General features: G+C 69.5%; 112 protein-coding genes (2 of these 112 only partly in view). 33 read left to right on the forward strand and 79 right to left on the reverse strand.

The features are described 5' to 3' along the window. A protein-coding gene (locus ACIBO2_RS47530) for an NADH-quinone oxidoreductase subunit B (RefSeq protein WP_397304519.1) crosses the window boundary here: on the reverse strand, positions 1-6 show its beginning. 537 nt of this gene lie to the left of the window's left edge; the window shows 6 of its 543 coding nt (coding positions 1-6); it begins with the start codon at positions 4-6; its stop codon lies off the left edge, out of view. A gap of 88 nt (positions 7-94) precedes the next feature. Next, the gene (locus tag ACIBO2_RS47535; protein WP_358554047.1) at positions 95-466 is read right to left on the reverse strand and encodes an NADH-quinone oxidoreductase subunit A; all 372 of its coding nucleotides are present in this window, start codon (positions 464-466) and stop codon (positions 95-97) included. An 85-nt stretch (positions 467-551) separates the two neighbouring features. Between ACIBO2_RS47535 and ACIBO2_RS47540 the strand changes: the two genes are divergently transcribed. The 4 genes from ACIBO2_RS47540 to ACIBO2_RS47555 all read left to right on the forward strand — a co-directional run bounded on the left by ACIBO2_RS47540 (position 552) and on the right by ACIBO2_RS47555 (position 6306). Next, complete coding sequence (locus tag ACIBO2_RS47540) at positions 552-2036, forward strand: polysaccharide deacetylase family protein (RefSeq protein WP_358554050.1); 1485 nt, start codon at positions 552-554, stop codon at positions 2034-2036. Positions 2037-2281: 245 nt separating this feature from the next. Further along, on the forward strand, positions 2282-4126 hold the full coding sequence (locus tag ACIBO2_RS47545) for a 2-oxoacid:acceptor oxidoreductase subunit alpha (protein WP_358554053.1): 1845 nt from the start codon (positions 2282-2284) through the stop codon (positions 4124-4126). Further along, positions 4119-5165, forward strand: a complete 1047-nt coding sequence (locus ACIBO2_RS47550; RefSeq protein WP_358554056.1) for a 2-oxoacid:ferredoxin oxidoreductase subunit beta — start codon at positions 4119-4121, stop codon at positions 5163-5165. Before ACIBO2_RS47545 ends, ACIBO2_RS47550 begins: the two co-directional genes overlap by 8 nt. Before the next feature lie 73 nt (positions 5166-5238). After that, complete coding sequence (locus tag ACIBO2_RS47555) at positions 5239-6306, forward strand: acyltransferase family protein (RefSeq protein ID WP_397304433.1); 1068 nt, start codon at positions 5239-5241, stop codon at positions 6304-6306. Here the strand turns inward: ACIBO2_RS47555 and ACIBO2_RS47560 are convergent. Genes ACIBO2_RS47560 through ACIBO2_RS47580 form a run of 5 tightly spaced genes read right to left on the reverse strand, consistent with a single transcriptional unit; the run spans position 6303 to position 12701 of the window. Next, positions 6303-7178 (reverse strand): Gfo/Idh/MocA family oxidoreductase, encoded by an 876-nt coding sequence (locus tag ACIBO2_RS47560; protein WP_358554062.1) that lies wholly within the window; start codon positions 7176-7178, stop codon positions 6303-6305. The two genes, ACIBO2_RS47555 and ACIBO2_RS47560, sit on opposite strands and share 4 nt — an antisense overlap. Next, positions 7175-8479, reverse strand: coding sequence for a hypothetical protein (locus ACIBO2_RS47565; RefSeq protein WP_358554065.1), 1305 nt, complete (start codon positions 8477-8479; stop codon positions 7175-7177). The genes ACIBO2_RS47560 and ACIBO2_RS47565 overlap by 4 nt, the downstream gene beginning before the upstream one ends. Before the next feature lie 11 nt (positions 8480-8490). Continuing rightward, positions 8491-9783: a hypothetical protein gene (locus tag ACIBO2_RS47570; protein WP_397304434.1), complete on the reverse strand. Its 1293-nt coding sequence runs from the start codon at positions 9781-9783 to the stop codon at positions 8491-8493. Between the two features lie 40 nt (positions 9784-9823). Further along, positions 9824-11923, reverse strand: a complete 2100-nt coding sequence (locus ACIBO2_RS47575; protein WP_397304435.1) for a glycosyltransferase — start codon at positions 11921-11923, stop codon at positions 9824-9826. Positions 11924-11945: 22 nt separating this feature from the next. Then, the gene (locus ACIBO2_RS47580; protein ID WP_397304436.1) at positions 11946-12701 is read right to left on the reverse strand and encodes a WecB/TagA/CpsF family glycosyltransferase; all 756 of its coding nucleotides are present in this window, start codon (positions 12699-12701) and stop codon (positions 11946-11948) included. Positions 12702-12874: 173 nt separating this feature from the next. Here ACIBO2_RS47580 and ACIBO2_RS47585 point away from each other — a divergent pair, with 173 nt between their 5' ends. Further along, complete coding sequence (locus ACIBO2_RS47585) at positions 12875-13420, forward strand: dTDP-4-dehydrorhamnose 3,5-epimerase family protein (protein ID WP_397304437.1); 546 nt, start codon at positions 12875-12877, stop codon at positions 13418-13420. On the opposite strand, the gene ACIBO2_RS47590 is transcribed toward ACIBO2_RS47585, so the two are convergent. Further along, complete coding sequence (locus ACIBO2_RS47590; protein WP_397304520.1) at positions 13359-14762, reverse strand: O-antigen ligase family protein; 1404 nt, start codon at positions 14760-14762, stop codon at positions 13359-13361. The genes ACIBO2_RS47585 and ACIBO2_RS47590 overlap by 62 nt on opposite strands. 2 nt (positions 14763-14764) lie before the next feature. After that, positions 14765-15490 (reverse strand): hypothetical protein, encoded by a 726-nt coding sequence (locus ACIBO2_RS47595; RefSeq protein ID WP_358554080.1) that lies wholly within the window; start codon positions 15488-15490, stop codon positions 14765-14767. A 107-nt stretch (positions 15491-15597) separates the two neighbouring features. Between ACIBO2_RS47595 and ACIBO2_RS47600 the strand changes: the two genes are divergently transcribed. Continuing rightward, positions 15598-16494, forward strand: a complete 897-nt coding sequence (locus ACIBO2_RS47600; protein ID WP_358554083.1) for a DUF6492 family protein — start codon at positions 15598-15600, stop codon at positions 16492-16494. A gap of 62 nt (positions 16495-16556) precedes the next feature. Here the strand turns inward: ACIBO2_RS47600 and ACIBO2_RS47605 are convergent, their stop codons facing one another. After that, positions 16557-17363 (reverse strand): hypothetical protein, encoded by an 807-nt coding sequence (locus ACIBO2_RS47605; RefSeq protein WP_358554086.1) that lies wholly within the window; start codon positions 17361-17363, stop codon positions 16557-16559. Positions 17364-17641: 278 nt separating this feature from the next. On the opposite strand from ACIBO2_RS47605, the gene ACIBO2_RS47610 reads away from it, so the two are divergent. Then, positions 17642-18610 carry a glycosyltransferase family 2 protein gene (locus tag ACIBO2_RS47610; RefSeq protein ID WP_358554089.1) on the forward strand — a complete coding sequence of 323 codons (969 nt, stop codon included), beginning with the start codon at positions 17642-17644 and terminating at the stop codon, positions 18608-18610. Here the strand turns inward: ACIBO2_RS47610 and ACIBO2_RS47615 are convergent. The 8 genes from ACIBO2_RS47615 to ACIBO2_RS47650 all read right to left on the reverse strand — a co-directional run bounded on the left by ACIBO2_RS47615 (position 18579) and on the right by ACIBO2_RS47650 (position 26925). After that, positions 18579-20042: an oligosaccharide flippase family protein gene (locus ACIBO2_RS47615; protein ID WP_397304438.1), complete on the reverse strand. Its 1464-nt coding sequence runs from the start codon at positions 20040-20042 to the stop codon at positions 18579-18581. The genes ACIBO2_RS47610 and ACIBO2_RS47615 overlap by 32 nt on opposite strands. Next, positions 20035-21006 carry a hypothetical protein gene (locus ACIBO2_RS47620; protein ID WP_358554095.1) on the reverse strand — a complete coding sequence of 324 codons (972 nt, stop codon included), beginning with the start codon at positions 21004-21006 and terminating at the stop codon, positions 20035-20037. Before ACIBO2_RS47620 ends, ACIBO2_RS47615 begins: the two co-directional genes overlap by 8 nt. After that, on the reverse strand, positions 21003-22265 hold the full coding sequence (locus ACIBO2_RS47625) for a DUF4910 domain-containing protein (RefSeq protein ID WP_397304439.1): 1263 nt from the start codon (positions 22263-22265) through the stop codon (positions 21003-21005). Before ACIBO2_RS47625 ends, ACIBO2_RS47620 begins: the two co-directional genes overlap by 4 nt. 17 nt (positions 22266-22282) lie before the next feature. Next, the gene (locus ACIBO2_RS47630; RefSeq protein WP_397304440.1) at positions 22283-23305 is read right to left on the reverse strand and encodes an NAD-dependent epimerase/dehydratase family protein; all 1023 of its coding nucleotides are present in this window, start codon (positions 23303-23305) and stop codon (positions 22283-22285) included. 6 nt (positions 23306-23311) lie between these two features. Next, positions 23312-23962 (reverse strand): PIG-L family deacetylase, encoded by a 651-nt coding sequence (locus ACIBO2_RS47635; RefSeq protein WP_358554104.1) that lies wholly within the window; start codon positions 23960-23962, stop codon positions 23312-23314. Then, on the reverse strand, positions 23959-24732 hold the full coding sequence (locus tag ACIBO2_RS47640) for a sugar phosphate nucleotidyltransferase (RefSeq protein WP_397304441.1): 774 nt from the start codon (positions 24730-24732) through the stop codon (positions 23959-23961). Before ACIBO2_RS47640 ends, ACIBO2_RS47635 begins: the two co-directional genes overlap by 4 nt. Then, a complete protein-coding gene (locus ACIBO2_RS47645; RefSeq protein ID WP_397304442.1) occupies positions 24729-25946 on the reverse strand; it encodes a class I SAM-dependent methyltransferase in 1218 nt (405 codons plus the stop codon). Before ACIBO2_RS47645 ends, ACIBO2_RS47640 begins: the two co-directional genes overlap by 4 nt. A gap of 61 nt (positions 25947-26007) precedes the next feature. Further along, positions 26008-26925, reverse strand: coding sequence for a hypothetical protein (locus ACIBO2_RS47650; RefSeq protein ID WP_358554113.1), 918 nt, complete (start codon positions 26923-26925; stop codon positions 26008-26010). A 234-nt stretch (positions 26926-27159) separates the two neighbouring features. On the opposite strand from ACIBO2_RS47650, the gene rfbC reads away from it, so the two are divergent. Then, positions 27160-27768, forward strand: coding sequence for a dTDP-4-dehydrorhamnose 3,5-epimerase (gene rfbC, locus ACIBO2_RS47655; RefSeq protein ID WP_358554115.1), 609 nt, complete (start codon positions 27160-27162; stop codon positions 27766-27768). Here rfbC and rfbD read toward each other — a convergent pair. The 12 genes from rfbD to ACIBO2_RS47715 all read right to left on the reverse strand — a co-directional run bounded on the left by rfbD (position 27688) and on the right by ACIBO2_RS47715 (position 37383). Continuing rightward, positions 27688-28584, reverse strand: coding sequence for a dTDP-4-dehydrorhamnose reductase (rfbD, locus tag ACIBO2_RS47660; RefSeq protein WP_397304443.1), 897 nt, complete (start codon positions 28582-28584; stop codon positions 27688-27690). The genes rfbC and rfbD overlap by 81 nt on opposite strands. Beyond that, the gene (locus tag ACIBO2_RS47665) at positions 28581-29525 is read right to left on the reverse strand and encodes an endonuclease/exonuclease/phosphatase family protein (RefSeq protein ID WP_397304444.1); all 945 of its coding nucleotides are present in this window, start codon (positions 29523-29525) and stop codon (positions 28581-28583) included. Before ACIBO2_RS47665 ends, rfbD begins: the two co-directional genes overlap by 4 nt. Continuing rightward, positions 29522-30448 carry a dTDP-glucose 4,6-dehydratase gene (gene rfbB, locus ACIBO2_RS47670; protein WP_358554123.1) on the reverse strand — a complete coding sequence of 309 codons (927 nt, stop codon included), beginning with the start codon at positions 30446-30448 and terminating at the stop codon, positions 29522-29524. Before rfbB ends, ACIBO2_RS47665 begins: the two co-directional genes overlap by 4 nt. Then, positions 30445-31512: a glucose-1-phosphate thymidylyltransferase gene (locus ACIBO2_RS47675; protein ID WP_358554125.1), complete on the reverse strand. Its 1068-nt coding sequence runs from the start codon at positions 31510-31512 to the stop codon at positions 30445-30447. The genes rfbB and ACIBO2_RS47675 overlap by 4 nt, the downstream gene beginning before the upstream one ends. A 2-nt stretch (positions 31513-31514) precedes the next feature. Next, complete coding sequence (locus ACIBO2_RS47680; RefSeq protein ID WP_358554128.1) at positions 31515-32969, reverse strand: sugar transferase; 1455 nt, start codon at positions 32967-32969, stop codon at positions 31515-31517. 271 nt (positions 32970-33240) lie between these two features. Beyond that, a complete protein-coding gene (locus tag ACIBO2_RS47685; RefSeq protein WP_225298795.1) occupies positions 33241-33591 on the reverse strand; it encodes a hypothetical protein in 351 nt (116 codons plus the stop codon). A 222-nt stretch (positions 33592-33813) separates the two neighbouring features. Beyond that, a complete protein-coding gene (locus tag ACIBO2_RS47690) occupies positions 33814-34467 on the reverse strand; it encodes a GntR family transcriptional regulator (RefSeq protein ID WP_397304445.1) in 654 nt (217 codons plus the stop codon). Next, entirely contained in the window at positions 34464-35483 is a 1020-nt protein-coding gene (locus ACIBO2_RS47695) for a DMT family transporter (RefSeq protein ID WP_397304446.1), read from the reverse strand. Before ACIBO2_RS47695 ends, ACIBO2_RS47690 begins: the two co-directional genes overlap by 4 nt. A 19-nt stretch (positions 35484-35502) precedes the next feature. After that, positions 35503-35880, reverse strand: a complete 378-nt coding sequence (locus tag ACIBO2_RS47700) for a hypothetical protein (protein WP_358554137.1) — start codon at positions 35878-35880, stop codon at positions 35503-35505. 134 nt (positions 35881-36014) lie between these two features. Further along, the gene (locus ACIBO2_RS47705; protein ID WP_358554195.1) at positions 36015-36497 is read right to left on the reverse strand and encodes a GNAT family protein; all 483 of its coding nucleotides are present in this window, start codon (positions 36495-36497) and stop codon (positions 36015-36017) included. A 50-nt stretch (positions 36498-36547) separates the two neighbouring features. Then, entirely contained in the window at positions 36548-36907 is a 360-nt protein-coding gene (locus ACIBO2_RS47710) for an MmcQ/YjbR family DNA-binding protein (protein ID WP_358554140.1), read from the reverse strand. Between the two features lie 56 nt (positions 36908-36963). After that, positions 36964-37383: a VOC family protein gene (locus ACIBO2_RS47715; protein WP_358554143.1), complete on the reverse strand. Its 420-nt coding sequence runs from the start codon at positions 37381-37383 to the stop codon at positions 36964-36966. Between the two features lie 129 nt (positions 37384-37512). Between ACIBO2_RS47715 and ACIBO2_RS47720 the strand changes: the two genes are divergently transcribed. Further along, positions 37513-38328 (forward strand): SRPBCC family protein, encoded by an 816-nt coding sequence (locus tag ACIBO2_RS47720; protein ID WP_397304447.1) that lies wholly within the window; start codon positions 37513-37515, stop codon positions 38326-38328. Between the two features lie 42 nt (positions 38329-38370). Then, positions 38371-38949, forward strand: coding sequence for a TetR/AcrR family transcriptional regulator (locus ACIBO2_RS47725; RefSeq protein ID WP_397304448.1), 579 nt, complete (start codon positions 38371-38373; stop codon positions 38947-38949). Between the two features lie 5 nt (positions 38950-38954). On the opposite strand, the gene ACIBO2_RS47730 is transcribed toward ACIBO2_RS47725, so the two are convergent. Next, on the reverse strand, positions 38955-39344 hold the full coding sequence (locus ACIBO2_RS47730) for a nuclear transport factor 2 family protein (RefSeq protein ID WP_358554152.1): 390 nt from the start codon (positions 39342-39344) through the stop codon (positions 38955-38957). Between the two features lie 163 nt (positions 39345-39507). Between ACIBO2_RS47730 and ACIBO2_RS47735 the strand changes: the two genes are divergently transcribed. Beyond that, complete coding sequence (locus ACIBO2_RS47735; RefSeq protein ID WP_358554155.1) at positions 39508-39888, forward strand: cupredoxin domain-containing protein; 381 nt, start codon at positions 39508-39510, stop codon at positions 39886-39888. Positions 39889-39895: 7 nt separating this feature from the next. On the opposite strand, the gene ACIBO2_RS47740 is transcribed toward ACIBO2_RS47735, so the two are convergent. Further along, positions 39896-40465 carry a helix-turn-helix domain-containing protein gene (locus tag ACIBO2_RS47740; protein WP_358554158.1) on the reverse strand — a complete coding sequence of 190 codons (570 nt, stop codon included), beginning with the start codon at positions 40463-40465 and terminating at the stop codon, positions 39896-39898. A 140-nt stretch (positions 40466-40605) separates the two neighbouring features. Between ACIBO2_RS47740 and ACIBO2_RS47745 the strand changes: the two genes are divergently transcribed. The 3 genes from ACIBO2_RS47745 (at position 40606) to ACIBO2_RS47755 (ending at position 45235) form a co-directional block, all read left to right on the forward strand. Further along, positions 40606-41550 carry an SDR family NAD(P)-dependent oxidoreductase gene (locus ACIBO2_RS47745; protein WP_358554161.1) on the forward strand — a complete coding sequence of 315 codons (945 nt, stop codon included), beginning with the start codon at positions 40606-40608 and terminating at the stop codon, positions 41548-41550. Between the two features lie 115 nt (positions 41551-41665). Further along, positions 41666-43795: a prolyl oligopeptidase family serine peptidase gene (locus tag ACIBO2_RS47750; RefSeq protein WP_397304449.1), complete on the forward strand. Its 2130-nt coding sequence runs from the start codon at positions 41666-41668 to the stop codon at positions 43793-43795. Positions 43796-43924: 129 nt separating this feature from the next. After that, positions 43925-45235, forward strand: coding sequence for a hypothetical protein (locus ACIBO2_RS47755; RefSeq protein WP_358554166.1), 1311 nt, complete (start codon positions 43925-43927; stop codon positions 45233-45235). Here the strand turns inward: ACIBO2_RS47755 and ACIBO2_RS47760 are convergent. Then, positions 45211-46641 (reverse strand): alpha/beta hydrolase family protein, encoded by a 1431-nt coding sequence (locus ACIBO2_RS47760; RefSeq protein WP_397304450.1) that lies wholly within the window; start codon positions 46639-46641, stop codon positions 45211-45213. The genes ACIBO2_RS47755 and ACIBO2_RS47760 overlap by 25 nt on opposite strands. An 80-nt stretch (positions 46642-46721) precedes the next feature. Here ACIBO2_RS47760 and ACIBO2_RS47765 point away from each other — a divergent pair, with 80 nt between their 5' ends. The 3 genes from ACIBO2_RS47765 (at position 46722) to ACIBO2_RS47775 (ending at position 49252) form a co-directional block, all read left to right on the forward strand. Further along, positions 46722-47288, forward strand: coding sequence for a helix-turn-helix domain-containing protein (locus ACIBO2_RS47765; RefSeq protein ID WP_358554172.1), 567 nt, complete (start codon positions 46722-46724; stop codon positions 47286-47288). A gap of 171 nt (positions 47289-47459) precedes the next feature. Next, positions 47460-48599: a sensor histidine kinase gene (locus ACIBO2_RS47770; protein ID WP_397304452.1), complete on the forward strand. Its 1140-nt coding sequence runs from the start codon at positions 47460-47462 to the stop codon at positions 48597-48599. Next, the gene (locus ACIBO2_RS47775) at positions 48596-49252 is read left to right on the forward strand and encodes a response regulator transcription factor (protein ID WP_358554178.1); all 657 of its coding nucleotides are present in this window, start codon (positions 48596-48598) and stop codon (positions 49250-49252) included. Before ACIBO2_RS47770 ends, ACIBO2_RS47775 begins: the two co-directional genes overlap by 4 nt. On the opposite strand, the gene ACIBO2_RS47780 is transcribed toward ACIBO2_RS47775, so the two are convergent. Beyond that, positions 49242-49859: a DUF2306 domain-containing protein gene (locus ACIBO2_RS47780; RefSeq protein WP_397304453.1), complete on the reverse strand. Its 618-nt coding sequence runs from the start codon at positions 49857-49859 to the stop codon at positions 49242-49244. The genes ACIBO2_RS47775 and ACIBO2_RS47780 overlap by 11 nt on opposite strands. 285 nt (positions 49860-50144) lie before the next feature. Further along, positions 50145-50489, reverse strand: coding sequence for a hypothetical protein (locus ACIBO2_RS47785; RefSeq protein ID WP_397304454.1), 345 nt, complete (start codon positions 50487-50489; stop codon positions 50145-50147). Between the two features lie 428 nt (positions 50490-50917). Here ACIBO2_RS47785 and ACIBO2_RS47790 point away from each other — a divergent pair, with 428 nt between their 5' ends. Beyond that, positions 50918-51721 carry an NBR1-Ig-like domain-containing protein gene (locus ACIBO2_RS47790; protein ID WP_358546433.1) on the forward strand — a complete coding sequence of 268 codons (804 nt, stop codon included), beginning with the start codon at positions 50918-50920 and terminating at the stop codon, positions 51719-51721. A gap of 557 nt (positions 51722-52278) precedes the next feature. On the opposite strand, the gene ACIBO2_RS47795 is transcribed toward ACIBO2_RS47790, so the two are convergent. Genes ACIBO2_RS47795 through ACIBO2_RS47805 form a run of 3 tightly spaced genes read right to left on the reverse strand, consistent with a single transcriptional unit; the run spans position 52279 to position 54903 of the window. Next, positions 52279-53175, reverse strand: coding sequence for a CDP-alcohol phosphatidyltransferase family protein (locus tag ACIBO2_RS47795; RefSeq protein WP_358546436.1), 897 nt, complete (start codon positions 53173-53175; stop codon positions 52279-52281). Continuing rightward, the gene (locus ACIBO2_RS47800; RefSeq protein WP_397304455.1) at positions 53172-54338 is read right to left on the reverse strand and encodes a CU044_5270 family protein; all 1167 of its coding nucleotides are present in this window, start codon (positions 54336-54338) and stop codon (positions 53172-53174) included. Before ACIBO2_RS47800 ends, ACIBO2_RS47795 begins: the two co-directional genes overlap by 4 nt. After that, complete coding sequence (locus ACIBO2_RS47805; protein WP_358546442.1) at positions 54331-54903, reverse strand: RNA polymerase sigma factor; 573 nt, start codon at positions 54901-54903, stop codon at positions 54331-54333. The genes ACIBO2_RS47800 and ACIBO2_RS47805 overlap by 8 nt, the downstream gene beginning before the upstream one ends. A 241-nt stretch (positions 54904-55144) precedes the next feature. Between ACIBO2_RS47805 and ACIBO2_RS47810 the strand changes: the two genes are divergently transcribed. The 3 genes from ACIBO2_RS47810 to ACIBO2_RS47820 all read left to right on the forward strand — a co-directional run bounded on the left by ACIBO2_RS47810 (position 55145) and on the right by ACIBO2_RS47820 (position 57354). Next, a complete protein-coding gene (locus ACIBO2_RS47810) occupies positions 55145-55762 on the forward strand; it encodes a TetR/AcrR family transcriptional regulator (protein ID WP_358546445.1) in 618 nt (205 codons plus the stop codon). A 45-nt stretch (positions 55763-55807) separates the two neighbouring features. Then, positions 55808-56386: a helix-turn-helix domain-containing protein gene (locus tag ACIBO2_RS47815; protein WP_358546448.1), complete on the forward strand. Its 579-nt coding sequence runs from the start codon at positions 55808-55810 to the stop codon at positions 56384-56386. A 107-nt stretch (positions 56387-56493) separates the two neighbouring features. Then, positions 56494-57354, forward strand: a complete 861-nt coding sequence (locus ACIBO2_RS47820) for an SDR family NAD(P)-dependent oxidoreductase (RefSeq protein ID WP_397304521.1) — start codon at positions 56494-56496, stop codon at positions 57352-57354. A gap of 161 nt (positions 57355-57515) precedes the next feature. On the opposite strand, the gene ACIBO2_RS47825 is transcribed toward ACIBO2_RS47820, so the two are convergent. The 4 genes from ACIBO2_RS47825 to ACIBO2_RS47840 form a co-directional block, all read right to left on the reverse strand. Further along, positions 57516-60335, reverse strand: a complete 2820-nt coding sequence (locus ACIBO2_RS47825) for an FtsX-like permease family protein (RefSeq protein ID WP_397304456.1) — start codon at positions 60333-60335, stop codon at positions 57516-57518. Positions 60336-60426: 91 nt separating this feature from the next. Then, positions 60427-63807, reverse strand: coding sequence for an FtsX-like permease family protein (locus ACIBO2_RS47830; RefSeq protein WP_358546453.1), 3381 nt, complete (start codon positions 63805-63807; stop codon positions 60427-60429). A gap of 150 nt (positions 63808-63957) precedes the next feature. Further along, positions 63958-64662: an ABC transporter ATP-binding protein gene (locus ACIBO2_RS47835; protein ID WP_358546455.1), complete on the reverse strand. Its 705-nt coding sequence runs from the start codon at positions 64660-64662 to the stop codon at positions 63958-63960. After that, positions 64659-65591, reverse strand: coding sequence for an ABC transporter ATP-binding protein (locus tag ACIBO2_RS47840; RefSeq protein ID WP_358546458.1), 933 nt, complete (start codon positions 65589-65591; stop codon positions 64659-64661). The genes ACIBO2_RS47835 and ACIBO2_RS47840 overlap by 4 nt, the downstream gene beginning before the upstream one ends. A gap of 290 nt (positions 65592-65881) precedes the next feature. Here ACIBO2_RS47840 and ACIBO2_RS47845 point away from each other — a divergent pair, with 290 nt between their 5' ends. After that, a complete protein-coding gene (locus ACIBO2_RS47845; protein ID WP_397304457.1) occupies positions 65882-66835 on the forward strand; it encodes a hypothetical protein in 954 nt (317 codons plus the stop codon). 52 nt (positions 66836-66887) lie between these two features. Here the strand turns inward: ACIBO2_RS47845 and ACIBO2_RS47850 are convergent, their stop codons facing one another. Together ACIBO2_RS47850 and ACIBO2_RS47855 are read right to left on the reverse strand one after the other, a co-directional pair. Next, on the reverse strand, positions 66888-67367 hold the full coding sequence (locus ACIBO2_RS47850; protein WP_397304458.1) for a discoidin domain-containing protein: 480 nt from the start codon (positions 67365-67367) through the stop codon (positions 66888-66890). Beyond that, positions 67364-68584 carry a DUF6055 domain-containing protein gene (locus ACIBO2_RS47855; protein WP_358546467.1) on the reverse strand — a complete coding sequence of 407 codons (1221 nt, stop codon included), beginning with the start codon at positions 68582-68584 and terminating at the stop codon, positions 67364-67366. The genes ACIBO2_RS47850 and ACIBO2_RS47855 overlap by 4 nt, the downstream gene beginning before the upstream one ends. A gap of 35 nt (positions 68585-68619) precedes the next feature. Here ACIBO2_RS47855 and ACIBO2_RS47860 point away from each other — a divergent pair, with 35 nt between their 5' ends. After that, positions 68620-68967, forward strand: coding sequence for a MerR family transcriptional regulator (locus ACIBO2_RS47860; protein WP_397304459.1), 348 nt, complete (start codon positions 68620-68622; stop codon positions 68965-68967). A gap of 47 nt (positions 68968-69014) precedes the next feature. Continuing rightward, complete coding sequence (locus ACIBO2_RS47865) at positions 69015-70013, forward strand: NADPH:quinone oxidoreductase family protein (protein WP_358546473.1); 999 nt, start codon at positions 69015-69017, stop codon at positions 70011-70013. Here the strand turns inward: ACIBO2_RS47865 and ACIBO2_RS47870 are convergent. The 5 genes from ACIBO2_RS47870 to ACIBO2_RS47890 all read right to left on the reverse strand — a co-directional run bounded on the left by ACIBO2_RS47870 (position 70010) and on the right by ACIBO2_RS47890 (position 74698). Next, positions 70010-70549, reverse strand: coding sequence for an AAA family ATPase (locus ACIBO2_RS47870; RefSeq protein ID WP_397304460.1), 540 nt, complete (start codon positions 70547-70549; stop codon positions 70010-70012). The genes ACIBO2_RS47865 and ACIBO2_RS47870 overlap by 4 nt on opposite strands. A 39-nt stretch (positions 70550-70588) precedes the next feature. Next, positions 70589-71077: a DUF5946 family protein gene (locus ACIBO2_RS47875; RefSeq protein WP_358546479.1), complete on the reverse strand. Its 489-nt coding sequence runs from the start codon at positions 71075-71077 to the stop codon at positions 70589-70591. 58 nt (positions 71078-71135) lie between these two features. Continuing rightward, positions 71136-71942 carry an SDR family oxidoreductase gene (locus tag ACIBO2_RS47880; protein ID WP_397304461.1) on the reverse strand — a complete coding sequence of 269 codons (807 nt, stop codon included), beginning with the start codon at positions 71940-71942 and terminating at the stop codon, positions 71136-71138. Positions 71943-72034: 92 nt separating this feature from the next. After that, on the reverse strand, positions 72035-73873 hold the full coding sequence (locus ACIBO2_RS47885) for an RICIN domain-containing protein (protein ID WP_397304462.1): 1839 nt from the start codon (positions 73871-73873) through the stop codon (positions 72035-72037). Between the two features lie 162 nt (positions 73874-74035). Then, complete coding sequence (locus ACIBO2_RS47890; RefSeq protein WP_397304463.1) at positions 74036-74698, reverse strand: DUF4097 family beta strand repeat-containing protein; 663 nt, start codon at positions 74696-74698, stop codon at positions 74036-74038. Between the two features lie 269 nt (positions 74699-74967). On the opposite strand from ACIBO2_RS47890, the gene ACIBO2_RS47895 reads away from it, so the two are divergent. Beyond that, positions 74968-76023 (forward strand): hypothetical protein, encoded by a 1056-nt coding sequence (locus ACIBO2_RS47895; protein WP_397304464.1) that lies wholly within the window; start codon positions 74968-74970, stop codon positions 76021-76023. Between the two features lie 74 nt (positions 76024-76097). On the opposite strand, the gene ACIBO2_RS47900 is transcribed toward ACIBO2_RS47895, so the two are convergent. Then, the gene (locus ACIBO2_RS47900; RefSeq protein WP_397304465.1) at positions 76098-76646 is read right to left on the reverse strand and encodes a GbsR/MarR family transcriptional regulator; all 549 of its coding nucleotides are present in this window, start codon (positions 76644-76646) and stop codon (positions 76098-76100) included. A 91-nt stretch (positions 76647-76737) separates the two neighbouring features. Between ACIBO2_RS47900 and ACIBO2_RS47905 the strand changes: the two genes are divergently transcribed. Together ACIBO2_RS47905 and ACIBO2_RS47910 are read left to right on the forward strand one after the other, a co-directional pair. Continuing rightward, positions 76738-77667, forward strand: a complete 930-nt coding sequence (locus ACIBO2_RS47905) for an ABC transporter ATP-binding protein (protein WP_358546497.1) — start codon at positions 76738-76740, stop codon at positions 77665-77667. Then, entirely contained in the window at positions 77664-79256 is a 1593-nt protein-coding gene (locus ACIBO2_RS47910; protein WP_397304466.1) for an ABC transporter permease, read from the forward strand. The genes ACIBO2_RS47905 and ACIBO2_RS47910 overlap by 4 nt, the downstream gene beginning before the upstream one ends. A gap of 8 nt (positions 79257-79264) precedes the next feature. Here ACIBO2_RS47910 and ACIBO2_RS47915 read toward each other — a convergent pair whose 3' ends face one another. The 6 genes from ACIBO2_RS47915 to ACIBO2_RS47940 form a co-directional block, all read right to left on the reverse strand. Then, on the reverse strand, positions 79265-80176 hold the full coding sequence (locus ACIBO2_RS47915; protein WP_358546503.1) for an RNA polymerase sigma-70 factor: 912 nt from the start codon (positions 80174-80176) through the stop codon (positions 79265-79267). Beyond that, positions 80173-81378, reverse strand: a complete 1206-nt coding sequence (locus tag ACIBO2_RS47920) for an FAD-dependent oxidoreductase (protein WP_358546506.1) — start codon at positions 81376-81378, stop codon at positions 80173-80175. The genes ACIBO2_RS47915 and ACIBO2_RS47920 overlap by 4 nt, the downstream gene beginning before the upstream one ends. A gap of 127 nt (positions 81379-81505) precedes the next feature. After that, on the reverse strand, positions 81506-82531 hold the full coding sequence (locus tag ACIBO2_RS47925) for a hypothetical protein (protein WP_358546508.1): 1026 nt from the start codon (positions 82529-82531) through the stop codon (positions 81506-81508). Then, positions 82528-83049 carry an RNA polymerase sigma factor gene (locus tag ACIBO2_RS47930; RefSeq protein WP_358546511.1) on the reverse strand — a complete coding sequence of 174 codons (522 nt, stop codon included), beginning with the start codon at positions 83047-83049 and terminating at the stop codon, positions 82528-82530. Before ACIBO2_RS47930 ends, ACIBO2_RS47925 begins: the two co-directional genes overlap by 4 nt. Positions 83050-83167: 118 nt before the next feature. Further along, positions 83168-83581 carry a hypothetical protein gene (locus ACIBO2_RS47935; protein ID WP_397304467.1) on the reverse strand — a complete coding sequence of 138 codons (414 nt, stop codon included), beginning with the start codon at positions 83579-83581 and terminating at the stop codon, positions 83168-83170. A 448-nt stretch (positions 83582-84029) separates the two neighbouring features. Next, positions 84030-84623: a DUF4291 domain-containing protein gene (locus tag ACIBO2_RS47940; RefSeq protein WP_397304468.1), complete on the reverse strand. Its 594-nt coding sequence runs from the start codon at positions 84621-84623 to the stop codon at positions 84030-84032. A 215-nt stretch (positions 84624-84838) separates the two neighbouring features. Between ACIBO2_RS47940 and msrA the strand changes: the two genes are divergently transcribed. Beyond that, positions 84839-85351 (forward strand): peptide-methionine (S)-S-oxide reductase MsrA, encoded by a 513-nt coding sequence (msrA, locus tag ACIBO2_RS47945; protein WP_357954715.1) that lies wholly within the window; start codon positions 84839-84841, stop codon positions 85349-85351. Between the two features lie 191 nt (positions 85352-85542). Next, entirely contained in the window at positions 85543-86469 is a 927-nt protein-coding gene (gene rarD / locus ACIBO2_RS47950; protein ID WP_358546519.1) for an EamA family transporter RarD, read from the forward strand. Here the strand turns inward: rarD and ACIBO2_RS47955 are convergent. The 18 genes from ACIBO2_RS47955 to ACIBO2_RS48040 form a co-directional block, all read right to left on the reverse strand. Next, a complete protein-coding gene (locus ACIBO2_RS47955) occupies positions 86437-87426 on the reverse strand; it encodes a polyprenyl synthetase family protein (RefSeq protein ID WP_358546521.1) in 990 nt (329 codons plus the stop codon). The two genes, rarD and ACIBO2_RS47955, sit on opposite strands and share 33 nt — an antisense overlap. A 9-nt stretch (positions 87427-87435) precedes the next feature. After that, positions 87436-88971, reverse strand: coding sequence for an NADH-quinone oxidoreductase subunit NuoN (nuoN, locus tag ACIBO2_RS47960; protein ID WP_397304522.1), 1536 nt, complete (start codon positions 88969-88971; stop codon positions 87436-87438). Positions 88972-89018: 47 nt separating this feature from the next. Beyond that, positions 89019-90578: an NADH-quinone oxidoreductase subunit M gene (locus tag ACIBO2_RS47965; RefSeq protein WP_358546526.1), complete on the reverse strand. Its 1560-nt coding sequence runs from the start codon at positions 90576-90578 to the stop codon at positions 89019-89021. Beyond that, positions 90578-92449: an NADH-quinone oxidoreductase subunit L gene (nuoL, locus tag ACIBO2_RS47970; protein WP_397304523.1), complete on the reverse strand. Its 1872-nt coding sequence runs from the start codon at positions 92447-92449 to the stop codon at positions 90578-90580. The genes ACIBO2_RS47965 and nuoL overlap by 1 nt, the downstream gene beginning before the upstream one ends. Positions 92450-92500: 51 nt before the next feature. After that, positions 92501-92746 (reverse strand): NADH-quinone oxidoreductase subunit NuoK, encoded by a 246-nt coding sequence (gene nuoK / locus ACIBO2_RS47975; protein WP_246651073.1) that lies wholly within the window; start codon positions 92744-92746, stop codon positions 92501-92503. Positions 92747-92793: 47 nt separating this feature from the next. Beyond that, a complete protein-coding gene (locus ACIBO2_RS47980; RefSeq protein ID WP_358546529.1) occupies positions 92794-93567 on the reverse strand; it encodes an NADH-quinone oxidoreductase subunit J in 774 nt (257 codons plus the stop codon). After that, entirely contained in the window at positions 93560-94075 is a 516-nt protein-coding gene (nuoI, locus tag ACIBO2_RS47985; RefSeq protein WP_357654965.1) for an NADH-quinone oxidoreductase subunit NuoI, read from the reverse strand. The genes ACIBO2_RS47980 and nuoI overlap by 8 nt, the downstream gene beginning before the upstream one ends. Next, positions 94062-95417 carry an NADH-quinone oxidoreductase subunit NuoH gene (gene nuoH / locus ACIBO2_RS47990; protein ID WP_358546531.1) on the reverse strand — a complete coding sequence of 452 codons (1356 nt, stop codon included), beginning with the start codon at positions 95415-95417 and terminating at the stop codon, positions 94062-94064. The genes nuoI and nuoH overlap by 14 nt, the downstream gene beginning before the upstream one ends. Beyond that, positions 95414-97801: an NADH-quinone oxidoreductase subunit G gene (locus ACIBO2_RS47995; protein ID WP_397304469.1), complete on the reverse strand. Its 2388-nt coding sequence runs from the start codon at positions 97799-97801 to the stop codon at positions 95414-95416. Before ACIBO2_RS47995 ends, nuoH begins: the two co-directional genes overlap by 4 nt. Next, positions 97798-99087: an NADH-quinone oxidoreductase subunit NuoF gene (gene nuoF / locus ACIBO2_RS48000; protein ID WP_219529170.1), complete on the reverse strand. Its 1290-nt coding sequence runs from the start codon at positions 99085-99087 to the stop codon at positions 97798-97800. The genes ACIBO2_RS47995 and nuoF overlap by 4 nt, the downstream gene beginning before the upstream one ends. Continuing rightward, the gene (gene nuoE / locus ACIBO2_RS48005; RefSeq protein ID WP_357954685.1) at positions 99084-99740 is read right to left on the reverse strand and encodes an NADH-quinone oxidoreductase subunit NuoE; all 657 of its coding nucleotides are present in this window, start codon (positions 99738-99740) and stop codon (positions 99084-99086) included. Before nuoE ends, nuoF begins: the two co-directional genes overlap by 4 nt. Next, on the reverse strand, positions 99737-101062 hold the full coding sequence (locus ACIBO2_RS48010) for an NADH-quinone oxidoreductase subunit D (RefSeq protein ID WP_357954683.1): 1326 nt from the start codon (positions 101060-101062) through the stop codon (positions 99737-99739). Before ACIBO2_RS48010 ends, nuoE begins: the two co-directional genes overlap by 4 nt. A 43-nt stretch (positions 101063-101105) precedes the next feature. Next, positions 101106-101801: an NADH-quinone oxidoreductase subunit C gene (locus ACIBO2_RS48015; protein WP_397304470.1), complete on the reverse strand. Its 696-nt coding sequence runs from the start codon at positions 101799-101801 to the stop codon at positions 101106-101108. Continuing rightward, positions 101798-102349, reverse strand: coding sequence for an NADH-quinone oxidoreductase subunit B family protein (locus ACIBO2_RS48020; RefSeq protein ID WP_219529166.1), 552 nt, complete (start codon positions 102347-102349; stop codon positions 101798-101800). Before ACIBO2_RS48020 ends, ACIBO2_RS48015 begins: the two co-directional genes overlap by 4 nt. Positions 102350-102351: 2 nt before the next feature. Beyond that, entirely contained in the window at positions 102352-102747 is a 396-nt protein-coding gene (locus ACIBO2_RS48025; protein WP_214640645.1) for an NADH-quinone oxidoreductase subunit A, read from the reverse strand. A gap of 67 nt (positions 102748-102814) precedes the next feature. Beyond that, complete coding sequence (locus ACIBO2_RS48030; RefSeq protein WP_358546540.1) at positions 102815-104068, reverse strand: geranylgeranyl reductase family protein; 1254 nt, start codon at positions 104066-104068, stop codon at positions 102815-102817. Between the two features lie 192 nt (positions 104069-104260). Further along, a complete protein-coding gene (locus ACIBO2_RS48035) occupies positions 104261-104341 on the reverse strand; it encodes a DUF397 domain-containing protein (RefSeq protein WP_358547198.1) in 81 nt (26 codons plus the stop codon). A gap of 335 nt (positions 104342-104676) precedes the next feature. After that, on the reverse strand, positions 104677-105393 hold the full coding sequence (locus ACIBO2_RS48040) for a demethylmenaquinone methyltransferase (RefSeq protein WP_358546543.1): 717 nt from the start codon (positions 105391-105393) through the stop codon (positions 104677-104679). 77 nt (positions 105394-105470) lie between these two features. Between ACIBO2_RS48040 and ACIBO2_RS48045 the strand changes: the two genes are divergently transcribed. Further along, complete coding sequence (locus ACIBO2_RS48045; RefSeq protein ID WP_358546545.1) at positions 105471-106682, forward strand: hypothetical protein; 1212 nt, start codon at positions 105471-105473, stop codon at positions 106680-106682. On the opposite strand, the gene ACIBO2_RS48050 is transcribed toward ACIBO2_RS48045, so the two are convergent. Continuing rightward, a complete protein-coding gene (locus ACIBO2_RS48050) occupies positions 106679-106897 on the reverse strand; it encodes a DUF4229 domain-containing protein (RefSeq protein ID WP_358546548.1) in 219 nt (72 codons plus the stop codon). The genes ACIBO2_RS48045 and ACIBO2_RS48050 overlap by 4 nt on opposite strands. Before the next feature lie 256 nt (positions 106898-107153). Here ACIBO2_RS48050 and ACIBO2_RS48055 point away from each other — a divergent pair, with 256 nt between their 5' ends. Further along, positions 107154-107372, forward strand: a complete 219-nt coding sequence (locus tag ACIBO2_RS48055; protein ID WP_225298932.1) for a BldC family transcriptional regulator — start codon at positions 107154-107156, stop codon at positions 107370-107372. A gap of 95 nt (positions 107373-107467) precedes the next feature. Here the strand turns inward: ACIBO2_RS48055 and ACIBO2_RS48060 are convergent, their stop codons facing one another. Continuing rightward, on the reverse strand, positions 107468-107710 hold the full coding sequence (locus ACIBO2_RS48060) for a hypothetical protein (protein WP_225298934.1): 243 nt from the start codon (positions 107708-107710) through the stop codon (positions 107468-107470). A 10-nt stretch (positions 107711-107720) separates the two neighbouring features. Further along, positions 107721-108755, reverse strand: coding sequence for a hypothetical protein (locus tag ACIBO2_RS48065; protein ID WP_397304471.1), 1035 nt, complete (start codon positions 108753-108755; stop codon positions 107721-107723). 580 nt (positions 108756-109335) lie between these two features. Between ACIBO2_RS48065 and ACIBO2_RS48070 the strand changes: the two genes are divergently transcribed. Together ACIBO2_RS48070 and ACIBO2_RS48075 are read left to right on the forward strand one after the other, a co-directional pair. After that, positions 109336-109641: a PLDc N-terminal domain-containing protein gene (locus tag ACIBO2_RS48070; RefSeq protein WP_358546553.1), complete on the forward strand. Its 306-nt coding sequence runs from the start codon at positions 109336-109338 to the stop codon at positions 109639-109641. Positions 109642-110150: 509 nt separating this feature from the next. Continuing rightward, positions 110151-110462, forward strand: a complete 312-nt coding sequence (locus tag ACIBO2_RS48075; protein WP_358546556.1) for a hypothetical protein — start codon at positions 110151-110153, stop codon at positions 110460-110462. A gap of 324 nt (positions 110463-110786) precedes the next feature. On the opposite strand, the gene ccsA is transcribed toward ACIBO2_RS48075, so the two are convergent. Together ccsA and ACIBO2_RS48085 are read right to left on the reverse strand one after the other, a co-directional pair. After that, positions 110787-111749 carry a cytochrome c biogenesis protein CcsA gene (gene ccsA, locus ACIBO2_RS48080; protein ID WP_358546559.1) on the reverse strand — a complete coding sequence of 321 codons (963 nt, stop codon included), beginning with the start codon at positions 111747-111749 and terminating at the stop codon, positions 110787-110789. Next, a protein-coding gene (locus tag ACIBO2_RS48085; protein WP_397304472.1) for a cytochrome c biogenesis protein ResB crosses the window boundary here: on the reverse strand, positions 111739-111953 show its 3' portion. The gene runs 1327 nt beyond the window's last position; the window shows 215 of its 1542 coding nt (coding positions 1328-1542); the start codon falls outside the window, past its right edge; it ends in the stop codon at positions 111739-111741. The genes ccsA and ACIBO2_RS48085 overlap by 11 nt, the downstream gene beginning before the upstream one ends.

A 111953-nucleotide genomic window follows, 5' to 3' on the forward strand; every position in this document is an offset into this window, starting at 1 on the left:
GGGCATCGGGAGATCCGTGGCTGCCATACGACCATTGTCCCTCGCGATCTCCCCCAGGAGTAGAGAGTCCCCGGTTGATCGACCGAAAAACAACCTAAGTCCAGGCGAGTACGCGCTTCCGCCAGGCATAGAGGATGCCGAGCGCGATGAAGCCCAGGAAGACGAACATCTCCACAAGCGTCGTCAGCCCGTATCCCGGCGCGTCGAAGACCGTGGCCCACGGGAAGAGGAAGACGGCGTCCACGGCGAAGACCACGTACAGGTAGGTGAAGACGTAGTAGCGCACCTGCGACTGGGCCCAGCCGTCGCCGACGGGGTCGACCCCGCACTCGTACGTGGTCAGCTTCTCGGCCGTCGGCCTGGTCGGGCGCAGGAGGCGGTTGGCCAGGAGGGCCCCGGCCACGATGGCCACGCCGATCAGCAGCAGCGCGGCGACCAGTATGTAGGACCCGAAGTAGCCGTCCATGTCCTGATCGTAACCCAGTCAAAGCTCCGTCCCTATCACCCCAAAACGGGGTAAACCACGCGATCTCCCCCATAATCTGGCGGCCATGCGCAAAAAGCGATTCTTCGGCGGAATCGCGCTGCTAGTCCTCTCCGCGGCAGGTGGTGGGCTGGCAACCGCCTCCCCCGAGCCTGAGCACGAGCACGACGTCATGGTCCCCGCGGAGCCGACCATGATCGACTTCGTCGACCCGGCGACCGTGGACGGTCTGGGCACCAGAACCCTGGGCGGGGACGAGGGCGAGAACGCGGGTCGCTATGTGCACCTCACCTACCCCCGGCTGCCGGACGCCCCCCGCCTCAACGCGGCCCTGCACGGCGAGGCCGAGCGGGTGCTGCGCGGCTTCCGCGAGGCCACCAGGTTCGACGCGCCGCGCCCCCGCCCCGAGCTGAACATGGACTGGCAGCTCACCGCCGCCTCCGGCGAGATCATCGGGGTACGGCTGCGCACCGGCGAGTCCCTCGGCGACGGTTGGAGCAACTCCACCCGGACCCTCTGGTACGACCGCAAGACCGGCCAGGCGACCGGCTCGACGGGCCTGCTCGCCGGGCAGAGCGCGCTGTACGACCTCACGCGACTGGTCAGGAGCCAGCTCGCCAAGCGCGGCACCCCCACGACCGCCCACGAGCTGACGGGCGAGCAGTTCGACTCGATGGCCTTCAACCATGACGGGGACCTGGTGGTGGAGTTCGACGACTGCCAGGTCGGGCCGTGCTCCCTCGGCCGCCTGGCCGTGGCCGTGCCCGCCCGGCAGGTGGAGCCCCTGCTGTCGCCGACCGGACGGGCGGCTCAGCATGCCGTACGGACGGCCGCCGAGCAGGCGTCCGCGACCGTGCCGAAGACGGTCCCGACGCCCAGCCCCGAGGCCGCCAGCAACCAGGCGGGCTCGGTCGACTGCGCCGCGACCAAGTGCGTCGCGCTGACCTTCGACGACGGACCCGGCCCCGAGACGCCCCGGCTGCTCGACACACTGCGCGAGGAAAAGGCGCGGGCCACCTTCTTCACCATCGGCATCAACGCCGCCGCACGGCCGGACCTGGTGCGCAGGATGAGTGCCGAGGGGCATCTGGTGGCCAACCACACCTGGGCGCACCGGGACCTGACGAAGCTGCCGACCAGTAAGATCGCCGATGCGCTCGGCCGCACCCAGGACGCCATTACGGCCACCATCGGCGAGCGCCCCACGCTGTTGCGCGCGCCCTACGGAGCGGTGAACAAGGACGTCACGGACGTGGCGGGAGAGATGGGCCTGGCCATCGTCGGCTGGGACGTCGACGCAGGTGACGGGCGTGTGGACGACACCAAGACGATCACCAGCCGGGTGACCGGGCAGGTGCGGGCCGGGAGCATCGTGCTCATGCACAACGTCAACAAGACGATCGTGGACGCGGTTCCGGACATCGTCAAAAGATTGCGCGGGAAGGGTTACACCTTCGTGACTGTTCCAGAGTTGTACGGAACAGCAGGGATGCAGGCAGGACGCCTTTACCGGTCGGAGTCGGAGAGCACGTCTCATCGCCCCCAGACGTAGGCCACGCCTTGGGGGGACGTATAGTTGGCGCTCGTGACCCGAACAGTCCTCTTCGCACGGCTGCACGTAGACCTGTGCACAATCGCCGGCGGCCTGTGTCACCCCTAGTGGTTCTCCGGTAGCCCCTGATTGCCTCCGCGTTTACCCGCATTATGTGGCGAGGAAACGTGTTGAACCTCGCGAGGATCTAGCATGGAAACTGAGAACGCGCCCACAGCCACCGGCGCGTCGAGGAGGACTGAGCTGTGACGAAGCAGGTCCAGCAACTCGACCGCGTGATCATCCGATTCGCCGGGGACTCCGGTGACGGCATGCAGCTCACGGGCGACCGCTTTACCGCGGGCACCGCGGAGTTCGGCAACGACCTGTCGACGCTGCCCAACTTCCCCGCCGAGATCCGCGCCCCCGCAGGCACCCTCCCCGGTGTGTCGAGCTTCCAGCTGCATTTCGCCGACCACGACATCCTGACGCCGGGTGACGCCCCCAACGTGCTCGTCGCGATGAACCCGGCGGCGCTGAAGGCCAACCTGGGCGACCTGCCCCGTGGCGCCGACATCATCGCCAACATCGACGAGTTCACCAAGCGCAACCTGCAGAAGGTCGGCTACGCGGCCAACCCGCTGGAGGACGATTCGCTCAACGAGTGGCGCGTCCACGCGGTGGCGCTGACCTCGCTGACGGTCAAGGCGCTCGAAGGCTTCGAGCTGTCCAAGAAGGACGCCGAGCGCTCGAAGAACATGTTCGCGCTGGGCCTGCTCTCGTGGCTCTACCACCGGCCGACCGAGCACACGATCAAGTTCCTTGAGCAGAAGTTCGCCAAGAAGCCGGAGATCGCCAAGGCCAACATCGCGGCCTTCCAGGCGGGCTGGAACTACGGCGAGACCACCGAGGCGTTCTCGGTCTCCTACGAGGTGAAGCCGGCCCAGCTGGCGCCCGGTGTCTACCGCAACATCTCGGGCAACCAGGCCCTGGCCTACGGCCTCATCGCCGCGAGCGTGCAGTCGAAGCTGCCGCTGTTCCTCGGCTCCTACCCGATCACGCCGGCCAGCGACATCCTGCACGAGCTGTCCAAGCACAAGCGGTTCGGTGTCCGCACCTTCCAGGCGGAGGACGAGATCGCCGGTGTCGGCGCGGCGCTGGGCGCGGCGTTCGGCGGCGCGCTGGGTGTGACCACGACGTCGGGGCCCGGTGTGGCGCTGAAGGCCGAGACCGTCGGCCTCGCGGTCACCACGGAGCTGCCGCTGCTCATCGTCGACGTGCAGCGGGCCGGTCCGAGCACCGGCATGCCGACCAAGACCGAGCAGACCGACCTGCTGATGGCCATGTTCGGCCGCAACGGCGAGTCTCCGCTGCCGATCGTGGCGCCGATGTCGCCGAGCGACTGCTTCGACGCCGCCATCGAGGCGGCGCGGATCGCGGTCAAGTACCGCACCCCGGTCATGCTGCTGTCGGACGGCTACCTGGCCAACGGCTCCGAGCCGTGGCGCCTGCCGGAGGTGTCCGAACTACCCGACATCTCCCAGGAGTTCACCACGGCGCCGAACGGTGCCGACGGCGAGTTCCTGCCGTTCAAGCGCGACACCGACACGCTCGCCCGCCCGTGGGCCATCCCCGGCACGCCGGGCCTGGAGCACCGGATCGGCGGCATCGAGAAGGCCGACGGCACGGGCAACATCAGCTACGACCCGAACAACCACGACCTGATGGTCAGGACCCGGGCCGCCAAGATCGCCGGGGTCGACGTACCCGACCTGGAGGTCGACGACGCCGACGGCGACGCCAAGGTGCTGGTGCTGGGCTGGGGTTCGACCTACGGCCCGATCGCGGCGGCCGTACGCCGCATCAGGAAGAGCGGCGGCAAGGTCGCGCAGGCGCACCTGCGCCACCTCAACCCCCTGCCCGCCAACACCGGCGAGGTGCTCAAGAGCTACGACAAGGTGCTGCTGCCCGAGATCAACCTGGGCCAGCTCGCGCTGCTGCTGCGGGCGCGCTACCTCGTCGACATCATCAGCTACAACCGTGTGCGCGGGCTTCCGTTCAAGGCCGAGGAGCTGGCCGGAGTCATCCAGGACGTGATCGACAGTGACTGAGCTGATCAATGGGAAGGGCCTCTCGCTCGTCCCCAAGACGGACACCAAGCAGGGCCTGAAGGACTTCAAGTCCGACCAGGAGGTGCGCTGGTGCCCCGGTTGCGGTGACTACGCGATCCTGGCCGCCGTGCAGAGCTTCCTGCCGGAGCTCGGGCTCAAGCGCGAGAACATCGTGTTCGTCTCCGGGATCGGCTGCTCCTCCCGCTTCCCGTACTACCTCAACACCTACGGCTTCCACTCGATCCACGGCCGCGCGCCGGCGATCGCGACCGGGCTCGCCGCGAGCCGGCCCGACCTGTCGGTGTGGGTGATCACGGGTGACGGTGACGCGCTGTCGATCGGCGGCAACCACCTGATCCACGCGCTGCGCCGCAACGTCAACCTCAACATCCTGCTGTTCAACAACAGGATCTACGGTCTGACCAAGGGCCAGTACTCCCCCACCTCGGAAGTCGGCAAGATCACCAAGTCGACGCCGATGGGCTCGCTGGACAAGCCGTTCAACCCGATCTCGCTGGCCATCGGCGCCGAGGCGTCGTTCGTGGCCAGGACGATCGACTCCGACCGCAAGCACCTGCAGTCGGTGCTGCGCGAGGCCACCGCCCACCGCGGCACCTCGCTGGTGGAGATCTACCAGAACTGCAACATCTTCAACGACAACGCCTTCGAGCAGCTCAAGGATCCGGAGATCCGCGACGACATCACGCTGCGGCTGGAGCACGGGCAGCCGATCGTGTCGGCGTCGAAGGCGGTCGTCAGGGCGGCCAACGGCGGCATCGAGGTGGCCGACCGCGCCTCGGTGAGCGCCGAGCAGATCCTGGTGCACGACGCGCACCACCCCGACCCGTCGCTGGCCTTCGCGCTGTCGCGGCTCGACGAGCCCGCGTTCGAGCACGTGCCGATCGGCATCTTCCGCTCGATCGACCGGCCCGCGTACGACGTGGCGATGGCCGAGCAGATGGAGGAGGCCGTGGCGCAGAAGGGCCCCGGCGACCTCAGCGACTTGCTCATGGGTGGAGACACCTGGCGCATCGGCTGAAACCGTGGGGTAACGCAGCTCCTTCGCGAACCGATACACCTCCGATGCATCGGACTCGCGGGGGAGCTGCGGAGTGGCCGAAGCGCAAAACGGGCCTGGTCAATCCCGGCTGAACGCCTTCAACCTGCTGCGCCTCCTGGGCGCGCTCGCGGTCATCGTCGAGCACAGCTGGGTGCTGACCGGACACGGGACACCCCTGACCCCGGACAGCGGGATAGGGGTCGGCGGCATAGGCGTCGGGGTCTTCTTCCTCATCAGCGGCTACCTGATCAGCACGAGCTGGCTGTCCGACCCGTCGGTACGCCGCTACACGCTCCGCCGGGCGCTGCGTATCTATCCCGCGTACGCGCTCGTCGTCGTCGCCACCGCCCTGCTGCTCGGGCCCCTGGTGAGCGCGCTGCCCGCCGCCTCCTACTTCTCCGGCTCCGGCGCCTGGAGCTACATCGCCAGAGGGCTGCTCATCCAGCCGGTGAGCTACGCGCTGCCCGGCGTCTTCCAGGGCCTCCCCTATCCGAACGCGGTCAACGGGTCGCTCTGGACGATCTGGGTGGAGGTGCTCTGCTACGTCGGCGTGGCGGTCATGGGCCTGCTGGGGCTGCTGCGCCGCCGGACGGTCCTGGTCGGGCTGGTGCTGCTCGCGCTCGCCGCCGCCTCGGTCATCCACCTCACCGGCTACTCCGGTCCGCTCATCCCCCTGGTCGTGTCGGCGTACGCCGCGCAGCCCGTGGCGTTCTTCGCGCTCGGCATGCTGATCCGGGAGCTGCGCTGGGTCCCGCCGCTGTGGCTGACGCTCCCCGTGGTGCTCGCGTGGTGGCTGCTATGGGGCACGCCGGTGGCCAATCTGGGGGCGATCGCGGCGGTCACCTGCCTCACGTTCCTCATCGCCTTCCGCGCGCCGGCGTGGCTGCATCGGCCCACCGGCTCCTACGACCTGTCGTACGGGACCTACCTGCTGGCCTTCCCCGCCCAGCAGGTGCTGGTCCAGTACGGGCTCCGGGCGCCCGCGCTCGTGTTGCTGGCCACGGTCGGCATCGTGCTGCCGCTGGCCGCGCTCAGCTGGCGGCTGGTCGAACGGCCCGCACTGCGCCTGCGGCAGCGCAAGCCCGTCCCGGTCCCGGTCCCGGTCCCGGAGCCCTCTTAGTGAGGCTCCGCCTGCGCCAGGAGCCGTTGCAGGTGCAGGCCCCGGTGCACGTCGATCTCGTGTGAGCGGCCGATCCGTACGGCGGTGGCGAACTCGGAGCGCAGGGTCGCCCTGGTCTCCGTCGAGTCCTCCGGCAGCTGTTGGGAGTCGAGCACCAGCGTGCCCTCCGGGCCGTACAGCTCATAGCGGGTCCGGCGGCGCTGCGGGACCCGGCCGCAGATCGTCAGCTGGCTGATCACGTCGTTCTCGTGCAGGCAGGTCAGCGCCAGGAAGCCGGACCGGTTACCGGCCGGCCTGACCTCCGTGATGCGGCCCAGCGCCGCGTCGAGCAGGTCCAGGCCGTGCGGTCCGGTGTTGTACAGCACGCCCGCGCGGGAGCGCCACGGGCTGTCGGCGAAGGTGTCGTCCAGGAATTCGCCGGTGAGCTGCATGGCGCGGGCGCCGATGGCCGGGAAGTCGCGGGCCCGCTTGAGGAACTCGCGTACGGCGGGACGGTAGCGGTTGGTCAGCACGAGTTGCGTGGCCACGCCGGTGGCGTCGACCTCATCGGCGAGCGCCCGCGCGTCGCGTACGGTCAGCGCGATCGGCTTCTCCAGCAGCAGCGCCCGGCCCTGACGCGCCGCCTGGACGGCCATAGTCGCCTGGACGTCGGGCGGGACGGCGAAGACCACGGCCTCGCACCGCTCCAGCAGCCGCTCGTAGGAGGTGAAGGCGGGCACGCCGAACCGCTCGGCCAGCGCCTGGGCGGCCGGGGCGCGCCTGCTCCAGACGCCCGCCAGCCGGGTCTCGGGCCCGGCGGCGAAGACGGGGGCGTGGAAGTCGCGCGCCCAGGGCCCGGCGCCGACCAGGCCCACGTTCACCGGCGCGCTCATGCCGTGACCTTGTAGACGTGGTAGGTGTTCTCCCGCTCGAAGGTGTCGGTGAAGCCGCCGTCCTTCACGGGGAGCGTCCTGTTCTCGAACAGGACCTCCACACTGGAGGCCGAGTCCAGCGCCTTGGGCAGCTTCAGCGTCTGCCGCCCCGGCTTGACGCCCGCCTTGGGCATGGCGAAGACGTAGGAGGAGCCGTCGAGGTCCTTGAGCATGGTGTCGAGTCCCGGCGCGAAGGTGTGGACGTAGGACTGGGTGTTCAGGACGGGCGCGAGCGTGCGGATCCGCCGGTTCAGCTCCGTCACGGCGGTCCGCGTCGCCTGGGCGCACGGCTCGCGCAGCACGTGCTGGCTCGGGCAGGGCCCGGCGAAGCTGTGGTTGAAGTAGATGACGCCGCGCGCCTCGTGGATGAGGGAGTTCATCACCGCGCCGGCCAGCTCGTCGCCGGTGATCGCGCGCAGGCCGTTCGAACCCGGCCAGCCGAGCTCCACGAACGCGTAGATCGGCTGCCTCTTGCCGTCCAGGGCGTCGAGCTTCCTGCCCCGGTCGACGACCATGCCGTAGTTGGCGGCCCGCGGGCACCGGTCGGTCGGCAGCTTGATGAAGTTCTCGGCCTCCGGGCAGATGCCGGTGTCGGTGTACCAGTACACGTCGGTGGACATGACGTCGGTGTAGCTGTTGACGAACTTCTTCGCCTCGTCGTCGGACTCCCACATGGCGATGCCCTTGCCGTAGTTGGCGTAGTGCAGGCGGCCATCGTTCTTGGGCAGTTTGTCCTTCAGGGTGCGCATCGCCGTGTAGCCGCAGGGCGGCTTGTCGGGCAGGCACACCTGGCCTTCCCCGCCGTACTTGCCGCTCCAGACGCCGTCACCCGGCCCGGCGAACATGTCGGGCTCGTCGGCGATCATCCAGCCGACCGTCTCGCTGCCCGAGCCCGCCAGGGGCTTGCTGGTGATCGCCGACATCCCGTTGGCGCGGATCAGTCCCATATTGCTGTTGGCCGTCAGCTCGACGTAGGTGTTGAGCCCGGCCTCCTTGTCCATCCGCACGTCGCGTTCCTCGACGACGGACTCGAACCAGACCCCGATGGGGAAGAACGATGGAGCGGTCCAGCCCGCGGCGGCCGGGGCGCTGAACTTGGCGTAATAGGCCGGGCCGCCGTCCCAGGGGACGCGCGGCAGGCCGAGGTCGTCACGGGTCGACTTGGCCCGCGCGAAGACCCAGCCCACGGCGATCACCAGCAGGGCGGTGGCCGCGATGAGCAAAATCCGCCTGGCCGTTCTGTTCGTCGTTCGAGAAGTCATTGCCCTCCCAGCTACGGGGCGATCCGGTAGACGTGATAGCTGTGCTCCGCGTCAAAGGTCTCGGTGAAGTGTCCCTCCCTGTCGACCGGGATGGACCGGTCTTCGAAGATCTCCTCGATGTGGCCCGCCGCCGAAAGATCGCTGGGTACGGTCAGCACGCGCGGCCCCGGAGCCTGGCCCCGGCCGAGCATCGCGAACAGGTAGTAGGCGCCGTCGTGGCGCTTCAGCATGGTGTCCAGCTCGGGCGCGAAGTCGTAGGCGTACGACTGGGTGTTGAGCACCGGTGCGAGCCGGGCGATCCGGCGGTCGAGCTCGGCGACCCCGCGCCTGACCGCCTTCCCGCAGGCACGGCGGAGCACGTTGTCCACCTTGCAGGCGGGGTCCGTGCCGTGCGCGTCGTAGACGATCCCCCTGGCTCCGTGGATCAGGGCGCTCATCGCCGCGCCGCCCACCTGCTCGGGGGTGAGGCCGGAGAGCGAGATGATCGCGTACACCGGCTGCCGGCGGCCGTCGGCGGCGTCCAAGGTGCGCAGCCGTTCGACGGTCGCGCCGTAGTTGGCCGCCAGGCGGCACTGGGCCGCCGGGAGCTGCAGCCACCGGGTGGCCTCGGCGCAGACGTTGGGGTCGCCGTACCAGGAGACGTCGGCCGCGACCACGTCCGAGTAGCCGTTGACGAACTTGGCGGCCAGCGCCTCCTCCTCCCAGTAGGCCACGCCCTTGCCGAAGGAGGCGTAACGCAGCCGCTCGCCCTTGGGCAGGCGCTCGGCGAGGGTGCGCATGACGGTGTAGCCGCAGGTGACGAGTACGGGGACGCAGACGGGTTTGCTGGTGAAACCGCGGGCGCCCGTCCAGCGCCCGTTGCCCGGCCCCGCCCACACGTCGGCCTTGTCGGCGATCAGCCAGCCCACGGTCTCGGCGCCCGCGCCGGGCAGCGGGCGGCTGGTCAGCGCGGTCATGCCGGACTTCCTGAGCAGCTCAGGGCGGCTGCCGTCGGCCAGTTCGACGTAGGTGTTGATCCCCGCCGCCCGGTCCAGCGCGACCTCCCGGCCGGTCCGCGCCGAGGCGAACCAGAGCCCCACAGGGAAGAAGCCGGGACGGGTCCAGCCCGCCCCGACGGCCGCCGCCGAGCCCTGGTAGGCGGCGGGACCGCCTTCCCAGGGCAGCGCCCGCAAGGTCATCGACAGCGCGGGCAGCGTGCTCGCGACCGGCTTCGGCGGGACGGACCGCAGCCACAGCCCGCCCCCGACGGCCACCGTCGCGGCGGTGAGCAATGCCGCCCACCGCGTGACTGTCAGTATCCTCACGCGATCCTTCTTCACGCCAACGCTCTTCACGCCAACGCTCTCAACGCCGTGCGTCGGGTGTCTGCTCAGCCAGCGCCATGAGGTCGGCCGCCCGCGCCGACCAAGAGGCGCCCGCCAGCGAGCCGCGCAGCCGCTCCGGCGACTGCGGGCCGCCCTCGGCCAGGCAGACGCGGATGGCCTCGATGAACTGCTCGGGGGTGGTCGCGGTCCTGACGCGGTCGGCGTAGTGGGCCAGCTCGTCGAACTCGGTGCTGACCACGGGCAGGCCGAGCGCCAGGAACTCCTTCAGCTTGATCGGGTTCGCGTGCTTGATCCACTCGTTGTCCAGCCACGGCATGATCGCCACGTCGAAGCCCGAGCCGTAGGCGGGGATCACCGAATAGGGGCGCAGACCCAGCCAGTGCACGTTGGGGTGCTTGGTGAGCCGTTCGATCTGCCCGTTCGCGTCGCCGACGAGCACGAGCGACGCCTCGGGCAGGCCGAGCGCGACCCGTTCCAGCAGGTCGAAGTCCACCACGAAGTCGTCCAGGGCGCCGAAGAAGCCGATCCTGGGCCCCGGTACGGCCCGCAGGTCGGCGGGCTGCCGATCGGCCGGTACGCGGCTGAAGTGCTCCAGGTCGACCCCGTGATCGAGGAAGCGCGCCCGTGTGCCCGCGAGCGGGCGTTCCTCGGCCATGAGCCCTCGGCTGGCGTACACCACGTGATCGGCACGTTCCAGAAGGTCACGTTCGAGGGTCTCGATCGTCCTCGTGTCGGACTCGGGGAAGGCGGAGTGGCGGTCCGAGCGGTTGAAGATCAGCGCGCGGCGGCGCATCGGGCGTACCACGTCCCAGGCGGTGGGGATGGTCACCACGATCACCGGCACCTTCAGGCCCAGCCACCCGCAGACCGCCCGTACCTGTGTCCTGACCAGCCAGGCGTTCAGCCCGCGGCCCAGGCGCGAGCCGTACAGGGGGAGCGGGAGCGGCGACATCACCCACAGGTTCGGCTCCACCCGCCGGACGAACTTGGCCACGCTGCGCAGCTTCCTGGCGATGCGCCGCAGCACGAAGGTGGAGCGGCCGGGCAGCGGCATCCGCATGCCGATGCTGTTGACGATCAGCACCTTGCGCGACCCCGCGAGGTGGCGCATGAGCTGGAAGTCGGAGTGGGCCCGGTTGTGGTACCACCAGTCCTGGGCGGAGAAGCAGACGTAGGCGGGCGGCGATAACGGGCGGCCGCCCGGCGGCGTCGGCCACTCGTCCATCGTCGCGAGTTCGCGCAACGCCGCCCGGTGCCGCTCCCCCGCCCGCCGGCCACGGGTGACGGCGCGCAGGGCCTCGTTCAGGGCGACCGCCAGGCGCATGAGCAGCGCGCGGGGCCTGCCGTACCGCTGCCGGTGCAGCCGCACCCGGTTGGCGGCGGCGAGGGTCCACAGCGGGGCGGAGTTGGCCTGCTCGCCGCCGAGGTGGACGGTCACCGCATTTGGCTCGTAGCGGATCGAGAAGCCGTGGTCGCGGATCTTGAGCATGTACTCGGTCTCCTCCGAGTACAGGAAGTAGCGCTCGTCGAGCGGTCCCACCGCGTCCAGGCACTCGCGCGAGACCAGCCAGGCGGCGCCCGTCGCCCAGTCGGGCGTGCCCGGCCGCTCGTAGACGCGCGGGTCGACGACGAGCTCGCCCAGCGGCGCGTGGCGGCCCGCTCTGAGCCCGCCGAGCAGCGCCTCTCCCACGGCCCGAAGGACCGTGGGGCGTCGGCGCAGGGACAGCTGCAGCACGCCGTCGGCGCCCAGCAGCCGGGGCACCGCGATGCCCGTGCCGGGCACGGCCAGCGCCTCGCGCAGCAGGCGCACCGAGTCGGGTTTGAGCCGGATGTCGGCGTTGAGGATGAGGACGTCACAGCCGGGGGCGGCGGCGATGCCCGCGTTGACGCCCGCCGAGAACCCGCCGTTGCGGCCGGTCTCGACCAACTCGACGGGCACTCCGGTCGCGAGCACCCGCTCCACCGTGTCGTCGGGGGAGTCGTTGTCCACGACGATGATCCGGGCCGGCTCCCCTTCGCTCAGCACGGCGTCCAGGGAGCGCAGGCACTCCTCGATGACCTGACCGCTCTGGTAGGTGACGATCACGATGGCAAGCGGCGACCGCTCGGGAACAGTCATCAGGCAGACCAATCTGTGGGGATCAGGAGCGCCGGCCCGCGGCCAGCCGGTGCCACGCGGCCCCGGCCAGCAGCCTGAGCGCGAAGGGCAGGTCGTCACGTAGGTACCGGCGGACGAGTCGACGGGGTTCGAGGGCGAGCCTGAACAGCCACTCGCCGCCCACCCGCTGGATCCCGCCCGGAGCGCGCCGGAACTGCCCGGCGGCCATCGGGATGGCGGCGCCGCAGCCGATGTACCAGGCGTGCGGGAGCTCGGGGCGGAGCGCGGCTATGACGCGTTCCTGCTTGGGAAAGCCCAGGCCCACGAAGACGAGGTCGGGCGCGGCCGCGCGGACCTTCTCCACGGTCTCCCCCATCCCGCCGGCCAGCCGCTCGAAGCCGAAGGGCGGCGCGTATACTCCGGCCACCCGCAACCCGGGATAACGCCGGACCAATGCCTCACCGGCGGCCTCCGCGACCCCCGGCTCGCCGCCGAGCAGGAACACCGACCGCCCCTCGCGGGCGGCGACCTCGCTGAGGGTGAAGATCAGGGAGGCCCCGGTGACGCGGTCGGATACGCGCAGTCCGCTGAGCCGGGCCGCCCACACCACCGGCATGCCGTCCGCGACCACGAGCTCGGCGCCCGCCACGAGCTCGGCGAGCTCAGGGTCACGGGTGGCGGCGCGGACGATGTCCACGTTGGCGGTCACGATCATGCCGCCCAGACCGTCCTGCCAGGCTCGCGCGAGGTGCTCGGCGACCTGCGGCTCGGTGATGGCGTCGATCCCGACGGCGCCCACCCGCGCGCGCTGCGCGAAGGGTAAGGCGCGGTTCTTTGGACCGTTCTCATCCGACGAGTGGTCCATCGGAATGCCGCACCCCCCGTCTGCCGACTCACCCTTTGGACATCGGTATCGGGCTATATCCGTTACACGGTGGCCGACCGGAGGAGACACCCGCCAGGATGGGGTCCATGAGAGTCGAGCAAGGCGCGCTCGCGGGGACGCTGCTGTTCGTCCCGAGCCCGCACAGTGACGAGCGCGGCCTGTTCACCAGGACGTTCGACGCCGAGATCGCGGCCGAGCACGGCCTGGACCCCGCGGCGTTCGTCCAGGACAGCCAGTCCCGCACGGTCAAGGGCGCCATCAGGGCCATGCACGGCCGCTCCGGCCGGGGTGAGGCCAAGCTCGTCCGGTGCGCTCGCGGCGCGGTGTACGACGTCCTCGTGGACGCCCGGCCCGGCTCGCCCACCTTCGGCGAGCGGATGTCGGTGGTCCTCGACGACGAGACGTTCATCCACCTGTACGTGCCGCCCGGCCTGCTCCACGGCTACCAGGCACTGAGCGACGCCGACGTCTGCTACCGGATCGACCGGCCGCACGACCCGGCCGAGGACATCTCCGTCCGCTACGACGACCCCGACCTGGCGATCGACTGGCCGCTCCCGGTCTCGGCGATCAGCGCGCGGGATCTGGCGGCCGGCTCGTGGAAAGAGGCACGGCGGCGGCTGGAGGGCTGACCTGGCGGCGCGGGGGCTCTTTCAGCGTCCCCGCGCCCGGAAGCCCGGCCTCGCGGCGCGCGACCCGCATCAACCCGCCGGCCAGGCCGATGAGCAGGAACGACAGCGCGGTGGCGGTGCTGAAGGAGTTCAGGTCGAACGTGGCCGAGCCCACCACCGGCACGATCAGGCAGGCGGCGAGCGTCAGCCCGAGGTCGCGGGTGCGGTCGTCCACGCTGATGCTCCTGACGCGAACGGCCGACCACATCCCGACGACGAACAGTCCGACGAACGCCAGCACGCCGATCGCGCCGCCCTGCACGGCCGTCAGCAGATACTGGTTGTCGAAGACCGGGTGGTGCGGCGGGAACCAGGTGCCGTTGCCCCGGCCCAGCAGGGGATGCTGCGAGAACTCCGAGATCGCCGTGGTGTAGTCGTTGGTCCGCCAGCGCAGGCTCTCGTCGTTGTCCAGGTTGGTGAACAGCCCGGCGATCGCGCCGATCAGGCCGGGCACGAGCAGCTTCATGACGACCAGGAAACCGGCGAGCGCGACGGCCGCCCTGACGCGCCGGGCGTTGGGCCAGCCGAGGAACAGCACCGCCCCGGAGGCGGCCAGGCCCAGGACCGTCGAGCGGGAGGCGGAGAAGGCCATCCCGCAGGCGATCAACGCCACCACGGTCCACCAGCGCCGCTGCGGCTCACCGTGTTCGCGCGCGCCGAAGGCATAGTGAAGGGCGACCGGCAGCACCATCGCGGACACGACGCCGAACTCGATGGGGTGCCCCGCGGTCGAGGCCACCCGGTTGAGCCCGTTGCGCTCCAGGATCGTCACTTCCACCGCCCGCAGGCGGCTGCCGGGGATCTGCATGTACTGGGTCACGTCGAACGACAGCAGGAACTGGATCGCGCCGATCACTCCCATGATGGCGCCGACCACCACCAGCGTCTTCAGCACCAGGTCGAGCCGCTCGCGGCTGGGCACGCCGTCCACGCCGATCAGCGCGATGCCCACCATCGCCACCGCGATGACCAGCACGTGGTCGGACAGGTCCTGCTCGTAGGAGGGCAGCCACCCGGCGGAGGCGTAGGCGTAGGTCGCGAGGAAGGCGAGCGCGTAGAAGTAGATCGCGTAGCGCACCGCCGACGGCCCCTTGGCCGCGCCGAGCGTGCTGGTGAGGTGCGCGCAGAACCACCAGACGGCGGCGAACAGCCCGATGGCCTCCGCGTAGGTGAGGTCGAACGGCAGGCCGCCGATCACCTGACGGGCGGGCACCAGCATGAGGACCACGGTGAAGATCGCGCACAGGGTCGCGGCGTCGGCCCGGTGGGGCACCGGCCGGACGATGGACCGCTCGATGGCCACGTTCAACGCTGCAACACCGCTTCCTCGGTCCGGACGTCCGCCTCGGGCGCCGGTCGCGGCCCGTCCCGCTCGTCCCTCCTGCGCCGCAGCCCGGTCATGACGCTCTCGGCGCAGAAGGAGGCGCCGAGCGCGGCGGCCACGCCCAGCGCGAACACGGCCGCGGCGCTGCGGATCTTGCCGCCGCGCTCCGGCTGCGGGTCGGTCGGGGAGACCATCTCGTTCAGGTTGATGTACGTCTCCGGCGGGGCCTTCAGCACCTCCTGGCGGCGTTTCAGCTCGACCTTGGCCCGCTCGGCCACCCTGACCACGATCGCCCGCGCGTCCTGGGGCGCCAGGCTCTTGCCCTCGATGACCACGAAGGGCGCGCTGATGAGCAGTTCGGGATTGGGGTGGCCGTTGTTGACCTTGTAGGTGGTCTTGCCGTCCGGCCGGATGCCCATCTGGCCGGCCACCTCCGTGGTGTTGAGGATCTGCACCAGGATCGAGGCCGACATGTTCAGCCCGCCGTCGAAGTTGAGCAGCGGGTTGATGATCGGGTTGGGGTTCTTGGGGTTCGGCGGCCGATACGACCCGCTCGGCGGCACCGTGAGCACCATGACCGTCGTCGAGGAGTACTGGACGGGGATCTGGGTGTAGACGCCGTATGCGGCGGCGAGCGTCAGCAGGAACGCGGGAGCCGCGATATACCAGCGACGCAGGAGGACGATGATCGCGCTCCAGAAGTCCAACACAGCCCCCCAGGCATGTTCCAGCCGTACGTCAAAGCATCGGCGAGGCTGCGACCAGCGTTACTTATCACGTGTAACGTGCCAAAGCTTCACGCCGATGAGGGTGAGTGACCAAGCCCATGGCCTCGCTGGCCGTCGTCACCCCCAGCTATGGACCCGACGCGGATCAGTTCGCCGATCTGCACCGCTCCGTACTGGAGTACACCCCCGAAGACACCGTCCACCACGTCTTCGTGCCGCGCGCCGACCGGCGTCTGTTCGCCGCCCACGAAGGGCCCCGCTGCCGGGTCAGGACCGTGGGAGAGCTGCTGCCGAAGCGCTACGTCAAGGTGCCCCGAGTGGGCATGTGGGTCAACGCCCTGCGTCCCTGGCCGCCCGTACGCGGCTGGGTGATGCAGCAGATCGTCAAGCTGGCGGCCACGGCGGCGATGGACGCGGACGTGGTCCTGGTGGCCGACTCCGATGTGGTGCTCGTCCGGCCGACGACGGCCCAGCGCTCCCTGGTCGGCGGCCGGCCGCTGCTGCACCGGCTGGAGGACGGGGTGCACCCGCTCATGACGCGGCACGTGCTGTGGCACCAGGTCGCCCGCGAGCTGCTCAAACTGCCGCCGGCGCCCGAGCCGCCGCTGCCCGACTACATGAGCCCGCTCACCTTCTGGGACCCCGCCATCGTGCGCGGGCTCCAGCGGCGGCTCACCGAGAACACCGGCCGGCACTGGGCCGACGCCTTCGGCTCCCGGCTGCACGTGTCGGAGTTCATGCTCTACGGCCTGTTCGTGGACGAGGTGCTCAGCGCGCCGGACGGGCGTCCGCCGTCGGACACCGGCCTGTGCCACAAGACTCCCGACGAGTCGCCGATGGATCTGCCGACCGCCCTGGCCTTCGCCGATCGCCTCGGGGACGGGGCGATCGGCATGATGATCTCCGCCAAGTCGGGCACCCCGCGAGAGGTGCGGCAGGCGGCCATCGAGCGCTGCGCCGAGGTCGCCAACCGCGTTGCCTAGCCCTGAGCGCCGCGCCGAGGCGGGTTCCCCGGCCCCGAGCGCCGCGCCAGGGGCCGGGTTCCCTAACCCGCGCGGCCGTCCTGGTCGGGCTTTCGCTGGTCGGGGGCGATTCCCAGGAACTCACCGTTGATCCGGGCGAACTCCTCCGTCGGGGGGCCGTCGCTGTCGCGGTCCGCAGACGGGTCGTCGTCGGATCCTCCGGAAGGCATGACCGTTGAGCGGCCATTAAGGGGCTTCGCCGCTTCCGGTTCGGCGGCGGGTTCGGGTACGTCCGCTTCGCCCTCGGCCGGCTCCGCCGGGGCGGTACGGCCACGGACGCGGCGGATCCACATCAGGTAGGCGGCGCCGAAGCCGAAGAGCAGGGCGACGACCAGCACCTCCACGGCCAGCTGGATCTTGCCCCCGCCGTCGTACGCGACCGGGATCAGCGCCACGTTGTTGACCGCGATGAACGTGCTCTTAGGCGCGCCCAGCGAGGTCTGGTAGCTGGTCAGCTCCTCATGCAGGCGCCGCTCGGCCCGCTCGAGGATGCCCTTCGCCGTCTCCGCCGTCCGGCTCACGACCTTGATGTGGATGAACGGGCCCTGCGTCACGACGCCCAGCAGGTCGGCGTTCGACCGGCCGTCGTCGATGACGATCTCGGTGCTGCCGTTCTCCTCGATCCCGAGCTTGCGCAGCTCGTCCTTGCTGTTGAGCGCGAGGATGAGGATGCCCGCGACCGTCCGCAGCCCGTCGTTGTACTGCAGCAGCGGATTGGTCAGGCCGACCGGCTTGGTGGGATCCATCGACAGGGTGCCACCGGACGGCGGCGCGGTCAGGATCAGCGACGACTCGGTCTCGTAACGCGGTGACCCCACGAAGAACGCCACCAACGCCAGGACGAGGGCGAGGGCGATGATGGGAGGTCCAACACGCTTGTTTCGGATAAGGCCTAACAGATCGTTCCAAAAAGCCATATTTACCCGCCCAAGCCCCCGCCAATATGGGCCAATGCCTGGCCATAAAAAATGGTACAGATTGCTTATCGTGACCGGCCGAGTCGATGTTACGAATCACCGGACCTGGTTGCCGTTCGCCCTACTTCGCGAGAACATCGGCGCGACCGTACCTCAGCCTCACCTCAGCTTCCGCTAGAAGGGCTGCCCGGATGACGTCCAGATCACCCAATGTACGCTCCTCCGCCTCACTCGTCGGCCGCGCCGAACCGCCCATCGGGGTCGGCATGCCCGTCTACAACGGCGAGCCGTACCTGGAGGGCGCCCTGCGCTCGGTCCTGTCCCAGAAGGGGGTCGACTTCGAGCTGGTGATCGCCGACAACTGCTCGACGGACGGCACCGAGGAGCTCTGCCGCGAGCTGGCCAGGACCGATCCTCGCGTCCGCTACCTGCGGCGCGAGCGCAACGTCGGCATCACGGCCAACCACAACAAGGTCGTCCACGAGACCCGCGGCGAGTTCTTCTCCTACGCCACCTCCGACGACGAGTACCACGAGGACCGCCTGGCCCTGCTCTCGGCGGCGCTGCGCCGCCACCCGGCGGCGGCGGCGGCCGTCTCGGGCGTCGAGGAGATCGACGAGACCGGACAGACCATCGGCACCTGGCGCGACACCGCCCCCACCGACCAGCCCGACCCGGTGACGCGCCTGCGCCACCGGCTGGACAACTACGACGAGACCATGCACTTCTACGGGCTCATGCGCAGGGACACGCTGCTGCGGGCCCGGCCGCTGGAGGCCATCCTGCCCGCCGACCGGGTGATGATCTCGGGCCTGGCGCTGCTCGGGCCGCTGGTCGTGGTGGACGAGCTGCTGCTGCGGCACCGCAACCACCCGGGCAGCAACAGCCAGGTCAACCACGCGCGGGCCTTCCGCGCCCGCGAGATGCCCGGAGACCAGCGCTTCTTCCTGCCCAACGTGGAGGAGGGCCGCGCGCTGCTGCGGGTCATCAGGAACGCTCCATTGACCCGCGGCCAGCGGCTGCGCGCCTACGCGGCGCTGCGGCCCTGGCTGCGGCGCAACGCCGTGCCCATGGCCCGCAACGTCGCCCACTCGGCCATCGACGTGGCCCGCGGCCTGCGGGGGCCGCTCAGCTCGTCACCACCTCGCGAATCTTCCTGATCCGCTCCCGCGAGAGCCCGGTCACCACGTACACGATCAGCCCGGCTCCTCCGGCGGCGCAGAGCCGGACGAAGTCGAAGGCGCCCTCGGTCAGCCTGGACACCAGCCAGGCGGTCAGGCCGGCCAGCAGGCCGCCGAGGAGCAGCCGGAGGATGCCGGGCAGGACCGGTCCGAGCACGACGCCCGAGCGGCGCAGTTGCAGCGCCGTCACGGGCAGGGCGATCAGCAGCGCGACGGCCGCGTGCGCGATCGCCACGCCCCGGATGCCGTCCAGCCGGGCGCCGGCGTACAGGGCGGGCAGGAGCGCCAGGGCCCAGCTCAGGTTCATCCACACGACGAGCCTGGTCGCGCCGAGCGAGGTCAGGATGTCGAAGGCCAGCGCGGTGAGCATCCGCACCACCATCAGCGCCATGAGGAAGGACAGCGCCTGGGCGGCGGGCAGCCACCGCTCGCCGTACAGGAAGGGCACGACCAGGGGCGCCAGCACGCCGAACAGGACCGCGACCGGCAGCACCAGCGTGATCAGCATCGGCACGAGCTGCTGGACGCGCGCGGAGAACGCCTCCGGGCGCTCCTCGGCGACCCGCGAGAAGCCGGGCAGCGTGACGTGGCGCAGGGCCTCGCCGACCAGTCCCGGCACCCAGCTCGACACGTTCAGCGCGATCATGTAGAAGCCGAGCGTGGTCGCGCCCAGCAGCCGGCCGATGATGATGGCGTCGGCGTTGAGCACCAGCGCCTCGATGGCCAGGCTGACCGCCAGGGGCACGCCGAAGCCCAGCAGCTTGCGGGCGATGGCCCGATCGAAGCCCAGCCGCAGCGGCATCTTGGCCCAGATGAAGACCAGGATGCCGCTCACCAGGGAGTTGGCGACCGCGCCGATGACGAAGCTGTAGACGCCCGCGCCCATGACCGCCAGCGTGATCGCCACCGGCACCTGGACGGCGATGCCCGCCATGTTCGCCTTGGCTATCTTGTCCTGCTGGAAGCCACGGAGCATGACCGCGCTGCGTACGTTGACGAACCCGTCGATCACGATGATCACGGTGAGCAGCCGCACCACCGGCGTGGCGGAGACGTTGCCCGCCAGGCCGGTGAAGTAGGGCGCCGCCACCCAGAACACGGCGTAGATGGCCACGCTGAGGGTGAGGACGACGGTGGTCGCGGTGACCACCATGTCCTCCAGCTTGCCCCGCCACTGCACGACGGCCGCGACGATGCCGGCGTCGTTGATGTAGAAGAGGAACTGGTTGGCGGCCAGCGCGACCGCGTACAACCCGAAGTCCTCCGGGGCGAGCAGGCGGGCCAGCACGAGGCTCAGGGTGAAGGTGGCCACCTTCGACCCGCCCCGCGCCAGCAGCCCCCAACGCAGTCCCCTGCCCGCCGATCCGGCCCGATGATCGCTGACGGGCTCGCTCACTACCGGTTCACTCACTGTCCGGCACCCGTTCGAGCCAGATCTCACGCCAGAAGGGGAAGAACTCGCGGGGGCAGTTCAGCGAGTGGACGCCCTCGCACACCACGTCCTGCAGCACGATGCAGGGCGTCTTCATCTCCAGCATCCGTCCCGTGGGCTCGTCGATGCAGCGGTCCACCCGGGCGCGGACCCGCGCGGTGCGGCCGCAGTGGCGGGCCAGCTCGGCGTCGAAGTTCATGCCGCGGTTGGACAGGTCCTCGTTGACGGTGGCCAGGATCTCCTGCTTGGACCGTACGCGGACCAGCTCGCCCGGCTGGAGGTCGAGTGTCTGGACCGGCGTGCGGCCTCTGACCTCGCCCTTCATCGTGCCCCACGGCCGGCCGCCCTTGATGCGCAGCGCGCGGGGCAGCTTTCTCCTGGTCAGGTGCTGGAACCGGTTGTACAGCCCGATCCCGGTGGCCTTCAGGGTCCTGAGCACGCCGACGTTCCGCGTCCGTACGTCGGCCACGAACTGCCCCAGATCGGCCATCGGCAGCGGTACGGGCGCCGCTCGCAGCAGCTCGGTCGCCTGGCAGGAGTAGCGTTCGGTGCCGTCCTCGCCCGGCGGCTTGCGGCTGTTGATCTCCAGCAGCGGCAGCAGCCGGGAGTCCGGCACGGCGTTCGGGGGCAGCTCGTCCGCCGCGACGCGCTTGATCCACGCCTGTTTCCAGTACATGGAGCAGGCCGTCTGGCAGCCGCCGTGCGCCGAGCCGTCGCACCGCGCGCCGAGCAGGTGCACGGCGCTGTCCATGCGCCGCAGACCCGTCTTGGTCAGCGTGTCGCACAGCTTGTGCGCCACCTTGTGCACGGTGAGGCGCTGGCCGCAGAACTTCAGCATCTCCGGCATGAACGGCAGTCCGTCCAGCTCACCGCGCTCGTCCAGCGTGGCCAGGATCTCGGCCTCGCTGCGGATCTCCACCAGGTCGCCGACCCGCAAGCTCATGGTTTCCATTCCCTCACCAGTTCCGCGTCTTCGAGGCTCCCCGCCGCTTCGGCCACCGCATGGAACGGCAGGCCGGCCCGTTCGGCGATGTCCAGCAGCGAGTGCGTGCCGTCCGAGAGGTTCAGCACCCAGAGCATGGCCATCTGGGCCTGCTTGGTGTCGCTCCTGCCGCCCAGCGCCCCGTACAGGCCGCGCCGGCCCAGCTGCGGCTCGCCGTAGGGGCTGAGGTTCTCCAGGCGCCGGTCTCCCTCCAGCACCCGGGTCACCTCCCAGCAGGTCTCCAGGGTGTCCTCCATCGACTCGGGCAGGACGAACGCCGGGTCGTCGCCCGAGGTGTGGTACTCCGGATAGCCCGCGTACGTCGATCTGGTCAGGCAGCCGACGGGCAGGTCGAACCCGGGCGAGCAGTACTGCCGCTCGTCGTAGCCGTACGGGGAGAAGTCGAGCGTGCGGTGCGGGCGCCCGGAGGAGCCCAGCACGTGCCCCACCGCCCGGTCGATCTCCGTGTCGCCGCGCCTGCTCCGCTTGTACGTGAGCGCGCCGCCGTCCCCCGCGCACGCGAGGACCAGCCCGTGCCTGACCCGCTCGACCGCGTCCCGGTTGCGGGCCAGCCAGGTGATCGACCCGATCGTGCCGGGCGCGAACAGGAAGCGGTAGGTGTAGCGCGGCGACGCCGCCGCCAGCCGCCGGGCCAGCTGGACGGCCACCGCGATGCCCGCCAGGTTGTCGTTGGCCAGCGACGGGTGGCAGGTGTGGCAGGAGATCAGCACTTCTTCGTCCGTCCGGCCGGGCACGACGTGCTCGGCGTACGTGAGGTGGCCGTCCGCCAGCGTGGCGTCCACCACGACCTCGTACTCGCCCTCCCGGAGGCCCTCCAGCGTCTCGTGGCGCAGGCAGAACCCCCAGTCCTCGGCGTAGTAACTGGTCCGGTACGGGATGAGCCCCGGCTGGTCCGGGAGCGTGTGCAGGTGGCCGCGGAGCTCGGCCAGCGGCATCCGGGCCGACACCGGCACGCTGTAGCCGACCACGTGCAGGTTGGACTCGGCGAAGTCGACGACCTTGGCGCCCGTGGGGTCCTTGATGTAGGCGTCGCGGATGTTCCACTCTTTGGGCACGTTCCAGTCGAGCACCTGCGTGCCGGTGGGCACCTCGTGCACGTTCAGCGCGACGTGCTCGCCGACGATCTCCAGGGTGCGGCGGACGCCGTCTCCCGTGATGCTCCGGCACAGCGGGTAGAGACGCTCCACCAGCTGGTGCATCTCCTTTCCGAGGCCGGTCACGAGGGCATCAGCCGCTCGTCGACCGTGCCCGCGGCCTGCCGGTCCGAGAGGCGGGCCAGGCGGGTGAAGCGGCGCTCGAAGCCCTCCCTGGTCAGCCCGTGCCGCCGGTAGGCGTCGATGAGTTCGAGCGCGCCCTCCTTCACCGAGCGGCGCGCCTCGTATCCGGGCAGCGCGGCGCGGATCCGCGAGAAGTCCACCCGGTAGGAGCGCGGATCGGCGCCCGTCTCCCCCGTGATGGCCAGCGTGGCGCCGGGCACCGCCTCCACCACGGTCGCCGCGATCCCGGCCACGGTGACGTTGTTCTGCTCGGTGCCCACGTTGAACGCCTCGGCGTGTACGGCCTCGCGCGGCGCGACCAGGGCGGCGGCGAACGCGTCCGCGATGTCCAGCGCGTGCACCAGGGGCCGCCACGGCGTGCCGTCGGACAGCACGCGTACCTCGCCGGACAGATGCGCGTGCCCCACCAGGTTGTTGAGCACGATGTCCGCGCGCAGCCGGGGCGAGAAGCCGAAGGCCGTGGCGTTGCGCAGGAAGACCGGCGTGAAGTCGGCGTCGGCCAGCTTCAGCACCTCGTCCTCCACCCGCACCTTGGATTCGGCGTAGGGGGTCACGGGACGCAGGGGCGCCTCCTCCGTGACCAGGTCGTCCCCGCCGGCGGCTCCGTAGACCGAGCAGGTGGAGGCGTACAGGAAGCGCCGCACCCCCGCCTCGCGGGCCAGCCGGGCCAGCCGTACGGAGGCGTGGTAGTTGATGTCGTAGGTCAGCTCGGGTGCCAGCGAGCCGAGCGGGTCGTTGGACAGGGCGGCCAGGTGCACGACCGCGTCGAATCCGGCCAGCGCCTCGGCCGGGACCTCGCGCAGGTCCACGGCGAGCCCTTGGGGGTCCTGGGGCCGCGGCCCGAGGACGCAGTCGGCGAACAGCCCCGAGTCGAGGCCGGTCACCTCGTGCCCCGCTGCGGCGAGTACGGGGGACATGACGGTGCCCAGGTAGCCCTGGTGTCCGGTCAGCAGTACACGCATATCCGGCTAGTCTCCTGCGAGGTCGAGGGTCAGTTTGCGGGTGTGGAAGGCTTCGGCGTACCTGTCGCCGCACTCGATGCCGCGGATGCGGGCGAGCCCGAGGAAGGCTTCGTCGTCGAACCAGGAACGCCGCAGTTGCGAGGGGTAGTGCCGCCGCAGCAGGGCGACCTTCTCCGCCGCCACCTCCGGCCGCAGCGGCTGGTAGGCGGCGGGGCGGCCGAGGTCGCCGTCCCACTTGACGATCTCGTAGCCGAGCGTCAGGTGGTCGCGGAAGGCCGTGGGTACGAGCTCGGCCAGGCCCCGGTGGTCCTGGTGGGCGTCTCCGGGATGCGGGCCGAGGATCAGGTCGGGATCGGTCCTGGCCCGCAGCAGCTCAAGCGCCTCCTTGGCCTGCTCCCAGTGCGCGGGCAGCCGGCCGTCGGGCAGCTTGAGCACGGTCAGCCGCAGGTCGGCCCCGGGGCAGAAAGCGGTGAGCGCCGCGTGCTCCTCGTCCTCCCGCTCGGTGCCACCGCCGGACAGGACCAGCGCGTCGACCTGGAGCCCTGGCCGGCCCGCGCAGAGGGTGAGCAGCGTGCCGCCCGCCCCGATCGCGATGTCGTCGCAGTGCGCGCCCAGCGCGACGATCCGGCCCAACCGGGCGGCCGTCAGGCGGATCATGCCTCCCACAGCGCCCAGGGCCTGTCGCCGCGCGAGTACGCCTCGTCCAGCTCGATCCGCTGGTTGACGGTGTCGGTCGGCCGCCAGTAGCCGCGGTGCCGGTAGGTCATGAGCCGCCCCCGTTTGGTCAGCTCCACACAGCCATCCCCCACCAGATCCCCATTTTCCGGAATGTGATCGAAAATTTCCTGACGGAGCACGAAATATCCGCCGTTGACCCAGATCGGCATCTGGGTGACCGGCGCGATGTCCCTCGCCAGCCCGTCGTCGTCGATGTCGATGCAGTGGAAGGTGCCGGGCGGCGGCACGACCATCATGGACGCCCCCACGTCGGCGTCCGTGAAGCGGTCGATGATCTCCGGCAGCGGCGCGTCGGTGAGCACGTCGGCGTAGTTGGCCAGGAACACCTCCTCGCCGTCCAGATGGTCGCGGACTCGGCGCAACCGCTCGCCGATCGGCGACTGGACGCCGGTCTGCACGAAGGAGATCGACCAGTCCGAGATGTCCTGCGACAGCAGCTCCACGTCGCCGCCGCGCAGCCGGAAGTCGTTGGAGGCGGTCTCCTTGTAATCCAGGAAGAACTCCGTGATGTGCTGGGCGCCGTAACCGAGACAGAGGATGAACTCGGTGTGCCCGAAGTGCGCGTAATAGCGCATCACATGCCAGATGAGCGGCCGGGGACCGACGAGTTGCATGGGCTTGGGTACCTCGCCAGGCGCCCCGGTGCGCATCCGCGTGCCGTACCCACCGCAGAAGAGCACGACCTTCATGGCACGATCTCCAGACTCGGGATGGGAAAGACCAGCTGCCCGCCCCACTCGCGGACATAGGAGAGCTGTTCGGTGAGTTCCTCTCGCAGGTTCCACGGCAGCACCAGGACGTAGTCCGGCCGGTCCTCGGCCAGGCGCTCGGGCGGCAGGATGGGGATCCGGGTGCCCGGCGTGAACCTGCCGTGCTTGTACGGATTGCGGTCCACCGTGTACGCCAGCAGGTCCTCGCGGATCCCACAGTGGTTGAGCAGCGTGTTGCCCTTCCCTGGAGCGCCGTAGCCGGCCACGGTCTTGCCCGCCTCGGCCGCGTCGATGAGGAAGCGGAGCAGGTCGCGCCTGACCTTGGCCACCCGGGCGGCGAACTCCGCGTACCCGGCCAGCTCGTCGAGCCCGGCCCCCTTCTCCCTGGCCAGCACGTCGGCCACCCGCTCGCTGGGCTCGCCGCCCGCCTCCTCGGGCCGGGCCCAGAGCCGGATCGAGCCGCCGTGCGTCGGCAGCAGCTCCACGTCGACCAGCGCCAGGCCACCGGTGGCCAGGGCCCGCCGCGCGGAGGCGACCGTGTAGTACTGGAAGTGCTCGTGGTAGATCGTGTCGTACTGGTTCAGCTCCACGAGCGTGAGCAGGTGCTGCACCTCGATGGAGACCCATCCGTCGTCGGCGACGAGCGCGCGCAGCCCTCGGGTGAAGCCGACGACGTCGGGGATGTGCGCGTACACGTTGTTGGCCACGACCAGGTCGGCGGGCCCGTGCTCGGCGCGGACCGCCGCCCCGGTCTCCGGGTCGAGGAAGGCCGTAAGCGTGGCGATGCCCTTGTCCCTGGCCGCCTGGCCGACGTTGGCCGAGGGCTCGATGCCCAGGCAGCGCACCCCTCGTTCCGCCACGTGCCGCAGCAGGTAGCCGTCGTTGCTGGCCACCTCGACCACGAAGCCCGGCGCGAACCGGTCCACGGCCGCCGCCACGAACTCCCGGGCGTGCTCCACCCAGGAGGTGGAGAAGGAGGAGAAGTACGCGTACTCCGTGAACGTCTCCTCCGGCTGGATCAGCGGCGGTATCTGGGCGAGCCAGCAGCTCGTGCAGACCCGCAGGTGCAGGGGGTAGGTGAGCTCGGGCTCGTCGAGCCGCTCCCTGGTGAGGAACAGCTCGCAGGGCGGCGTGGCACCGAGGTCGACCACGCTCGCCAGTTCGCCCGAGCCGCAGAGCCGGCAGACGGTCACCGGCCTCGGCCTCTTCCGCGCTGTAACCAACGAGCCATGGTCCCCTCCCGATGTGTGAAATTCAGTCCGAACTACCGTTGGCTCGCTCCAGGTGAGCCACGGCCTCCTTCTCGTACTCCGCCGATAGCTCCTCCGGGATGCGTGCCAGGTCCCCGGCGCGCATGAAGTCGCGCAGAGTGGTGCCCAGGCACGCCGCGTCCACGTTGGGCGCGCCCTTGCGTGATCTGACGTCGTCGATGTGGACGGTGCGGAAGTCGATGCTGAAGCGCGTCACGCCCGAGGTGTTGCGTACGGTCGAGTGCAACTGGGCGCCCGAGAACAGGAGCACCCCGCCCGGCTCCATGACGAACCTGAGCTCGCCGGACAGGTCGAGATCCTCCTCCGGCTTCGGCTGCTCGCGCGTGTCGCTGTAGATGTGCTGGGCGGCCGACGGGCGCTCCGTCCTGACCCACGAGGCGTAGTCGTAGCGGCCGCTGCCGTTGCGCACGGCCTGGGTGAAGTACTCCGGGTGCAGGGCGAAGACGTTCTCCGGCACCACGTCGTAGACGGGGATCCACCAGTTGACCTGGTTGAACGGCGCCGAGTACCAGCAGTCGCGGTGGGCGTGGTAGGCGTAGGAGATGCCCGAGTCGAGGTAGCCATCGGAGGTCGAGGTCCGTAACCGCGGCACGTCGAAGTAGGTCTCGTCCGGCGCGAAGCCCAGCTCGTCCAGCAGGACCGCGATGAGCTCCTTGCACCTCGGATGATGGATGAAGCGCGGCTTGACGTCGGCCAGCAGCGCGGCGAACCGCTCGACCGGCATGCTGTGCTGGGCGGTGGTGGGATCGGCGCCGCCGAAGGTCTCGGCGACCAGTTCGCGGGCGAAGGACACGAGCTCGCGGGACGCGGGCGAGGCCGTGTAGACGAAGACATCGCCCTGGAAGATCCTCTCGCGTCGCGCCTCGTCGTTCATCGTGCTGCCGGTGAATACCGTGGTCATCTGGGCTTGCCCCTTACACGTGCATGGTGCGAGTCGAACCGATCTCCCCTCGTAGGTCTTGCGAGGCCGTGCGTGGGGCGGGATGGGTTGCTGGCTCCCGGAAACGTACTGATCGGGATGGTGATCCTGACCCCGCTCAGGACCACATGCCTCAATCAACTGGCATTTCGCGACTGCCATCTCACGCGTTACACGCTCTGGTGGGAACGTTCCTGCTATGTCAGGATCCGGCTCATGGATCCCCTCGGTTTCGACGGCGCCTGGTTGTTCAGCCCGCGTATCCACAAGGACGGTCGCGGGCAGTTCCTGGAGTGGTTCAGGAGCGACGAGCTCGACCGCCCGCTGGACCTCGCCCAGGCCAACTGCTCGGTCTCGGCCAGGGGCGTGCTGCGCGGCCTCCACTACGCGGACGTGCCGCCCGGCCAGGCCAAGTACGTCACCTGCGTCTCCGGCAGCGTCCTCGACGTCGCGGTGGACCTCAGAACCGGCTCGCCCACCTTCGGCCAGTGGGCGTCGGTGCAACTGGACGACGTCTCGCGGCAGGCGGTCTACCTGGCCGAAGGGCTCGGCCACGCGTTCTTCACGCTCAGCGAGTCGGCCACCGTGATCTACCTGTGCTCCACCTCGTACGCCCCGCGGCGCGAGCACGGCATCCATCCGCTGGACCCGGCCCTCGGCATCGACTGGCCGGAGGGCATCGAGCCGATCCTCTCGGACAAGGACGCCGCGGCACCCACGCTGGCGGAAGCGACCGAGCAAGGTCTACTCCCCTCCTACGCCGACTGCCTGGCCCACTACGCGAGCGCCCCAGGCCCTCAGCAGGGCCGGCCAGGCCGCGTGTAGGGCGATGGACCACTCCCGCATCGGCGGCAGCCCGGCGGCCTGCCAGTTCCCGTGCGCCAGCACGCTGTTGGCGGGGCGTGGGGCGGGCCGGCGCAGGGCCGTGCTCGGGATGGGTTCGACCCGGCCGGGATCGGCCCCGAGCAGGGAGAAGAGCTCTCTCGCGTAGTCGTACCAGCTCGTCCGCCCAGCGCTCGTCCCGTGGTAGACGCCGGGCGGGGCGTCCGCCCGGCCGAGCTGGACGATCCGCTCGGCCAGGTCACCGGTCCAGGTGGGCTGGCCGAACTGGTCGTCGACCACGGAGACGGTCGGCCGGGAGGCTTCGAGGCCGACCATCGTGCGGGCGAAGCTGCGGCCGTGGGCGCCGTAGAGCCAGGCCGTACGCACCACGTGGTGGCCGTGCTCCAGAGCCGCGTGCTCGCCCGCGAGCTTGGTCCTGCCGTAGGCGTTGATGGGCCCCGTCGGGGCGTTCTCCCGATACGGCCCGTCCCCGGCGCCGTCGAAGACGTAGTCGGTGGAGAGCTGGATCAGCCGGGCGCCCAGATCGGCGGCGACCCGGGCGAGGACGGACACGGCCGTCCCGTTGATCGCCAGGGCCTCCTCCTCGCGCGTCTCGGCGTCGTCGACGGCCGTCCACGCGGCGCAGTTGACCACCACGTCGGGCCTGGCCGCGCGCAGCACCCAGGCGACGGCACCGGCGTCGCACAGGTCCAGCTCGGACCGGGTGAACGGGCGGACCCGCATCCCCGGCATGGTCCGCAGCAGCTCCGTCAGGTCGGTGCCGAGCATGCCGCCCGCACCCGTGATCACCCACCTCATGCGCCCCGCCTCAGCACCAGGTCGGTGACCGTGGCGCGATGGTCGGTCCGCGGGAGGGCGAGCGTCTCGAACGAGCGCACGACCACCCCCTCGGAGGCCAGCACGTGGTCGATGGCGACCTTGGGGACGAGGGCTGAGCGCCCGTAGTACGGCCAGGTCATGACAAGTCCCTTCCCGGTGACGGACGCGGCGTCCTGATAGCCGGTGGCGATCAGCTCCCTCAGCACCGCGTGGTCGAGCGTGGAGTTGAAGTCGCCGGCCAGGACGCGGGGCCGCTTGGCCACCGCCGGCGGCAGGACCCGGATGCTCTGCGCCCAGCATCCCGCCAGCCAGCCGCCGGCCGGCGCGCACGCGTGCACGCCGACGACGTCCACCTCCGAACCGTCGGGCAGCGTCAGCAGGCCGCCGACGTGCTGCCACTGGCCCGCCGCGAAGCCGAGTCCAGGACGCAGCGGGAAGCGCGAGTAGACGGCCGTGCCCAGCTGTTCCAGGTGGTACGGCAGCAGGGCGCGCAGGCCGCCCCGGTCGAGTCGCGCCGCGAGGTCCGGCGTGAGCTCCTGGAGGGTGAGCACGTCGGGACGGCTCCGCTCGACCGCGCCGATCAGGGCCTCGGCGGGCACCGAGCCCACGCGCAGGTTCGCGGTCATCACGCGCAGCGGCTGCCCCGCCGCCTCGGGGACGCCCTGCGGCACCGCGCGCGGCAGCACCACCGAGGCCAGCAGCCCGCCCACCACCAGCGCGGCGTACGTGGCGGGCCGGTTGCGCAGCGCCAGAGCCAGTGCCAGCGGCACCAGCGAACCCGCGGCGGCGTAGGGGGTGAACGACACGAGCTGGGACCACCTGAGCTTGGGCTCCCAACCCGCCACGCGGAGCACCGCCCAGCCGGCGAACGGCGACAGCAGTGCCCAGAGCGCGGAGGTGAGCAAGGTGTTCGGCTTCAAGCTCCCCACCACGCCGCGTTGCTCGCGTACCAGCTGACGGTGTCCTTGAGCCCCTGCTCGAACGGGATCTCCGGCCGGTAGCCGAGCGCGCGCAGCTTGGTGTCGTCGAGCGAGTAGCGGCGGTCGTGGCCCTTGCGGTCCTCGACGGGCTCGACCATGCTCCAGTCCCGGCCGCACGCCGCCAGCAGCCGCTCGGTCAGCTCCCTGTTGGTCAGCTCGGCGGTGCCCGCGATGTGGTAAACCTCGCCGGGCGCGCCCTTCTCGGCCACCAGGCGGATGCCCGCGCAGTGGTCGGCGACGTGGATCCAGTCGCGGACGTTCCCGCCGTCGCCATAGAGCGGGACCCGCTCGCCCCGCAGCAGGTTCGTGACGAACAGCGGGATGACCTTCTCCGGGTACTGCCTGGGGCCGTAGTTGTTGCCGCACCGGGTGATCGACACGTCGAGCCCGTACGTGATCGCGTACGCGCGGGCGACCAGGTCGCCGCCCGCCTTCGACGCGGCGTACGGGGAGCGCGGCAGGATCGGCGCGGACTCCTCCCATGAGCCGTGGTCGATGGAGCCGTAGACCTCGTCGGTCGACACGTGCACCACCTTCGGCACCCCGGCCTCCAGACACGCCTGCAGGAGCGTCTGGGTGCCGAGCACGTTGGTGCGTATGAACTCGGCCGGGCCGTCGATCGACCGGTCGACGTGCGACTCGGCGGCGAAGTTGACCACCAGGTCGTGGCCCGGCACCACCTCGCCGAGCAGCTCGGCGTCGCAGATGTCACCGTGGACGAAGGTGTGCGGCCTCCCTTCGAGGTTGGCCCGGTTGCCGGCATAGGTGAGCTTGTCGAGCACGGTCACGTCCGCGTCGGCCAGCCCGTGGACGAAGTGCGAGCCGATGAAGCCGGCCCCACCCGTCACCAGAATCCTTGTCATGAACTGATCTGCACCTTGCTGTGATCGCCCAGCACGAGGCGGTGGGCTTTGGGGGTGTCCGGAGCGGGGGTCACCTCGACGTCGTGGCCGATGAGCGACGACTCGATCCGGCCGACACCCTGGATGGAGGCTCGGGGCAGCACGATCGAGTATTCGATCTCGCTGCGGCCGATCGCGCAGTCGGCGCCGATCGAGGTGAACGGGCCGACATAGCTGTCCCGTACCCGCGCGCCGGGGCCGATGATCACCGGGCCCACGACGCGCGAGCGTTCGACCACGGCGCCCGGCTCCACCACGACCCGCCCGATCAGCTCGCTGGCCTGGTCGACCTGGCCGCTCACCCGCCGGTCGAGCGACTCCAGCACGAGCCGGTTCACCTCCAGCATGTCGGTGACGTTGCCGGTGTCCTTCCAGTAGCCGGAGATCACCGAGGACTCGACGCGCAGCCCCGACTCGATCAGCCACTGGATGGCGTCGGTGATCTCCAGCTCGCCGCGCCCCGACGGTTTGAGCTCGGCCACGGCGGCGTGGATGGCCGGGCTGAACAGGTAGACGCCGACCAGCGCGAGATCGCTCTTGGGCCGGTCGGGTTTCTCCTCCAGGCCGACCACCCGGCCGGCGGCGTCGAGCTCGGCGACCCCGAACTGGCGCGGATCGCCGACCCTGGTGAGCATGATCTGTGCGGCGGGCCGCTCCCTGGCGAACCGGTCCACCAGGCCGTTGATGCCGCCCACGATGAAGTTGTCGCCCAGGTACATGACGAAGTCGTCGTCACCGAGGAAGTCGCGGGCGATCAGCACGCCGTGGGCCAGGCCCAGCGGCGCCTCCTGGCGCAGATAGGTCACCTGCAGGCCGAACGCGGAGCCGTCGCCTACGGCCGCCTCGATCTCGGCATGCGTGTCGCCGACGACCAGTCCGAGCTCCCTGATCCCCGCCTCGGCGATCGCCTCCAAGCCGTAGAACAGCACCGGCTTGTTGGCGACGGGCACGAGTTGCTTGGCCGAGGTGTGGGTGATGGGCCGTAGCCGTGTGCCCGACCCTCCGGCCAGCACGAGTGCTTTCACCGCTAATAAGCCCCTTCTCCACGGGTGACGACGGACCAGGTCTTCCAGAGGATCTGGAGGTCGAGGATGAGGGACCAGTTCTCCACGTACCTCAGGTCGAGGCGTACGGACTCCTCCCAGCTCAGGTTCGAGCGGCCGCTGACCTGCCAGAGTCCCGTCATGCCCGGCTTGACGACCAGGCGGCGGCGGACGTCGCTGCCGTACTTGGCGACCTCCTCCGGGAGCGGCGGCCGGGGGCCGACGAGCGACATGTCGCCGCGCACCACATTCACCAGTTGGGGGAGCTCGTCGAGCGAGTATTTACGCAGGAAAGCGCCTACCGGCGTGATCCTTGGATCGTTCCTAATCTTGAAGAGCACCCCGTCCAATTCGTTGGCATCGAGGAGCGCGCCTCTGAGCTTCTCGGCGCCCTCCACCATGGTCCGAAATTTCAGGACACGGAACTCTTTGCCGCGTTTGCCGACCCGGGTCTGGGTGAACAGCGCGGGGCCCGGGCTGGTGAGGCGGATCAGCAGCACGATCGCCAGCAGCGGCACGGCCATGAGCAGCAACGCGGCTCCCGCTACGAGCCGGTCGAAGATGGTCTTGACGATCTGCCTGGCGCCGTCGAACTCGGGATGCTCCACGTGCAGGAGCGGCATCCCCGCCACCGGCCTGATGCTGATCCGCGGGCCGGCGACATCCATGAGCGCGGGCGCGACGAACAGGTCAGTACGCGCGGTCTCCAGGCTCCACGCCAGCCTTCGCAGCGCCGACCCGTCGAACTCCGGGCAGGCCGTGACGGCGACCGCGTCGGCCCCCATCCGGTACACCACCTCGGCGACGTCACCGAACGAGCCCAGCACCGGGATACCGTCGAGGTCGACGTCCATCCGGCCCGGTGGCAGGCAGGCGCCTATGACCCGCATGCCGTGGTACGGCTGACGGCGGAACTGCATGACCAGGTCGAGGATGGATTCGCGATGGCCGACGGCGATGACCTCGCGCATGTAGTCGCCGACCACTCTCCGGCTGTGCAGCCGTTTTCGCATCCTGTAGCGGAAGTACAACGTGGACAGAAGCGCCAGCGGCAGCATCGCCATGACGAAGCTGCGCGCGACGACGGTCTGCGTGGCGTAGGCGCCGATCGCGACCGCGGCCATCAACCCGACGCCGCCGTTGAAGACGGCCCTGAACTCCTCAGTGCCCTCGCCGTGCGCGCGCTGCCGGTACGCGCCACCCATCGCCAACGCGAAGGGCCAGGCGATGATCAGGCCGATTCCTAGTACGAACTCGGCCAACGGAACGTACGCGCCGGACAAGAGGCGGATGCCCAGCACGCAGACGCACGCGACCAGCGCGCACGCCGTGTCGCCACCCCACAGAAGCCGTAAGTACGCACGCGTCCAGATACTTGACGCGTGACGTGGTACGGCCTCGAGGAGTACGACATCGGACTCCTCAGTCCCCACCCTCATAGCACCACCCTGAAAACTTTTGTGCACCGCAAGAACATGACGTTCCTTGAACCTCATGGGTTGACAAGTCCCCCATGCACAATCAAGGGCGGCGGCCCCCACTAAAGAGTAAAGATCCACTCCGACAAGCGATATACCGTTAAATGTCCACAACCGGACGGAACTCGGGGCGGAGAAGGGGTTGACGGAACGATCCAAAAGTGCAGATCGACACGTCGGCAAATGTGCGGTTTATGGCAACATTTCAGCAGGTTGCCGGAATATGACGCGGCTAGTCATATTCCAGATCCGGCAGTGCGGATGGCGGATCGGGGCTCCGCCAGACGACCACGACTCCGTCATGTGCCGACTCGGCGGCGATGTGCAGCCGGTCGAGGTCGAAGTCGGGCAGATAGCGCAGACGCGCCAGAAACGTGGCGTCGGTGGCCGACCTGGGTACCACGCAGCCTTCGCCGTCGCGGTCGAGCAGGATATAGAGGACGTCCTCTCCTGACTCGGTCACCACACGGACCTCGACCACGTCCTCCCAGGCAAGGGCTTCGACGCTCCCGTCCGCATAGTGACGGGTCACGCCCTCTTCCGTGACGTACACGTAGGAGTCCGGCATCGGGTTGCCGTGCATGGCCGCGATTCTTGCGACTTCTGGGGTCCCGCCGCAAGAGTTCGCGATATTGGGTGCGGATCTCCATCGCTAGATCGACCCGGCAGAGGGCCAGGAGCGACTCAGGAGAGGCTCGGAAGCGGTCGGTCTCGTTACGGAAGGTCGGTCTCGTTACGGGGTCGGTCTCGTTACGGGGGGTCGATCTCGTTACGGGGGGTCGGTCTCGACTCGGGGTCGGTCTCGTTACGGGGGGTCGGTCTCGACTCGGGGGGATGCGTCGCCGCCCCACGTGTGGCTGAGGTGGGCGACCACCGCGGCCCGCGCCGCATCGGCCGGGCCGTCGGCGATGGCGTTGAGCAGCTCTCGATGCTCGTGTACGAGCACGTCCCTGTCCTCGTAGACCTCACGCAGCCGGACCAGGCCGAGCCGGGTCTCCGCGGCCAGCGCGCCGTAGAGCCGTTCGAGCCGCGGGCTGCCCACGGCCTCGATCAGCGCCTGGTGCAGCGCCATGTGCTCGGCCACCGACTCCGACCACGGCGCGTCGGCGGGCAGCGCGTCCATCCGAACCAGCGCCGCCTCCGCCTCCGGCACCCGCCGCCCCGCCACCGCCGTGGCCATCAGACCCTCCAGCGGCCGGCGTACGTACATGAGATCGTCGAGGTCCGCGATCGTCACCTCGGGGACATAGGCACTGCGATTGCGCTCACGCCTGAGCAGCCCTTCGTGCACCAGCACAGCCAGGGCCTCCCGGACCGTGGGCCTGGCCACCCCGTAGGTGGCGGCGAGCTCCTGCTCGGGCAGCGCCGTACCCGGCTCGATCTCGCCGGAGAGCACCCTGCGGCGCAGCGCGTCGGCGAGCGCGCCGACCGCGGAGACGGGTCTGAGCGGCAACGTCACGGCTGCGACTCTAACGCCTCATCGGGACACACCGTTCCCCCCGCGACCGCCCGCGCCTCCTCAGCCGCCGGCCTCTCCGCGAGCGGCCTTTCGGATGGCCGCTTTTCTGGTACGGCCACGACCACCAGACTGATCGCCAGAAGAACGAGCCCGGCGATGGACACCGGGGTCAGCCGTTCGCCGAGCACCACCAGCCCGAGCAGCGCGGCGACCGCCGGCTCGGCCAGGGCGAGTGTGGCGGCCGTGGCCACCGGTGTGGTGCGCAGTCCTCGGCCGTACAGGAAGTAAGACAGAGCGGTGGCGCCGACGCCGAGGTACAGGGCGGCGAGCAGCCCGCGCGGCTCGGCCAGCCACTCGGTGCCCCGCCAGAGCAGGACCGGCACCATGATGACGGCGGCGCCGCCGAACATCACCCCCATGACCGCGTTCGACGAGGCGCCGGTGCTGATCGCCCGAGCGGCGGTGACGGCGTAGAACGCGTACAGCAGCCCGCCGAGCAGCGCGAACAGCACCCCGGACACCATCTGCCCGCCCGCCTGCGCGCCACCGCCCACGATCAGGGCGGCGCACCCGCAGACCGCGGCGGCGGTGGCCATGGCCCACCGCCGGCTCGGCCGCTCACCGTGCAGCAACCAGGAGAGCACCCCGGTGAAGACGGGCCCGCTGCCGATCGCGACGACTGTGCCGATGGCCACGCCGGTGCGGGCGACCGCGGCGAAGAAGCACAACTGGTACACGGCGACGGCAACGGCGGCGGCCAGCAACCCGGGAGTCACCGGCAACCTGAGGGCCAGAGGCAGCCTGGGAGTGACCGGCTGCCTGGGCGTGACCAACGGGCCCCGCCCAACTCCCGCTCCAGCTCCGGCGAACAGGCCGACCAGGGCGAGCGCTGTGCCGCCGATGACCAGCCGGGCGGCGGCCAAGGCGATCGAGTCGGCCGAGACGAGCAGCCCCGCCGTACCGGCCGTCCCCCAGAGCACGGAAGCACCGATGACGGCGAAAGGTCCGTTCTTCATGTCTATAATTGTCAGACAGTCAGACAATATTGTCCAACTGCTGGTCGATGAGCTGCCCGGCCGGGGCGGCCAGCTCGCCCGCATAGTCGTCGAGCACGGCGAGCCCGTCGTGGATGCTGGACGTGGTCTTGCGCGGCAGCCCCAGCAGTACGTCACCCTCGACGGAGATCACCCCGTCGACGTGGAACTCGCCGTCGACGGCGGAGATGGAGACGGCGAAGCTGAGCTCACGGCCGTCGGGGAGGGTGAACGCGGTCCCGGTCCGTACGCCGGCGGGCGGAAAGAAATAGGAGAAGGGCTGGCTCCGGACGAACGGGTGGTGTAATTCGGCGAGAATCTCCGCCGCCCGGCTCAGTGCCGCCAGCAGGCCGGCCGCGGCCGAGCTCTCGCTGTCCACCCCCCGAGCCTAGATCAGCTCGCCCACCCATGACCAGGCGCGAGCTATTCGGCACTCTCCGTCCCACAGTCCCAGCCCTCCGCGGTGGTGGGCGATGGCGGGTCAGTCGGCGATGGAAGGCAGTCGGTGGCAGGTCAGTCGGTGGCGAGGCGGGCGTGGCGTTCGACATCGTAGCGGCGGCCGTCATAGCGGAGCTTCTGGCGTTCGATGCCCTCAGGACGGAAGCCCGCCTTGGTGGCCACTCGGCACGAGGCCGGGTTGTTGATGCGGTGGCCCAGCTCCAGCCGATAGAGGCCGCGCTCGCGGAAGGCCCAGCGGGTCAGCTCGACCACGGCCGCCGCCGCGACACCCCTGCCCCTGGCCTCGGGCACCGTCCAGTAGGAGACCCAGCCGTTGTCGTGGCCGTCGATGCCCGTCACCGCGACGTTGCCCACGACCTGGCCGGAGAGCGTGACAGCGAACGCGTGGCCCGCGCCGGGCCAGGACGCGATCCAGCCCACCGCGTCCTGGAGTGAGACGATCGGCCACGACGCCTGACCGGCCATGTCCGGCGCCTGGAACGCGCGCAGCACGGTAGGAGCGTCGTCCGCGCACCACTCGCGCAGCTCGATGTCCATATCTGTCACGGTGCCTGATCCTAACCGCGACTTCCAACTGGTTTTACGCCCTATTGCCCGATTTTATGAGCAGCCTCGAAGGGGGCGACCAGTTCCTTGGGCGCCGTCAAGCACCACGCCTCGGCGACCAGCTCGAACAGCTCGTCAGCGTCGATCCGCTTCAGGTGCACCACCACCCACCCGAACCGGCCGGCGGTGAACTGGATCTCGAACACCTCGGGCCGTTCGGCGACGAGCGCCATCTGCTCCTCGATCGTCGCCTTGAGCCCAACGGTCTCGGTCTCCTCCCACAGATAACCGAAGCCCTTGTCACGCACCTTGAGGCTGACCCAGGTGCCACCGTGATCGCCCAGGCGCGCCTCGGGCAACCGGTCCAGCAGCTTGAGGAACTCGTCGACGCTCACACCCATGCCGTCTTGTGTAGCAAATCGTGCCGACAGTTTGCGCCCGGCCGCGTCATTGAGCCTCAGTCGTAGTAGCGGGCTTCGATCACGTTCCCGTCGAGGTCGGAGAAGTAGATCACGCCCGGCGCGATGCCCTTGGCACCGAACGAGTTGGAGCCGGTGCCGGTGACCTCCACGCCGTTGCGGGTCAGCCTGGCTTCGAGCGCGTCGAAGTCGTCGCGGGCGAGCGCCAGGCAGAAGTGGTTGATTGGATGACCGGCGCTGCCGCTGACGCCGGTGCCCTCGTCGACGCGCTTCGCCGCGTTCTGGGGCATCAGGTCGATGATCGTGTCACCGGAGACCCGTACGCTGGGGAACGGCGCCTTGCCGTCCCTGAACTCCTCGGCACGTACCCCGGGCAGGCCGATGACCTGCTCGTAGAAGTCGAGCGCGCGAAGCTGGTCCGAGACCCAGCAGACGAGATGGTCCAGACGCACGTCCATACAGACCTCCGGTGTGGGGGATGTTGACCCCGTCCAATATGAGTTGCCCGCTATATCGCTGTCCACTTGTCGGTTTGTGAGGGAGCCGTTCGTCGTTGGGGTGAAACGACGAGCAGAAGGAGTCATCTGGTGAAATATCTGCTGCTGATCTGCGCGGATCCGTCCATCGAGGTGAGCGCGGAAGAGGGCGGGGCCGCAGAGTGGGTCGAGGAGATGGACCGGCGCCGGGTCCGGCTGGAAGGGCACGCGCTGCGGCCCGCTTCGGAAGGGCGGTCCGTACGCGTCCGCGATGGGCGCGTACTGGTCGGCGACGGGCCGTTCGTGGAGACGAAGGAGCAGGTCGGCGGCTTCGACATCCTCGAGTGCGCGAGCCTGGAGGAGGCGGTGGAAGTCGCGGCCAAGCATCCGGCGGCCAGGTTCGGAACCGTGGAGGTGCGGGCGTTCCAGGCCGATTACGCCGTGACGGGAGCCACCACGGAAGTCGTGGTCCGGGTCGACAACTCGCCCGAGGAGATGTGGGAACTGATCACGGACGTCTCGCGCATCGGCGAGTGGAGCCCGGAGTGTACGGGCGCGACCTGGCTCGACGATGGAGACGGCCCTGCGATCGGGAGAAGGTTCGAGGGACGCAACCGGTTCCCCAACGGCCAGACCACTTCCGTGACCTGCGAGGTCACGGAAGTGGAACCCGGCAGGCGGTTCGCCTGGGCGGCGCTCGACGGCGAGGGATGGCGGGCCTCGTTGTGGAGCTACGACCTGACCCCCGACTCCGGACAAACCATCATCAAGCACACGTTCGTCCACGCGTACGGGAACACCGGGCTGCGTCAGGCCATACTCAACAATCCCGGTGACGCGAGCGCCATCCTCGAGGAGCGGCTGGCCCGGCTACGGGCGAACATGACCAAGACCATCAGGGCGATGACCAAGACAGAAGCCGATTAACTCCCCAGAAACCCTTCAGTCTGTCCCTATACGCTCGACGGCATGGGACGACCGCCTCGCCATGACGTTGACCGATTGCTCGACGCGGCCGCCGAGTTGGTGGCCGCGAGCGGCCCGAGCACCGTGACCGTGGCGGCGGTCGCCCGTGCCGCCCGCGCGCCGAGCGGCTCGATCTACCACCGCTTCCCCAGCCGCTCCTCCATGCTCGCCACTCTGTGGCTGCGCACGGTCGACCGCTTCCAGATCGGCTTCCTGTCCGCGCTCAACACCGAGCCCGCCGCGCGGGCCGCCCCCGCCGCCGCGCGCCACGTGGTCGCCTGGAGCCGGGCGCATCCGCACGAAGCTCACATCCTGCTGTACGGCCCGGCGGACTTCGACGAACCCAACTGGCCGTCGGAGGCCCGCGAACGCCTGGAACGCAGCGACCGCCGGGTCCGCAACGCCGTCCGCGCCCTGGCCGAACGGCTGGACAGGCGCGAGCCGCAGGAGGTCGAGCAGCTGTTCCTGGCCACGGTCGACCTGCCGTACGCCACGATCCGCCGCCACCAGAGCTCGGGCCGCCCGATTCCCGCCTACGCGGAGGACCTCGTCACCAGCTGCGCCGCCACACTTGTGGGGTAGCCGGATCAGCCCTTGATCGCGGTGCCCTGGGCGGAGGTGAGGCGCCAGGAACCATGGGAGTCGGCGGTGTACACGTGGGTGTACCGGCTCCCGGCACTGAACGTGGCACCTTCGGGGCTGGTGAAGTTCATGCCGGTACGTCCCACGACGATGCCCACCTCCCCATGAAAACGGACGATCGCCTCGTCGGGAAACGAGTCGATCCGCGGAAACCGGAGGGACCCGGACGCCACCAGGTCGAGGATGACCTGCTTGGTGGCGACCGCCCCATCTTCGACCCCCACCAGGAGGAAGTCGTCCGCCAGCAACTCCGTCAGCCGGTCGAGGTCGTTGGCCACCAAGGCGTCGAAGAAGCTCTGGTCGTACTTGAGAAGAGTGTCGCGGTCCTTGCTCATGCCGGGGCGTCCGTTCGTCGGTGGTCGGGGATCGACGATAAACGTTGACGCTGGTGACAAGGTCAAATGATGGCGGCAAGCCCGCGGGTCTGGCGTTACGCGGGTCCGGGCATACGGAGACTGCCATGGCTGACATCGATGCCGCGATGAAGGGTTGGCGATCATGTCCGCTGCGATTCGTTCCAGAAGTGCGCCCCGTCTGGTGATCGGGCTCGTGGCCGCCGCGCTGACGCTGACAACGGTCGGCGCGGGTACGACTGCGGCTCGCGATACGTCTGTCACCGTGACCGAGCGGGAGTTCTCTCTCACGCTCTCGACGACCGACTTCAAGGCAGGGGCCTACACCTTCACGATCCACAATGCGGGGACAGCTTCGCATGGCCTGTCGATCAAGGGGCCCGGGGTCGACTCGACCTCCAGCATCGTCCCAGCTGGAAAGACGACGAAGCTCTCCGTCACGCTGAAGAAGGGGATGTACGACCTGTGGTGCCCGGTGGACAATCACCGCGCGATGGGGATGATGACGAAGATCAACGTGAAATAGCGAGCCGCTAGCGGCGGTAGCGCAGGCCGTCCATCAGCAGGTCGAGCAGGCGGCCCGTCCGGTCGCGCTGCTCGTCCTCGCCGACGACCAGCGCCACGCCGCCCAGGCTGGCGAGCACGTCGTCCGGCTCGACGTCCGAACGCACGGTCCCCGCGGCGGCCCCGGCGGCCAGCAGCGACCCGATCGCGCCGACCATCCGGTCGCGGCTCTCCGCGAACGGGTTGCCGCCGGAGGCGATGACCGCGCGCAGCGCGTCGGCCATGCCGCGCTTGGTCGTCATGTAGTCGACGAAGCGATCCATCCAGGCGCGGGTCGCCTGGTCGGGCGGCATCGTGCGCAGCAGGCTCGCCGCGGCCTCGCACAGCCGGGTGAGCTCGTTGCGGTACGCGGCCTCGACGAGCGCCTCGCGGGTGGGGAAATGCCGGTAAAGCGTACCGATGCCCACGCCCGCGTCCTTGGCGATCGCGTCGAGCGTCACCTCGGGGCCCTCGTGGGAGAAGGCGCGCACGGCGGCGTCGAGCAGCCGATCGCGGTTGCGGCGCGCGTCGGCGCGCAGCGGTCGGGATCCGGCCTGCACGGTGACTCCTGTGGATTTCGGGGGCGAGATTTGCCAAACGGAGGAGACTCCGAATACAGTCGGAGTTAATTGGAGGCTCCTCCGTTTCACATCTTACCGTTTGGGGCTCTCCTACCGCATCCCTGACAGGACTGGGAATCATGACTGCGAACACCCGCATCACCACCCCGTTCACCGCCCAATCCACCGCGGCCGAGGTGCTGGAAGGCGTCGATCTCAGCGGCCGGCGGGCCATCGTCACCGGCGGGGCGTCCGGCATCGGCGTCGAGACCGCCCGCGCGCTCGCCGCGGCGGGCGCGGAGGTGACCCTCGCCGTGCGCGACCTCGACGCGGGCGCCGCGACCGCCGCGGACATCGTCGCGACCACCGGCAACAAGCAGATCTTCGTCGCCCCGCTGGACCTCGCCGACCGCGGCACGGTCACGTCGTTCGTGACCGCGTGGGAAGGCCCGCTGCACATGCTGGTCAACAACGCCGGCGTGATGGCCTGCCCCGAGGCGCACACGCCGGACGGCTGGGAGCTCCAGTTCGCCACGAACCATCTCGGCCACTTCGCCCTGGCCACCGGCCTGCACGCCGCGCTCGCGGCGGCCGGCGGCGCCCGGGTGGTCTCGGTCAGCTCCACCGCGCACCTGCGCTCCCCGGTCGTCTTCGAGGACATCAACTTCCGTGAGCGCGCCTATGAGCCGTGGTCGGCGTACGGGCAGTCCAAGACGGCGAACGTGCTGTTCGCGGTGGAGGCGGCGCGGCGCTGGGCGGACGACGGGATCACCGTCAACGCGCTGATGCCGGGCGGCATCCGTACGAACCTCCAGCGGTACGTCTCCGACGAGGAGCTCGACCGGCTGCGCGCCGCCGCCGCTTCCTCCGGCGAGGACTTCAGGTGGAAGACGACCGAGCAGGGGGCGGCCACGTCGGTGCTCGCCGCCGCGTCGCCGCTGCTCGACGGCGTCACCGGCCGCTACTTCGAGGACTGCAACGAGGCGCTGCCGAACGACACGCACTCGGCCCGCCACGGAGTCGCCTCCTACGCCCTCGACCCGGCGGCCGCGGCGCGTCTGTGGGAGCTCTCCGTCAACGCCTGACCTGGAGCCCGCCTGCTAAAGTATCTACTGGATCGATCGATCCCCGGCGCCGGTGAGTCTCCCCGCGCACTTCACTCCCCCACTGTTCCTGGTAGTCCGGTGCAGAGTCTCTTTTATGGATACCAAGGGATTTCCACGTCAATTCGCCCGCACCCAGCGGTTCTCGCTCGGGGTGCCCCGGGCCTTCACTCTGTCGCCCGATGGCCGCCGGGTCGTGTTCCTCCGGACTCGCGGAGGTGAGGATCGGGGCAGCTGTCTGTGGGTCGTCGACGAGATGGGTGAGCGACTGGTCGTGGCGCCGGAGACGCTCGGGGCGGACGGAGCCGTTCCAGAGGCGGAGCGGATTCGGCGGGAGCGGGCCCGGGAGCGGGCGACCGGGGTCGTCGCCTATGCGGCCGATGCCGCCGTACGTACCATCGCCTTCGCCGTTGACGGACAGTTGTGGGCGGTGCACATCGAAGGCGGCGAGGCACGGCCCGTGCCCACCGCCGGGCCGGTGGTCGATCCCCGGCCCGACCCCACCGGGAGCCGGGTCGCCTACGTGACCGGTGGCGCGCTGCACGTCGTAGAGCTGGCCGACGGGCGTGACCGGCGGCTGGCCGTACCCGAGGACCCGGAGGTGGTCTGGGGGCTGGCCGAGCATGTGGCGGCCGAATCCATGGACCGGACGCGCGGCTACTGGTGGTCGCCCGACGGCACCCGGCTGCTGGCCGCCAGGGTCGACAACCGTCCCGTACAACGCTGGTGGATCGCCGATCCCGCCAACCCGTCCCGGCCGCCCCACGAGATCGCCTACCCGGCGGCCGGGACGGCCAACGCCGAGGTCACGCTACACGTGCTCGACCTCGACGGCGGCTGCGTGGAGGTGCGTTGGGATCGGGCCGCGTACGAGTACGTGGCCACCGCCGGCTGGGACACGCACGGCCCGCTGATCGGCGTGCAGAGCCGGGACCAGCGCACGCTGCGGGTGCTGGCCGCCGATCCGGACACGGGCCGGACGAAGCCGCTCCACGAGCAGCGCGACGCCGCCTGGGTCCAGCTCATCGCGGGCACGCCCGCACGTACGGCGTCCGGTGCGCTGGTGCACACCGCCGACCTGGACGGGACCCGGCGGCTGCTCGTGGACGGCCGTCCGGTCACCCCCGACGGGCTGCAGATCCGCTCGGTCGTGGACGTCTCCGGCGAATCTGTGCTCTTCACCGCGAATGACGAGCCGACCGAGCAGCACCTGTGGACATATGACGCGGAGCGCGGACCCGTACGGCTGAGCGACGGGCCAGGACTGCACACCGGCCAGCGGGCGAGCGGCGCGCCGGCCGGTGTGCGGGCGGGCGGCGCCCTGGCCGGTGTTCAGACGGGTGGCGCGCTGCTGCTCGCCTCGCACACCGAGGCCGGTCACTCCTTCCGTGTGGTGCGTGACGGGCGGCCCGACGTGGAGATCGCCTCGCTCCAGGCCGAGCCGCTGATCGTCCCGCGCGTCACGTGGTCGCGGGCGGGTGAGCGGGAGATCCGTACCGCGTTGCTGCTGCCCTCCTGGCACCGGCCGGGCTCCGGTCCGCTGCCGGTGCTGATGGCGCCGTACGCGGGACCGGCGATGCAGTTGGTGACCCGGGCCCGGCACTGGTGGCTGGCCGAGTCGCAGTGGTTCGCCGAGCACGGGTTCGCGGTGGTGACGGCGGACGGCCGTGGCACTCCGGGACGCGGCCCCGCCTGGGACAAGACCGTCCATGGCGACACGCTCACCGCGCCGCTCGAAGACCAGGTCGTGGCGCTGCGGGCGGCCGCCGAGCACTGCCCCGACCTCGACCTGGGCCGGGTGGGCATCCGCGGCTGGAGCTACGGCGGCACGCTCGCGGCGGCGGCGGTGCTGCGCATGCCGGAGGTGTTCCACGCCGCCGTCTCGGGGGCGGCGCCGAGCGACCAGCGGCTGTACGACACCCACTGGCGGGAGCGGTTCCTGGGCCACCCGGACGAGGAACCGGAGAACTACGAGCGCTCCTCGCCCATCGGCGACGCGGCCCGGCTGCGCCGCCCGTTGCTGCTGGTGCACGGCCTGGCGGACGACAACGTGGTGGCCGCGCACACCCTGCGGATGTCGGCGGCGCTGCTGGCGGCGGGCCGCCCGCACCAGGTGCTCCCGCTGTCGGGGGCCACGCACATGCCGACCGCCGAGGCGGCTGTGGAGGGGTTGCTGCGGCACCAGCTGGAGTTCCTGCGTACGGCGTTGAACGTCTCTTCCGCCTGACCGCACGACCCGCGGCCGGGTCCGAAGCCCGGCCGCGGGCCGCCACCAGCGGCCTGACAGCGGGACAACAGCGACCTACCAGCGGGCGCCGCCATGGTCAGAGGACAACCTCCTCCGAAGGGACAACTCATGACATCGACCGACAGCATCCGGATGGGCGTGGCCCGCGGCATCCAGTACGGCCTGGTCGCCAAGCCCGACACGTTCGCCCCGCAGGCCCGCGACCTCGGCGCCGGGCTGCTGCGTATGTTCTTCTACTGGTCGCAGCTCGAACCCGAGCCGGGCCAGTACGACTGGAGCGCGGTGGACGCGGTCCTGGACCAGTTCGACGACGACACCGAGCTGTGGTTCATGATCTGCGCGGCCTCACCCTGGGGCTCGACCAGGTCGACCGACCTGCTCCCCGGCTCACCGCCCACCGACCCCGCCGCGTACGAGGCGATGCTGCGCGCCCTGGTAACGCACTGCGCCGGCCGCGTGCGCTACTGGCAGTGCGAGAACGAGCCGTGCATCCCGCTGTTCTGGGGCGGCACCGCCACCGAGTACCTCGACCTGCTGGCCCTGTTCCACCGGGCGGTCAAGAGCGCCGACCCACGGGCCGACGTCGTGCTCGGCGGCTGCCCGCCCGGCGTCTTCCCCGCCCCCGAGACCCCCGACGAGGAGCGGGACTTCTTCCTGCGGCTCGTCGCCGAGGGCGCTTACGACGTCTTCGACATCCACCTGTACGGCGACCCGTACCTGATTCCCGACACCATCGACGACATCCGCACCGTGATGCGCTCGTCCGGCCCCGAGAAGCCCATCCTGGCCGGGGAGTACAACGGCCCGCTCCTCTTCCAGTATCCGGAGGTGATGGAGCACCTGGCCGACGTCATGAACTCCGGCGCCATGACCCCTTGGCACACCTTCACCACTGCGGACTTCAGGGCGGGCCGGGCATCCGCCGCACCCGCCCGGGAGGCGATGGAGCGGCTGTACGCGCGGATGAGCGAGCTGCCGCCAACTCTGCAGATGTTCATGACGGGCTGCCCACCGGAGCTGGAGGCCGAGCGGCATCGGATCAACGCGCGCGACCTGGTGGTCCGCAACCTCCTGGCGATGTCCTGCGGCGTGCGGCGCACGGTCTGCTGGCAACTCGGCCCCGACGCGGACGCGCCCATGGCCCATCTCGAGATGCTGCAGTTGGTGTTCTCGAAGTTGATGCTGCTGGAGTCCGACGGCGAGACACTCGGTGCCCGTCATCCGAGCGCGGACGCCTTCGCCGAGCTGGCCGCGCGCCTCGACGGCGCCGAGAGCGTCCGGCGGGTCGACGTGCCGGACGCCTATCTGTTCGAGGTGACCCGGCCCGGCCGCCCATCGCTTTACGCGACCTGGGTACGCGGCGCGGAACAGGACATCGAATGGCGAACCGCCCCTCACGGAAGCAGCAGCCCCCAGTAGAGGGCCCACGGGAGGAACACCGCCCCACCGGCGAGCAGGAGCCCGAGCCGTACCCTCTCTCCTCGCTGCACAGTGGCGCGGACCCGGCGCCAGGCCAGCGCCGTACGGACGGTGGCGACCACGCAGGCCACCGCGAGGAGCTGCAACACCAGCCAGATCACCGGATGACCCGCGACCATGGGCCCGGGAGCGGCCAGCTTGCCACCGGTCATGACCACGTAGAACAGGTAGGCGAACGCCCCGAGCACCACCCCGAACCCGCCCGCGCTCACCAGCCGGGCGGCCCTGGACACCGGCGCCTGGGAAGCGCGGCGAAGCCGCCGCGCCAGCGCGACCACCGGGTAGGCCCCGAACCCGACCAGGAACACCAGCAAGGCCACGACCTGCATAAAGGCCGACTCCCACCAGGCCGGAGGATCCATCGGAATGGTCAGCGACGCCTGCGTGGGGGCCGGTCCATTCGTCTGAGCCGTGGGCGGCTTGCCGCCGGTCACGTCCTTCACCCAGGAGCCGACCAGATCGGCGTAGCCGGGGGCGAGCTCCTTCAGCCGGGTGACGCCGCCGTCAGGGGTCTGGTGTGCGGCATGATCGGCGTCGGGGAAGAACTGGAAGGTGTAGTGCCGATTCCCGCCCGCTTCGAGCGCCCCGGCGAACACCGGCGGGGTCTCCTTGGGCGGGGTCAGCAGGTCGTTCGTGCCCCAGATGCCGAGGACGGGCTGGCGCACCTTGGCGATGGTCGGCGCGGGATCGTAGTAGGGCTCGGGGAACATGCCGCCGTCGGCGATCGCCGTGTACAGCTTGGGCTCGGCCCGCTCGACGAGCGACCCCGACACCCCCGCCTTCCGCAGCCCGGCCGCCACCGCCCAGGTCTGCTGCCGCAACGGTGCCAGCCCGTTGGCGCCCACGAGCACGATGAAGGCGACCTCCTTCGAGCGAGAGGCCGCGATCGGCACCACCCAGCCGCCCTCGCTGAGCCCCCACAACCCGACCTTCGCCGGATCCACGCCCGGCCGCGCACGCAGCGCGGCCACGGCGCCGAGCGCGTCGTCGGCCAGCTGCGAGTAGGACCGGGTGAAGAGCGAGTAGCCCACTGATCGCTTGTCGTAGATCAGCACGGACAGCCCCCGGCGGGCGAACTCGACCGCCTCACCCAGAAGCTGCTTGCGGGGCGTTCCGGTGCCGGCGCCGTGCACCAGCACGATCCCCGGCCGGTCGGCCTTCGCCCCAGCCGGGGTCAGCACCGTGCCGTGCAGGTCGAGCCCGCCGCTACCCCGGAAGCTCACCTCGGCCGCGCTCAGATCAGGGGGTACGACGAGCGGTGATGGTTCGGCCACCGCGACAGCCGACGGGACGAGCAGACACAGGGCCATGGCCGCTGCCGCCGCTCCAGCAAGAATCCGTCTCATATGCCGAAGCTACTCTGCAGAGACATCTCGGCAAAGGCTTCTCTGCAGATATCGTTCGGCAGGAGGATAGGCTGCTCCTCATGAAGGATGACGAGGCGTTCACGCTCGACGACCCGGCGAGGCTCAAGGCCCTCGCCCATCCGATGCGCCGGCTCATGCTGCGCCACCTCAACGTGCACGGCCCCGCGACCTCGACCACCCTCGGCGAACTCCTCGACGCCAAGACCGGCACGACCAGCTACCACCTGCGCCAGCTGGAGAAGTACGGCTTCATCGAGGAGATCCCCGAACGCTCGACCGGCAGGGAGCGCTGGTGGCGCCGCGCCCCCGAAGCCCCGAGAGACATGCGCGCGCCCACCCCGGACCAACTCGCCCCCGAGGACCGCCCGGTGCTGGCCGAATTCCACCGGATCGGCATGGACGAGGACCGCGTGCTCTTCGAGCGCTTCCCCGCCGCCTACCACCGCGACCCGGACTGGGCGAAGGCATCACGCGGCCTGGGCCGAATGACGAAGCAGGAGTTCGCCGAGTTCTACGAGGAGTACATTGCCCTGCTCCTGAGGTACAGCCACCGCGCCGAGGACGCACCCCCGGACGCCCGCCCCCTGTACATCCGCCTCTTCGCCCTCCCCGCAGACGAGGATTGACCAAGCCCTCGCCAAGACAACTCACCTGCGCGCACGACGCTCACCGGGCGGGAAACGCCCTGCCCCACCCGCTGTAGCCGAGGGCCGCGCCGGTCTTGGGGCGTCTCGCGACATGTGCTTGTCGTACCTGGGGCTGATCCGGAGTGGCACCGGCTCTCGTACCATGACCCTGTGCGCGGTCTCATTCGTTCGGTGTGGGACGAGCCCCGTCCTCCCAACCCCGCGCCGCGGGGGTGGCGGGACTGGGCGCTGGTGGGGGGGTTGGTGGCGGTCGCGGTGCTCGAAGGAGCGTTGCGGCCGGATCTTCCGTGGCGGGCCCTCTCGGTGATCGTCACTGTCGGGCTGGCGACGACGTTGTTGTGGCGTCGCAGCAGACCGCTGCTGATGATCGTGATCGCCTTCGGTGCCATGACCCCGGTCCCCTTGCTGACGGGCGGCTACTCGCCAGAGACGTACACCATGGCGTTTCTGCTGTTGCTGGCCTACTCCTTGTTCCGGTGGGGATCCGGACGCGAGGCGGTGATCGGGTCGACGATCATCCTGGTCAAGATCTGCTTCTCGATGGTCTCCGACTACCCCGGTCCCAGCGATGCCGTCGGCGGGGTCACCGTGGTGTTCCTGGTGGGCGCCCTGGGCGTGGCCTTCCGCTACCGGGCCAAGGCCAGGATGCGCGAGCTCGACCAGGTCAAGTTGCTCGAACGCGAACAGCTGGCCCGCGACCTGCACGACACCATCGCTCATCACGTCTCGGCGATGGCCATCCGCGCGCAGGCCGGTCTGGCCACCTCGGCGTCGCGACCGAGCGCCGCGACCGAGGCGCTGCAGGTGATCGAGGCGGAGGCGGCGCGCGCCTTGGCCGAGATGAGCGCCATGGTCCGCGTCTTACGCCGCGACCAGCCGGCCGGCCTGGCGCCCGGGCGGCGGGTCACCGATCTCCAACAGCTCGCCGGCCCAGGCGGCTCCGGTCCCTCCGTTGACGTGGAGATCTCGGGCGACGTCGACGACCTGCCCCCCTCGGTCGGTGCCGCGATCTACCGCCTGGCCCAGGAGTCGGTCACCAACGCCCGGCGCCACGCGCGTCACGCCACCCGCGTCCAGGTCCGCCTGACCGCCGACGACACCTCGGTGCACCTGCGCGTCAGCGACGACGGCGACGGCAGCCTCATCCGCCCGGCCGCGTCGCCGGGTTACGGACTCATCGGCATGATCGAACGCGCCGACCTGCTCGGCGGCACCTGCGTGGCCGGCCCGAACCCCGATCGAGGCTGGAGCGTGACCGCCGTACTCCCTCGAAACGGATCGGCCCCATGAGCATCCGCGTGATCGTCGCCGACGACCAGGAGATCGTCCGCACCGGCCTCATGATGATCCTCGACGCCCAGCCGGGCATCGAGGTCATCGGCCAGGCCGCCGACGGGCGGCGAGCCGTCGAGCTCGCCCGGCGCCTACGCCCCGACGTGTGCCTGTTCGACATCCGCATGCCCGTCCTTGACGGCATCGAAGCCACCCGGTCCCTGGCCGGGCCGACCGTCGAGGACCCTCTGGCCGTCGTCGTCATCACCACGTTCGACCTGGACGAGTACGTCTACGCCGCCCTGAGAGCCGGCGCCCGGGGTTTTCTGCTCAAGAACGCCGGCGCCGAGCTGCTCTCCCAGGCCGTCCACGCCGCCGCCAACGGCGACGCGCTCATCGCCCCGAGCATCACCGCACGACTGCTCGGCGCCTTCACCCGCGCCGGACCGACCGCACCACCGGTCCACCCCATCGAGGCGCTCACCGAGCGAGAAGAACAGATCCTGACCACCGTGGCACGTGGCCGAACCAACAGCGAGATCGCCGACCAGCTGCACATTTCCCTCAGCACCGTCAAATCCCACATCGCTAGCCTGATGGCCAAACTCGGCGCCCGCAATCGCGTCGAGATCGCCATGTGGGCGTATGAGACCAACCGCATCAAGAACTAACTCGGCGTGCATTGGCCGGTCGCCTACGGATGATCCATTCAGCCACGGCGACGTTGATCACCCACCCAGCGCCCATGAGCAGCCCTCTGGGCAGCTCGCCAGGTGTGCCGAAGAACAGGAACCACGGCAGGTGGGTCAGCGCCTGCGTCCCCGCACCCAGGGCGATCGCATACCCGCGCATCATCCAGGCGCGGTGCCGGGCGAAGTCCCGCCGCCGGATCGCGGCGAGGCCGAGGCCGAGGGACAGCAACATGGCCGTGCCGAACACCAGCCGGAAGCCGGTGACGAGATCACCATCCCCCGCAGGGCGGGGATAGAACAGGGTCATCCACAGACCCGTCAGCGCTACGACGAATCCACATGGCACCAGCACCCGCCCGGCGACGCGATGCCACCCCGGCCTCCGGCGGCGGAACCCGGAGGCGAACTGAAACGCCCCCAGAAGGCTGTACACAGTGACGCTGATGATGTGCAGCACCACGGGCAGGGGCATCGCGAAGAACCGAGCGTTCTCCGGCGTGATCGCCGCACCGCCGGTCAACTGGGTCAGGCGGAAGGCTCCGGCCGCCACGGGAATGGCGCTGAGCAAGATCAGCGCGGTGGGCACGAGCCATCCTGCCCGCGTGGACGGGGTTGTAGCGCGAGTCCCTGCTCTGCGCCGATCATCCGTCGGCCGGCCGCCTTGAGGGGGTTGCCGGAAAGGGGGGCGTACCGTCGTGATCTCGTCGCTCATAACCCCGATTGTGCGGACTGAGGCGGTGGCGGCTCATCGATAGAACGGCCCGTTCTGAGCTGGCCGATCGTCCGGAAATCAGGCGTACTTTCGGCTGATCGGCGGGCCCGGGGTGCGGCGCGTGTCCGCGCCGCACCCCCAAGCGCCTGCCCCCGCAGGCTAGGCGCGGCCTCCGTCCTTAATGGACACGATCGAAGCGGTCTGGAACCTCTTATGGCCCTTCCCATCGGACTTGACCACCGCTGTGTAGTTCTTGTACGTCCAGCCGAGGCTGTACTTGATCTTCAGCTTGCGCTTGTTGCCGCACCGGTTGTGCCAGTACACCGTCACGGAGCTGTTGCCGTCTCCCCAGGACCAGGCGAAGCAGCCACTGACACCGCGATGGACGTCCGCCGCCGCCGGAGCGGCGCCAAGGCCGACACCAAGTCCGGCGACGACGACGGACGAGGCGGCGACGACGGCGACTCGGGTACGCAGGCTCGCCATACGAGAACGGGTGGACATGAGAAATCTCCTTCTCTTCTGGAGTGATGCGGTCACTTCGCTGAGGCGAGGCAGCTGAGGACAACGCGCTTAGGAGAGATGCGCTTGGGGGGCGCCGGTGCCGCGCGGGTGTGTTCGCCGAGGAACCTCCGCCACGATGCCATCAGGGGTTCGGGGCCGGCCAGCGATCTTTGTCCAAGGCTGCGCCACGGGGCCGACGTTGGACATTGGACAAATCACGCCCGGGCGTCGACCTGCGGTGATCTGAACTGATCGTTGACTTGTCGCGTCAGATAATTTGGGAAGGCACTGCCAGATGCGGAGGCGTCGGCAGTGTCGCGATCGAACGGAGGGAAGCGTGAACGGGGGGAAGTGGGGCCGGGGTGCAGGCTCAGGATCGTAAGCGTCGGGGGCGGCAGCCGAAACGTCCTGACCCGGATTCGGGCGCGGTGGGGGCCTTCGCCGACCGGCTCCTGAAGCTGAAAGAGGAAGCCGGCGATCCCTCGTACGCCGAGATGTCCGCTCGGCTCGGCGCGGCGGCCTCGAAGTCGTCGCTGGCCAGCGCGGCCCAGGGGCGGAAGTTGCCGAGTTGGGAGACCGCGTGGGAGTTCGTCCGGGTCCTCGCGGTTGATCGGCTGGGGCGTGATCCCGAGGCGACCGAACGGGAGTGGCGGGAGCTCTGGGAGAGCGCGAAGGCGGTCCCGTCCACTGACGACGAGCCCGCGCCGGCGCCGCCGACCATCGCAACCGAAGTCGTCCAAGCTCCGGTGCCGTTCGCGCGGCGGAACCGCGTCCTCATCAGCGCCATGATCGCGACTGCGATCATCTTGGTCGGCCTGGGCGGCTTCTATCTGACGACGAACGCGACCCAGGATGATCCCCCGGCGCCGCCGACGGCGAGCACGCCCGCGAAGGATGATTCCGCATTCGTGGGTGACATCACGTACCCGGACGGCTCGGAAGTGCGGCCGGGCTCGTCGTTCAAGAAGGTGTGGCGGATTCGCAACATCGGGACGACGTCCTGGGCGGGCAGGCGTCTGGCTCGTATCAACACCGGCCCCTGCCGATCCCCCGAATCGGTGCCCATCCCGCCGACCGCACCTGGCCAGACCGCGGACATCGCGGTACAGGTCCGCGCTCCGGACAAACCCGGCAACTGCCGCATCTACTGGAAGATGACCGATGCGCAGGGCCGGGAGCTGTTCCCGGACAAGCGGCCGGTGTTCCTGGACGTTCGGGTGAGCGCGCCCTGACTGACCTGCTGGTAAGGCGCTCTCAGCCGTCGACCGGCTCTGAATCCCTCGCCCCGTTGCCTCCGGACACCAGGTTCGCCGCCGGCCTCGTCCGCGAGGCTCAGGAAGTGGACGACCAGCGGAAGATCCTCCGCACGGTGGAAAGCCTCCTGTCTCGTACGGTGGACGTCTCCCCCGCCTGCGGCCTGGGCAGACGTTCACCGCAGGATGCCCGGCGCGTCCTGGAAAGGGCGGTCGCACTGGCCGAATTATGAGGGATGCCCCGCCTTCCGCATCGCCGCCCCCGAACCGGCACTTTCCAACTTTTCCGGTGGTGGATGAACCTACGAGCCCCGCGCCGCCGTACCCCTTTCTGAGTGGGCCGGCTCATCCCACGGCCCGCACCTCCCCCCGCACCCGACAACTGCCCGATCGAGTGTCCCGACCGAGGTGTCGGCTCCGTCCACGGATGCCCCAACCGGCGGCTTCCCACGCGGCCCACATCCCATGCCGCACAGACGAGTCGACGCCGACCGAGGAACCCCGACATCGGGTGATCGGGGGCGGGGGTTCACGCGCTAGCCCTGCGGCTGAGCCAACGGTGCTGTGGGCCGAGAGCGGATCTTCGCCAGTGCGCGGGTGAGGTCCCGGGAGGACAGGTAGAGCTTGAACATGATCGCGGCCTCGAAGACCAGCAGGAGGGCCGCCGTGCCGATGGTCACCGGCACGATCCACCCGGTGAGCGGACCGACGATGAACACCGCCATCTGGAACTCGATGCCGCTGATCAGATGAGCTCGGACGCGGTGGTCGCGCAGCCAGTCGCGGATGCGGATGTACCAGGCGAAGTGCGCGCGGAAGTTCTGCTGCAGGTCCACCGAGTCGGCGGAGCGGATCTCGCCCGATTCGAGACCCGTCTCTGGCTGCTCCAAGGAGACGGCGGGGACGCCGGTGACCTGCTCGATCGCCTCGTCCAGTTTGCGGCGCATCTGGCGGCGTACCTTCGCGATCTGGAGCGCGTCAACGTACCGGAGCATGTCGAGGAAGACGACGAGCATGCCGAGGACGAGGTAGAACTCCTCACCGGTGCTCTCGAAGCGCCCCCACATGAGCGCCAGGGCGCAGGTGAGCACCCGGATGCGGTCGAAGACGTAGTCGAGCCAGCCCCCCAGCACGGTGCCGGTGCCCTTGAGCCGGGCGATCTTGCCGTCCACGCAGTCCAGCACGAAGCTCAGGTGATACAGGACGGCGCCGGCGGCCAGCCATGCCCAACCGTCGGCCATCAGGAAGCAGCCCGCCGAGCCGAGCCCGAGTAAGAAGGCGCCCCAGGTGATCTGGTTCGGCGTGATGGCGGTACGGTTCGCCAGGCCGACCACCAGACGACCGGCGAGCGGATCGACCAGGAACACCGTCCACCAGGCGTCCCGCGCCTTGTAGGTCAGCGTACGCACGTCGTCCAAAGTGAAGGTTGTCACTGTGCGGGCCCTTCGTCCGTCCATCCGATTTGCTGATATGCGATGAAAGAGCCAATTTCGACGTCTCGGCCGTCGGCCACCCGGCTGACGCTCCTCGTCTCCGTGGCCAGCGGCAGCCCGCTCTCCGCGTCGATGACGAGCCGCTCGTCGCTGAGCCGGCCGTCCCTCATCACCTGGTAGCTCAGGGCCTGGCCGGCCCGGCCGAGCGGGTCGGTGACCGCGCCCTCCGGCTTCATGCCGGGCATCGAGGCCAGGATCTGGTACGCCGAGGCACGCACCTCGGGCGGGACCGGCAGCCCAGTGATGATCTCCAGGCAGCTCTCGCGCAGCTCGGCCTCCATCTCGCGCCCGACATACGCGCCGTTCTCCCGGGCGATGTGGGTCACGAGGAAGGCGCGCAGCGCCGTGGGGTCGCTCGGGATCGTACTCAGGGCCGTCCAGCTGACCAGTTGCTTGGTCAGGATGCCGTCCGCGTTCCGCCATCCGACGCGGTGCGGTCCACCCTGCGGCGGACCGGGCGCCGCCTCCACCAACGCCTGCGGGGAGACGCGGCCCAGGCCGGTCACGTCCGCCGGGTACTGCCAGCGGCTCGGCGACCCGGCGCTTCGCCACGCGGCCTCGTCCTGGGGCGTCGCCGGTCGCGCGCCGAGGTACCGGCCGGTCCAGCGATCCTGCGCGCCGTTCTTCCTGGTGAGCCACGTCTGACGGGTGGACTGGCGCTTGACGACGTACCGGCGATCGGGAGCGAGGATCAGCTGCCCGGTCACGACGCTGGTGCGCCAGTAGGCGCCGTCGGACGGCGCCGTGGCCATCGCGATCGCCGCGGCGAGCAGGATCTGCCTGGCGGTCGGCGGAGCGGAGGCGGACACGGCCGGAACGGGCGAGAGGTCGATCAGCGAGTTCGAGGGCACGGCCACGGCGAGCGCCAGCGCGACCGCCGACGCCGCCCCGATCAACCCGTTACGGACCGGCGCCCACCACCGCGACCGTGCTCTTCGAACCGGTACGCGTTGAGGCGCTCGTTGAGGAGCTCGAGGTGGCGCGGCCAGCGCCGCCTGCAGCCTGGCTCGGCCGGAGTCGACGACCTCGGACGAAGGACCGGGCATCGAGAGGAGATCGCGTACGGCGGCCAGCTCGTCCGGGCGGTCGTTCAGCTCATCCATCGAACCCTCCGATCATCGGATTGATGCCGCCCAGGGCTCTGCGGAGCTTCTTACGCACCCGGTTGAGCCGGGAGCCGACGGTCCCGAACGGAATGTCGAGCGTATGCGCGACCTCCTCATAGGTGAGGTCGGCGAGCGCGACGAGGAGGAGCACGTCGCGATCACCCGCGGAGAGACGTCCAAGCGCTGTCGCGAGCCGCCCCTGTGCGTTCGCGGCGGCCACCCTCGCCGTCACCCTGTCCTCGTGCCCGTCGTCTGCCACTTCGCCGGCGGGTGCCCGCTGAAAAGCCGCCAGCCTGCGCGTTTCGCTCCTTCGATGCTGAGCGAGCAGGTTGGTGGCGATCCCGTACAGCCAAGGCCGTACGGCACCGCGAGCGGAGTCGAACGTCTGCCGTTTCCTGAACGCCACCAGGAACGTCTCGGCGGCCAGATCATCGGCGATCTGGGTGCCGAGCCGTCCGGAGACGTACCGGTGTATCTCTTCGAAGTAGCGGTCGTAGAGCACGGCGAACGCTTCCGGGTGGTGCCATGACCGCTCGATGAGCGCGGCGTCATCGTCTGTCACGGGCACGTCCGGGGGAGCGGCCATTCGCATGGTGTCCCTTCTGTGGGGTACACCTCTATTCCGCCGAAGCCTTGCCTCCTCTTCACACTTCTTTCAAAATCAACACGAAGTTTCCCGAAATATCCCCTGACGTCCCTTAAATGCCTGTACGGCGGGCGGCCCGCTCCGCCGCTCGGACTTTTACCCGCCCTTGCCGATCGAGCGGTAGGCCGGGCGACAGCGCGGTCCTATGGTCGCGTCCATGGCCTCTCCAGAAGAGAACGAGCGGGAGCTCATCCTGCGGGTCGCGACCAGACTGTTCGCCGCGCTCGGCCACGACGGCGTCTCCATAGGTCAGATCGGTGAGGCCGCCGGGCTGACCACGGCCGCCATCACCCCGCATTTCCCCACCAAACGCCACCTCTACCTGGCGGTCATGAAGCGCGCTCAGCAGGTTCTCTCGGCCGTCATCGACAAGAGAGCCGGCGAACTGAAGGCCGCCGCACCCGAGGAGCGGCCGGCCGCCCTCCACCGGTTCATCGACGGTTACATCGACCTGTGCGTCGAGCATCCCGAGGTTCCCGCGCTGTGGATGCACCGATGGCTCTCCGACGCCAGTGACATCGAAGAACTGGAGTCACTCTCCGCTCAGCCGCTGGCCCAGTACGCCGTCGACAGCATCGCCGCCCTGGCGGACCCCGTACACGCCGACGCGCAGCTCACCACGTACACGATGGTCTGGTGCATCCAAGGGTTCTCACTGAGCGGGATCCTCGACACGACAGGACAACGCCGCCGCCCCGACGACCCCGACGCACTGCGGCGCTTCCGCGCTCACATGCACCAACTGCTCGGACGCCTTCTGGGCCTCGCCAACTGATCGGGCCGAGCCTGTGAACACTGAAAAGCTCATTAGGCTGATCCTGTGGCACCGAAGGCCGGACAGGGGACAGCATTGCGCGCGGACGCCGCGCGCAATCGCGCACGGGTGTTGCGGGTCGCCCGTGAACAGCTGGCCGCAGGTGACGACTCGCTCCAGCTGAACACCATCGCCCGGCTCGCGGGGGTGGGTGTCGGGACCGTTTACCGGCATTTCCCCAACCGCCACGCGCTCCTGGAGGCGCTGTCCGCCGAACGCTTCCAGCAGCTCGTCACCGAGGCGCAGAACGCGGCGGCCGACGAGGATGCCTTCACAGGTCTGCACCGCTTGCTGCGTTTCGCGCTTGGACGCGCGCTGGACGACGCCGGGTTCGCTGCCGTGCTCGAATCCGCCGGCGACGCTGGGGCACAGACCTCGGCGATGAAGACCGAGCTAGACCGCGCCATCGAGAAACTGCTCGATCGCGCCCGTGACGCCGGCGCCGTCCGGCACGGCCTGGAGGCGGACGACATCCGCCGCCTGCTCTGCGGCGTCCAACACGCGGTCCGCTCCGGTGACGACGACCCCAGGTACGCCGAGCTCTACCTCGACGTCCTCCTTGAGGGCCTGCGCCCGCCGCGCTGAAGCTCCAATAACCGGATATTTATCCGCTTGTGCTACGGTGCGCCAAGGAAACCGGATAGTTATCCGATTAGGCGACGAAGGGCGGGACCGTGACTCGATGGGCGGTAGTGACGGCGGGGACCGGCGGAATCGGCTTGGAAACCGCAATCGGGCTGGCGACGGCCGGTTACGCAGTCACCGTGGTCGGCCGGAGCGCCGAGCGCGGCGCCCAAGCGATCGAGCGAATCGGCGCCGTGGTTCCCGGAGCGGAGGCGAAATTCGTGGCGGCCGACCTCGCATCGCTCGACGCCGTACGAGCGCTCGCAGCCCGGCTGGCAGCGGAGGGGCCGCTGAGCCTTCTGATCAACAACGTCGGGGCGATGTTCTCCGACCGGCAACAGACGACGGATCGGATCGAAGCGACGTTCGCCGTCAACCATCTCTCCCCCTACCTGCTGACCGAGCTGCTGCTGGCACCACTCCAGGCCGGCGGGCCGAGCCGGATCGTGAATGTCACCTCTGGCTCGATCAGGGTCGCCAAGCGCACCTTCGCGGCGGTCGATCCGCCGGGCGGCTACTACGGCTTTCACTGGTACGGCCGGGCGAAGCTCGCCAACCTCGCGTACACGCTGGACCTGGCCGAGCGACTGCGAGGCACGGGCATCTCGGTCTTCGCGGCCGACCCTGGCGGCGCCGCCACCGACATGACCGACGGCACCATGCGCTCACCCAAGATCGTCTCGCCGGGTCTACGCCTGCTCTGGCCGCTGGTCCGCCGTACTTTCGAACGCGCCACCTCCGGCCCGGCGTCCGTGGCCGCCCAGCCGTCGATCCTCGCCGCGACCGACGCCTCACTGGACGGGCAGACCGGCCTGGTCATCGGACCCGAGGCCCGACCCGTCGCCCCTTTCCGCGCCAGCCGCGACCCCCGAACGGTCCAAGCCGTCCTCAATCTCAGCCGGCAACTGGCTCCCCTTACCCTCACCTGAGTTTCGCGACCTCGCCCCCTGCCGAACCACGGTCCGACAACTGATCGCCCATCGTTTGAGCCCTCTTTGAGGGAGCTAACACAGTGAAGGGCATCCTCAAAGGAGCCTCAAACGAAGCACGTCTGGCGCAGGAAGGGCGCCTGCCAGGCCGCGGGCGCCGGCTATCCGTCGCCCGCGCGCAGCACCTCGCTCAGCCGCCGGCGGCGCCGCAGCGCCGACTCGATCGGCACCACGACGGCGACCGCCACCAGCAACGCGACGGTCACCAGGCCGAGCCGCCACCACGGCAGCACCAGGGCCGGGTCGGCGGCCTGCCCGGTGAGCAGCCGCAGCGCGAGCGAGCCGAGCATCAGGCGGGCGAGCAGCACCCCGAGCAGTGGACCGACCACGGCGGCGACCATCACCGGCGGCAGCAACTCCCCCGCGGCGATCCACCGGGCGTCCCGTGGCCGCAGGCCGAGGGTACGCAGCCGAGTCAGGGTCTGCCATCGCTCCGGCGCGCTCGCGGAAGCGCCGAGAGCCAGGCCCAGCAGCCCCAGGGCCAGCAGAGTCGCGGCCGAGACCCACGCCAACGTCAGCAGCCCCGATGTCAGCGGCGCCGCGCGGCGGGCGCGCAGCACGTCCTCGCGCAGCACGGTGTCCGCGTCGACGCCGCTCGCGGCGACCGCTCGCGCCGCTCCGGGGCCGGTCACCCACACCGTGTCGGGTACGGAGGGCATGCCCGCGGCTTGGAGGGTAGCAGCGTCCACGAGGACGACGTCACCGGCGTCGCCGATGGCGGGTGCCGTACCGACGGCGATGAGCCGGATGGCCGGAGCACCGTCCCGGAGCAGTTCCAGCCGCATGCCCGGCCGCAGGCCGCCGTCGCCGGAGCGCACCAGGGCCGGCACGTCCCCGTGACCGGTCGCCCCGAGCCGGGCGAGCGCCGGCGCGTCCGGCAGCGGGGTGGCGGCGAGCAGCCGCCGGAACGCGGAGGCGTCCACGATCACCAGACGCGGAGCGACGACCAGTGAGCCGGCGACGACCCGCGCCCGGTCGGTGACTTGCGCGGCGACGGCCTGCCGGACTCCTGGCGCGGCGGCGATGCGCCGGGACAGGGCAGGCGTGGAGGCCGCCGCGGCGGGGACGACGTCGAGGCGGGCATCGGCGCCGACGGTGCGCCACGCGCCCTCGGCCAGGCCGTCGGCGGCGGTGGCGTCCAGGGTGAGCGCGAACGACGCCAAAGCGGCGGAGGTCACCAGGACCAGAAGCGGCAGCGCACGCCCGGACGTCGCGACCGCCCGCGCGGTGCCGAAGACCGCCAGCGGACGGCGTGAGCGCAAGGCCCGCTTGAGCACCAGACCCAGCCCCGCGGGGAGCAGCCGCAGCAGGACGAGCGCGCCGACGAGAACGCCAAGAACGGGCGCGCTCGCGGGCAGCGGTCCGCCATCCCCCAGCCCGAGCCCCAGACCGGCCACGTCGGCGCCAGCGCCAGCGCCGGGGGCGGAGGCGGCCGGGAGGATTCCGCGCTGGTGCAGCGCGACAAAGGCGGCCACCGCGGCGATCAGTACCGCAGCCTCAAGGGCGGCGCGGCGCAGTTGGACGGTGTGACGGGCCCAGCGGCGCGCGGTCCGGTTGGCCGGGACCCGCCGGTCGCGGGTGGCGCGGGCGGCGGCGAGCGTACCGAATGCCGGACCGGCGACGACGGCGGTGAGCACCACGGGGACCACCCACTCCCAGGAGGCGCCCGGGACGACCGCGCGGGACAGCGCGAGCCCGGCCGCGGCGGCCGACAGCGCCACCACGGCCGACTCGACCAGCAACTCGGCACCGAGCGTCGGCAGGGCCGCGCCCCGTTGCCGTGCGGCCTCCAGTGCCGGGGCGCGGCGACGCACCAGCAGGTCGGCGGCGAGCAGCAGCACCAGGACCGCGACGGCCAGCACGCCGGTGAGCAGGACCGACGCCTGCGCGGACGCGGCGCCGACCTGGGTTCTGATGTTCCGCAGTACGCCGTCGAGCCCCGTCTCCCACTTCAGGGAGCCGTCGAGGGCGCCGGAGGAGCCGGAGGTCGCCTTGAGCGCGACCACCTTCGCGGAGACCGCCTGGGCGGAGTCCCAGGTGATCCGGTTCGGGTCGGGGGTGAACCGGACGACGCGCCGCAGCGCGTCCTGGTCGAAGGCGAGGCGGGCATCGGGCAGGGAGTCGGGTGACAGCAGGCCGGCGAATCGGGTGGAGCCCACACCATCCGCGCCGGAGACGGGACGCAGCAGCGCGGGGGCCGATCCCCAGGCGGGATCGGTGCTATCCGTCGCCCGGAAGATGCCGCTGACCAGGACCTTCTTGACGCCTCCCGCGTCGTCCTTGAGCGGGATGCGCGCGCCGGGACGCAGCTTGAGCGCGTCGGCGTCCGCTTCCGACAGACCGACCTGCACCGGCCAGGGCGCCCCCGTGACGGGAACCTCTGCGTGGTTGTCCGCCTCAGGGACGGCGGGCCGAGGCGGACCACCCGCGATCCAGGTCACGTGCGGGCCACCCTCGGCGCCCTCGCCCTTCGCCAGGTAGGCGAGCTGGAAGGTGCGCAGCACGCTGCCATCAGTGATCTTGAGCGTGGGGCTGATGACGGTGGCGACGGGCGGACGCAGCGCGGCCCGCAGGCCGGGTCCGAGTTCGTCCGTCGCCCTGTCGCGGAAGTCGTCGACGTCCTCGGCGAGCCGGGGAGCGCGGACGCGTCCGCCGTTGGGCCCGTCATCGCGTTCCATACGGGCCTCAACAAGGACGTCACCGTCGCCGCCGGCGCGGCGGACCCCGTCCTGAACGGCCTCGTCGGCGGTCGCGCGCAGCAGCGGCGGTACGACGCCGGCGAGCAGAGTGACGACCGCCACGACCGCGGCGGCCAGGAGCAGCGACCCGGCGTCGGCACGGGCGCGCCCACGGATGCTGGGCCAGTGCAGGGCGGGCGGCCACCAGCGACCGGCCGGCCACAGGCGGGCGCGCCACCTCACGACACCACCCGCGGATGCCTCACGAGGCCGTGCCCGCATGTGCCTCACGACGCCACCCGCAGATGCTTCCCGACCTGTGCCCGCATGTGCCTCACGACGCCACCCGCAGGTACGCGACGTCGACGCGGCGGGCCTGTACGACGACCACGGCGGTCACCGCGAGCATGCACCCGGCCAGCAGCAGGGCGAGCAAGCCGGCCTCGGCGACCCACGGCCAGACGGGCAGGGCCGCGGGCACGGGGACGGCGCCTGTCTCGGAGCGGACGAGCAGGGGCGCGACCACGCGGGTGGCGAGTGCGCCGACGGCCGCCCCTGCCGCGAGCAGGGGCAGCAGGACACCGACGTGCTGGCCGAGCAGTACGGCACGTACTTCCCGCCGGGTCATCCCCAGGCCCCGCAGCCGCGCCACCTCCAGCGCGCGGGTCCGGAGGTCGAAGGTCACATGCAGGACGACACCGGCGAGCAGCAGCAGGGCCGTGGCCGGGACGAGCAGCCGGAGCGCGGCCGGCAGTCCGGCGCGCAGGGGGCCACCGGTGAGGCGGGCGGTCTCGGACGCGCGCGTGGTGACGGCACCGAGGCGGAGGGCGGCGACGCGTAGGGCGGCGTCGGCCCGGGTGGGGTTGCCGACCCACCAGGCGTCCACAGGGAAGTCGAGGTTGCCGCTGACGACGAGGGCGCGGGAGAGGGCGTCCGAGTCGGCCAGGATCGCCGCGGCGCCCGGGGCGGCTGGAACCGTGGGCAGCACCTCGGTCACCCTGACCGGGACGGGGGTGAGGCCGACGGTGAGATTGAGCCGGGAGCCGCGATGGGCACCGACCTCGTCGGCGAAGCGGGTGGAGACGGCGACAGGCACCGGTCCCGTGGCCGGGAACGCGGTGGCGACCAGGGTTCGGGCCGCGTCCGGGGGGCCCTTGAGCCCGACGGTCGTCGTCATCTTCAGCTGCACACCGGCCGGGGTACGGGCGAGGGCGACGGCCGGATCGCCGAGTTGGCCGGGGGCGGGCTCGACGGAGGTGGCGCTCCACGGCGACCCGGACGCCACACCGGTGGAGGCTGGGGCCTCGGGCACGGTGAGGGTGACGGCGACGCGGCTGTCGCCGGCCCCGGCCGGCAGTTCGGCCAGGGCATCGGAGTAGCCGAAGCCGACGTTCCCCAGATCGGGCGCGAACGGGAGGGACACCGCGACCAACCGCAGCCCTTCGACGGTCGCGCAGGTCGGCAGCGGATGCGCCTTGCCGTCGAGCGGGATGGGCGCGCCGTCGCAGGGGGTCCGTAAGCCCGTGGCGTCCTGCAGCAGCAGCCGGGGGGTAACGGTAAGCGGGGTTGTGCCAGTGGCCTTCCCGGTGCCGGTCGTCTTCCCGGTACCGGTCGCCTTTCCGGTGAGGGTCAGTGCGGCGCCTTTCGGGATGGGGACGCCGGTGGCGCGGGTCGGCGGCGCCAGGCCGGCGCCGACGTCCGTCCACCTGCGGCCATCGTTCAGCCGGCCGCGCAGCAAGTACTCGGCGCGGGTGGTGTCGACGGCGACCAGCCGCGGTACGTCGCCGGCGTTGCCGAGCCACTGCCCGACCGCGACGCCACGGTTGGTGGCCGGGCTCACCGCGCCTCCTGTGGCCGCGCGGACAGCCGCGCCCTGTCCGGCCTCCGGCGGCGCGGAGAGGGTGAGAGCGAGATCGGTGCCGACGGCCAAGTCGGCCTGGTCATGCTGGGAGCGCTGCCACGTGGCGTCGAAGCCGACCCCGAACGTGGCGGCCGCGCAGGCCAGGCCGATCAGCAGCCCCGCGGCGACCGCCTGCGGCCGACGGGCGGCTTCGAACGCGGCCAGCGGGAGCGTCAGCCCACGGGCGCGGCGCGCCAGTCGCTCGACGCCGCGCAGCGCGGGCACCACCAGGCGCAGCGCCAGCGCGGAGCCGGCGGTGAGCAGCAGCGCGGGAGCGAGCACGCGGATGGCGTCGACGGAGGACCCCGAGCCGGTGGGCTGATCACGCAGCTGCCACCAGCCGGCGACGGCGAACGCCACGAGCAGCACATCGGCCCCGGAGCGGGCCAGCAGTTCGCGCCGGTGGCGACGGTCGCCGCCTACGGGCGTGGGCCGCACCGAGAGGGCGACGAGCACCGCCGCGAGCGCCAGCGCGCCACCCGCGACGGCGAGCACATGGACGCCGGTCACGACCGGATGGACGGTGAGCCCGGCCTCCGCCAGCGGCGGCAGGTGGGTCAGACCGGCGTGCAGGACGGAAGAGGCGGGGATCGCGAGCGCGGCGGCCAGAACGGCGAGTGCGCCTGCCTCGACGACGGCGGCGGCGGCGAACTGCCCTCGACTGACGCCCAGCGCCGACAGCAGAGCGGTCTCCTCAGCGCGCACGCCGGCGGTGAGCCGGCCGGCGAGGGCGAGGGCGGTCGCGGTCAGGACGATGCCGAGGACGGCGACGGTGAGTACGGCCGCAGCGGTGACCTGCTGCTGGTCGCGGGCGGACAGCAGGGTGGACGGCAACCGGGAGGCGACGCGTTCGATCCGTACCCGGTCGCCGAGGGTACGCGCCAATAGGCGGTCGGCGCCGAGCACGGACTCAGCGGCGGTGTCGAGGCCGCGGCGGGTGGGGGCGGACAGGTCGGGATGGGCGGTGATCTCCAGCCGGTCGATGGTGGAGCCGCCGGCCAGCAGGGCGGCGAGGTCGACGATGAACGGCCCGTACGCGTGGACCGGCCGCACGGAGCGGCCGTCGCGGTAGGCGAGGTCGTAGCCGGTGGCGGCGAGGGGGTCCCGGTCCCAGCCGGTGCCCGGCAGCGGGCGTACGACGCCGACGATGGTTACATCGACCGTCCGGGCAGGGTCGTCGCCCAGCTCCGCGCCGAGGCGGACGCGTCTGCCGAGCGTGAGGCCGAGCCGCCGCGCGGTGGGCTCAAGCACGACGGCCTCCAGCGGCACAGCAAGGCGGGCCGCGTCGGCCATCGGCGGCACGGCGGGGTGCGCGGCGTCGGCCTTCTGCGGCACGGCGGGGCGGGCCGCGTCGGCCTTCTGCGGCACGGTTGGGTGCGCCGCGTCGGCCGCCGCGCCACGCGGCCAGCGTCCCGTGACCAACGCGGCGCGGGCCGGCAGGTCCTCCACGCCCGACAGGTAGGTCTCAGCGGGTACGCCGTCGCCACCCGCCCGCGTCGTCGGCAGCGACCGCATCACCGACGACGCGCGAGCGGCCGTCGTCACGGCGAACGGGGCCAGCGCCGAGGTCAGCACGCGGCGGGTGTCGTCGGCGACGGATCGCGCGTCCGGTCCGCGGATGGTGACGGTGTAGGCGGTGACGTCGACCTGGTCGGGAGTGGCGCGGGACGCGGCGGCCTCCAGCGCCTGCTCGGCGGTGCGGGTGACGAGGAGGGCGCAGGCGCCCAGCAGGGTGGGGCCCACCATGGCGACCGCCAGGAGGGCGGCCAGCAGCGGCCACTGCGCGCGGGCTCGGTAGGCGAGCAACCTCAGCACGGGCGGCTCTGGACGATCACGAGGCTTCCTGCCCGTCCAGCGGCCCACATTTCTGGACGATCACGAGGTTTCCCGCCCGTCCAACGGCCCGTCGTACCTGGACGATCACGAGGCCTCCCGCCCGTCCAACGGCCCGTCGCAACTGGACGATCACGACGCGTCCCGCCCGTCCAGCCGCCCGTCGTTGATCTGGATCACCCGGTCCGCCAGCGCGAGCATCGTCGGGTCGTGCGTGGACACCAGCGCCGTCACGCCCTCGGACTCCACGACTCCGCGCAGCAGCGCCATCACCGACAGACCCGTCTCGGCGTCCAGTTGCCCGGTCGGCTCGTCGGCGATCAGCAGCCGGGGAGAGGCGGCCAGGGCCCGGGCGATCGCCACCCGCTGCTGCTGGCCGCCGGACAGCTCACCCGGACGCTGCTGGGCGTGGTCGGCCAGGCCCACCAGCTCCAGCAACAGCTCGACCCGACGCTCGCGTTCCGCCGCAGGGAGGCGCGCCAGCCGCAATGGGGCGCCGACGTTCTCCGCGGCCGACAGCACCGGGATCAGGCCGAACGTCTGGAACACGTAGGAGACCTTCTCCCGCCGTAACCGGGACAGGCCGTCCTCGTCGAGGGCTGTGACGTCGGTACCGTCGACGAGTACGGTCCCGGAGTCCGGACGGTCCAGACCGCCGATGACGTTCAGCAATGTGGTCTTCCCGGAGCCGGACCGGCCGATGAGGGCCACCATGGTGCCCGCGGCGAGGTCGAACGACACGTCCCGCAGAGCGTGGACCGCGGTCGGCCCGCTGCCGAAGCGCCGATGGACGCCGCGCACGGCGAGCAGCGGCCTGTCGGCCGGACCGGCGCTCATTCGGCCCCATCGAGGTCAGGGCGGATCGCGACGTGATCGGCCTCCAGCGCCAGTCGAACCCGCCTGGTCAGCGCCAGCGCCTCCCGGTAGTCGCGCGGCACCTGGACCCGTCCGGCACGGTCCATCACGGCGTACTCCTCGGCGATCATGTGCGTGTCGCCGTCGGCGCCGGTGGCGGTGCGGCGTAGTACCTCGCTGCTGGTGCGTCCATCGCGGATCGCCACGGTCCGCTCGACCTGGCCGCTGACCGCGGAGTCATGGGTCACGATGACGACGGTGACGCCGAGCCGGCGGTTGACCTCTCGTAACGTCCCGAAGACCTCGGCGGAGGTGGCAGTGTCCAGCTCGCCGGTCGGCTCGTCGGCCAGCAGGACGCGGGGCTCGTTGGCGAGGGCCACCGCGATGGCGACCCGCATCTGCTGCCCGCCGGACAGCTGCGCGGGACGCCGGTCGGCGCAGTCGGCGATGCCGAGGGCGCTCAGCAGTTCGGTGGCGCGGGCCCGGCGCCTGCGGGCCGGTGTGCGGGCCGCCGTCATCGGCAGGTCGATCATCTGCCGCGCGGTCAGGTAGGGCACGAGGTTGCCGGCCGTCTGCTGCCGGACGAATCCGACGGTACGCCGCCGGTAGTGCACACGATCGGCCCGGGACATCGCCAGCAGGTTCCACCGGTCGACGCGCGCCCGCCCGGCGGTGGGGGCGTCGACCCCGGCGAGGATGGACAGCAACGTCGACTTGCCCGACCCCGACGCCCCGACGACGGCGACCATCTCGCCACTGTCCACGAGCAGGTCCAGCCCTTGTAACGCCTGCACCTCGACCGACCCGGACTGGTAGATCCGCACCAGGCTCTCGCAGACGATCAGCGCGTCCCGCCCGAACTCCGGCGCCTTCTGAGGTGGCTGCGGCAGGGACAGCGGCTTGATGGACATCCCCCTCCTCCGGACCGGAGTCGCGCTCATCTCTGGCCAGACTCTATAGAGTCCCCCTCCGCCCGGCCAACAGACACTTGTGAGCGCTCACGCCCCGCGAATGAGCCGTAACCGACTGCCCGGAACCGCAGTCCCCAATCGTGCACCCGACATCCCTACTGCTACTTTTGTGCCCTTTAGTCCCATAGTGGTTAGAGGTACAGAAAGTGCGACGGTACGGCTGGACGATCAGCGCAGTCACGGCAGGGTGTCTGCTCGCAGGATGCTCCGCCCTGCCCACCCTGCCAGGCATGGGCGGCGCGAAGGCGGACCCCGCCGCGACGGGCAAACCCAGCGCGAGCAGCGCCCCGAAGCCGGCTCGGGCCGTCTCGGACCAGGAGGCCGCCTCGGTCCTCGCGGACTACGTCAAGCGCAACAACGCCGCCAACAAGGCCCGGAGTGACGAACTCCTGGCCGGCTACGAAGGCGGCTCCAGCTTCGCCATCGACAAGGCCAGCTACGCCTCCAGCCGCATCCTCCGCAAGACCATCAAGTACCAGCCGTTCGGCTACACGGGCGCCGCGTTCCGCGCGCCGGCCGCCGGGCAGCAGCCCTGGTTCCTGGCCACGGCACACTGGCAGCGCAAGCCGACGACCTCGAAGGAGCCGACGTACCTGCTCTTCGCCCGGCAGGGGGACGGCTGGCGGCAGATGTACTCCCCTGACGCCTTCGACGGCACCACCACCGATGAACTGCCCGCGATCGCCGCTGACGCCTCGGGCGCCGCCACGGCGGTCGGCCCCACGGACGGAACCGGTCTGCTGATGTCGCCCGCCGACTTCGCGAAGAAGTACGCCGCCCACATGGTCGGCAAGGGCAGCGCCACCGACAAGAGCCTCTTCGCCGCCGACGGCATCACCACCGGGGCGGCGAAGACGCGTCAGAGGATGACCCAGTATGCGCGCATCTCGTCCGCTGCCCGCCCGGTCACCCGCTACCCGTCGTACACGCTGCGCACCACCGATGGCGGAGCCCTGACCTTCACCACGATCGAGCGCACGATCCGCTACGACGTGCGGCAGGGCCCGGAGCGTAACTACGTCTTCCAGAAGGACAGCGGAATCCTGCGCGGCAAGTACTACACGTACATGAAGATCACCGATCTGTTCCAGGTCGCCGCCCACATCCCCCCGAAGAGCGGCAAACCAGATCAGGTCAAGGTGCTCGCCAACTACTCCGGCCTCGTAGCGGGCAGCGGCCGCTGACCCACGGTTCGCCGTTGGCCTCGTCCGGGCCAACGGCGACACCCTGAACTTGTCAGCCGAAGGCGCGTACCTCCAGCAGCCCGACAGATCCCTGACCGCTCTGCAGCACGACCCGCAGCCGGGTGGTGTTGACGGCGTTGAACGTGACCTTGTTATAGGTGTCGGCCGCGATCCCGTAGCCGCTCGCCCCGCCCACGTCCGCGTACGCGGAGCCGTTCCAGTACTGCAGCTTCCACGAGGCGGGGACGCGCGCCCCGCCGCCGTCGTCGAAGAAATAGACCTCGGCTGACTTGATGGCCTGGGTCGAGGACCAGGTCAGTTCGGCCCATTGGGAGCCGGTTTCCGGCCATGTTCCCCAGCGCGGGGAGGGGACGAGGCCGTCGTTGATCGCCGCGACGCTCTCCCAGGGCGAGGTGTAGGAGGCCGAAGGTGTCGCGCTCGTCGCCAGGTTGACCGGTGTGGGATCGGGATCGCCGCCATCGCCGCCGAAGGCGAGGTCGGCGTCGCTGAAGATGGGGTGGGACGGGTTCACGTCCGCCTCACCGCCGCCGCTGTCGCAGCGGCGGTCGGGGTTGCGGGCGCGGCGGGCTGTACGTGTCCCGGCTCGAAGCCCCACGGCGTGGCGCCCTGGAGACGGAACTGGTACGGATAGCGGTAGTTGCGCGGATACCCATCGAGGAAGGCGTACTTGTGCACTGACGCCGGCGCGCCGACGACCACGAGATAGACATCCTTCTCACCCGGCTGGGTCTGGAACGTCACCTCGCCATTCGAGGAGCTGGATATCGGGCCGTATCGGGGCGTGCCATTCTTCACCGCGACGAACCCGTACGACCATCCCGACTGCGCCGCGGAGTTGATGTGCCCCCTGAACCGCATCCGGATCAGGGCGCCGTCGCTGCTCGGGACGAGGCGGATCTTGTTGTAGCCGTAGTCGGAGGGCGCGAGCGCGTCGGAGACGCGGAAGTGGCCGGCCGCGGCGTTGACCGCCTCCACCGCCACCCCGTTGTAGGCGGTGACGAACGGATACAGGCTGTTGATGAAGGGCATGATGTCGGCGCGGTTGGTGTAGTCCCAGGTGACGTTCCGCTGGGCGTACTCACCCAGCCGCCGGTTGAGCTCGGCCTGGTCGATGCCGGAGATGCGGCGGTAGACCTCCAACGGGTGCTCGGTGTCGCGCGCCTCGTTCCAGATGCGGTTGAACATGGCCAGGCCGTCGCGGTCCTTGATGTACTGCAGGAGCATCCAGGCCCCGTAGTGGTGCCGGCTGCTGCTGTAGGCGAGGTTCTCCGTACGGATGAACCTCGTCAGGTCGCCCGCGACCGTCTTGGGATAGACCTGCATCGCCATGAACTCGGCGCTGGCCTCCCAGAACGTCCCCGCGCTCGGATGTACGAGCCCGTAGCCCGGCCTGCCGAGGAAGGTGTAGTTCTGGATCACGTGCCCGAGCTCGTGCGCCAGACCCCAGGATCCGGGCAGCGCGGCCCCGGGGGCGATATTGATCACGCCGACCTTGCCGTCGGTCGAGCCGCCCGTCGCCCACGCGTCGAGCGGCGCGTTCGACCAGGTCGTGGTGACGATGACAATGATCTTGTACTGGGCCAGCAGACCGATCTCGGGCGTGAACTTCATGGTGTTCACGTAGAAGGAGTAGAGGTTCTCCAGTTGGCCGAGCATGTTGTCGGGGTCGAACTGGTACGGGGATTGAGGCCCGGCCGGTGAGCCACGCGATGCCGGTGAAACGTTCATGGAAGCTCGCGGAGCGCCGGCACGTTGTCTGAGACATGCAGATCGGCGAAGCCGCCAGCGCCAGCGGCGTGAGTGTGCGGTCGTTGCGGTACTACGAGGATGAAGGCTTGATCGTCCCTGGTCGGTGCAGCAACGGGTACCGCGACTACTGCCAGTCGACCATCGACCGAGTCCACGCTATTCGCTCGCTGCTGGAGTACGGACTGCCCGTACGGCTGGTCAAGGCAGCCCTGCCTCACCTCACCGACGGACCGGAAGCTGACCCGGATCCGCTTTTCCTGCATGAGGTGGAGAGCTATCGCGATCGGCTCGCCGCTCGCATCGCCGCGCTCACCGCCCAGCAGTCGGCGCTCGACGTCTTCCTGCGCGAGGCCCGCCGGTGACCATGGCTTGACCCTCACGCCAGTGTGAGGCTCATACGTTTCGGCGCATGGAGACCAACCACCAGACGATGCGGGCACTGCTTCAGCGGTCGCACCGCGGACCGAAGGATCTGATCCTCACCAGCGACCGCCGTCGCCCCACCCCTGGCCCGGGCGAGTACCTGATCCGGGTCGGCGCCGCCGGAGTCAACTTCGCCGACGTCATGCAGACCCGTGGAACCTACGGAGGAGGGCCTCAGGCGCCCTACGTCGCGGGATTCGAGGCCGCCGGTGAGATCGTGGGCGTCGGACCGGGCGTCGAGACCCCACTTCAGGTCGGTACCCACGTCATCGGAGCCGGCCCTGGCGCCTTCGCGCAGTACATGGCGCTGCCGGCCGCAGGGGTGCTTCCCGTCCCGGCCGGCTGGACGGACGCCGAAGCCCTCGGCATGGTGCTGAACTGGGCGACCGCTTTGGCGGCGCTCAAGCCGCTGGGTGAGATCAAGCCAGGTGACACGGTGCTCATCCATGCGGCGGCAGGAGGAGTGGGGCAGGCCGCGGTCCGTCTCGCCCGCCACTACGGTGCGCGGGTGATCGCCACGGCCTCACCGGCCAAGCACGACACGGTTCGAGCGCTCGGCGCCGACGAGGTTCTGGACAGCGCGCGCCCCGACCTGGCCGAGGAGATCACCCGTCTGACCGGCGGAGTCGACCTGGTCCTTGAATCGGTGGGACAGGCCACGTTCAAGGCCAGCCTGTCGGTCGCCAAACCCTTCATCGGGCGCGTCGTCGTGTTCGGCGCCGCTTCCGGCGACGCCAGTCTGACCACGCACGACCTGGTCTTCACCCACCACGCGCAGGTGAAGGGCTTGCACATCGGCGCGCTGGCGAGCGCCGCCCCATCGATCTACCGATCGCTGTTCACCGAGATCGGGGCGCTCATCGCCACCGGGGTGTACCCGCCCGGCACTCCCCAGGTCCACCCCCTGGGCGACGGGCCGGCCGTGCTTCAGGAACTCGAAGCGGGCCGGACCCGTGGCAAGCACGCCCTCGATCCTTGGCGCTAGGGACCGAACTGCTTCTTGACCGCCGCCACCCGGTCCATCAGCACGCCCGGCGCGATCAACACACACTCGTACCCGAGCGAGGCGTAAGCGTCTTGGTGGACCTGCTCGAACCGCAGCGACTCCTCGAAGGTGATCAGCCGCGCGTCGGTCGGCGTGACGAAGCCGAGGTTCTGTACGAAGAACACCTTCTTCTCGTAGATCTGCTCGGCTTCGATGCGTTCCAGCTCGCGGGTCAGCGCCGGAGAGACGGAGTGGCCGAGATAGACAGCCAGCGCGTACGTGCAGACCGGCGATCGATCGTAGATCTGTACCTCGCCGGGAAGGGCCGCGGCCTGTTCCTGCCGCCGGCGCTGCAAGGTGACGATCGCCTCCACGAAGGACGGCTTCGTCCACGGCTCGGCTTCACCCTGGGCCTGCCGCAGGGCGATGACATCTGTCGCCGCCTCCTCGACGACGGTGTATCCGTCGCACTCCAGCCGGCGCAGGATGGCGGTCTTCCCGGCTCCAGGCGTGCCGGTCAGGATGTAGCGCTTCATGAATGACTTCCTGCCGGTCGTACCCAGCGCGTGTCTCAATCAGGTCTGGACGGATCTCCAGGACTCCACAGTCGCTTCGGCGATGGCTTCGATGCCGCGTCCGTACGCCAGATGCCCATCGGACACGAAGCTGACACCCTTGACCGGCAAGCCGCAGAACGAAGCGCGGAAATGCCCGGGAGATCCGCCCTGCGGGAGCGGCGCGTACTCCTCCAGTGGCGCCATGTCGTAGCCCGAGCGCACCCCGTGCTTGTTCCGCGCTATCTGATGAGCCGCCACGCGAAGCAGCGCGTCAAGGCCCTTGTCCACGTACAACTGCAGCTGGCGGAACTGGCCGTCCAGGTACTTCTCATCGGCTCTGAAAGGATGCTGCAGGAGGTACGCGCACACCACGGGCGCGTGCCACCTGTACATCTGCGGATCGGCCTGCTCTTCAGCCAGAATCGCGTGGTAGTAGTCCACACACAAGCCCAGGGGGCCGGCACTCGCACCGCAGTCGCACTGGCGCATGCTGGAGCTGTCTGTCACGGTCCGCACCATAAGCGGTCGGCAACAGCCTTGTCGACGACATTTCGCCCGACAACCCTCACTCCACCCAACGCCGAAACCCGCCCTCAGAATTGATCACCTGCCCGGTGATCCAGGCGGCATCGTCCGAGGCGAGCCAACGGACCACCTTGGCGACCTCATCTGGTCTCCCCCACCGGCCCGAAGGCAGGGCATGACCGATCTGCCGGGCGAGCTCGGGACCGGCCCAGCCGGTGTCCACCGGCCCAGGGTTGACGGTGTTGACGGTGATGCCCCGATCAGCGAGCGCGTCGGAGAGGCTGGCCGTCATCTGATGGATCGCACCCTTGCTGATCGCATAGGGCAATTCCGTCGGCATAGGGGCCAGATGCTGACCGGAAGTGAACAAGATCACCCGACCCCCGGAGCGCTGATCATCGTGCTGAGCGGCGAATGCCTGGGTCAGCAACACGCTGGCCCGCGCGTTCACCGCCCACGCCAGGTCGAGCTCGGCCGCGGTCACCTCCTCCAGCGTCTGCTTGGAACTACGCGCATGGTTGGCGACCAGCACATCCACGTGCCCGAACCGGTCGACCGCCCGCTCGATCACCGCCGCGGGCGCCGCCGGGTCGGTGAAGTCGGCCTCCACATGCGCCAGATGGTCACCCACGCCACCCAGCGCCGCCAGCACGCCGGCCATCCCGGCCGGATCGCTGCCCCACGGCTGATCGGCATCGTGTGGGGTCCACGACTGCGCCACCACCTTCGCCCCGGCGCTCAGCAGTTCGCGCGTCAGGGCGAAGCCGATCCCCGCCCGGCGACTCACTCCGGTCACCACCGCGACCCTGCCTGCCAGAGGCCCCGGTGCGCTCATGTCGATTCCCATCTGGGAATCTTCGCAAATCAGCTCCTTTGATGCCCTCGCTCACGAGAAGGGAGCCCAGGTCGCACTGCTGACCTGGGCTTCCAGAGACCGGGCTAGATCGGCTTGAGTGCCCAGAAGTGGTTGGCGTTGTTGCCGGCCAGGACCTGCTGGTCCAGGGCGGACGACGTACCGGTCGTCATGTTGAGCACGCGTTGGCTGTGGACGTTGACGAGGACGTACGTGCCGTCAGCCGCACGCCGTACAGTCCACATCTGCGAGTTGCTCGCCGTGCAGGTCGACTGGACGATCTGCGTTCCGGCCGCGTCGATGGGCGTCTTCAGGTCCAGGCACAGACCGCTGTTGACGTTGACGAGGCGGGCGGGGAAGGTGTCCGAGGCGGCCTTGCGCAACGTCCACTGCTGGCGCGTGGCGCCGGAGTGCGCCTTGTGCGTAACCACCGCTCCGGAGGTCAGCGCGCCGTTGAGCACCTCGGCGTTCTCCCGGTTGTTGATGCCTGTCAGGTAGTACTTCGCGCCGTCCTGCGGGCCGAGATCCGTGATCCGGTTGAACTTCCACCGCTGGTTGGTCGCTCCGGTGTAGGGCCGCTGCTCCAGCGGGGCGGGGTACGCGCCCGTGACCGTCAGGGCCAGACCGGACAGCCAGTTGATGATCGCGTAGCTGCCGTCCGCCTGTGGCAGGTACGCCCACCGCATGCCGTCCTGGCCGTTGCAGGCGTACTGCAGGACCTGGGTTCCCGAGGTGGTGCCGCTGTAGGCGCTGTCCACGCACATCCGGCTGTTCGCGTTGATGAACTGCAGGCCGGTCTTGTAGCCCATGATCCACTTCTGGCTCGCCCCGTTGGTCCGGGCGCGCTGGCTGAGCCTGACCAGTCCGGTCGTGGAGCCGTCGATCGGCTCGATGGCCCCTCCGGTGGACACACTGGTGATCGCGTACGTGAAGCCGACCGTGGGATGGCCTACGACGTCAGCGGCGGTGCCCTTGATGAGGAAGTCGCTGTCCGCGCTGTTCCAATGGGTGGCTAGATAGCTGTCCGCCTCCGGGCTGACGTTGAAGTAGTCGTCGCGGTTGCAGTCGGGAACCCGGTAGTCGTTCCACTCCACGCAGTCCCAAGACGGCGTACCGCCGTAGCACATGAGGTCGAACTGGTCCGTACAGTGCCCACTGTAGGAGTGCGGCGCGCTCGGCTGCACCGCGCCGAACGTGTGGCCCAGTTCGTGGGCGATGGCGTTGGCGCCGAAGCAGTTGGGTATCGCGTCGACCCGCGCGTAGGTGGTGCGATTGTTGTAGTTGGCGGCGTCGGGACGATCGTCGTTGTACCGCCCGCCCCGCCCGCATTCGACGGTCGCCTCGGTGAGCATGAGGTACTTGCGGTCCGCCTTGTCGTATCCCAGCGCCTTCACCGCGGTGATGCCACTGTCGAAGCTGGCCAGCGCGTCGGCGGGCACCGTGACCTGGCGTACCGCGACCTGGCAACCCCCTGAGACCGCCTCCGTCACGTAGCGGATGTGCCGGCTCTGGCCGCCCTCGGCGGCGGCGTCGTTGTACGCGTCGTCAGCGTTGGCGAGCCACGCCTGGAACATAGGCATGAGCTGGGTGTAACGGTCGGGCATGCTGGACTCGCGGACGTACAGGACCTCGACGCGCTTGCCGCTCTCCCCGTCGCCGTCGCAGAGGACCTTGGCCGTCGCCGCCCCCGCCGCCGCGTCGGCCTGGTCCGCCGTGAGCCGGGCCCCGTTCGCCTGCGGGCCCGTCCGTAATCCGAGCCGCGCGCCGGGGAAGAGGTCAGATGGGGCGCTGCAGCTCAGCGGCTCCGACGACACCGCCGTCCCGGAACATGGATCGGGCGATTCCGCCGCCGCGGGAGGGGCATCGAGCCCGTGGGCGACGAGCACCCCCGCCGCGACATAGAGGACAAGGCGTTTGAGTAGCATTCGGCGACCCCCAGATCGTGAACATCGCTCACCTTGGCGATGAGGAAGATCAACGTACTGGGCCTGACCGGAATGGCCAATCCAGGCGTTCGCGCTTCTCCCAGGCCACGCGAGGGGCGTGGGGTGCGACCTCGGGGCCGGGGAAACGTCCAGAACTCTCAGTCAGAGGCTGCGGGCGGTGATGTCGCCGCTGGAGGTGGTGGCGTGGATGTCGAGCTCGGCGGTGCCGTCGTTCTTGAGGGTGTTGGCGATGCGGCCGTGGGTGGTGCCGGCGTCCAGGGAGGCCGAGACGCCGGCGGCGGCGCTGATCGAGATGTCGCCGGACTGGGTGCTGAGCACGACCTTGCCGCCGGTGGCCTCGGCGATCCGGATGTCACCCCGTGCGGTGCTGATCTCCGCGGCGCCGCCCAGCCGGCCGACCTCGACGTCGCCGTCGGTCGCGGTGAGACGCAGGCTCGCGGTCTCCTCCAGCTTGATCTGGTGGTACGCGCCTTCGAAGACGACGTCGCCGAGACGGCCGACGGTCCGCAGTTCGGCGCTGCCCGTCTTCGCCTCGACGCGGGAACCGGCGGGCAGCTCGACCGTCACCTCAATGGCTCCGGTCGGGCCGAGGTACTGGTTCTTCACCGGAGTCTCGATCCGCAGGACGCCGTCGGCGTACTCGACCGTGGTCACCTCGGCGGCCTTGACGTCGCGGCCCTTGGAGGCGTTGGCGGGCAGGACCTTGACCGTGGTGTCGGCCCGGTCGGCGGCGATGAAGCGGACTCGTCCGGCGGGGATGTTCAGGACGGTGGTGATCGGGGCGAGGGTGTCGAACTTCTGCATTGTGTGCTCCTGTTGAATCTGAGTTCGGTGTGGCCCAGTTCGCAAGCGCTGGACCGTTCATGGGATTGAGCATCGCCGACCGTGCTGATACCGGGCCGTCGCCGTCCTGACGCGAGCACTGACACACCACCCGCACGCTCGACAGCTCGGCCCGAGGACATCCATGCGGGGTTTGGCGGCGGAGTTCGCGATAAGCCGCCACAGCGGGGACAGGGCGGACCCTATTCTGATCTTGGTAAGGCGTCCTTCCGACAGCCAGGAGAGATCACATGCTCGGCCGTTTCGTATCCAGCCTGGTGAGCGCACTGGTGCTCACCACCACCACAGCCACCGCCGCCTCAGCCGTCGCGCCCCCGCCTCAGCCGACCCGGGGCCCGTTACCTGGTGTAACGGAACGGACGGGAGATGGCCAGTTCGGCAAGGGTCAGGCCGCGGTCGTCGCCGACCTGAACGGCCGCCCTATCCAGCTCGCGTCCTACACCACCGTCGACATGCAAAACCACGGCGGCCCGTTCGCGCTGTGGGCATGGCAGCCGGACCGGCGGCGGTTCATCAAGAGCGACTACGCGGATTCCGCGGTCTCCCCCGACGGTCGCTGGACGGTCGGGCGACTGGAGTCGCGGGAAGAGCTGGGCAAGAGCCGCCTGCGAATCCTCGACCGGACCACCGGCAAGAGCCGGGACGTCGCGATCCAGCCCACCGACTACACCCCCGCCGAGAGCGATAACGGCGGCACCCAGTATCCCCAGATGCGCTGGCCCAGGTGGTCACCGGACGGCAAGAAGCTGCTGTTCACCGTCAGCCTGGCCCGCCAGGGCGACCGCTCGGCAGGAGTCCTGATCCTCGACCTGCCCGACTTCACGCCCCGCTTCATCAAGATCCACAAGGCGCTGGTCACCGTCGGCGGTTTCGAGTGGAACAACGACGGCACCCGCTTCCTGGTCAGGCACGGCAGGCTCGGCAGCACGACCGTCCGCCTGTACGACCTCCAGGGCAAGGCCACCAAGGAATACCAGGTACGAGGCCGGCCGGGCGGCGACGGACGCGGCGCCTTCTCCCCCTCCGGCAAGCGGTTCGTCACCGCCTGCCTGCCACTGGAGAAGGCCGCCTGCGTATGGGACGCGGCGACGGGCAAGGCCGTGACGAGACTCCCCATCGTCTCCAGCGGGCGGGCCACCACCCTCGGCTGGTACGACGAGAAGCACCTGCTCATCTCCACCATGGCCGGCGTCGGGATCGTCGACCTGAAGGGCCGGGTGACCGAGACGCTGCTCAAGCTCGGCAAGAAGTCCGAGATCTACCCGCACTTCAGCGCGTTGAAATGATCAGTCGGCATGCGGATGTGGTCCCGCGTTTCGCCACCGGCGCGGGCTGCCCTCTTATCAGGAGACGCGATCTATCAGGAGCCGGACCGCGCCGAGTCGCCTGATCGCTCTGCGGGCTGAGCGTTCAACTCGTTCCACTTGTGCAGCAACTGGGGGACCTCGCTCCGGAGAAACGCGAAAAACCGCCGAGTCTCGTCCATCCGGGCACCCGCGGGCGTGTCCGTACCGAGCACCTCGGCTCCGTCGCGGGCGCCCTCCTCGAAGCGACGGAACACCTCGTCACTCGACGCCGCCGCCCTGTACCAGGCCGCCTGGTCGACGCGGTAATGATCACGGCGCTCACCGGGGTCCCGCTCGCGGGTCACCATCCCGACCCGCATCAGATATTTCACCGCGCCCGAGACCGCCGACGGGCCGACCTGCAGCACGTCGGCGAGTTCGCCGGCGGTGCGCCGGCCGTCGTCGGCGATGAGCAGCGCCGCGAGCACGCGTGCCGCCATGCGCGGGTAACCCGCGTTGGACATGATCACGGCGAACCGTTCGAGGAACCGCAGCGCGTCGGCCGTGCGCACGTCTCCGGTTCTCTCGGTCATGCCGGTCTCGTCGTCGGCTCTCTCGGTCATGCACACCCTTTGCGCGTCGGCTCTGATGGCCACAGGCTACAGACTAACTGGAGTTTCACGAATTTCGTGAAATTCATGTAGTGTCCGAAGTATGGCAAACATGATCTCCGCGTCCGGTCTGGTGAAGACCTTCGGCCGGACTCGGGCGCTCGACGGTCTGGACCTGACGGTCCGGGCCGGTGAGGTGCACGGATTCCTCGGGCCGAACGGGGCCGGGAAGTCCACGACCATCCGGATCCTGCTCGGCCTGCTGCGTCAGGACTCCGGGACCGCTCGGCTGCTGGACGGCGATCCGTGGCGAGACGCGACCGCCTTGCACCGCAGGCTGGCGTACGTACCCGGTGACGTGACCCTGTGGCCGACCCTGTCCGGCGGCGAGGCGATCGACCTGCTCGGCCGGATGCGCGGCCGGATCGACCCCCGGCGCCGGGCCGAACTGCTCGACCGCTTCGAGCTGGATCCACGCAAGAAGGGGCGGGCCTACTCCAAGGGCAACCGGCAGAAGGTGGCCCTGGTCGCGGCCCTGTCCTCGGATGCCGACCTGCTCATCCTGGACGAGCCCACCTCCGGCCTCGACCCGCTGATGGAGGCGGTCTTCCAGGAGAGCATCCAGGAAGAGCGGCGCAAGGGCCGTACGGTGCTGCTGTCCAGCCACATCCTCGCCGAGGTCGAGGCCCTGTGCGACAGGGTGAGCATCATCCGGCACGGCCGCACGGTGGAAACGGGCACGCTCACCGAACTGCGCCACCTCACCCGCACCTCGATCACGGCCGAGCTCACCGGACCCGTCCCCCGGCTCGCCGGATCGGCGGGCGTACACAGCCTGTGGACGCAGGGCAACCGGCTGCGCTGCCAGGTCGATGGCGACGCGCTGGACGCGCTACTGCGTGAGCTCGTGAAAGTAGGCGTGCGGAGCCTGGTCAGCCAGCCACCGACGCTGGAGGAGATGTTCCTGCGCCACTACGAAGACGATCTGTCCGGCGCGGGCTCGAACGGAAAGCACGCGGTGGCACAGCGATGAACACTCTCACCGGCACCGGCGGACTGATCCGGCTCATCCTGCGGCGCGACCGGGTGCGGTTACCGGTCTGGTACGGGCTCGTGGCGCTGCTCGTGATCGGCGTGGCCGGTTCGGTGGCCGCCGCGTTTCCCACGGAGGAGGCGCGCCAGGCGTTCCTCCACACGACCAACGGCGACCCGACACAGCTCATGATGATCGGCCCGATCTATGACTCGTCCGCCGCGGGGCTCGCCGCGTGGCGCGTACGCGGGCAGGCCGCCCTGCTGATCGCACTGGCGAGCCTGTTCCTGGTGATCCGCAGCACCCGCGGAGAGGAGGAAGCGGGCCGTAGCGAACTGCTGGGCTCGACCGTGGTCGGCAGGCACGCGGCACTGACGGCCGCGCTGACCGTGGCGTTCGCGGCGGGCCTGGTCACCGCCCTTGTTGTGGCACTGGGTCTCATGGGCCAGGGACTGCCCGCACAGGGCTCCCTGGTGATGGGGCTGTCGGTCGCCGCGGCCGGCTGGGTCTTCGCCGCGCTCGCGGGCCTGGCGGCCCAGCTGACCGAAAGCGCTCGTACCGCCGCCGGCCTCGCCGCCACCGCGATGGCCATCCTGTACGCGGTGCGCGCGGTCGCGGACCTCGAGCAGAGTTCCTGGGTGTCCTGGCTGTCGCCGTTCGGCTGGACCCAGCGCATGCGTCCCTTCGCCGGTGACCACTACTGGCCGCTGCTGCCGGTCATCGGCCTGACCCTGCTGCTGGTGGCCGGCGCGTACCGGATGTCCGCACGCCGGGACCTGGGGGCCGGCATCCTCCCCGCCCGGCTCGGTCCCGCCGAGGCGGCGCCGGGCCTGCGTACCTCGCTCGCCCTGGCCTGGCGGCTGCAGCGGGGCACGCTGCTCTCCTGGGCCGTCGCGTCGCCCGCGTTCGGCGCCGGTCTGGGAGGCGCGGCGCGGAGCGCCGCCGAGCAACTGAACGCGAGCGAGGCTCTCAGGGGCCTGATCGAGCGGATGGGTGGCGGCGGCCGTCCCGCCGACGGCTTCTTCGCCTTCGTCATCTACCTGATGAGCCAGGTCATCACGGTCTACGCGATTCAGGCGATCCTGCGCTTGCGGGCGGAGGAGACCTCCGGCCACGCCGACGTCATCCTGACCGGCCCGATCGGCAGGCTGCGCTGGGCAGGCGGTCACCTGGCCGTCGTCGCGGCCGGGTCGGCGATCGTCCTGGCCGGGCTCGGTCTCGGGATGGGTCTGGTCTACGGGCTTTCCACGGGCGAGCCGGGTGGCGAGATCGCCCGGCTGTTGGGGGCGAGCCTGACACGGCTTCCTTCGGTCCTGGTGCTGGCCGCCATTCCGGTGCTGGTGTACGGCCTGCTGCCGCGGCTCGCCGCGGTCATCGCCTATGTCGCGCTCGGGCTGTGTTTCGTGCTCGAGTTCGCGGTGGAACTGCTGCACGCCGACCCGTCGATCTTGACGGTGTCACCGTTCGCACAGACCCCCGGGCTTCCGGTCGCCGAATTCACCGTGATGCCACTGATCCTGCTGACCGTCGTCGCCGCCTCGCTCACCGCCGTGGGGCTGGCCGCTTTCCAACGGCGTGACCTCGGATAGCGCGGATCTCAGAGCGTGCGAATGGCCCCCTCGGCAATGGCCCGAAGTTTGTCCGGGTTGGCGATGTTATGGATGGCGGTGATGCGCCCGTCGGCGTCGAAATCAAAGGTGACAGTGGCGATCACGCGTCCCAGACCGCTGAACACCATGCCCGGCCCGCCGTTGATCTCGACCAGTTCGGCGTTCATGTCGCCGGGCTCGACGCCCTGGTACGTGACCTTCCCGATGGCGCCGAACCAGGCGGCGACCGTCTGGGCGCCCACGACCGGAAGCAGGGCCTGCCGGACCTTGCCTCCCCCGTCGGTCCACAACGTGACGTCCGGAGACAGCAGTTCCATGAGGGTGTTGATGTCGCCTCCGGTCGCGGCGGCGAGAAACCGCTCCGTGACGTCGCGCTGCCGCGACCGGTCGGCGGTGAAGCGCGGCCGCCGGGCCCGTACGTGCTCGCGAGCGCGGTGCGCGGCCTGGCGTACCGCCGTCTCGGAACGCTCCACCGCCTGCGCGATCTCGGCATGACTGAAGTCGAAGACCTCCTTCAGTACGAACACCGCGCGCTCCAGCGGACTCAGGGTTTCCAGCACCACCAGCATCGCCGTCGACACCGAATCGGCGTTCGTGATGTCGTCGGCGGTGTCGCCGCTGGTGAGGATCGGCTCGGGCAGCCACGGCCCCACATAGGTCTCGCGCTGGTACCGGGTCGAGCGCAGCCGTTGCAGAGCCAGATTCGACACGATCCGCGCCAGATAGGCCTTGGGGTCGGCCACCTGCGAACGGTCGTCGGCCGACCACTTGATCCACGCGTCCTGTACCGCGTCCTCGGCGTCGGCCACGGTGCCGAGAACGCGATAGGCCACCGAGAACAGCAGATTGCGGTGCTCGTTGAACACCTGCTGGTCGCGGTCCCGGTACGGGCGGGTCATCGCACGCCTCGGACGCGGGTGAAACGGCCGCCACGGGGCCAGAACGCGCCTGAGGCCGGCATCTTCTTCATACGGCCGTACGTCGGCCAGGGCGAAGCGGTCACCGCCTCCTTATACCGTGCCGCCATGCGGCCGGTCAGATGCACCCGTCGGGGGCTGTCGTCGGGGTGGGTGAACTGGACGACCGCATCGTGCCGTCCCAGGCTCACCGGAGTGTGGTAGTAGCCGAAGCGGAACGGCTTGATCCGCTTGCCGTCCAACGCACGGACGATCGACACCGCGGCGTACACACCGGTCGGCATGCCGCCCTGGCAGGTGCCATGCATGACGCCGTAGCCCTGGCGGATCGCGGCCGCGTCGCCCACGGCGTACACATCCGGGTGCGACACCGACCGTAGCGTCGCGTCGGTGACGATACGCCCGCGCTCGTCGACGGTCAGACCGGCGGCGGCCGCCAGCGGCGACACCCGCGTACCACTCGTCCACAGGACGACATCGGCGGCGACACTCTCCCCGCCCGCCAGTTCAACGGAGTCGGGCAGTACCTTCGTCACCTCGATCCCGCTGCGCACCTGGACACCCAGGCGCGTGAGCGCGGACCGCAGATAGGCCTGCGGCTTGGGGCTCATGGCCGCGCCGGGCTCCTGCCGGCCCAGCAGCACGACGTTCAGCTCGGGGTGCCGCTCAGCGATCTCCGCGGCCGACTCGACACCGGTCAAGCCACTGCCGCCGACCACGACCGTACCGCGACCGAGCCGAGCCAGCCGCTCGGCCAGCACCTCAGCGTCGTGGGCGCTGTTGAGGGTGTACGCGTACTCCTCCACACCCGGCACCGTCACCGTGTCGGCCACACTCCCCAGCCCGTACACCAGCGTGTCGTAGCGCAGCACCCGGTCGTCGTCGATCCGCACGACCTTGGCATCTGCCTCGATCGCCGTCACCCAGCCGCGCACGAACCGCGCGCCCGTGCCCTCCAGCAGCTCCGGGATGTTCATCTCGGCGACCTGCTGCCCGGTCGCCGCGATGTGCAGCCGCAACCGCTCGGTGAACCGCTCCTGCGGATTCACCAGGGTCACCTGTACGTCTTCGCGGCCCTTGGTCCGAGCGGCCAGCTGGATCGCCGCGGCCATGCCCGCGTACCCCGCCCCCAGAATCAGAACGCGGCGCGGAGCTGCCATGCCGGTTTCGTGGCGCTTGGTCATTTTTGTACCTTTCGCTTGTACGGACAACCACGGGATGCAAGCAGCCCGCCGATCCGTGACATGCGATCGGTGTGACACGCGCCACAGACGCTCACTTCGAAAGGCAACCCATCCGGTGCGCCGCGTTCTAGAGCCGGGCCGTACAGCCGCGGCACTTGGGAGGCGCCACCGGCCGCACATCGCTCCAGCCCGCCTTCCTGATGATCTCGGCTGACCACGCAACGCCCTCGGGACTCAGCCCCTGTATCCCGAGCAACTGTCCAGTCCTGGGGTCGATCACCAGCTGACCTCCCTGGTACTGGAGAGCCAGCCCGTCGAGCCCGAACGTGCCGGGAACGTCGTCGACCACCTTGACGCCCGGCGCCTTCGCCAGGAGAAGGTAGGCGGCAGCCCTGGTGCCGGGCGTCGCCGGTGAGTTGATGAGCCGCCTGACGGCTTCCGCGAGCCATGGCTCGCGCTCAGCGACCACCTGAGGATCGTAACTCTCCAACAGCCGCGCCCTGAGCGCCGCCGGCTCCTTGGGGAGGTCCCGCAGCTCCGTCAGCGACGGCTTCAACCCATCGGCGAGCTCCAGGCTCTGCTTCAGGTCCGCCGAGCCGTATGCGGGCATGTTCTTGTCGCACCCGCGCGCGGGGCACAACTTGGGCGAGCCGTCCCGTCGCCACGCCTTCAGGCCCTCGGCCGTGTACGGCTTCGACGACATCGGCTCGCGCCAGCCGTAGACCTCGCGGCTGGGCCCGAAGGCGAGCACCTCCATGGCCCGCATCTCCACCTTCATGGCCCGTACTCCGACCTTCGTGTCGTACTCGTCCTTCGTCCGCATGACATCCTCGGTGTCACGTCGCCAGAAACGACCCTTCGCCTCCGGCGTCGCCGCCAGCCTGGCGGCCGCGGCTTCCAGCTTCCGCATAGGCGTGACCGCGACGGGCTCCACCGCAGGTCGAGGTACGAGAACCGTCACAGCTCCGACCACGAGCGCGACGGCCGCCGCCACGAGCGCCATGCTCGTCCACGATCTCCTGCCCACCCGCGCCCCGGACACAGGAGGAGTCGGTGCGGCTGCGAATACCCGCGCCCGCGCCGCCGCCAGTTGGCCGGCCGACGGGGTCGGCGTGTCGGGCATCAGCGAGTCGATGACCTGGAACTCGTTCATTCCAACCCCTCACGAAGCTTGGTCCTGGCCCTGCTCAACCGGGACGCGACCGTCCCCGGGGCGATTCCGAGCGCCGCCGCCACCTCGTCGTACCTCAGCCCGGCGTACGCGATGAGCAGCACCACGTCGCGCTCACCCTGTGACAGTCGCGCCAGCGCCCCCGCCAGCCGGTCGACTGTGACCTTCGCGGTGAGCCAGTCCACGATCCGCTGATCGTGCCCTTCGTCGTCAGGTGGCGGCCCCGTCCGGGCTATGGCACGGTACCTCCGCACCTCGGCACGCCGATGCCGGCCGATGAGGTTGGTGGCGATGCCGTACAGCCACGGCCTGACCTCGCCTACGGCCGAGTCGAAGCGGTCGCGCTGTCTGAAGGCGATGAGGAACGTCTCCGCCGCCAGGTCTTCGGCTACGTCGAGGGCGAGCCTGCGGCCGATGTAGCGCCAGATCTCCTCGTAATGGGCTTCGAAGATGGCCTCGAAGACGCCAGGAGCAGTGATCACACCCTTGCTTGCCCGCAAGCGTGCGATTCTTCCAGAAAATTTTGAGCAGCCGCCCCAGAGGGATGGCCTCCCGGAAACACAAGGCGGCGGATCTGGAGGGACGGCTCACCCGGCGAGACGGTTGTCGCCGTAACTGCTAGCGAACCCACCCCGGCGGTAGATCGTTCGGCGCTCGAGTCCACCACCATCGGGTCTCGTTCCCCTCTGCGAGGGGCCGCCAGTACCGTGCGAGCTGAGCGCCGCCGTCCTCGTGCGTCACGGCGCGATAGCGCTCGTCGAGGCGATCCAGCGTGCGGGTGAGCTTCGTATGAGCCGTTCCTTGCAGAGCCTCGCAATACTCTTCCAGACCATCCCGGACAGTCAGGTCATTGAGGTACGTGTAGCCAAAGTCCTGGCCTGGCCCCCTCTCCTCCATGTCGTTGATCAAGTCCTCCCATATCGAGAAAGAGGAGAGAACGCCATAGATTGGATCCTTTGCCTGCGCCACCTGTTCGGGCGTCCGGCCCTCTTTCTCCACGGCGAGGCGCTGAAGATCGAGGACCCTGATCATCTGACGTTCGTCGGGAGTGAGGCTTCCGGCCAGAGCCTCCGTCTCACTGCCACGCCGCGTAAGGCGAATCATTACTCCCCGTCGCTGATTGTCAGACCGAGGGGGCAGGTCACGCCCGTCCCGCCGATCCCGCAGTAACCGTTTGCCGCAACATCCAACGCGTCACTCATATTGGATTGACCCCAGTTAGGTGCGCCGCGGACCGATCACCATTCTCCTGGCAGGCGGGATCGCGACCGCATGATCAGGTCGATGGCGTGACGCAAGGAAGCCACAGCCTCCTCCTCTGACCGGCCCAGCCTGTGGCTGGCGAGCCCGGTCGCCTGGACGGCTCCCATCAGCGCGCCCACCGCGGCCGCGCGGCCAGCATGATCCCGCGCAGGAACCGCTCGATCCGCAGGTCGGACAGCTGCCGGTCGTCCGAGGCGATCAGCACGCCGAGGAGGTGTCACCCCCGTAGGTGAGCAAGAAGCTCGGCTCCAACGGGATATGAGCGTTCCTGGGGCAGCAGCCGGGCGGCGGAGTCCAGGTCACCGCCGCTGACGAGGGCGTGTATCTCGTGGGCGAGCGGGGTCATGTCGCGGATGGCGACCGTCCATTCGTCGGCGTAGCGTCGTACGGCCTCACCGGAGAGGCCGAGTTGCAGGGATCGGTAGGGCAGCGGCTGCGAACGCAGGCCCCGCTCGGGGTCCCACTGCACGCGGGCGGGGGCGCGCTTCAACTGAAGCTGCCAGGTTTCGCGGTCGGGGTGTACGTCGCGCGCGTAGGTCGACAGGCACGCGTGCCGCAGCGCCCATTCGAAGCCGTCACGGTTGATCTCGACGGCGAGAACGGTCTCCTGTCCTGCCTTGGCGCCCCAGCCGCACCGGTACATCATCCACAGGAACGACGGCTTGATCCACGTCATCCTGTTCCGTTTCCACGCGGCAGGGAAACGGCCGTCGCGGATGGCGGGCAGGCCGATTTCCGGGTCGTACGCCTGGTAGACGGTGATCGTTGAGTCCGAATGGGCGGCACGGATTTCGCGTTGCGGTTGTTCCATGGTGTACAGCGTGAGGGCGGTCGGCTCAGGCGGCCAGCGAATTTTCGAACGGCCGTTCACTCTGGCGGAGAGCGTCGGCCGCGGCACCGTGCGGATCGCCGGTGGCTTGCGGGCACGGAATCGCTTGGAACCCTCGCGTGTTGAGAAGAGCGGGCAGGCATGGGATGCCGGTGGTGCCCGAGCGACCGAGCTGAGAGATCTTGGAGGGGGTCGTCATGGCTACACAGACGCAGAGGGCCGTGCTGGCGGGCGGATGCTTCTGGGGGATGGAGGAGCTGATCCGCCGCCTTCCGGGTGTGACGGCGACCCGGGTCGGATACACCGGGGGTGACGTGCCGAACGCGACGTACCGTAACCACGGGACGCACGCGGAGGCCATCGAGATCCTTTTCGACCCCGAGACGACCGATTACCGGGCGATCCTGGAGTTCTTCTTCCAGATCCACGACCCGAGCACCAAGAATCGCCAGGGCAACGACATCGGTCTCAGCTACCGTTCGGCGATCTACTACGTGGACGACGAGCAGAAGCGGATCGCCGAGGACACGATCGCCGATGTGGACGCCTCCGGACTCTGGCCGGGCAAGGTCGTCACCGAGGTGGAGCCGGTCGGCCCCTTCTGGGAGGCCGAGCCCGAGCACCAGGACTACCTGCAGCATTACCCGAACGGCTACACCTGCCACTTCCCGCGTCCGGGATGGCGGCTGCCCGCCCGCACGGAGGGCTGACCCCGTTCAGCCGTCGGTCGTGGTCGTCCACAGCGGACCGCTGTGGACTCGCGTCAACTCCGCGTCCGCCGAGCAGCTCTCCCTGCCTGCCCGCACCGTGACAAGCCCCGCCACCTTTTAGAAGTCCTACATATTTCCATACAGCAATACGCATTTGTGTTTAAAGGTGGTAATGCCCGAAACTGGACTACATGCCTGACCTGAGGCGCGGTGTGCTGTTCGGGGCTGCCGCCTACACGATGTGGGGTTTGTTCCCCCTGTACTGGCCGCTGCTCAAGCCGTCAGGAGCCATTGAGATCCTCGCGCACCGCATGGCCTGGTCACTGGTCGCGGTCCTGGTGGTGCTGGCCGTGCGGCGCCACTGGTCCTGGATGCGGGCGCTGCTCAAAGAGCCCAGGAAGCTCGCCCTGCTGACGCTGGCCGCCATGATCGTCACCGTCAACTGGGGCGTGTACATCTATGCCGTCAACGCTAACCAGGTGGTCGAGAGTGCCCTGGGATACTTCATCAACCCGCTGATCAGCGTGCTGTTCGGGGTTGTGCTGCTCAAGGAGCGGCTCAGGCCGCTGCAGTGGGTGGCTGTCGGGTTCGGGACGCTCGCCGTGCTCGTGCTGACCATCGACTACGGCCGGCCGCCGTGGATCGCGCTCGCGCTGGCCGTCAGCTTCGGTCTGTACGGGCTGGTCAAGAAGCAGGCGAACGTGGGCGCGGCCGAGAGCCTCACCGTCGAGACCCTGGTACTGCTCACCCCCGCGCTGGGCTACATCCTCTATCTCAGCCTGACCGGGCAGTCCACGTTCGGAACCGAGGGGCTCGGCCACGCGGCGCTCCTGGTCGGGGCGGGGGTGATCACGGCGGTGCCGCTGCTGTGCTTCACCGCCGCCGCCATCCGGGTGCCGCTCAGCACGATCGGCCTGCTTCAGTACATCGCGCCGGTCCTGCAGTTCCTGTGCGGGGTGCTGGTCGCCAAGGAGACGATGCCGGCCAGCCGCTGGATCGGGTTCTCGATCGTGTGGCTGGCCCTGGCCGTCTTCACCTACGACAGCATCCGTACGGCCCGCGCTACCCGGGCCGCGATCAGGAGATCACCCAGAACGCTCGACAACGTAGTCACATAGCGCCAAAAATGCGTTCTTGGCGGGGATGTCTGGGAGGCTGGAAAGGTCGGTACGAGCCCGGTTCACCCAGGCATCCAGCTCGGCCCGCGCCTGTCCCATGGCCGGGTGCGCCCGCAGCAGCGTCAGCGCCTCGTCCAGGTCCGACTCGGCCACCGGCCCCGACAGCAGCTCCGCCAGCCGCGAGGACGGGTCCGAGGCCAGAGCGTAGAGGACCGGCAGCGTCCGGACACCCTCCCGCAGATCGGTCCCCGGTGTCTTGCCCGACTCCGTCGAGGTGGACGCCACGTCGAGCAGGTCGTCCCCCAGCTGCCAGGCCACCCCGACCGCCTCGCACGCCCGGCTGAGCCGCTCCTCGACGTCGGACGGCGCCCCGGACAGCAGCGCCCCGAACCGGCCGGAGGCCGCGATCAGGGACCCCGTCTTGTCCGCCAGCACGCTGATGTAGTGCGCCACCGGGTCCTCTTCGCCGCGCGGCCCGATGGTCTCGCGGATCTGACCCTGGACGAGGCGGGAGAAGGTCTGCGCCTGTACGCGGATGAGCTCCGGCCCGAGGTCGGCCAGGAGGTCGGACGCCTGGGCGAACAGGTAGTCGCCGGTGAGGATGGCCACGGTGTTGTCCCACCGGGCGTTGGCCGACGGCGAGCCCCGGCGTACCGGAGCCTCGTCCATGACGTCGTCGTGGTAGAGCGACCCGAGATGGGTCAGCTCGATGACCACGGCGCCGGGCACGACACCCGGCGCCGACGGATCCCCGAACTGGGCCGCCAGCAGCACCATCAGCGTACGGAAGCGCTTGCCCCCGGCCTCGATGAGGTGCTTGGACGCCTCCGTGACGAAGGCGTCCTCGCTCTCCACCGACGAACGCAGCAGCTTCTCGACAGCGGCCAGTCCGTTGGCCACGTCCTGCGCCAACCGTTCGTCCTCAATGGGAAGGTCAACCACGGGAGGCGCGGACATACAGATCCCCTATCTGATGAACAGGCCGGATGCAGCCTGGTTGGCGAGGTCGAGCATGGGCTGCGGGAAGAGCCCGACTCCTACCGTAATCAGCAGCGAGATGGCGATGACGGCCACGGTCCCCATACTGGGCACCGCGATCGACGGACCGTCGGCCGCCGGGTCGCTGAAGAACATCAGGACGATGACGCGCACGTAGAAGAACGCGGCGATCGCGGAGGCGATGACGCCCAGCACGACCAGCCCGGTCATCCAGCCCCCGAGCGAGTCACCGGCCTCGGACCCACTGGCCAGCGCGGCGGCGAACACGGCGTACTTGCCGAAGAAGCCGCTGGTCAGCGGAATGCCGGCGAAGGCCAGCAGGAAGAAGGCGAAGATGCCCGCCAGGATCGGCGAGCGCTTGCCCAGCCCGGCCCAGCGCGACAGGTGGCCCGCCTCACCGCCGGGGTCGCGGACCATGGTGACCACCGCGAAGGCGCCGACCGTGGTGATGCTGTAGACGAGCAGGTAGAACATGATCGCCGACAGCGACTTGGCGTTCTGCGCGCTCTTGTCGAACGTGGCCATGACACCGATCAGCAGGAAGCCCGCGTGCGCGATCGAGGAGTAGGCCAGCATGCGCTTGATGTCGGTCTGCGTGATCGCCAGGATCGCGCCGACCACCATCGTCAGGGCCGCGACGGCCCACATGACCGGCCGCCAGTCCCAGTCCAGGTTGCCCAGCGCCACCCAGAACACCCGCAGCACGGCGCCCACGGCCGCGACCAGCGTGCCGGAGGCCATGAGGGCGGTGATGGGCGTCGGAGCGCCCTGGTAGACGTCCGGCTTCCACGCCTGGAACGGCGCCGCGCCGATCTTGAACAGCAGGCCGACGCCGAGCAGCGAGACTCCGAGCAGCAGGATCGGGTCGAGCAGCGAGCCGGTGGCCAGGGCCTTGTTGATGCCGGTGAAGGACACCGTCCCGGCGTAGCCGTAGATCATGGCCGTGCCGTACAGGAAGAAGGCCGAGGAGAACGCGCCGAGCAGGAAGTACTTCATCGACGCCTCCTGCGACAGCAGGCGGCGCCGGCGGGCCAGGCCGCACAGCAGATACAGCGGCAGCGACATGACCTCAAGGCCGACGAACATGGTCAGCAGGTCGTGCGAGGCGGGGAAGAGCAGCATGCCGCCCACCGCGAACAGGACCAGCGGGTAGACCTCGGTGTGCGAGCCACCGGCGGCCTCGGCCTCCTCCTCGTCGGCGCTGCCGGGCACGGCCGCCGCCGAGGCGACGAAGTGGCCCTCGTCGTTGATCATCAGCACGCAGACGAACGACAGGACGAGGATGACGCCCCAGATGAACAGCGAGGGCCCGTCGACCGCGACCGCGCCCATGGCGACCGGCGCCGTCGGCACGGCGCCCTTGACCACCTGCACGATGACCAGCGCGAACGCCCCGGCCAGGGACAGCAGGGTGAGGGGTACGTGGATCGACTTGCGCATGTAGCGCGGCGCGAACGCCTCTACGAGCACACCGACGACGGCCGCGCCGAAGACCAGCAGCATCGGCGCCAGCGTGCCGTATTCGATGGTCGGCGCCACGACAGCGTCGTTCACTGGCCGGCCCCCTTCTCAGCGATAGCCGGGTTGTCCACTTTCACGTTGACCAGCGTCTGGGTGACCGTGGGGTTGATCACGTCCAGCAGCGGCTTGGGGAAGAAGCCGAAGCCGATGATCAGCGCGATGAGCGGCGCGAGGACGACGATCTCGCGCACGTTCAGGTCCTTGAAGGCCTTCACCGGCTCGGCGGTCGGCCCGTTGAGCGCCCGCTGCACCATCCACAGGATGTAGACGGCCGCCAGGATCACGGCCAGCGCGGAGACGATCGCCGCGACCGCCAGCGCGCCGGACCCGAAGGCGGAGCTGGTGTAGGTGCCGATCATCACCATGAACTCGCTGACGAACGACGACAGCCCCGGCAGCGACAACCCGGCCAGGCCGGCGATCAGGAAGAAGCCCGCGAGCAGCGGGGCGACCTTCTGGACGCCTCCGTAGTCGGCGATGTGCGGCGAGCCGCGCCGGGCGATGAGGAACCCGGCGGCCAGGAACAGCGCGCCGGTGGCGAAGCCGTGGTTGACCATGTAGAGCGCGGCGCCGGACTGCGACACCTGCGACATGGCGAACACGCCCATCACGATGAAGCCGAAGTGCGAGATCGACGTGTAGGCGATGAGCCGCTTCATGTCGGTCTGCCCGATGGCCACGATCGCGCCGTAGATGATGCTGATGACCGCGAGGACCACGATGGGCATCGTGAACGCCTTGGCCGCGTCGGGGAACAGCTCCAGGCAGAAGCGGAGCATGCCGAACGTACCGACCTTGTCGAGCACACCCACGAGCAGCACGGCGGCGCCGGCCGGAGCCTGCGCGGCCGCGTCGGGCAGCCAGGTGTGCACCGGCCAGAGCGGCGCCTTGATCGCGAAGGCGATGAAGAAGCCGGCGAACAGCCACTTCTGCGTCGCGGGGTCCTGGATGACGCCGACGAGCTCGGGGAACATGAACGTGCCCTTGCCCGCGACGACGTACAGCGCGATGACCGCGACCAGCATGAGCAGGCCGCCGAACAACGAGTACAGCAGGAACTTGACGGCCGCGTACGACCGCTGCGCGCCACCGTACGACCCGATCATGAAGTACATCGGGATCAGCATGGCTTCGAAGAAGACGTAGAACAGGAAGATGTCGGTCGACGCGAAGACGCCGATCATCATCGCTTCCAGCACCAGCAGCAGCGAGAAGTACGTCTTGACCGACCGCTTCGGGGTGATCAGCGTGCCGTCGGCGCTCTGCGTGCCGTCGGCGTCGTGCCAGGAGGCGAGCACTACGATCGGCACCAGCACCGCCGACAGCGCGATCAGCACGAGCGCGATGCCGTCGACGCCGACCCCGAACTTCACGCCGAAGCTCGGGATCCAGTCGGGGTCCGCCTGGAACTGGAACCTGGGGCCGCCCGTCTTGAACTGGGCCGCCATGACGAGCGTCAGCGCCAGCACGACCAGGGACACCAGCAGCGTGGCCTGTTTGGCCAGCTTGTCACTGCCCTTGGGAAGCAGGGCCACCACGATGGCGCCCAGGACGGGCACCGCCATGAGTATCGGGAGCCAGGGTGACATCAGATGTTCCCAACGAGGAGCAGGGCGCCTGCCAGGAGGGCAGCACCGAACAGGATGGACAGCGCGTAGGATCTGGCGAAGCCCGTCTGGATCCGCCTGAGACGCCCCGAGGTCCCGCCGATGCCCGCCGCCAGGCCGTTGACCAGCCCGTCGATGCCGCGGTTGTCGAAGTACACCGCGAAGCGGGTCAGCCACTGGCCGGGGCGCATGAACAGGGACTCGTTGAGCGCGTCGCCGTAGAGGTCACGACGGGCGAACGTGGTGAGGAAGGAGCCGCGCGGCGCCACGGCGGGCACCTCGGCCCTGCCGTACCTGACCCAGGCGAAGCCCGCACCGACGGCCACCAGCGCCAGCGTGACCAAGCCGGCCGTGCTGGTGAAGTCGAACTCCGGCCGCTCTTCCGCGGTGCCCACGGCGACCTTGAGGAAGTCGTACAGCCTGTTGCTCAGGATCAGGTAGCCGCCCAGGAAGAGCGCGCCGAGCGACAGGATCATCAGCGGCCACGTCATGACGGCGGGCGACTCGTGCGGGTGGGCGTCCTTCTCCCAGCGCTTTTCGCCGAAGAAGGTCATGAAGACCATCCGCGACATGTAGAAGCCGGTGATGCCCGCACCGAGCACGGCCAGCCAGCCGAGGATCGGCTGGTGGTGAACGGCGGTCTCGATGATGCCGTCCTTCGTGAAATATCCGGACAGCAGGGGGAAGCCGATGATCGCCAGGTAGCCGATGAAGAACGTCGCGAAGGTGATCGGCATGTGCTTGCGCAGCCCGCCGTACTTCCGCATGTTCACCTCGTCGTTCATGCCGTGCATGACCGAGCCGGCCCCGAGGAACAGGTCGGCCTTGAAGAAGCCGTGCGTGATCAGGTGCCCGATCGCGAAGGCGTAGCCCGCCGGGCCGAGGCCCGCGCCGAGCATCATGTAGCCGATCTGCGACATCGTCGAGCCGGCCAGGCCCTTCTTGATGTCGTCCTTCGCGCAACCGATGATGGCACCGGCCAGCAGCGTGGCCGCGCCGACGATCGAGACGGCGAGCGCCTGCGCCGAGTCCGGCGGGAAGAAGAACGCGCCGGAGCGGACCACCAGGTAGACACCGGCGGTGACCATGGTCGCCGCGTGGATCAGGGCCGAGACCGGAGTCGGGCCCTCCATCGCGTCGAGCAACCAGGACTGCAGCGGCAGCTGTGCCGACTTGCCGCACGCGCCGAGGAGCAGCAGCAGGCCGATCGCGGTGACCGCGCCGCCGGACGGCGGGCTCTTCGCGATCTGCGCGCCCAGCTCGCTGAAGGTCAGCGTGTGGAACGTGGCCAGAATGATGAACATGCCGACCAGCAGCCCGAAGTCACCCACGCGGTTGACGATGAACGCCTTCTTGGCCGCGACCGCCGCCGAGGGCTTGAACTGCCAGAACCCGATGAGCAGGTACGAGGCCAGGCCCACGCCCTCCCAGCCGATGAACAGCCCGACGTAGTTGTCGGCCAGCACCAGCAGGAGCATCGCGGCGACGAAGAGGTTCAGATAGGAGAAGAACCGGCGCCGCTCGGCGTCGTGCGACATGTACCCGATCGAGTAGATGTGGATCAGCGATCCGACACCGGTGATCAGCAGCGCGAAGCTGATCGACAGCGGGTCGATCAGCAACCCCATGTCGACCATGCCGGGAATGAACTCATACAGATGTACGGCCTGACGGCGCTGTTCTTCCGGTAGGCCGATGAGCTCGAAGAAGGTCAGCACCGCCACGACGAACGAGGCGAGGGACATGGCCACGCCCAGCAGATGGCCCCACCGGTTGGTCATGCGTCCGAGGATCAGCAGGATCGCCGCACCCAGCAACGGGAAGGCGATCATCAGCCAAGAGGCCCCGATCATGCCGCCGGCGGTGTGCTGGACGATCTCAGCAGGAGATTCCACCAGTCACCTCTAGTACTTCAGCAGGTTGGCGTCGTCTACCGACGCGGACCTGCGGGTTCGGAAGATCGTCACGATGATGGCCAGGCCGACCACGACCTCGGCCGCGGCCACCACCATCACGAAGAACGCGATGATCTGGCCTTCGAGGTTGCCGTTCTGCCTGGCGAAGGCGACGAAGGCGAGGTTGCAGGCGTTGAGCATGAGCTCGACGCACATGAACACCACGATCGCGTTGCGCCGGATCAGCACGCCCATCGCGCCGATGGCGAACAGCAGGCCCGACAGGACGAGGTAATGGGTGGTCACTTGGACTCCTCCTCAGCCGACTCGACGGCGGCCCTGTGCTTGATGGCCTCGGCGAGCTTCGGGTCCTCGGGCAGATGACCCTGCTCGACGTCGAACCGCGCGATGTAGCGGTTGACCGAGCTCTCCGCGACCGAGCCGTCGGGCAGCAGCGCCGGCATGTCGATGGCGTTGCTCCTGGCGTAGGTGCCGGGTCCGGGCAGCGGCGACGGGCGATCGCCGAGGAACCGGGCGCGGGCCAGGTCCTTCTGCGAAGGCCGTACGGTCAGCCGCTCGCGGTGCGCCAGCACCATCGCGCCGAGCGCGGCGGTGATCAGCAGCGCCGAGGTGATCTCGAAGGCGAAGACATACTTCGTGAAGAGCAGCAGCGCCAGCGAGCGGATGTAACCGGCCTGCCCGATCGCCGAGGCCAGCCCGGCCTCCTTGGCGAAGACGGCGTTGCCAATGGCCAGGATGACCAGCGCGGCGAAGCCGACGGCGGCGATCGCGGCCCAGAAGCGCTGACCCCGCAGCGTCTCCACCAGCGAGTCGGAGGAGTCGACGCCGACCAGCATGAGCACGAACAGGAAGAGCATCATGACGGCGCCGGTGTAGACGATGATCTGCACCGCGGCCAGGAAGGGCGCGTCCTGCACGGCGTAGAGGACCGCGAGGCAGAGCATCACGGTGCCGAGCATCAGCGCCGAATAGACGGCCTTCCGGTTGAACACCATGCCGAGTGCCGCGCCGACGGAGACGACGGCGAGCACCCAGAAGGTAATGGTCTCACCCATTGGTCCGTCCCAGCCGGTAGTAGTCCTCTTCGGTGTCCCCGAGCCGCATGGGGTGCGGAGGCTGCTCCATCCCCTGGGTCAGGGGCGCGAGGAGCATCTCCTTGGTGAAGATGAGGCTCTCGCGGTTGGTGTCGGCCAGTTCGTACTCGTTGGTCATCGTGAGGGCCCGTGTGGGGCACGCCTCGATGCACAGACCGCAGAGAATGCACCGCAGATAGTTGATCTGGTAGGTGCGGCCGTAACGTTCACCCGGCGAGAAGCGCTCCGCGTCGGTGTTGTCGGCACCTTCCACGTAGATGGCGTCGGCCGGGCACGCCCAGGCGCACAGCTCGCAGCCGACGCACTTCTCCAGCCCGTCAGGCCAGCGGTTGAGCTGGTGCCGCCCGTGGAAGCGAGGCGCCGTGGGCCTCTTCTCCTCCGGGTAGTTCACCGTGACGGGCTTCTTGAACATCGTGTGGAAGGTGACCCCGAAGCCCTTGACGGGGTTCAGCCAATCAGTTAGTCCCACTGGGAATCTCCTTGTGCTGCACCCCGTGGTAGTGCGGCAGGTCGAGCGGCGGCACAGGGAAGCCACCGGCCGTTGGCTCGTTGGACAGCTCCTCGAACTCCGCCTCGACCTCCGCCTTCTTCGCTTCCTTGCGGCGCTGGTTCACGGTGTCGAACCGGGCCCAGATGCCGAGCGCGCCGACGATGACGACCACCGCGACCACCATGACGGGTGCCAGGCTGCCCTGGAAGCCGGCTTCGCCGTTCTTGACGTACATGACGGTCCGGATCGTGGCGACCAGCATGATCCACGCCAGGTTGACCGGGATGAGAACCTTCCACCCCAGCGACATGAGCTGGTCGTAGCGGACGCGCGGCAGCGAGGCCCGCACCCACACCACGAAGCAGAAGACCAGCACGAACTTGACGAAGAACCACAGCAGCGGCCACCAGCCCTCGTTCGCGCCGGCCCAGAACCACGTGATCGGGAACGGAGCCCGCCAGCCACCGAGGAACAGCGTGATGGCCATCGCCGAGGCGACGAAGGTGTGCAGGTATTCGCCCATCATGATCAGCGCGAACTTCAGCGACGAGGAGTACTCGGTCTGGAAGCCACCGACCAGCTCGCCCTCACCCTCGGGCAGGTCGAACGGGATACGCGCGGCCTCACCGAAGGCGCAGAACACGTAGATCAGGAAGGACGGCAGCAGCAGGACGACGTACCAGGAGGGCATCGACATGCCCCACAGCTCGCCGCCGGTCGCCTGCGACTTGACGATCTCCGACGTCGACAGCGTCCCCGCGAACAGGAACACGCCGACGAAGGACAGACCCATCGCGATCTCGTACGAGACCACCTGCGCCGCCGACCGGAGCCCGCCCAGCAGCGCGTACGGCGAGCGCGACGACCAGCCGGCCAGCACCACGCCGTAGACCGAGATGGCACCCATGGCCAGCATGAACAGCACGGCCACCGGCAGGTCGACCAGTTGCAGCGGCGTCCGCACGCCGAACAGGTTGACCATCGGCCCGAACGGGGTGATCGAGAAGGCCAGGAAGGCCGGGATCACCATGATGACCGGGGCCATCAGGTAGAGCAGCTTGTCGACGGTCCGCGGGAAGAGGTCTTCCTTCAGTCCCATCTTGATGCCGTCGGCCACCGACTGGAGCAGGCCGAACTTGCCCGCCCGGTTGGGGCCGAAGCGGTTCTGCATCCTGGAGATCAGCTTCCGTTCGAACCAGACGCCGAACAGAATGCAGAGCATCAGGAAGGCGAACAGCATCACTGCCTTGATGATGGTGATCCAGAGCGGATCCTTGCCGAAGTCGGCAAGCGTCGGATCAGTCAGGAGAACAGGGATCATGAGGCGCTCCCGATCGTGACGATGTCGCCGGCCGCCGCGCCGAGATCGCGCGTGACCGAGCAGCCGCCGGAGTTCGCCGGCACCCAGACCACCCGGTCGGGCAGGTCGGCGACGCGCACCGGCAACGTGACCGCGTTGGGTCCTTGACCGCCGACGACCAGCTTGTCGCCGTCGACGACGCCGATCTCCGCCGCGGTGGCCTCCGAGACCAGCGCTTCGGCCGGCCGGGCGGTGCCCGCGAGGTACGGCTCGCCGTCCTGCAGGCGGCCGTCGTCGAGCAGCAGGTGCCAGCTGGCCAGCAGCGCCTCGCCGGACCGCGGCGCGAGCTGCGAGCGGGTGGCGGTGCTGGGGGCGGCGACGCGGGTGCCGCGCCAGGAGCCCATCGCGCTCAGCTCGCGGCGGGCGGCCGCGGCGTCGGGCAGGCCCAGGTGGACGTCCATCCGGTCGGCCAGGTTGCTGATCACGGCCAGGTCGCTCTGCAGGCCGGGCACCCTGAGCGGGGCCCCGAAGGAGCGGCCCCTGCCTTCCCAGTTGACGAACGTGCCGCCCTTCTCCTGCACGGCGGCGACCGGCAGGACCACGTCGGCCCGGTCGGTGACCGCGCTGGCGCGGATCTCCAGGCTGACGATGAACGGGGTGTTCTCCAGCGCGGCCAGCGCCGCGGCCGGGTCGGCCAGGTCGTAGGGGTCGACACCGGCCACGACCAGCGCGTCGAGCTTGCCCTCCAGTGCCGCGAGGAGCATGCCCGTGGTGTCGCGACCCGGCGCGTCGGGCAGCGAGCCGACGTTCCACGCCCTGGCGACCTCGGCCCTGGCGCTCTCGTCGCCGGCCGGGCGGCCGATGGGCAGCAGGTTCGGCAGCGCGCCCGCCTCGATGGCGCCCCGCTCGCCGGCCCTGCGCGGGACCCAGGCGAGCTTGGCGCCCGACGCGGTGCTGAGGCGTACGAGGGCGGACAGAGCACCCGGAACAGTGGCCAGCCGCTCACCGGCGAGCACGATCGTGCCCTCAGCGAGCGAGCCGACCAGCTCGCCGATCGCGTCGGCCTCCGCGCCCGGCGCGGTGCGGATGAGCGTGCCGCCCATCTTGGCCAGGCCGTTGGTGGCGAACGGGGCGATCGCCGTGACCTTCAGGCCCTTCTTCATCCACGCCTTGCGCAGGCGCAGGAAGACGATCGGCGACTCGTCCTCGGGCTCGAACCCGACGAGCAGCACGGCAGGGGCGCTCTCGAGGTCACTGTAGGAAACCTCGATGCCCCTGCCGGCCACGGCGTGGGCCAGGAACTGCGCCTCCTCGGCGGAGTGCGGCCTTGCGCGGAAATCGATGTCGTTGCTGCCGAGGGCCAGCCGGGTGAACTTGGCGTAGGCGTAGGCGTCCTCGACCGTGACCCGGCCGCCCACCAGCACCCCGGCCCTGCCGCGCGCGGCGGCCAGGCCACGGGCCGCGACGCTGAGCGCCTCCGGCCACGAGGCGGGTTCGAGCACGCCGTCCTCGTTGCGTACCAGCGGCGTCTTGAGCCGGTCGGGCTGCGTGGCGTAGGAGAACGCCCAGCGGCCCTTGTCGCAGTTCCACTCCTCGTTGACCTGCGGGTCGTTGCCCGCCAGGCGGCGGGTGACCCGGCCGCGCCGATGGTCGGTGCGCAGGCTGCAGCCGGAGGCGCAGTGCTCGCACGCGCTCGGCGTGGAGACCAGGTCGAACGGCCTGGCCCGGAACCGGTAGGCGGCGCCGGTCAGCGCGCCGACCGGGCAGATCTGCACCGTGTTGCCGGAGAAGTAGGAGTCGAACGGCTTGCCGTCGGCGACACCCACCTGCTCCTTGGCCCCGCGCTCGAAGAAGTCGATGAACGGGTCGCCGGCGATCTGGTCGGAGAAGCGGATGCAGCGGGCGCACTGGACGCAGCGCTCGCGGTCGAGCAGGACCTGCGAGGACAGCGGCAGCGGCTTGGGGAAGGTCCGCTTCTGCTCCTGGAACCTGGACTCGCCCTGGCCGTTGGACATCGCCTGGTTCTGCAGGGGGCACTCGCCGCCCTTGTCGCAGACCGGGCAGTCCAGCGGGTGGTTCATGAGCAGCAGCTCCATGGCCCCGCGCTGCGCCTTCTCGGCGACCGGCGAGGTGAGCTGGGTCTGCACCACCATGCCCTCGGCGACCTCGATCGCGCAGGACGGCTGCGGCTTGGGGAAGCCACGGCCGTTGCCGGCGTCGGGGATGTCGACCAGGCACTGGCGGCAGTTGGCCGCCGGGTCGAGCAGCGGGTGGTCGCAGAAGCGCGGGATCTGGATGCCCAGCAGCTCTGCCGCCCTGATGATCAGGGTGCCCTTCGGGACGCTGACCTGGAACCCGTCGATGCTGAGGGTCACCAGATTGGTCTCTACGGCGGTTGTTGTCACTGGTCACCCCAGAGAGTGGACTTCTTCGCGTCGAACGGGCAGCCGCCGACCTCGAAGTGCTTGAGGTACTCGTCGCGGAAGTACTTCACCGAGGAGTGGATCGGGCTCGTCGCGCCGTCACCGAGCGCGCAGAACGAGCGGCCCAGGATGTTGTCCGCGATGTCGGTGATCGTGGACAGGTCCTCCTCGGTGCCCTGGCCCTTCTCCAGGCGCTTGAGCACCTGCTTGAGCCAGTAGGTGCCCTCGCGGCACGGCGTGCACTTGCCGCACGACTCGTGGGCGTAGAACTCCGTCCAGCGCAGGACCGTACGGACCACGCAGGTCGTCTCGTCGAAGATCTGCAACGCGCGGGTGCCGAGCATGGAGCCCTTGGCGCCGACCGACTCGAAGTCGAGCGGCACGTCCAGGTGCTCGTCGGTGAAGATCGGGGTGGACGAGCCGCCCGGGGTCCAGAACTTGATCTCGTGGCCCTCGCGGATCCCGCCCGCCATGTCGAGCAGCTCGCGCAGCGTGATGCCGAGCGGCGCCTCGTACTGGCCGGGCCGGGTGACGTGGCCGCTCAGCGAGAAGATGCCGAAGCCCTTGGACTTCTCGGTGCCCATCCCGGCGAACCAGTCGGCCCCGTTGGTCACGATTGAGGGAACACTGGCCACAGACTCCACGTTGTTCACAACAGTAGGCGAGGCATACAGGCCCGCCACGGCCGGGAACGGGGGCTTGAGCCGCGGTTGACCTCTGAAGCCTTCGAGCGAGTCGAGCAGCGCCGTCTCCTCGCCACAGATGTACGCCCCGGCGCCGCTGTGCACGACGAGTTCGAGGTCGTAGCCGGAGCCGAGGATGTCGGTGCCGAGGTAGCCCTTCTCGTACGCCTCGCGCACGGCCGCGTGCAGCCGCCGGATGACGTGCAGCACCTCGCCGCGCACGTAGATGAAGGCGTGGTTGGCCCGGATCGCGTAGGCGGTGATGATGACGCCCTCGACCAGCGAGTGCGGGTTGGCCATCATCAGCGGGATGTCCTTGCAGGTGCCCGGCTCCGACTCGTCCGCGTTGACGACGAGATAGTGCGGCTTGCCGTCACCCTGGGGGATGAAGCCCCACTTCATGCCGGTCGGGAAGCCCGCGCCGCCGCGACCGCGCAGGCCGGAGTCCTTGACGGCCTGGATGACCGCGTCGGGGTCCATTCCCAGCGCCTTCTTGGCCGCCTCATACTCGCCGTAGCCGGCGAGGGTGAAGGAGTTGGCCTGGTCCCAGTTCGCGGTCAGGACCGGGGTGAGAGTCGTGCTCATGCCTCTGGGGCCTTCCATCCGTTGGCCTTGGCGACCTTGAGGCCCTCCAGCGAGGGACCCGCCGCCGACGGGCCGTCGCCCGCCAGGTCGTCGGGCAGGCCCGCGAGCACCCGCGAGGCCTCCTTGAAGGTGCAGAGCTTCTTCGGCCCCCTGGTCGGCCGGACGTCCTTGCCGTCACGCAGGTCGTCGACGAGCTGCTTGGCCGACTCGGGCGTCTGGTTGTCGAAGAACTCCCAGTTGACCATCATGACCGGGGCGAAGTCGCAGGCCGCGTTGCACTCGAGGCGCTCCAGCGAGACCTTGCCGTCGGCGGTGGTCTCCTCGTGGCCGACGCCGGTGTGCTCCGACAGCTCTTCCCAGATCTGGTCGCCGCCCATGACGGCGCACAGCGCGTTGATGCAGACGCCGACGTGGTAGTCACCGGCGGGCTTGCGCTTGTACATGGTGTAGAACGTCGCGACACCGACGACCTCGGCCTTGCTGAGGCCCAGCATCTCCGCGCAGAACTCCTGCCCGTCGTCGGAGACGTGACCGTCTTCGGACTGCACGAGGTGGAGCAGCGGCAGCAGCGCCGACCGCGTCTTCGGATAGCGTCCGATGATCTCCTTGGCGTCTCGTTCGAGACGCTCTCGGACTTCCGGTGAGTAAGTCACCGGTCCACACCTCCCATGACGGGGTCGATAGATGCCACCGCAGCGATCACGTCCGCGACCTGGCCGCCCTCCGCCATGGCGGGGAAGCCCTGCAGGTTGCAGAAGGACGGCTCGCGGAAGTGGACGCGGTAGGGGCGGGTGCCGCCGTCGCTCACCACGTGCGCGCCGAGCTCGCCCTTGGGCGACTCGATCGAGGCGTACGCCTGCCCGGCCGGCACCCGGAATCCCTCGGTCACCAGCTTGAAGTGGTGGATGAGGGCTTCCATGGAGCTGCCCATGATGTGCGCGATGTGGTCGGGCGAGTTGCCGAAGCCGTCGGGGCCCAGCGCGAGCTGCGCGGGCCAGCCGATCTTCTTGTCCTCGATCATCACGGGGTCGCCTTTGAGCGGCCCGGCGATGCGGTCGAGAGCCTGCTCGACGATCTTGAGCGACTCCTCCATCTCCCGCATCCGGACCAGGTAGCGGGAGAACACGTCGCAGCCGCGCTCGGTCGCCACCTCGAAGTCGTAGGTCTCGTAACCGCAGTAGGGCTGCGACTTGCGCAGGTCCCACGGCAGTCCGGCCGAGCGGAGGATGGGCCCGGTGATGCCCAGAGCCATGCAGCCGGTCAGGTCGAGGTAGCCCACGTCCTTGGTGCGGCGCAGGTAGACCGGGTTCTCGTCGAGCAGCTTGCGGATGTCCTTGATCCGCTGTGGCATGATCTTGAGGAACTCGCCGATCTTGTCGACCGCACCCGCGGGCAGGTCCACGCTGACGCCGCCGGGGCGGACGTAGGCGTGGTTCATGCGCAGCCCGGTGATGTACTCGAACAGGTCCATGATCAGCTCGCGGTCGCGGTAGCCGAACAGGAAGGGCGTGGTCGCGCCGAGCTCCATGCCGAACGTGCCCATCGCGACCAGGTGCGAGGAGATCCGGTTGAGCTCCATCATCATCACGCGGATGGCCTGCGCCCGGTCCGGGACGCGGTCCTCGATGCCGAGCAGCTTCTCGACGCCCAGGCAGTAGGCGGTCTCGTTGAAGATCGGCGAGAGGTAGTCCATGCGGGTGACGAACGTGGTGCCCTGCGTCCACGTCCGGTATTCGAGGTTCTTCTCGATGCCGGTGTGCAGGTAGCCGATGACGCCGCGCGCCTCGGTGACCGTCTCACCGTCGAGGGTCAGGACCAGCCTCAGCACGCCGTGCGTGGACGGGTGCTGCGGGCCCATGTTGATGACCAGCCGCTCGTCGTCGGACTCGCGGACGCCGCTGACGACCTCGTCCCAGTCCGCGCCGGTGACCGAGTAGACCTTGCCCTCGGTCGCCTCGTCATATCCGGTGCTCACGAGTGAACCTCACTTCGTACGTCTACGCTCAGCTCGATGTAGCTCACGCGTACGACCTCCTCTGGTCGGGCGCGGGGATCGTGGCGCCGCGGTATTCGACCGGGATGCCGCCGAGCGGGTAGTCCTTGCGCTGCGGGTGACCTTCCCAGTCGTCCGGCATCATGATGCGGGTCAGGCCGGGGTGGCCGTCGAAGACGATCCCGAAGAAGTCGTACGCCTCGCGCTCGTGCCAGTCGTGGCCCGGGAAGACGCCGACGGTCGAGGGGATGTGCGGGTCTTCGTCGGGGGCGCTCGCCTCGACGCGGACGCGCCGGTTGTGGGTGATCGAGCAGAGGTGGATGACCGCGTGCAGCTCCTCACCCTTCAGGTGCGGGTAGTGCACCCCGGAGACGCCGAGCGAGAGCTCGAAGCGCAGGGCCGGGTCGTCGCGGAGCTTCTGGCACACCTCGACGAGCCGCTCCCGCTTCACGTGCAGGGTGAGCTCGCCCCGGTCCACGACCACGCGCTCGATGGCGTCGTCGAGGGCCAGCGTGTCGACCAGCTCGTCGAAGTAGCCGCCGTAGGGGCGGGACGTGAACAGCTGGGGGGCCCGCCGTACGACGAGACCGCCGTAGCCGGAGGTGTCACCCGAGTCGGTCGTGCCGAACATGCCGCGTCGGGCGACGGGCGGCTCGGCGACCGCCGGAACCTCGGGGACCTCGGCGGAGGGGACCTCGGGGAGGTTGTCGGGCGAGGTCACTTCGCGGCCCCCTGGTCGATCAGCGGCAGCGTACGCAGCGCCTGCAGTTCGAGCTCGTCGATCTGCTTGGCGCGGTGGGCGCCGAACTTCATGTTCTGGATCTTGTCGTGCAGCTTCACGATCGCGTCGATCAGCATCTCCGGCCGCGGCGGGCAGCCGGGCAGGTAGATGTCGACCGGGACGATGTGGTCCACGCCCTGCACGATGGCGTAGTTGTTGAACATGCCGCCGCTCGAGGCGCACACGCCCATCGAGATGACCCACTTGGGCTCGGCCATCTGGTCGTAGATCTGCCGCAGGACGGGAGCCATCTTCTGCGACACGCGGCCGGCGACGATCATCAGGTCGGCCTGCCGGGGAGACGCCGAAGCGCGCTCCATGCCGAAGCGCGCCAGGTCGTAGTGGGGGCCACCGGTGGCCATCAGCTCGATGGCGCAACAGGCGAGGCCGAATGTGGCCGGCCATACGGAGTTCTTGCGCGCCCAGCCGGCGGCCTGTTCGACCGTGCTGAGGATGAACCCGCTGGGGAGTTTCTCTTCAAGTCCCATTTCTAGTCCCAGTCCAGACCCTTGCGGCGCCATACGTACGCGTAGGCGACGAGCACGGTGACGATGAACAGCAGCATCTCGACAAGCGCGAACACCCCGAGGCCCGAGGAGAGCACGCTGCCCGCGTCGTTCTTCAGCGGCGCGAAGGAGACTGCCCAGGGGTAAAGGAAAATGATCTCGATGTCGAACACGATGAAGAGCATCGCGGTGATCATGTATTTCAGCGGGAACCGTCCGCCACCGACCGGCTGGGGCGTCGGCTCGATGCCGCATTCGTAGGCGTCAAGCTTGGCGCGGTTCCAGCGCTTGGGACCGGTGAAGGGAGCGATGGCGACCGAGAAGATCGCGAAGCCCCCCGCGAGAACGGCGAGCACCAGGATGGGCACGTAAAGGTCCATCGCTACGCCTCCTCTGGAGTCGCCACGCGCGCGGGCGCGCAGCCTGATCTATGGGTGAGTCTGAGGTTCATGCTGGTGGCGCGACCTTCGAGAGTGCATTGATGATCTTGTCCGACGCATCCCCTCGCCGGTCGGTGAGATTACCAAGGAGTTTGAGCGCGAAGCGCATCAGCCTCGGGTGTGGCAACCCATGCCGCGTTCCGAAGCTCATGACTCCCGGCTTCCCAATCGCCTGGACGAACCACCTGCCAAGCGTGAAATATCCGCCGTAGGCGTCCTTCAACACTTGAGGATAGGTGCGCAGGATGCGTTCCTGTTGCGCGGGGGTGGTCTGACGCAGCGCCTTGACGATGGTCTCGGCGGCGATCTCGCCGGTCTCCATGGCGTAGGCGATGCCCTCGCCGTTGAACGGGTTGATCGCGCCGCCGGAGTCACCGACGAGGACGAGGCCGCGGGTGTAGTGAGGCTGGCGGTTGAAGGCCATCGGGAGCGCGGCGCCGCGGATCGGGCCCCGCATGTTCTCCTCGGTGAAGCCCCACTCGGCGGGCATCGCCTTGCACCAGCGCTTGAGCAGGTCGCGGTAGTCGATGTTCTTGAACTGGTCGCTGGTGTTGAGCAGGCCCAGTCCGACGTTCGCGGTGCCGTCGCCCACGCCGAACACCCAGCCGTAGCCGGGCAGCAGCGTGTTCTCGTCCCACAGCTCCAGCCACGTCTCCAGATAGTCGTCGTCGTGGCGCGGGCTCTCGAAGTAGGTGCGTACGGCCACACCCATCGGGCGGTCCTCACGCTTGTGGAGTCCCATCCCCAGTGCCAGCCGGGTGCTGTTGCCGTCGGCGGCCACCACCAGACGGCTGCGGTAGGTCGGCCCGTCCTTGGTCGTCACTCCGACCACGTGCCCGCTGCGGTCGTCGAGGACGGGACCGGTGACGTTCACGCCCTCCATCAGCCGCGCCCCGGCCTTGACGGCGTTGGCGGCGACGATCTGGTCGAAGTCCTTGCGGGTGCGCACGAGGCCGAAGTCGGGGAAGCGCTCCAGCTGCGGCCAGTCGAGCTCGAAGCGGTGCCCGCCGCCCACGACCCGCAGGCCCTTGTTCCTGATCCAGCCGGGCGCGTCGATGTCGACGCCCATGTTGAGCAGCTGCTTGACCGCTCGGGGGGTCAGCCCGTCACCGCAGACCTTCTCCCGGGGGAACCTGGTCTTCTCCAGGAGCAGCACGTCGAGGCCGGCCTGCGCGAGGTAAAAAGCGGTTGCGGAACCGGCGGGACCGGCGCCGACGACGATGACATCGGCGTCAGCCTGTATGGCTGGTGGCTCGGTCACTGGACTGTCCTGTCCTACACGCTCGAAGGCCTCGGGGTGTGGCGCCTTCGTTCCTTTGTGAACCCCTTCACAAACTTGTCGGCCCGCAGTCTAACCCTTTTCTTGGACAAAGTGGCAGTCGGGGGCCGGTCTTCGCACAAACGAAAGCCCTCCGTCCGAGACGAAGGGCCCTGCGTCGTCGCCACGAGGAGATCAGGCCTCGAACTCGCGGCGGCGCACACCCTCGATGAAGGCGCGCCACTCATCGGGCGTGAAGCAGAGCATCGGGCCCACCGGGCAGACTCCTTCGTAGCGTCACGGTTATATCCGAGCCTATCGTGAGAAATGTGACGCGGGTTACAGCAGTGCGGTCACGCTCCGTAAGCGAAACGCTACACCAGTACGGCCAGGAATTAGTCGAGAACCATCCTCGCCCAGCGCCGCGTTGCCGAACCCGCCGTAGGTCGGCCCGCCCCCACGGATAATTCCCGCGATAAACGATATCTCCGGACACGGAACCCCGACCGGAGCGTGGACTTGACGGCGTGAATGGCATCTCGCCTAATCGAGCAGCGCGGAACGGGGTTACGCGCGGCACAGAACGGGCTATCGAGCAGCACTGAACGGGCTTAGGCGGGCTTGAATCCCCGGTGGATCGCGACGATGCCCATGGTGAGATTGCGCCAGGCGACCCGCTGCCAGCCGGCCTCCTGGATGGTGCGCGCGAGTGTCGGCTGGTCGGGCCAGTCCCGGATCGACTCGGCCAGATAGGCGTAGGAGTCGTCATTGGACCCGAAGACCGTGGCCACTCGCGGCAGCAGTTTCATCAGATATTCGCGGTAGACCAGGTCGAAGGCGTTGACCTTCACGTGCGAGAACTCCAGGATCACCAGCCGCCCGCCCGGCCGCGTCACGCGCAGCATCTCCCGCAGCGCCTGCGAGGTGTCGTGCACGTTACGGAGCGCTACCGAGATCGTCACGGCGTCGAAGACGTCGTCGGCGAACGGCAGCCGCAGCGCGTCACCCGCGATGAACGGGACTCCGTTACCGCTCAGCGCGTTGCCGCCGTGTCGGCGCACCCCCGTGCGCAGCATGCCGAGCGAGAAGTCGGAGGCGATGGCGCGGGCGCCCAGCGTGGTGAACGCGTCGGTGGAGGTGCCGGTGCCCGCCCCCAGGTCGAGCACGATCTCGCCGGGCCCGGCGTCGACGGCGGCGGCCACCGCCTTGCGCCAGAAGCGCACCTGCCCCAGGGAGATCACATCGTTGACCAAGTCGTAGCGCCGGGCCGTGCGATCGAACATCGCGGCGACCTGATCCGGCTGCTTGTCCAGCTGAGCACGCGTCATGGCCCAAGCCTATGACCATCGCGACAATCAACAGAAAGTAGCCGCACGATTACCCAATGTCTGCTAGAAGTTTACGAATGCTGGTACGTGTCGCCCTTGCGGCGATCCTCGCGACGACCCCGGTCGCTCATTCGCGCGTCGTCTCGGCCGACCCGGTCGACACCACTCCGCACGTGCTCGACGGGATCGTCAACTCCATCACCCTGGTCGGCGGCACGGTCGTCGTCGGCGGCTCGTTCAGCGAGGTCGCCGACGCCTCACGGACCCACACCTACACCCGGGACAACGTCTTCGCCTACAGCCTCGCGACGGGGCACATCCTGCGCTACTTCGCGCCGCAGGTCGGCGGGCCGGTCTACAGCCTGGCCCCCGGCGACGGCCGCACGGTCTACGTCGGCGGCGACTTCCCCTCGGTCAACGGGACGCCGACCAGGGCGCTGGCCAGGCTCAACCTCTTCGACGGCTCGGCCGTGCGGGACTTCAGGCCCGGCGTCTCCGGCGGGATGGTGACCACGCTGGCCAGGCGCGGCGCGCAACTCTACGCGGGCGGCGACTTCACCAGGCCGCGCGCGGCGCTGGCCAGGCTCGACGCGACGACCGGCGCGACCGACCCGGCGTTCGCCATCACACCGGGGGCGCCGCTGACGCCGACGCTGCGGGTCTACGCGCTCGCCCTGACCGCCGATCGGCTCGCGGTCGACGGCAACTTCACCACGCTGGACGGGCTGTCGCGGCCGCAGCTGGGGCTGATCGACGTACGTGGCGGCGGCGCCAAGGTGGCCGACTGGCGTACCGAGGCGTACGTCCCCACCTGCATGGACACCTTCCCCTCCTATGTACGCGGCCTGGACTTCGCGCCCGACGGCAGCTACTTCGCCGTCGTCACCACCGGCGGGCCGGTGCGCGGGAAGCGGCTGTGCGACAGCACGGCCAGGTTCGAGACGTACAGCAGGGGCGAGCGGATCGCGCCCACCTGGGTCAACAAGACCGGCGGAGACTCACTCTACGCAGTCGCGGTGACCGGCGCGGCGATCTACGTCGGCGGCCACCAGCGATGGCTGAACAATCCGCTGGGCCACGACTCGGCCGGGCCTGGAGCGGTGCCCCGCGAGGGCATCGGCGCCATTCATCCGCTCACCGGAATGGCGCTGACTTGGAATCCTGGCAGGGAGCGCGGGATCGGGGTCAAGGCATTTCTGGCGCACAGCGGCGGACTACTCGTTGGTAGCGACACAACGAGACTCGGACGGGAGTACCATGCCCGGATTGGCATGTTCCCCCTGCCCTAGTCGCTCTGCGGCTTAGGCCGGTCGATCTTGTCGCTGATGCGAGTGCTAAGAGCGTCACGCTGCTTCGAGAGCAAGACGTAGCTGGCGATGCCGCTGATCAAGAAAGACACGATGATCAGTAGCACCGGGTTTTGCAGGCCAAGCAGCCGCAGGACGCCGAGCGTCACGACAAACAGGCCGATCCGCGACGCGGTGTATACGAGAACGGGATGCACAGATCGAGGTTACTCGCCCTGTGTGACACGGTCGCTCTTCGCATCGGGCGCCAGCACTGCTAGTGTCCCAGTTAGGGTGTTTCGTAAAGAAACACCCACGAGAGCCCCAAAGAGGCTCTATCATATAACAATCGGGCAGTCAGCTGATAACAACCCGTGATCTTTGTCGAAAACCACGGATAAATCAGGCTTCGCTCGACACACTGGTTACCTGTCCGCCCGCTGGCAGGAAGCGGGATGCGAGGGGGAGAGATTGGTGGAGAGTAGCAGCGAGCGTCTGCTGACCCCAGGAGAGGTTGCCGCCCTCTTCCGGGTAGACCCAAAGACGGTTACACGCTGGGCCGCGGCAGGTCGCATCAGCAGTATCCGCACCCCCGGGGGGCATCGTCGGTTCCGCGAGTCGGAAGTGCATGCCCTTCTTCGAGGCGAGGACGTTCTAACGGCCGACAGGTCGGGCGAGTCCCCGCGTGTTTGACGTTCCATCCAGACGGTGATCCTGCCCGCAGGGTCGCCGTCTCCCCCTGTCTGTAAACGTCATCAGCGGCCCCTCGACATCTGACCCGGGTCGGCCTAGGCGTCTTCCTGCTCCGCCTTGAAGGCCAGAAACTCCTGCTCCAGGTCGTCGTTCTCGATCAGCCAGCGCTCCCGGCGGTCCGCCGCCTCCTCCTCCGTCAGGGACTCCGGAAGCCACGTGTCGTAGTCGGGGTCGCCAGGTTCGAGTTCCACGTACGCGTTGCCGATGAGACGCCCGTCTTCGCTGGTCAGGCTCTGCGGCACGCGCAGGGTCCCGTCAGCGAGCCGGATGACGTACATGGCTCATCACCTAGATTCCGTAGCGCCGGTTGAAGAACAGCATGACGTTGAGCGCCGCGCGGGTGTCGCCGCCCAGCATGTCGACGAGGGCCGGTCGCTGGCGCGAGGCGATCGCGGCGAACGCGTCGGCGAAGAACTCCTTGCGCCCCAGCCCGTCCCCCTGGCGGTGGAACGCGGAGACCAGGAGCGGCGTGATGTCCTCGTACAGCATCGCGAATTCCCGAGAATCCGACACCCAATCGCCATAAGCCGAGTCGACGTCGTCGATGGCGTGCCCGACCTCGTGCATCATCACGTCGGGCGTGGGCGAGGGGCGGTCACCCACCACGATCTTCCCGTCGCCGTAGGCTCCGGCGCAGATGTCCCATGAGGCCCGGCCGGACGGCAGGGGGGCGCCGCGCAGGTAGCCCATGTCGTCCAGGTCCGGTACGCCGCCCGGGCCCACGTAGATGCCTTCGAGGCCGGCGGCGAGCTTCTCCTTCAGCAGGTCGGGCAGCATGGCCAGACTCTCCACGGCCCGCACCACCTCCGGCGACGGCGGGCCCTCCCGGGCGTCCCACTGGCGGTGCAGGATGGTCTCCAGCTTCCCGCAGTGCCGCAGGCCGTCGCCGAGCGAAGGAGCGTCGGGGCGGTTGGGTCGCGCCCGGAGCACCACGTCGTCGAGCTCGAAGTCGTGCCATGTGTACTGGGGGCGGTCCACCACGGCGGCCGACAGCCGCTCCCCCGCCTCCCACCGCCGCGGCTCCCCGGCTTCGGCGGCATCCCAGCGCCGCGACTGCCCAGCTTCAGCGGCATCCCAACGCTGCGCCTGCCCGGCTTCGGCGGCGTCCCACTGCCGGAACTCCTCCGGCTGCCGGAACCCCTCCTGTCGGCGGAACTCCTCCTGTTGGCGGAAGTCCTCCTGTTGGCGACGTCCCGCCCAGGACCATCCCTCGGAACCGTCTCCGCCGGCCTGGTGCCGCTCCCGACCCCTCCAACCGAACAGCGCGAAGCTCCCCTCACTCCCGATCGAGTCTCGTCCGGCGGGCTCCCGGCCCGGCCACATGCGTCCTGGCCAATCCCGATCGGCTCGCTTGCGCTCCACGTACTCGCGGTCCGACCGCTCGTGATCCGGCCGCTCGGACGCCGGGCGGTCGTGGCGCTTGGCCCCGCCCGCAGAACCGGGCCACCCGCGCCTGTCGCCGCCGCGCTTGTCGCCGCCGGGCCACCCGTGCCTGTCCCCGCCGGCGCCGGGCCGCCACGGCCAGGACAGCCGCCCAGGGCGGTCTTCGCGAGCCCGGTCCGGCCGTCCGGCCGGGCTGGGTCTGCCGGAGGGCGCAGTCCGATCGTTCGTCCAAAAGGAGCGATCCGCGTCGGGGGGCGCCTCACTGCGGCGGGAGAAGAGATACGACCCGCGCCGCCACCAACGACCCCGCCGATGGCGGCCCTTGTCGTTAGAAAAGGCCATCGCACCCCTCAACGCCGTGGGACGCCCGCGCGCATGGCACCCGGCCGCCCCGAACGGCGGTCCCAGCGGGCGGACGCCGCTGAATCGAGTCCACCGTACGACGTAGGTCTCGCTGGAGTCACCTGAAATGGGACAACGGGAAAACACGATCACGACGCGAATGGCTTACAGTTCGGACATGGTAGGTGTCGTTATCGGCTTGGCGCTGCTGGCCTTCTGGCTCTACTCGTTGTTCGACGTCATCACCACGCCGGAGGAAGAGGTAAGGAACGTACCAAAACCGCTCTGGGTGCTCGTCGTCGCGCTGGTGCCCCTGGTGGGCGGGGCCGTCTGGATGATCCGCGGCCGCCCCCAGCAGCCCCGAGAGACCTGGCCGGTCCCCCCACGTCCGGGCTCCCGCCGCCACTCGGCCCCCAAGGGCCCGGACGACGACCCCGAATTCCTCCGCGACCTCGACCGCCGCATGCGCGGCGACGACAGCTAGAGCGGCGTCACCGACCGTCCGCTCTCCGCCGCCCATGACGGGGTGCCCCTTCATGGACCCCTGTCACGACGCGGCACCCCTCCAAGGACCCCGGCCACCACGGACCGTCTTCTTTCGCTCCCCGGACGGGGGCAACCCTCCAAAGGAGGGCAACAGCCACGACGGACCGTCTTCTTCCTGGCCCTCGGAGGGGCATCCCTTCATCGGGACACCGGCCGCTGCCCGCTTCTCCGCTCCCGACGGGAATCCCTCGGTGGAGCTGTGATGCCGCTAGGGCTTGCCTGCGGCGCGGGGGACTGCCTGGCCGCCTGCGGGGGTGAGCAGCGCGGCGATCAGGCGGGCGGCTGTGGCGGCGAGTCGACTGGTCGGCTCCAACGAGACGGGTCTCCACACAAGCGTTCCCGTGGAGCCATGCCATCCTTTCGCTACTGATAGTAGTTGGATAGCTACATAAAGTTAATGATCGGTTGGGGACGGCAACCGCCACCCGTATTTGGAAGGAACCGATCATGCGACGCATCCTGACCGCACTGGCCATGCTCGCCGCCGCCGGCGCGGTGGCGGCAAGCCCGCTCACCACAGCCCACGCCGCCTCGCGCAACGCGCCGATGGCGCGAGATGGCGGGGTCATCACGTGCGAGGAAGTGACCCAGGAGCTGCCCAGCGTCATGGGGACCTCCTGCGACACCAGCCACTGGGGCCCTCTGCCCAACTTCGTCATCAGGGACCGCAGCGGAGCCGCCTATTACTGCCAGAACGGCTGGGCCGAAGGGAGTCTGTGGGTGAGAGGCCAAAATTGCCGGACGGCCTCTGACGGCTGACCTGCCGCAGGGCCCACCCCAGCAGATCACAGTGGATACCCCACGCCTTGCAGGAAGAGCGCATAGCGGAAGCATGTAGCGGCCGAGGCCGGCCGGGTGCTGGTGACGGTTCGCGGCTCGTAGCTCCGGCGCCATCCGCCCGGCCTCGGCGCCATGCCGCAGTGCGCTGTGACGGAGGTGGTGCAATGTCCATCGAGTTGGACCATCGGCCGCGCTTGCATGGGCGAGAGAGGTCCGCTCGCTTCCCCATCCCGAAGGGCATCCCCCAGGGACCTCAGCCACCACGGACCGTCGCACGAAAGGAGACGGCCGTGGCGCAGACGATCACCCCGACGACACATCCGCGTAGCTGTGCAGCCCCGAGATGAACATGTTGACCCCCACCAGGTTGAACAGCAGGCACCCGAACGCCAAGAGCTGCACGATCGTCGCCGCGCGCCCACGCCATCCGGCAGTGACCCGAGCGTGGAGGTAGGCGGCGTAAGCCACCCACGTGATGAAGGCCCAGACCTCCTTGGGATCCCAGCCCCAGTAGCGACCCCATGCCTTGTCGGCCCAGAGCGCACCGGCGATGACGGCGAAGGTCCACACCGGGAAGGCGAAGACGATCGCGCGGTGGGCCGCCCGTTCCAGGTCGGCCCGCGAGGGCAGCCGTGACATCCCATCGCCGCGGACCAGGTAAAGGATGCCCGCCACACCGGCCACGATGAACAGGCCGCTCGCCAGGATCGCCGCCGTCACGTGGATGGCCACCCAGTACGAGTTGAGCGCCGGCACCACCGGACCCGCCGCCGTGTAGAGGACCTTGACCGCGAAGCCGAGCCCCAGTGCGGCCGTCACCATGACGAAGGCGCCGAGGAAGCGGACGTTCTGTCGGAGCTGGGTGCCGAGGAAGGCGGTGACCGCGGCGAAGCAGATGGCCACCACGAACTCGTACATGTTGCCCCAGGGCCACCGATCCACGGCCAGACCCCGGGTGACGATGGCGGCCAGGTTCGCGGCCCAGCCGAGCCAGCCGAGCGCCATGGCCGCCCAGCCGGCCTTGCCCGCCCAGGCGGGCGGCTCGACGACCGGCTCCGAAGCGACCTCGGCAGGGGCCTCTGAGGAGCCACCCGCCGAGCCGACTCCGGCTCCCACGGGCTGCCTGGCGGGTACGGCGGCCGAGTCGGCCTTGGAGCGGCCGAAGGCCAGCTCCAGCGCGAACCCGATCATGGCGGCCAGATAGAGCAGGACGGCGGCGACGACGAAGAGGTCGCTCACCCCGGCCAGTTGCTGCTCAGCGGGCATCCTTGCCTCCAGCTGATAGGACCTTGACGATGTCGGCGAACTCCTCGGTGAAGCCCGCCGCGGACCCTTCGGTACGGGTAAGACCGCCGACTTCGGCCACGCCGTCCTTGACCCGCACCCACACCCGGCGGCGGCGGATCATCAGCGACAGCGCGATGGCGACCACGGCCGTACCCGCGGCGAGCAGGGCGGGCAGCCGCCCCG

This window comes from Nonomuraea sp. NPDC050022 (assembly GCF_044460705.1).
Classification (GTDB): Bacteria; Actinomycetota; Actinomycetes; order Streptosporangiales; family Streptosporangiaceae; genus Nonomuraea.

Bases quoted from the DNA above. Each gene is read 5' to 3' on its own strand.
- ACIBO2_RS47535 (WP_358554047.1), bottom strand. From the start codon at position 466: ATGGACGGCTACTTCGGGTCCTACATACTGGTCGCCGCGCTGCTGCTG.
- ACIBO2_RS47540 (WP_358554050.1), top strand. From the start codon at position 552: ATGCGCAAAAAGCGATTCTTCGGCGGAATCGCGCTGCTAGTCCTCTCC.
- ACIBO2_RS47560 (WP_358554062.1), bottom strand. From the start codon at position 7,178: ATGAGCGCGCCGGTGAACGTGGGCCTGGTCGGCGCCGGGCCCTGGGCG.
- ACIBO2_RS47565 (WP_358554065.1), bottom strand. From the start codon at position 8,479: ATGACTTCTCGAACGACGAACAGAACGGCCAGGCGGATTTTGCTCATC.
- ACIBO2_RS47575 (WP_397304435.1), bottom strand. From the start codon at position 11,923: ATGACTGTTCCCGAGCGGTCGCCGCTTGCCATCGTGATCGTCACCTAC.
- ACIBO2_RS47585 (WP_397304437.1), top strand. From the start codon at position 12,875: ATGAGAGTCGAGCAAGGCGCGCTCGCGGGGACGCTGCTGTTCGTCCCG.
- ACIBO2_RS47610 (WP_358554089.1), top strand. From the start codon at position 17,642: ATGACGTCCAGATCACCCAATGTACGCTCCTCCGCCTCACTCGTCGGC.
- ACIBO2_RS47620 (WP_358554095.1), bottom strand. From the start codon at position 21,006: ATGAGCTTGCGGGTCGGCGACCTGGTGGAGATCCGCAGCGAGGCCGAG.
- ACIBO2_RS47625 (WP_397304439.1), bottom strand. From the start codon at position 22,265: ATGCACCAGCTGGTGGAGCGTCTCTACCCGCTGTGCCGGAGCATCACG.
- ACIBO2_RS47630 (WP_397304440.1), bottom strand. From the start codon at position 23,305: ATGCGTGTACTGCTGACCGGACACCAGGGCTACCTGGGCACCGTCATG.
- ACIBO2_RS47635 (WP_358554104.1), bottom strand. From the start codon at position 23,962: ATGATCCGCCTGACGGCCGCCCGGTTGGGCCGGATCGTCGCGCTGGGC.
- ACIBO2_RS47640 (WP_397304441.1), bottom strand. From the start codon at position 24,732: ATGAAGGTCGTGCTCTTCTGCGGTGGGTACGGCACGCGGATGCGCACC.
- ACIBO2_RS47650 (WP_358554113.1), bottom strand. From the start codon at position 26,925: ATGACCACGGTATTCACCGGCAGCACGATGAACGACGAGGCGCGACGC.
- rfbC (WP_358554115.1), top strand. From the start codon at position 27,160: ATGGATCCCCTCGGTTTCGACGGCGCCTGGTTGTTCAGCCCGCGTATC.
- rfbD (WP_397304443.1), bottom strand. From the start codon at position 28,584: ATGAGGTGGGTGATCACGGGTGCGGGCGGCATGCTCGGCACCGACCTG.
- rfbB (WP_358554123.1), bottom strand. From the start codon at position 30,448: ATGACAAGGATTCTGGTGACGGGTGGGGCCGGCTTCATCGGCTCGCAC.
- ACIBO2_RS47680 (WP_358554128.1), bottom strand. From the start codon at position 32,969: ATGAGGGTGGGGACTGAGGAGTCCGATGTCGTACTCCTCGAGGCCGTA.
- ACIBO2_RS47685 (WP_225298795.1), bottom strand. From the start codon at position 33,591: ATGCACGGCAACCCGATGCCGGACTCCTACGTGTACGTCACGGAAGAG.
- ACIBO2_RS47695 (WP_397304446.1), bottom strand. From the start codon at position 35,483: ATGAAGAACGGACCTTTCGCCGTCATCGGTGCTTCCGTGCTCTGGGGG.
- ACIBO2_RS47705 (WP_358554195.1), bottom strand. From the start codon at position 36,497: ATGGACATCGAGCTGCGCGAGTGGTGCGCGGACGACGCTCCTACCGTG.
- ACIBO2_RS47710 (WP_358554140.1), bottom strand. From the start codon at position 36,907: ATGGGTGTGAGCGTCGACGAGTTCCTCAAGCTGCTGGACCGGTTGCCC.
- ACIBO2_RS47715 (WP_358554143.1), bottom strand. From the start codon at position 37,383: ATGGACGTGCGTCTGGACCATCTCGTCTGCTGGGTCTCGGACCAGCTT.
- ACIBO2_RS47725 (WP_397304448.1), top strand. From the start codon at position 38,371: ATGGGACGACCGCCTCGCCATGACGTTGACCGATTGCTCGACGCGGCC.
- ACIBO2_RS47730 (WP_358554152.1), bottom strand. From the start codon at position 39,344: ATGAGCAAGGACCGCGACACTCTTCTCAAGTACGACCAGAGCTTCTTC.
- ACIBO2_RS47735 (WP_358554155.1), top strand. From the start codon at position 39,508: ATGTCCGCTGCGATTCGTTCCAGAAGTGCGCCCCGTCTGGTGATCGGG.
- ACIBO2_RS47745 (WP_358554161.1), top strand. From the start codon at position 40,606: ATGACTGCGAACACCCGCATCACCACCCCGTTCACCGCCCAATCCACC.
- ACIBO2_RS47750 (WP_397304449.1), top strand. From the start codon at position 41,666: ATGGATACCAAGGGATTTCCACGTCAATTCGCCCGCACCCAGCGGTTC.
- ACIBO2_RS47755 (WP_358554166.1), top strand. From the start codon at position 43,925: ATGACATCGACCGACAGCATCCGGATGGGCGTGGCCCGCGGCATCCAG.
- ACIBO2_RS47760 (WP_397304450.1), bottom strand. From the start codon at position 46,641: ATGAGACGGATTCTTGCTGGAGCGGCGGCAGCGGCCATGGCCCTGTGT.
- ACIBO2_RS47765 (WP_358554172.1), top strand. From the start codon at position 46,722: ATGAAGGATGACGAGGCGTTCACGCTCGACGACCCGGCGAGGCTCAAG.
- ACIBO2_RS47775 (WP_358554178.1), top strand. From the start codon at position 48,596: ATGAGCATCCGCGTGATCGTCGCCGACGACCAGGAGATCGTCCGCACC.
- ACIBO2_RS47785 (WP_397304454.1), bottom strand. From the start codon at position 50,489: ATGTCCACCCGTTCTCGTATGGCGAGCCTGCGTACCCGAGTCGCCGTC.
- ACIBO2_RS47800 (WP_397304455.1), bottom strand. From the start codon at position 54,338: ATGGATGAGCTGAACGACCGCCCGGACGAGCTGGCCGCCGTACGCGAT.
- ACIBO2_RS47810 (WP_358546445.1), top strand. From the start codon at position 55,145: ATGGCCTCTCCAGAAGAGAACGAGCGGGAGCTCATCCTGCGGGTCGCG.
- ACIBO2_RS47835 (WP_358546455.1), bottom strand. From the start codon at position 64,662: ATGAGCGCCGGTCCGGCCGACAGGCCGCTGCTCGCCGTGCGCGGCGTC.
- ACIBO2_RS47840 (WP_358546458.1), bottom strand. From the start codon at position 65,591: ATGTCCATCAAGCCGCTGTCCCTGCCGCAGCCACCTCAGAAGGCGCCG.
- ACIBO2_RS47845 (WP_397304457.1), top strand. From the start codon at position 65,882: ATGGGCGGCGCGAAGGCGGACCCCGCCGCGACGGGCAAACCCAGCGCG.
- ACIBO2_RS47855 (WP_358546467.1), bottom strand. From the start codon at position 68,584: ATGAACGTTTCACCGGCATCGCGTGGCTCACCGGCCGGGCCTCAATCC.
- ACIBO2_RS47860 (WP_397304459.1), top strand. From the start codon at position 68,620: ATGCAGATCGGCGAAGCCGCCAGCGCCAGCGGCGTGAGTGTGCGGTCG.
- ACIBO2_RS47865 (WP_358546473.1), top strand. From the start codon at position 69,015: ATGGAGACCAACCACCAGACGATGCGGGCACTGCTTCAGCGGTCGCAC.
- ACIBO2_RS47870 (WP_397304460.1), bottom strand. From the start codon at position 70,549: ATGAAGCGCTACATCCTGACCGGCACGCCTGGAGCCGGGAAGACCGCC.
- ACIBO2_RS47880 (WP_397304461.1), bottom strand. From the start codon at position 71,942: ATGGGAATCGACATGAGCGCACCGGGGCCTCTGGCAGGCAGGGTCGCG.
- ACIBO2_RS47885 (WP_397304462.1), bottom strand. From the start codon at position 73,873: ATGCTACTCAAACGCCTTGTCCTCTATGTCGCGGCGGGGGTGCTCGTC.
- ACIBO2_RS47890 (WP_397304463.1), bottom strand. From the start codon at position 74,698: ATGCAGAAGTTCGACACCCTCGCCCCGATCACCACCGTCCTGAACATC.
- ACIBO2_RS47895 (WP_397304464.1), top strand. From the start codon at position 74,968: ATGCTCGGCCGTTTCGTATCCAGCCTGGTGAGCGCACTGGTGCTCACC.
- ACIBO2_RS47900 (WP_397304465.1), bottom strand. From the start codon at position 76,646: ATGACCGAGAGAGCCGACGACGAGACCGGCATGACCGAGAGAACCGGA.
- ACIBO2_RS47905 (WP_358546497.1), top strand. From the start codon at position 76,738: ATGGCAAACATGATCTCCGCGTCCGGTCTGGTGAAGACCTTCGGCCGG.
- ACIBO2_RS47910 (WP_397304466.1), top strand. From the start codon at position 77,664: ATGAACACTCTCACCGGCACCGGCGGACTGATCCGGCTCATCCTGCGG.
- ACIBO2_RS47915 (WP_358546503.1), bottom strand. From the start codon at position 80,176: ATGACCCGCCCGTACCGGGACCGCGACCAGCAGGTGTTCAACGAGCAC.
- ACIBO2_RS47920 (WP_358546506.1), bottom strand. From the start codon at position 81,378: ATGACCAAGCGCCACGAAACCGGCATGGCAGCTCCGCGCCGCGTTCTG.
- ACIBO2_RS47925 (WP_358546508.1), bottom strand. From the start codon at position 82,531: ATGAACGAGTTCCAGGTCATCGACTCGCTGATGCCCGACACGCCGACC.
- ACIBO2_RS47935 (WP_397304467.1), bottom strand. From the start codon at position 83,581: ATGATCAGGGTCCTCGATCTTCAGCGCCTCGCCGTGGAGAAAGAGGGC.
- ACIBO2_RS47940 (WP_397304468.1), bottom strand. From the start codon at position 84,623: ATGGAACAACCGCAACGCGAAATCCGTGCCGCCCATTCGGACTCAACG.
- msrA (WP_357954715.1), top strand. From the start codon at position 84,839: ATGGCTACACAGACGCAGAGGGCCGTGCTGGCGGGCGGATGCTTCTGG.
- rarD (WP_358546519.1), top strand. From the start codon at position 85,543: ATGCCTGACCTGAGGCGCGGTGTGCTGTTCGGGGCTGCCGCCTACACG.
- ACIBO2_RS47955 (WP_358546521.1), bottom strand. From the start codon at position 87,426: ATGTCCGCGCCTCCCGTGGTTGACCTTCCCATTGAGGACGAACGGTTG.
- nuoN (WP_397304522.1), bottom strand. From the start codon at position 88,971: ATGCTGCTGGTCTTCGGCGCGGCCGTCGTCGGTGTGCTCGTAGAGGCG.
- ACIBO2_RS47965 (WP_358546526.1), bottom strand. From the start codon at position 90,578: ATGTCACCCTGGCTCCCGATACTCATGGCGGTGCCCGTCCTGGGCGCC.
- nuoL (WP_397304523.1), bottom strand. From the start codon at position 92,449: ATGATCGGGGCCTCTTGGCTGATGATCGCCTTCCCGTTGCTGGGTGCG.
- nuoK (WP_246651073.1), bottom strand. From the start codon at position 92,746: ATGGGCGTGCTGATCCGGCGCAACGCGATCGTGGTGTTCATGTGCGTC.
- ACIBO2_RS47980 (WP_358546529.1), bottom strand. From the start codon at position 93,567: ATGGGTGAGACCATTACCTTCTGGGTGCTCGCCGTCGTCTCCGTCGGC.
- nuoH (WP_358546531.1), bottom strand. From the start codon at position 95,417: ATGATCCCTGTTCTCCTGACTGATCCGACGCTTGCCGACTTCGGCAAG.
- nuoF (WP_219529170.1), bottom strand. From the start codon at position 99,087: ATGAGCACGACTCTCACCCCGGTCCTGACCGCGAACTGGGACCAGGCC.
- ACIBO2_RS48020 (WP_219529166.1), bottom strand. From the start codon at position 102,349: ATGGGACTTGAAGAGAAACTCCCCAGCGGGTTCATCCTCAGCACGGTC.
- ACIBO2_RS48025 (WP_214640645.1), bottom strand. From the start codon at position 102,747: ATGGACCTTTACGTGCCCATCCTGGTGCTCGCCGTTCTCGCGGGGGGC.
- ACIBO2_RS48040 (WP_358546543.1), bottom strand. From the start codon at position 105,393: ATGACGCGTGCTCAGCTGGACAAGCAGCCGGATCAGGTCGCCGCGATG.
- ACIBO2_RS48045 (WP_358546545.1), top strand. From the start codon at position 105,471: ATGCTGGTACGTGTCGCCCTTGCGGCGATCCTCGCGACGACCCCGGTC.
- ACIBO2_RS48060 (WP_225298934.1), bottom strand. From the start codon at position 107,710: ATGTACGTCATCCGGCTCGCTGACGGGACCCTGCGCGTGCCGCAGAGC.
- ACIBO2_RS48065 (WP_397304471.1), bottom strand. From the start codon at position 108,755: ATGTGGCCGGGCCGGGAGCCCGCCGGACGAGACTCGATCGGGAGTGAG.
- ACIBO2_RS48070 (WP_358546553.1), top strand. From the start codon at position 109,336: ATGGTAGGTGTCGTTATCGGCTTGGCGCTGCTGGCCTTCTGGCTCTAC.
- ACIBO2_RS48075 (WP_358546556.1), top strand. From the start codon at position 110,151: ATGCGACGCATCCTGACCGCACTGGCCATGCTCGCCGCCGCCGGCGCG.
- ccsA (WP_358546559.1), bottom strand. From the start codon at position 111,749: ATGCCCGCTGAGCAGCAACTGGCCGGGGTGAGCGACCTCTTCGTCGTC.